The organism is Paenibacillus methanolicus, assembly GCF_008124765.1.
Classification (GTDB): Bacteria; Bacillota; Bacilli; order Paenibacillales; family Paenibacillaceae; genus Paenibacillus_Z; species Paenibacillus_Z methanolicus.
This window is the reverse complement of sequence record NZ_VNHS01000003.1, coordinates 403699-519041: the sequence shown is the minus strand read 5'-3', so window position 1 is coordinate 519041 and position 115343 is coordinate 403699. Positions and strand designations below refer to the sequence as shown.

Genomic DNA, 115343 nt, shown 5'->3' with positions numbered 1-115343 from the left:
CGGCCAGCGGATTCAAAGCGTATAAGCTTGGGCTGAATGGTACGCGCCTGGAGGAAATCCCGGTGACCGTGAACGGTCCGGTGCTGTCGGTTACGCTGGATACGGACAAAGGCTTTGCCTTTGAGCTCGACTACGGTACGACGATCCTGATGGATAACAGTGATGCGACAACCGTAGGGACATGGACGTCCAGCACGCTAAGCAGCCAAAAGTTTGGGGCGGACTATCTGCATGACGGAAATACGGCGAAGGGATCCAGCAGCATCACGTATACACCTAACATGTTATCGGCAGGCTCTTATGATGTGTACTTGTGGTGGAACGAAGGTGTGACCCGAGCAAACAACGTACCCGTAACCGTCAATCACGCAGGGGGGCCAACCACTGAATATGTCAACCAGCAGGTAGACGGAGGAAAGTGGAATAAAATCGGTAATTTCCAGTTCAACGCCGGTACATCGGGGAGCGTCGTCATTAGCAATACAGGGACTGGCGGATTCGTTATTGCCGATGCAGTCAAATTTGTCAAGAGGACCATCATCATGGATAACACGGATTCAACAGGCGTAACGATCACAGGGGCATGGACACCAAGTTCGTTCAGCAGCCAAAGAATTGGTGCGGACTATCTGCATGACGACAATACAGCGAAGGGATCCAGCAGCGTCACCTATACGCCTTACATTGGAGCGGCAGGCACCTATAAGGTGTTCCTGTATTGGAGCGATGGTACGACCCGAGCCACCAATGTCCCGGTTAAGGTCAACCACGCGGGCGGCCAGGCCAGTATAACCGTCAATCAGCAGCTTAACGGAGGGCAATGGAACTTCCTAGGGAGTTATCAGTTCAATCCCGGGACAACCGGAAATGTAGTCATCAGCAATACAGGGACCAACGGATTCGTGATTGCGGATGCGGTCAAATTCGAGCCCCAATGATGCGGCAGGATGCCAAGAAGCTCACGGCAGAACCTTGCTCATTTCAACCTGTTCGAAACGGATCCGACAAAGGGTGCCAAAGGCCAGCCTTGCTGACAAGGCATCCAAAATGCAGGTATCAAAACAAAAATGGTGATATTTTTATAAGCGCTTACAAAACGTATAGTAAATTTACGCTTCCGAATCGGTTTTGCTACCGCAGGTTATGGGGGGGATGTCGCACAGATCGGCGACGCTGCCGAGAAAGCATGCATGGGTTGTAATAAAAGTGCACAGGAGGATTGAAGAATGAGAAAAGGAACGATTACGAAGGTTTCGGTTCCGCTGGTTAGTGCGTTACTCCTGCAATTATTAGGGGCTGCAGGTACGTCGGACCTTACCGCAAGTGCAGCTCCCATAGTTGCCGACAGCACATGGAAAGCGATTGATACGACATTGGCGGTAGCTCCCGGAAGTGCGCTCGACTTGTCCGATATGAATCCAACCCCGGCTGGAGACAAAGGCTTCGTAAAGATTGATGCGGATGGCGATTATTATTTTACGGATGAGCCCAATAAAAAAGTAAAATTCTACGGTACCAATCTTGTCGGCAGCTATGGTACGGACCCAACCAAGGAGGAAATGGTTATCATCGCCGACCGGGTTGCTGCTATGGGTTATAATGCGGCGCGATTTCATGCCATTGACGAAAATGTTGACTGGGCAAAAGGACTTATGAAGAAACCTACATCCACCACGGTTGAATTGGATCCAGTCAAACTGGATAATTTCGAGTACTTCATTTATTTGCTGAAGGAGCGAGGCATTTATGTCGATATCGACATTCTGGCCTATGCGGATTTTTCAGGCGTACCCAGCTTAAGCCAATACGGCTCATTCGGAGCCAAATATATGGCAACGCTTTTTCCGGACGGAAAAGCGCTTTGGCAATCATTCGCACAGCAATTGCTTACTCATGTTAATCCATACACCGGATTTGCCTTGAAGGATGATCCGATCTTGATGGGCGTGTCTCCCATGAACGAATCAATATTGTATAATGCCAACTTCTCAAACGCAAATGTAAAAGAGTGGTTACTTACAGACTTTAATACCTTTCTGGCCGGTAAAGGACGTCCTACTGTCACAACATTTCCAAATTTGTTTTGGAGTGCACCTGCGAATATTCGTAATGATCTTGCCGAGTACTTCACAGAAAAAACGGTATCTTCCCATAATGAAATGAAAAGTTTCCTAAAAGATGTCATTGGCGTCAAGGCGCCCATCGGAGGAATGAACTACATCAATGATTCGTTGGCCAACTACTGGCGCACGCAGACAGATGTTCATGAAACACACTTATATAATGGGATTGTGGATGGAAGGGGAGCATCATTCTCGTTTACCCCGGCGTCACATCCTCGTTACAGTATGATATTTGCTCCGGAATCGGCAGCTAATTATGTGCCGCAATATGGGGGGACGATATTTAAAAATTATATTCCCGGTCTTGCGCTTGGGCAGCTGTACCAGAAGCCTTTTGCCTTAACGGAGTATAATCAGGAGTTTCCGACTAAAGGAAGAGACGACCTTGGATTGATCACGGCCGCGACCGGCGCCTACAATGGCTGGGATATGGTAAACAGGTTTCAATATGTGTCCCGTGTAAAAGAGGCTACGCAACAAAGTGCAACTTTGGGCGGGTTTACCTCATTCGATACGCTAACAGATACCTTGGTAACGATGTCCGAATATCAAAGCAACCTTGTTTTCCGTAAAGGTCGCATCACGGCAGGCGAGCCTAGATTCGTCATTGTCAGGGATAAGACATCGGTCAAAACGAGTGCGGCATCGACGGAGAATGAAGATAGAGAGATTAATCGGATGTACATTCCGCATCTGTTCAAGATGGTTACCGTGTACGCAGATAAGCCCGGAGAACCGTATGCCATTTATAAAATCACGCCTGAGCTTACGCCGGAGCAAATCGCAAGCGGTAATATTCCTGCCCAGAATAAGATTACCATTACGAATAGCATGACCTTAAAGCAGGTTGCGGAGACGTTTATCAATGCCATCGATGATGTCGATCTGAAAACCAGCATGCTCGCTAATCTGAATCAAAACAAGCTGGTTTCGGACACGGGTGAGCTTATTTTCGATCTTAATTTAAATACGTACCTAATCAATACCCCTTACGTGATCGGAGCTGCAGGAACGCTGAATAACAACGTATTCGAGCTGGGTCCTGTATCCGTGAAGGCAAGCGTGGATAAAGGAACCGTATCCGCAGCTGCGCTTGATGATCAAACGCTCGACAAAAGCGAGAGAATATTGGTCATCCATACAACCGATACAGCGGCGACAGGGGAAGATACGATTCAAGATCCTGTCGATAGCAGAAAGCGGACCTATGTAAGAGGGAAATTGCCGACACTTGCCAAAAAAGGGACAATGGAATTCCAATTGAAGACGACACTCCTGCCGGCAGCGTACAAAGCTTACAAGCTGGCGACGAACGGTGTACGGCTGGAGGAAATCCCCGTGACCGCCGCAGGAAACGACTTGTTCGTCCAACTTGATACGGATAAAGGCTTCGCTTTCGAGCTTGTGTATGATGCACGCTATGCGGATAACTTCGAGGCGGGCAACGCAAACGGCTGGAGTCCGCTAAAAGGACAATGGAGCACCGTGCACGATGGCGACTCCTCCAACTATCTGTCCGGAAAATCGGGAATATCCGTGGCCGATGCAACGTACGGTACGGATTATTGGGTAGAAGCTGACGTCAAGGAGGAAGCTGACGGTGGAGACCTCGGTCTCATCGCGCGGTATGCGGATAGCGGCAATTATTATGCATTCACGTACCATGCACACACCGGCAATGCGAAGATCGAGAAGCGCCAGAACGACGAGAATATCGTGATTCAGTCCGTGGACGGACTTCCAAATGTTGAAGCGGGAACGACTTACAAGCTGAGGTTTGAAACCGTCGGCACATCATTGAAAGGGTATCTGAACGGCCAATTGGCGATCAGCGCCACAGATTCTGATTATAATGGCGGAAAAGCAGGCCTCATAACCAGCTCCAGCCGAAACGTTTCCTTCGATAACGTGCTTGTCCGCCATGACGACGCAACGGCTCCTACCGCCCCTTCAAACTTGTCCGCTGTGTCGAATTCTTCCAGTCAAATGGATCTCGCATGGGATGCGTCTTCGGATGAAACGGGCGTGTCGGGCTATAAGATTTATCGCGACGGACAAGAAATCGCCACGGTGAATGGAGTGGTCAACAACTATAAGGATACGGGCCTGACGATCGCAACAACCTATCGGTATTCGGTCAAAGCAGTCGACCCGGGTGGGCGGCTTTCGGAAGCAAGCAACGAGGTGACGGCCGCGACTAGCAGCAACTATTTTCAAGATGATTTTGAAGATGGCAACGCGAATGACTGGTCGGTTGATTCCTTATGGGGAACGTTCAAAGTTGTAACGGATGGAAGCTCTAAGGCCTACCTTTCCGATAATGCGGACAAAGGCGGCACCAAGTCCTATGCGGGACTCGCCACATGGTCCAATTACACGGTCGAGGCCAAAGGAAAGGTGGATAGCTGGAATAGTCGAATGGGTTTGATCGCAAGGTACGTCGATTGGAGAAACTATTACGTCATGAATTATGATTACTACTACAAAAGAGTGAATATCGTCAAGTTTCAGAATGGAGTAGAGACAATGCTTGCATCAACATCGCTGACCACGGCACCGACAGCCGGCGATTATCATACGTATAGCTTTGAGGTAAATGGCAGTGTATTAAAGGCTTATATAGACGGTCAGCTTTTTGTCACCGTGACGGACTCCAGCTTTACTGCCGGTAAAATAGGCGTTTTTAGCCATAACCAGAAGGCTTATTTTGACGATGTGGTGGTTAGAGCGATCCTCCCTTAGAGCTGACTTGCTCTGGATGACTACGTTACGATGAAAAGTGATGGAAGCAGCTTGCTGTAAAACGAATCATACTTTTACTAAGCCAAAGCCAGTCCCCCGAAGGGGGCTGGCTTTTCAACCGGTTTACCGTGAACGGAACCACGCTGCACTCCAATTTCTGCTTTATCTGGTTTTGCTACAAGCAAAAAGAGCCTCGCGGCATGGCGGGCTCCATGATCAGCTTACATCGTTTTCCGATGTTCCTTCGGCGAAACGCCGAAGTAGTTTTTGAACGCGCGGGAGAAATGATACAGGTTGCTATACCCTACCTTTTCCGAGATCTCATTGATCCGCAAGGTGGGGTTTTTGAGCAGCTTTTGGGCCTCTTCCATGCGAACTTTGGTTAAGTAGGCCGTGAACGTTAACCCCGTACGTTCCTTGAACAGCTTGCTGAAGTACGAGTAATTCATCGATACCCGATTGGCCACCTCGGCCAGCTGCAGGTCGCGGCTGTAATGCTGGCGTACGATGGATTCCGCTACGGTAATGACCGTATCCCCCAGGTGAGCATGCTCCGAGATCAGACGTTTCGTATCGGCGGCGTAGCTTTTTATATAATGCCGAAGCTCGCCTAACGTGTGAATGGTGTCGAAAGCTGCCGCGCGTTCGGTTTCTTCAAACAGAAACCGGTCATGGACATGGCGATGGATTTCCGAAAGCGCCAGATCATAGATCGACTTGAGCTGCTCCAAAGACATCCGCGGGCGCAATGAATCGCTTAGATGGCGGTCCACCCAGAGGCCGATTCGTTCCGCATGCAGGCTCTCGGCAGCTTGCTTGAATTCCTCCAGTTCCTTTTTGCCAGGCAGCCAAGCATCCGTCCTGCCCCATGGATCAACCGTCGCGAAGACATCGCTTGGTTCCCGCAAAATCCGCTCTGCCATCGTCTGATGCGCTTGTTTGTATAGACGCGATAAATGGTCTAAGCCCCGTCCGGATTGGCTGATCGAGGCGACGGGAAGTCGCGGATTGCTCTTCCGCAGCGCGATAACCGCTTGGCCAAGCACGCCTTGAACGGTTTCCGAGGAAACGGATGCCGCATAATTCAATACAAGGGATACGCGTCCTTGCCCGTCATGAAAGGCCAGGAAGCGCAGATCCGGCGCTAAATTATCGTCCTGCACACATCGTTCCAAACAATCGCTTACCGTATCCAAATGCTCTTCGCTAAAGGTAACGTCGCCGAAGGACAGCAAGGAAACGGCAAACAGCGGATGAGAAAAGTAAGCTTCGAGCGATTGCTGCGACTCGGAATCCTTGCTGCTCGCCGCAACGTTCGTCCCGTGGATCACGAGGGGCAATCGAGCGGTTAGCAGCGCCCTTGCGTCCGTGAGGCTTCGTGCGGCGAGCCGGTCGTTACGATGATCGTTCTCGATGCTCGCGATCGCGGACTGTACTTGCTTGCCAAGCTCATCGGAGGAAGCGGGCTTCAGCAAGTAGTCGAGCGCGCCGTATTTGAATGCTTCGCGGACATAAGAATAATCGCCATAACCGCTCAACATAATGAATTTGGCGCGCGGCAGCAGCGGAGCTAGCTCTTTAATCAATTGAATCCCATCTAACTCCGGCATCCGAATGTCCGTAATAATGATATGCGGTTGTAAGGCTTTGGCCATGGCAAGCCCCAGCATACCGCCGTCCGCGACATGGATATCCCGTATGCCTGCTACATTAGCCCGCTCCAGCTTGGCTTTCACGCCGCTGCCGATTAATTCTTCGTCATCAATTATTAATAGGGTATACATCGTCATTCGCCTCGTTTCTTCTCGCGTCATAAGGAAGAGTTAGGATCGCTTCCGTAAACTGGCCTTCGATGCTGCGTAACCGTAAGGGATAATGCTCGCCATAGAATAACTTCAGCCGTTCATTGATGTTGCCCAGACCGATGCTTTCCCGGTCGTTCTCCCCTTTGGCAGGATACACGGAAGTGCGGAATTGAAGATTGAGTTCCTCCAGCCGAGCAGCGCTGATGCCGGCGCCATTATCTTTTACGCCTATACGGATGGAGAAATCGTTTTCTTGGCTGGCATAAATATCAATGTCCAGCGTGTCCCGCTTCGCGAATCCATGCTTCACGCTATTTTCGACAATCGGCTGCAAAATAAATTTCAATACCCGAGTGGAAAGAAGGTCGCTCGGTACGTGGACCCGGAAATGAATATGTTCGCTGAATTTGAGCTTTTGAAGATTCATATACTGGGCGAGATAACCAAGCTCATCCTGGAGCGTAGCGAATTTGGCGTCGCCGTCCATGTTATAGCGCATCATCTTACCAAAGTCGGCCATGGCATCGGACACATCATACTGACCGGCGATTTCCATTTTGGCGCTAAAGATATCCAAGGTATTGTAGATAAAATGCGGATTGATCTGCGACTGCAGCGCAATGAGCTGCGCATCCTTGTGCAGGGTCTCCTTCTTGATCATATCGCTTAGCAGCAGGTTGATTTTATGGAGCAAAATGTTGAATTTCTCGGTGATGACGCCGAACTCGTCCTTCCGTACATTCGGAATGGGCTGAAACCCGGATGCAATGGCTAGATCCATCTGTTTAATGCTTGCTTTCATTTTGCTTAACGTCATCTTGAGGACGAAGTAAAAAGCAATCAATAGGACAATGAACGTAAGGATGTAAGCGAGATTGGCCGCAAGTTGCAAGGAACCGAGCAGCGGCGGGAGAGGGATCGCCATGATGACCCTATACTGGACGCCTTTTAACGATTCGGCGACATAGAGGAAGCCGGATTCCTTGGCATAGCCTCGCGCGAGGAGGGAAGGGCTTATCTGATCCAAATCTTGAAGGGCATCCTCGCTTCCCTGGGGAATGACGTTATGATGTTCATCTACTAGATATACAGGCTGATTCGCGATATTGGGGCTCTCCGCAGGTTCGAGCAAATCGACGGAGCGCACGTCAACGATCGTAATGCCTAGGTAATGACCTTCAATGGAGATCATTTTTTGGATGTATCGGAAAATATCGCTGCCGTCTGCCTGATTCGTGTTCAGCACCCAGAGGGACTTCTTGTCCGAGGCCATGAAAGCCTCGTACCAGGTCTCTTCTTTAATTTTCTGCTCCGAGTAAAAGGAACCAAAGCCTTCCGGTATGGATTCATTGTTACTATAAACGGAGATTTTATGGATGTTTACTTTTTGGAATAACATCGCAAAGTTAACAAGGGGAGCCGCGTAGTTGAAATACGTATCTAAAGAATCTTTCTCCAAGGAATAAGGCTCGCCAAGAAAGAGTTGGAGACGATAATTATACGTAATGTTGTTGCTAACGCTTTCAATGGAGTCGATTTTGCTTTCGATCGTGTACTTGATTTGTTTGACGGTCGTTTGGGAATTGGCGATTAACTGCGCTTGAATGGAGCGTTGGGACTGATTATACGTATAAAGCGCAAGCATACCGAAGGGGATAATGATGAAGAAAATAAAGGCAAGCGTCACTTTGCTTTTGATGCTCACGGAGTGAAAAGTAAACATTGCAACCGCATTCCTTCTTTCTCAAAAGAGGATTGTAGGGAGGTATTCGACAACGGACTTGCAAAACCTTTCGTTCATCGGGCCGAGACCAAATGAAGGTATCAAAACTAAAATGGCGGTATTTTTATAAGCGCTTTCAAAATGTATAGTGAGAATATGCTTCAGAAGCTGCTTTGCTATAGCAGAAGTACAGTAACATTATTGAGAACGCTGTCATTTAGTTATCACGACTTAGGGCAGGTGAATCGGGGAGGAAGGTCAAGTGGGTGGAGCCGTAGATGCGCAAGAACGTGTGCGGGCACGACGATTATCGGCGGCGGTCAGATGGCCGCGCTTCAAGAGCCAGTTCGCGCTGCAAAGCATGGTATGGCCGGGGATCTTGTTTTTGGTGCTGTTCTCGTATATGCCGATGTATGGCATTCTGATTGCATTTCAGGATTACGATCTTTTCCAGGGCGTGATGAATTCGCCGTGGGTCGGGTTTAAGCATTTCCAAGAATTCGTGAATGATCCGAATTTCCTGAATGTACTGCGGAACACGCTGGCGATGAATCTGTTGGCGTTGATTTTTGGGTTTCCAGCACCCATCGTGTTTGCGCTCTTTCTAAACGAGCTGAATAATAGGCGATTCAAGCGCATCGTCCAAACGATTTCGTATCTGCCTCATTTTGTATCGTGGGTCATTTTTGGCGGATTAGTTCTGACGGTGCTATCGCCATCGAACGGGATCCTGAATCTCTTGCTTACGAGTTTGCATATCATCGATGAACCGATTAATTTCATTGCAAAGCCTCATCTCTTCTGGATCATCATGGTTCTCGCCGAGATATTGAAAGGGATTGGCTGGGGGGCGATTATCTATATCGCCGCAATCGCCGGCGTCGACCAGGAAATGTATGACGCAGCCAAGATCGACGGTGCAGGCCGATTTGCGCGGATGTGGTACGTGACGCTCCCGGCAATTATGGGGACAGTCGTCATTATGCTCATTTTTGCGATAAGCTCGATATTGAACACGGGATTCGAACAGATTATGGTCCTGCAAAATCCGCTGAATCTGGATGTGAGCGAAACGATCGATACGTATGTGTATAAGGTAGGTCTCCAGCAAATGAGGTATTCCTATTCGACTGCGGTAGGCTTGGCGAAATCGGTCGTTGCCCTCATTCTATTATTCGCCGCTAATTATGTATCCCGCAAAGTGACAGACAACAGCTTGTTCTAAGAGGATCCCAGCGTGTAAGGAGGAACACAAATTGAAGATCCGTTCCCGAAGGGACAAATGGTTTGACGTCGGTAATATTATGTTCATGTCTGCAGTCGTATTCGTAACGCTGGCTCCGTTCTGGTTTGCCGTAGTCGGTTCATTCAATGACGGGTTGGATTACTTGCGAGGAAACGTATATTTATGGCCGCGGGAGTTTACAATCGCGAACTATAAAGCCGTATTCTCGGATACGACCATTTACCACGCTTTTTTCGTTACGATTGGCAGAACGCTGATCGGCATGACCACGCATGTCGCATTTACGGCGCTCGTTGCTTACGGCATGTCCCGAAAAGGGCTAAAGGGCCGCAACGTATATCTCGTCATCATGCTCACGACCATGTTCTTCTATGGCGGACTGATTCCAACTTACCTGCTGTATAAAGAAATCGGCCTGTTAAACAATTTCTTGGTGTATATCATTCCCTCTTTGTTCAGCGTTTGGGATATGATTATCATCATGTCCTTCTTCCGAACGATTCCTGAACAAATTATCGAATCGGCCAAGATCGACGGGGCGGGGGAATATCGAATTTTGCTTCAGCTGGTCATACCGTTGACAACGCCTGTCTTGGCTGCTATTGCCTTGTTTAGCGGGGTGCACCATTGGAACTCGTACATGGATGCGATGATGTTTACGACGAAATCATCCTTGGAGCCTGTTCAGTTCGTCCTGATGCGGATGGTGACCGATGCTTCGTATGGAGAATCCTTCAGTCAGCAAGCGATGAGCGCCATGCCGGAAGAAGCGAAGCAGGTTAGCTCCGCCACGTTAAAGCTGGCCATGATGGTTGTCGCCACGGCGCCGATCGTCGCGATCTATCCATTCCTGCAGAAGTACTTTGTTAAAGGCGTGCTGATTGGTTCCGTGAAAGGTTAAGTTCATCACTCTCGAGGGGGCAGAGCAAATGAAAAGCAATTTTGTCCGAGTGGGTATTGTCACCATGTTGGTTGGAAGCTTACTTGCAGGCTGTTCGACAGAAAAGAGCACGGAAACGGCAACGAACTCGCCCAAGTCGTCGGAGGCAGCTTCGGCAAATCCGGATGACAAAACCCCCATCAAGGTAACGTGGTTTGTCGCGGATGAATCCTATAAGAAAAATTGGGATCCGGTTAACAACGCGCTGGATAAAAAAATTACGGAGGATACGGGCGTCTCCATCGAATTCACTTCAGGAAATAATGATAAATTAAGCGCTCTTATCGCATCGGGAGATATCCCGGATATGATTACGGTGGATAAGACGGCGCCGCAGCGAGGCGTCCTCGAGAATTCCGGCCTGGTCGCGCCGCTCGATGAATTGATTCAGCAATACGATCCGTCGTTTAATGTGCCGAAATCCATGCAGGACTGGTTCCGTAATCCGGATGGCCATTTCTATGGGTACGCCAATTATTTCTGGGCCAAAGAAAACAGGAAACCAGGGGATACCCTTTACAGCAACCAAGGCTTATTCGCGCGGAAAGACATCATGGACCAGCTTGGCATTAAACCGGAGGACTTCAGTACGAAGGAAGGGCTGGTCGCGGCTCTGCGTAAAGTAAAAGATTCGAAGACGAAATATAACGGCTTCGATGTGGCACCCGCCTACTTCGATAGCTGGGTGATCTCAAGCTTCTTCGGCAGTCCGCGTGAAGATGAGCAAGGAAATCTGGTCGATCGCGAAAGAACGCCGGAAGCATTGGAAGCGTATCGATTCCTTAACCGTTTATATCACGAAGGCTTGCTGCCGGAGGATAGTCAAACGTTGAATACGGCACAGCTTACCGAGAAAGTGAACAACGGAGCCGTCTTTGCGCTTTCGAAGAAAACGATTAAATGGGATGGCTTATATGCCAAAGATCCGAACGCGATCTTCGTTGCCGTAGGACCGGTAATTGGCGACCAAGGCAAACAGCCGATCGTCGATCCGGTAGCGGCTTCCGGGTGGACGCTAACGATGGTTAGCAGCAAAGCCAAACACCAAGATCGGATCGTCAAGTTTATGAATTATCTTACCGATGAAGAGATGAACCTGAATGTGACATACGGGCCAAAAGGGATTACGTGGGATTACGATGCGAATGGCAAGGTGAAATTGAGCGATGAGTTTATTAAGGCTAGAGACGAGGACGCCGCTAAAGCGAAATTAAAATACGGCAATGGAACGTTAAATTGGCTGATTAGCTATATGCCTGTTCAACGTACGCTGCCCGTAACCGGCACGCTGGAAACGGAAGGTTTGAAATCGAACAAACATTTCGGTAAATACACGTACGATATGCTTGCATTCGAAAACACCGCACCGCTTGGCGGCACGGAAGAAGCGGGGATTAGCGCAAAACTTGAAGAGGTCCGCGCCAAAACAAGAGCGAAAATGATTCTCGCCAAATCTCCGGAGGATTTAGATAAATTTTACAAAGAAGGCATTGCACAAGAAGAAAAGCTTGGCTATCAAAAGCTGTACGACTATCAGAACGCGAAATTCCAGGAAGCCAAGAAAGCGCTGGGCGTTCAATTCGTTTGGCCGACGAATATGAAGAAATAAGCGGACGGTAAGCTGGTAAGCTGACACAATGGCATATGCAACGCTCGTGAGTGGATCGCGGTCTTCACACGCTTGCATATGCCTTTTTGCGCGATTTCATCGTGCTGCGGCAATTTGAATAGAAAGGAATCTTTCATGATGAGACAAATTTTGAATTTTAACACGGAGTGGTTATTCTGTGCCGAGGATGAACCCGGCAGCAAGCACAGGGAATACAGGGATGATCATTTCGAGGAGGTCCATCTGCCGCACACGAATAAGCTGGTTCCTCATCACTATTTTAGCGAGAAGGACTATCAGTTTGTTTCCTGGTATCGCCGTCACTTCGAGGCTCCGGCGGATTGGGCGGGCAAAAGTCTGATTGTGGAGTTCGATGGCGTGATGTCCGCCGCGGAGGTTTATGTCAATGGCCATTGCGTCGGCGAGCATCATGGCGGCTATACTTCATTCTCATTCGAGATCAGTCCATGGGTTGTAATTGGAGAGCCCAATGTAATTGCGGTTAGAGTTGATTCGACATGCAGACCGGATATTCCGCCAGAAGGGCGCTTGGTCGATTATATGCTGTTTGGCGGCATGTATCGGAATGTCCGACTCATCCTGACGAGCGCGGTGTATATCGAATGGGCTTCTTATGCGTGGAACGAGGTGACTTCGCAAGAAGCCTGGATGGAGGGCGCCTTTCGAATTCGCAACCTGGGGGAAGCGAGAACGTTGATCCTTCAAACCTCCTTGCTCGATTCAGAGGGGGATGTGGTGGAGGAAGTCGCTGTACCGATCGCAGCCGAGGTCGGGGTGTCGGAAGTTAGACAAATGGCGCTAAAGGTGAACAACCCGCATTTGTGGGATCTCGACGATCCCTACCTATACGCAGTGAGGACGACCTTGCGCGACATGGGGGAGGAGAGCGTTGATTACGATGATTTGACGACAAGAGTAGGGATACGATGCGCAGAGTTCCGCAAAGACGGGAAGTTTTATCTCAATGGTCAACCCTTAAAATTGCGAGGGTTAAATCGACATCAGATGTTCCCCTATTTAGGCGGAGCCATGTGTGAAAGGGGACAACGCAAAGACGCGGATATTTTAAAAGAGGAGCTGGGACTGAACTTTGTTCGATCCTCCCACTACCCTGCGGATCCATCGTTCCTCGACCGGTGCGATGAGATTGGTCTGCTCGTCTTCGAAGAGCTGCCGGGCTGGCAGTATATCGGCGATGCGGAATGGCAGAACAAAGCGCTGGTTCAGCTGGAAGAGATGATCGTGCGCGATCGTAATCACCCCTCGATCTTCTTGTGGGGCGTTCGTATCAATGAGTCGGCGGACAACGCCCAATTATATTTGCGCACGAACGCGCTTGCTCGCCGGCTGGATCCGTCACGGGCGACCGGCGGCGTGCGTGCCCTACAGAACAGCGAGTTTCTGGAAGATGTGTTTACGTACAACGATTTCACGCGCAATCGAGAGGGGAAAATCCTTCCGCCTAACCATGCGCCGTATCTCATTACGGAATACATGGGCCATATGTATCCGACGAAGTCCTATGACAATGTGGAACGGCAAATTAAGCATGCGCTCGGTCATGCCCAGATTCAGAATGGGCAATATGGCGTCCCTCATATTGCAGGAGCAGCCGGCTGGTGCGCGTTCGACTATAATACGCATCAGGATTTCGGTTCCGGCGATCGCATTTGCTATCATGGCGTCTGCGATATTTTCCGGCTGCCCAAGTTTGCCGGACACTTTTACCGCAGTCAACAGGAGCCTGTCAAGCAGCCGGTCGTGTTTATCGCCCGTTATTTGATTCCGTCCTTTAATGAGGACTTTGGGGATGTCGTGCCTGTATTTACGAATTGCGAAGAAGCGGATTTGTTTGTTAATGGGGTTAAGGTTGCTTCCGAACGCCCCGACTATGTGAATTACCCCAACTTGCCCCATCCGCCGGTTATGTTCACCGGCTGCAGCTGGTGGGAATGGGGGTCGAGTTTGCTAACGAGCCTCAAGGTTGTTGGCAAAATTGGCGGTCTCCCCGTAGCCGAGCACGAGCTGTTCCCGGCGGGGATGCCGGATCGATTGGCTTTGCTGGCGGATGATCGCGAGCTTATCGCCGACGGCGCAGATTGCACCCGCGTGGTCGTTGCTTTGCAGGACGGCAAAGGGCAGACCCTTCAGCTTGCTCATCATGCGGTTTCCTTCCATGTCGAGGGGCCGGGCAGATTGATCGGCGAGAATCCCTTCAGCCTGGAAGCCGGCAGAGGCGCCGTATATATCCAGGCGACGAGGACGCCAGGGACCATTCGTTGCATAGCGAATGTGAACGGGGGGATGACCGCCGAAGCGATCATTCAAACGGTGGCGCTGACTAAGCCTATTGTTCCTATTCCGCAACGAGCCAAGCAGATCAATTAAAAAGCATAGGCTGGACTGCTTAAGAATGTTTATATGGCGCGTGCATCAATTGTAATCCAATTGAAATGTTGCCTTCACACTGCGTTAATGAAGGAAGCCTATACTAAAGCTACCCCCTTAAACATATAAACTTTTGGACTCGCCGCCCGTTGCCGCGAGTCTTTTTTTTGAAATACAAAGAATTTATATGTTTCACGCATATAAGTCATCTTGCATTTCTTCGGAACGTAACGCGCCGCTAAAAGACGGCGACAGCCGTTTCGCCTTGTCTATCGACGGCTTACCCTGATCTTGCGACTTGTCATCGTACCCGTCTGCGGTCGAGCATCGAACCGTTCCCCAGAGCGATTCCGAAACCGGCTCCATCCCTTATCCTTAAAGCATAACGTTAGTGCTAGGGGAGAAAGTTATGGAAGAGAGCTTGAAGGTATACGTGCTTCTGACCGATACGGGGACGATCTTCACGAGGCTCATTAAGCTATTCACCAAGGTGTCGTTGAACCATGCTTCGATTGCGCTGGACCCGTCGCTCGAGGAAGTGTACAGCTTTGGCCGCAAATGCCCGAAGAACCCGTGGATCGGCGGTTTCGTACGGGAAGATGTACGGGGAGAGCTGTTCGATGGCGCCACGTGCGCCGTGTTCTACTGCAAGGTCGACAGGGAATCGTACGAGCGGATGAAGTCCAGAATCGAAGAGATTAGGAGAAATGAGCACCAGTACAAATATAATCTGCTCGGCTTGTTCGGCATTCTGCTCAAGAAGCGGATTAGACGCGAGCGGGCTTACTTCTGCACGCAATTCGTCGCCGCGATGCTGGAGGAGAACGGGATCGCCATCAGCGCCAAACCGTCCGAGCTCACGACCCCGTATGATTTCGAGCAGACGAAAGCGCTGCGAACGATGTATCGAGGGAGTTTGCGCTCTTATATCGCCAGGCAGAAGGAGGATATGCGCTGCTCCGCGAAGTAGAGGTTGGTCTTGGCTTTGGGCCGAAACCGGCGCCGGAAGCTGCCCGTTCTCAAGAGCATGGAGTCCCCGCCAATAGTCCCTGTTCACGTTGAAGCTGGCTGGTTATGATGGGGGGGAGGGAGGGTGGTAAACGATGGAAACGATGAGCAAAACGTATCGGGGAAACCAGACGAGAGAGATTTCTTTCCCGCTGGGGGGAATCGGCTCGGGCAGTATCGGATTAGCAGGCAATGGCAGGCTGGTGGACTGGGAAATCTTCAATTCACCGAACAAAAGAAGCTTTAGCGGATTCAGCCATATCGCGGTGAAGGCGGAGGCCGACGGGAAGCTGATGGATGCGAGGGTGCTGCAGGGGGATTATCCCGCGCCTTATATGGGCGAGCCTATTCGCGGCGGAGCGATGCACAGCGGTTATGGCTTCGGACCGGAAAGCAATACGCTGGCAGGCATGGCGCATTTTCGACAGGTCGAGTTTGAAGGCGCTTTCCCGTTTGCTAAGCTTGCCTTTACGGACGAACGTTTCCCGGGCCAAGTGAACCTTACCGCTTTTAACCCGTTTATCCCTTTGAACGACAAGGATTCCAGCATTCCATGCGCGATGTTCGAAGTGGAGTTGGAGAATCCGCTGCCGCATCCCGTTACCTATACCGTTGCATTCACGGCTTGCAACCCGAAGCCAACGGAGCAAATTGTTCATGCTTATCATTTCGCGGAAGGGGTACATAGCCTGAAATTAGGCAGTGCGCAGTATGCGGAGGATGATCCGCGATTCGGCGATATCACGCTGGCTGTCCAAGAAGAAACGGTCAGCTATCAGGAATTCTGGTATCGCGGAGGCTGGTTCGACAATCTCGAGATGTATTGGCGGGATTTCGCGAAGCCAGGCATGCTGACCAACCGGAACTATCTGCCGGAGCAGCCCCCGCAGCGGCACCAAGACAATGCAACGCTCGCGGCCCATATGGAACTTGCGCAGGGCGAGAGACGGAAGGTGCGATTCGTACTAAGCTGGAACTTCCCGAATGTGATCAACCATTGGAATCCGGAGCCTGCGGTTCAGCCAACGGCGTGGCGGAATTATTATGCCGGGCTGTTCTTGGATTCGCTTGCGAGCGCGCAATATGCGCTTCGGGAATGGGAGCGCTTGGAAGTCGCGACGCGAGATTTCCAGACCGCGCTGTTCTCCACGACGGTTCCGCCTGTCATCATGGAAGCCGTCTCGGCAAATCTATCCGTCCTCAAATCGGCGGCTTGTCTGCGGTTAACGGACGGCTCCTTCTATGGTTTCGAAGGGTGCATCGAAGATGTTGGATGCTGCGAAGGCTCCTGTACGCATGTGTGGAACTATGCTTACGCGCTGCCGTTCTTATTCCCTTCCTTGGAGCGGAGCATGCGCTCGCTTGATTTCCGCTACAATTATCGCGAGGGCGGGAGCATGGCTTTTCGGCTGATGCTGCCGGTCGGGCGGGAACCCGAGCCGTTCCGCGCTTGCGTTGACGGGCAGATGGGCGGCGTCATTAAGGCGTATCGGGATTGGAAAATATCGGGCGACCATGACTGGCTGGCTTCGCACTGGGACGTGATTAAACAGTCCATCGAATACGCGTGGTCGGAGGAAAACCCGGATGGCTGGGATGCCGACAAGGACGGCGTGCTTGAAGGACGGCAGCACCATACGCTGGATATGGAGCTGTTCGGACCGAACGCCTGGCTCAGCGGCTTCTATCTGGCCGCTTTGAAGGCCGGCGCGGAGATGGCGGAACATTTCGGCGAGGCGGAGAGAGCAATCGAGTATAGGGCACTCTTCGCCAAGGGGAAAGCGTGGGTCGACGAGCACCTCTTCAACGGAAGTTACTATACGCAGCGGCTTGACTTGAGCGATCGGCGCGTTCTGGAGATATACGACAACGGGGAATCATTAGCCGGTGATAATGCCGTGGCGGATTATTGGAATGAGGAGACGGGCGAGATCAAATATCAGATCGGCGATGGCTGCGTCATCGATCAGGTGATCGCGCAGTGGCATGCCAACCTATGCGGACTTGGCGAGATTTTCGACCCGGCGAAGACGCAGGCGGCGCTGCGTTCCCTCTACGCCGACAATTTCAGATCGATGCGCGACGAGGCGAACGCCTGGCGGTTATTCTCGCTTAACGACGAAGCGGGGCTGGTCATCTGCACATGGCCGGAAGGTACGCAGCGGCCGGCGGTTCCGCTCACCTATGCCTCGGAGACGATGACCGGATTCGAATACCAAGCGGCCTCGCATATGATTCAAGAGGGGATGATCGAGGAAGGCGTAGCGATCGTCTCCGCCATCCGGGACCGGTATGACGGGGAGAAGCGAAATCCGTGGAATGAGATGGAATGCGGTTCCAACTATGCGCGGTCGATGGCCAGTTACTCGCTGCTGTTATCGTTCAGCGGATTCGAATACGACTTGAACCGGGGAATGATCGGCTTCGCGCCTGTTCGAGCCGAGAATGGAAAGTTTCGGACGTTCTGGTCCATCGGCAGCGGCTGGGGCGTTTTCGAACAGCACTCATCGGGCGCGGAGCTTCAAGTTCTTGCCGGACATCTCACGCTGAACGTGTTCAAGCTGCCGCAGCTAAGCGGAATTGACCGCTGCCGAGCGGTCTACCAGGGCGGTGAACAATCGTCTGTCCTTCTTGAGGGGGCCTTGATATTCCCGAATCCAATCACGATTCAGGCCGGGCAGTCGCTGCGAGTGACGTGGGAATGAACAGCCGCCGCTGCGAAGCGGATAGGTAAGCCGATAGGACAAAGCAAAGTGCTTAACTAGGACGAGTGAGTCCTTGTTAAGCACTTTGTCGTTAGCTGTCGTTATGCGAGTTCCTGATGCATAGTTGACGACGCCAGCGGAGATGCGGGTCGCGAGCTAGCGCGGTTAGTTGACATTTCAAAGATATTTCAATAATATTCACCTATCTGACAGGTATAAAGGATGGTTGAAATATATGGTTCGCATCATCAAAAAGCAGCATGTGCACGAACTCGTGTCGGAAGAAATCATCCGATATATTGCCGACAAAGGGCTGGCGGAAGGAGACAAGCTTCCGTCCGTCGACGAGCTCGTTCGCATGTTTGGGGTAGGCCGTTCCTCTTTGCGCGAAGCGCTCCGATATTTGGAAGCGACTGAAATCGTGAAGGTCGTTAACGGCAAAGGCATATTTGTAAGCGACTCCGGCTCCTACCGATATAGCGGAAAAGTGAAAATAGACAACGAGAAATCGTTTTTGCTCGATATTTTGGATGTTCGAAGGGCGCTGGAGGGCAAGGCTGTCGAACTGGCCGCGAAACGGATCACGGCAGGCAAGATCGAGGAGATGAAAGCTTGCCTGGCAGAATATGACGAACGAAAGCAGAAAGGTCTGGATACGTCGGCGATCGATTACGTATTCCATCAGCACATTTACGATGCCGCAGGCAATCCGTTGCTGCACAGCGTGTATGAATCCATATCGGAGTTGATCAAAAAGTTCTTTTCCGGCCCGTTCGGGGTGAAGGAGCTGTTCGATAATACGTACCCGTTCCACCGTACCTTATTCGACGGTATCGCAAATCACGATTGTCAGCACGCGCTAAATGAATTTAACAAAATGATGGATATTATCGAAGAGACCATAAAGGATTATTGACGGAAAATTTAGATATTGACAACTTGTAAAACCCTCCCTATATTTAAACCTATCAGACAGGTATACAGTATGATACTCATTGAGGGGGATTCCAATGCAGAATAAGTCTTGGAAGCAATCGCTGTTAACCGTATCGATGATTGGTTTGACGCTCAGTTTGACCGTGACGGCCTGCAACTCGTCCGGATCCGGGAACGGGAATGGCGGGGACGACAAGGTCGTCACGCTGCGCATGATCGAAAGTTTGACCAGCCCTAACCGCACGGCCATCATTCAAGAAGGCATAAAGGCATTCATGGATCAGAATCCGAACATCAAAGTCGAGCTGATTTCGCCGCCGTTCGATCAGGCGGACAACAAAATAAGAACGATGCTCAATGCGAAACAAGAGCTTGATGTGCTTGAGGTTCGCGACCTCAACGTGGCGGAATTCGTGAACAATGGCTACGTAGAACCGCTAAACGAATACGCGAAAAGCTGGGATGACTTTGGCACCGTCACCTCCGTCGCCCAATCCGTCGCTTCCGTCGGCGACAAACTGTATTTTATCGCGAATGGACTCTATCAGCGGCAGCTGTTTTATCGAGCGGATTGGCTGAAAGAAGCGGGAATCGCCGTTCCGACAACCTACCAGGAGTTGGTGGACGCTTCCGTGAAGCTGACCGATCCTTCCAAGAATCGCTTTGGCTTCTCGTTCCGCGGAGGATCCGGCGCCAACGCCGTTCCGGATACCATGATCCAGGCTTACAGCTCGGAGAAGATTAACATCGATGACGCGATGTTCCTGAAGGATGAAGGCACCATCTACTCGTCTCCTGAAGCGAAGGAAGCGGTAGAACAGTACGTGAAATTGTATAAGGAAGGTTCTCCGCCGGACTCGATTAACTGGGGCTTCCAGGAACAAGTGCAAGCGTTTACATCCGGCGTAACGGCGTTCCTATTGCAGGATCCGGATGTGATTCAGTCGTTGACCGACAGCATGGAGGAAGGCACATGGGCGACCGCTCCGATGCCGAAGGGACCGCAGGGCAAAGCGCTCATCTCCGCCGGCGGAGCGGGTTGGGGCATCCCCGCCTATTCCAAGAACAAGGAAGCAGCCTGGAAGCTGATCAGCTTCCTGTCTTCGCCGGAAGAGAACACGAAGCTGTCGAAGAGCCACGGCACGGTGCCGATTCATTCTTCCGCCACGGAGGACGCTTTTTTCCAAAGCGGGCCCTACAAGACATTGCTGGATATGACGAATCAGCCGGATACGTTCGTTAACTTCAAGCCGCCTTTCGAATATCCGGCCAACGGACAATGGGGCACGGTCGCCATGGAATCCGGACAGCGGATGCTGCTGGGTCAGGCGAGCGTAGAAGATACGCTGAAAGAATGGGACAATTACTGGGTGCAAGCGAAAGCACAGTTGAACAAATAACCGATATACGCGGTGGGCGGCGTGCGATTCGCCCACCGCATTTTACTAGCGGGGAAGGTGAGATGGTGTGAGCAAGCAGCGAAAGTACATCGTACTGAGTTTGCTTCCTGCCTTGGCGTTGTTGCTGGCGTTTACGTTCTATCCTTTCATGCAAGGGGTAGTGATGGCGTTTCAAAATTACGTGCTGTTTGATTTGACGAACGTTCAGTTTATCGGACTGCAAAATTTCGAAACCGCGTTTCGAGACGCGAAGTTTCTTGCGGCGCTCGAGAACAGCGCGTATTGGGTGTTCTTCTCGCTTGTGTTGCAGTTTCTGATCGGGTTGTCGCTTGCCCTCGTGCTGCGGAAGAGCTTCAGAGGAAGAGGCGTCTATCAAGGCTTCGTATTCTATTCCTGGGCATTGTCGGGTTTTCTGATCGGCTTGATCTGGAAGTGGATGTTCAACTCGCAGATTGGCGTCATAAATGATCTGCTCCTGCGGACGGGGCTGATCGAGACGCGCATCGGCTTTCTCTCCGATCCGAAGTGGGCCATGACGTCGGTCATCATTGCGAACGTCTGGTACGGTGTCGCTTTCTTCGCGATCATGCTGCTGGCCGCGCTGCAATCGGTGCCTGCCGATCTGTACGAGGCGGCGGAGATGGATGGAGCCGGAGGGCTGCGCAAGTTTTTTAACGTCACGTTCCCCTATATTCTTCCGACGGTTATCGCAACGACGTTGCTCCGGGCCATCTGGATCTTCAACGATCCATCCATCATCTATGGCCTTACGAATGGCGGTCCTGCCGGAACGACCCATATTCTCTCTTCGCTCATGCTGGAGAAGATTATCTATGGCGGGGATTACGGGATGGCATCGGCAATCGGCGTCATCATGATCCTCATTCTCATGCTGTATACCGTGTTTTATTTGCTGGCGACGAAGTCGGAAAAAGCAGGTGATTTCTAGATGAAGCCGCGCTTGTTGATGAGTCTGAAGACGCTTTATCTCGCCATCTATTTCCTGATCATGGCTTTCCCGCTGTATTGGATCGTGATCACTTCGTTGAAACCTCGGACAGAGATTTTCTCGCTGCCCATTCGATATTGGCCGGAGCGGCTGACGTTCGAAAACTACGCCAACATTTTTAAAGTATCGAAGTTCCATGTCTATATCGGCAACAGTCTGCTTATTTCCGTGATCGCGGCGCTCATTGTCATCTGTATTGCGATATTAAGCGGCTATGTGATGGCCCGGTTCCAATTCCGGGGGCATAAGCAAATCATGATGGCTTTCTTCTCGACGCAAATGCTGCCTGGCTTTATTTCGCTGGCGCCGCTTTATCTGCTGATGTCGGACTTGAACCTGATCAACAACCGGCTGTCCTTGGTCCTTTCTTATACGGTCATGCTTATCCCATTCTCAACCATCATGCTGCGCGGGTTCTTCCAGCGCATCCCGAGCAGTCTGGAGGAATCGGCGATGATCGACGGCTGCTCCCGTTTGACGGCCCTGATCAGGGTCATTATTCCGGTGATGCTGCCGGGGATCGCATCGACTTTTATTTTTGCATTCGTACAAAATTGGAACGAGCTGTTCATGGCGGTCATGTTTATTGACGACGAAAACTTAAAGACGCTGCCTGTGGCGATGAACGCGTTCGTCATGAAGTTTGACGTGGATTGGGGCTCGATGTCCGCCGGCACCGTATTATCGGTCATTCCGACCGTCGTTCTGTTTGCGTTCGCTCAGCGGTATATCGTAGAAGGGCTGACGCAAGGCGCCGAGAAAGGTTAGCGGCGGGATGGCACGGCTACAAACAAAGGAATGACACAAACAAAGGAATGAAGGTATATGGAGAGAAAACCAATGGATGAAGGGCTGCACACCATCGTGGCGCATGATCAGGTGGATACGAAGCACTACGGCGCGGTTACCATCCCGATCTATCAAAATAGCCTCTTCGCGTTCGAAGACCATGAATCATTCGATCATGCCATGAAGGACGTGTTGGCTGCCACCGTCTATTCCCGAGGCAACAACCCGACGGTGCAATATTTGGAGCGTAAAATCGCCGAACTGGAGTCGGCGGAGCAGGCGCGCTGCTTCGCATCGGGGATGGCTGCCATCGCCGGTTCGTTGCACGCGCTATTGCGCTCGGGCGACCATGTGATCTGCGTCGATCAAGCCTATGGCCCGACAAGGCAGTTTTTGGACGAATTGTCCAATCGGTACCGGGTCGAAGTCACCTATGTCGACGGATGTCTATTATCCGACTTCGAAGCCGCTATGCGGCCGAACACGCGTCTGATCTATCTGGAGAGCCCGACATCGGGATTGTTCCAGCTGCAGGATCTGGAAGGGGTCGCGGCGCTTGCGAAGCGGACGAGCGCGCTAACGATGATTGACGGCAGCTGGGCGACGCCATGCTTCCAGCGTCCGCTCGCTTGGGGGATTGATCTCGTGCTTCACTCGATGACCAAGTATTTCTCCGGACATAGCGATTGCTTGGGTGGCGTCGTGGCCGGACGCGCGGACCTGATCGACGAAATTGCCAATAAAGGGTATATGCTGTTGGGAGGCGTCATGACTTCTCATACGGCCTCCCTCATGATCAGAGGGCTGCGAACGCTGCCGCTGCGGATGGAGAGACATCATCGGAACGGGTTAATCGTCGCGGAATACTTAGAGAAACATCCGCTTGTGAACCGGGTGAATCATCCTGGCCTGCCTTCCCATCCGCAGCACGCGCTAGCCCGCAAACAATTAGACGGATACGGCAGCCTATTTTCCTTCGAGACGCAGGTGCCGGTAGCGTTATTGAAGAAATGGGCGGATGCCTTGCGTTACTTTCGGATCGGGGTCAGCTGGGGCGGCTTCGAGAGTCTGGTGACGGTTGGCTCAACGCCGGCGGGCCGTAATTCGACGGGGAATAACCCTTCGGTAGCCCGTTTGTACATCGGCCTGGAGGATCCGCAGACGCTAATCGATGATATCGAGCAGGCATTCCGCGAGATTGGACAAAAGACGAGTTAGTCGTAGATTGCTTTTAGGACTAAGGTGTGAATGTGACTCTTAGGCATGATTAAATGAGGAAAGCCGGCGGCAATCCCCCGGCTTTTCTTTTTGCTTTTTATTTGACTACTAGGTCTTTTTTCATTTTGGCATAGAGGAGAATGTCTGTTTTAGTTGAATCATAAAATGGATAAACTATTTAGAAGAAATGAGGAATGGATGAGCCTTTTAAGCAGTTGGCTGGAGTTGTTACGATGTGCTGCATCAAAGATCATATAAACGGAGGTTGATTATGGAGCCTATACAATCGCTGTCGGATCTACTATCTGAACATTCAGGGAATGGGACCTTCATCGAGATTCACGCCCAATTGTCCAGAACATTTGGACAAACGACGCTTTCCGCTACGGTCGCCATGAATAAGTTGTTTTCCATCTATGAGGTTGATCTTGAAGTTCAGCGTCAACTGATCCCCAAGAATGTTTCGCAGCTCGTGGATTACCTGTTGCTATATCTGGAACACGGGCAGAGCATTTACTTCCCGGGCATTATCTTATCCGCGCGAGGCGCTGGCCAATTTAGTCAGGAAACGTCCGCGTTTCGCTTGCAGCCGATGGAGAAGTGTTATGTGGTGGACGGTCAACACAGGCTTGAAGCATTCCGCCGCGTGATGGAGATGCTTCAGAGCAATCTGGCGAGGGCCAAGGACCGAAGGGAATTTGAGCGAGTTCAAGAAATCACGGATAAGCTCAAGAAGCTGTATGCCTTCCCGATGTCCGTCATGATCTATTGCGACATTAACCCGAAGCAGGAGCGTCAGCTTTTCTCCGATATTAATAAACTACCAAGAAAAATAGCAGGCAATTTGGCCATGCTGCGGGAACAACGGCGTTTCTACCATGTGATGGCGACGCGGCTGGTACAGGAATATCCCGTGATGAAGCATTTGCCAACCGATATTTATTCCGAACGCGGGAAGAGTCCGGGCTATCTGTTCTCCTACTCGTTGTTGATTGAACTGTTGGTAGGGCTCTTTGAAGGACGTCTGAAAGTCAATGCCCGTCACAATGGGTATCATTTTACGGCCTTTGCTTTGAACGAGCATCTCGAGCAGGCAGCCAACTATTTTGAAAACCTGCTTCATGTCCTTCCTGAACCGGAACCGGGCCACATTTGCTGGTCGGAAAATATCCAGATTGCGCTTGCCTTATTTTTGCATGAGGAAGCTTTTAAATCGCAGCAGTTCAACAAGTATACCTTGCAATACGCGACCAAGATTCTTCCCCATATCCAGTGGGAGCACATTTACAAGGACGACGAACAGACGCGTTTGCCGCGCAGAAGCCGCATTATGAAAGCCTATCAATCGATTAAAGATTTTTATGCAGAACAACATCACTTGCTCATTTCGGATAAGGAGGACGCCGGTTAATGGATGGTCTTAAGTTGTCGATGAAAATCCAGCCTTATTGCGAGCGCTTCGGACTTACGACGGTTTCCATGCGCGTTCATGATTTGTTGAACTACACGGTCATCGACCCGATGGTTCAACGGAAGCTAAGCGGCGGGCAGCTTCGCAAAATCGCGAAATATTTGCAAGAACGGGAACTGGACCATGTGTTCTTCGGACCTGTCACGTTGTCGCTGCGGGACATCTCCTCGCTGATGAAAGGAGAGGATCATTTCATCCTGCTGCACGGAGCCAAACTGAGTATTCTGGATGGACAACATCGCATCATGGCGCTGGGGTTCACCAACGATCAGTTGGCGAAGGAAAGCCGCAAATACGAGAAGGAGCTCAGCCGCTTAAAAGTGAAATGCCGCCAGCATCCGGAAGATGACGCTCTCCGGGAGCATACGGAGCAGCTGGAAGGCTTATTGAGTCAAATTGAATCCAGAAGACTTGATTTACTGGAGAGCGAACTATCCGTTCAGCTGTACATCGGGTTAACCGAGGAGGAAGAGAAACAGCTCTTCGGCGATATCAATAGTAAAGTCCAGCTGGTCAGCAAGGAGCTCGGCCACGCATTTGACGGCAGCGATCCGATCAATACAATGATCCAGCAGGTAGCGGATCATAATACGCTGCTCAAGAACGCCGGCGTGGAAACCCGCAACAACCTAACGGCATATAACAAAAATTTCACGTGCTTTAGTTGGCTGCATACGATCGCTTCCCTGCTATTCACGGGTAAAACCCAAGCTTCTTACGAGCTTGCCAGGCGGGTTCGGAAAGACCCCACGACCTATACGGAGGTGTTGCACCAGTTTCTTAACGGAGTGCTGCCGCATTTTCCGGAGCAGCCGGGACTCGGGTCGTATATCAGCTCGAGTAGAGTCGTTCAAGAAGCGATCGCGTTATATGCGCATGACACCTTGGATATCGAAAAAGGGGGCCATCCCAATTGGACCTCGTGCTTCCAGATCTTGCGGCAAATCGACTGGAGTCATGATAACGAGGAACTGGCGAGCATCCTAGGCCGGTTGGACAACGGCAAAATCAATCTCATCTACGATAAGTCGATGAGAAAACATAATCTTGTGCTGGAATATATTCGTCAGCTTCGTCTTGAAGAGAGTGCTTGAACACGAGTTCGAACCCAGTCTAAACGCAAGTTTTTATAAGCAATTTGACTTTGAATTTTCCAAAGTCGAATTGCTTTTTTTGTGCTGATATTGACGGTATTGGTTGGATCGGTTGACTTCGACAATTCCACGGGTTCTCGCGACTTTTGAGCAAATGGTTGTTTTCTGAGGAAAACTATGATAAATTGATTTTGTGGTAACGGTACCACAAACGTTAATTTGAATTATACGTGTCTATTACAAGGGTGCTAATGCTTATTATGATACATATGTGGTAACGGTACCTTTTCTTTGAAGGAGGAGTTCTTCATCGCAACCATTCGTGATGTGGCCAAATTGGCCGGGGTTTCCGTGTCTACGATTTCGCGTTATTTGAATAAAAGCGGGTATGTGAATGCGGAAACGGAACAATCGATCAAGAACGCGATCGAAAAGCTGAACTATGCACCCAATCAGGTTGCCCGAGGATTAGCCGGCAAGAAAACGAATACGATCGCGCTTATCCTGCCCGATATATCGAACCTGTTCTTCTCGGACTTGGCGCGGGCTGTAGAGGATGTCGCCGCGACTTACGGTTATACGGTTATCTTCGGCAATTCGGATGATCAGGGAGTCAAGGAAAAGCGATATATCGAGACGCTGAAGCAGAAATATATCGATGGCATTATTTTCGCCTCCAATACGTTCGGGCATGAAGATGCGGAGATGTTGACGAAGCTCGGTATTCCATACGTCTGTCTCGATCGGGGTCCCGATGAGCAGAACGCCAGTATAGTCCGTTCCAAAAACAGGGAAGGCGCGGCAATGGCGGTCCAACATTTGCTAGATGTAGGATGTCGGAAAATCGCGCATATATACGGTCCGCAAAATCTGATTACGGGGAAGGAACGGCTCATCGGTTTTGAGAAATCCGTCCAGCATCTCGATTGGTATACGCCGTCGCTTTTGGAACCAGCGGATTTTAGGATAGCCGGCGGGATTGAAGCGACGGAGCGGTTGCTTGAACGGCATCCGGATATCGACGGCATTTTTGCGGGCAATGACCTCATGGCGATCGGCGCGCTGAAAGCACTTCACCGAATGGGATATCGCGTTGGCGAACAGGTTGCCGTGTGCGGATTCGACGGCATTCAAACCACGGAGATTACGATGCCGGAACTGACGACGATCGCGCAGCCCATTTACGATATGGGAGCGCTCATCTCGCGTTTGCTCATCAAGAAAATCGAGGGCACGCTTGAGGAGGACCGGCTATATGAACTAGATGTACAGCTGATCGCCCGGGCGTCGACCTTAAGGAGGAAAGAAGGACATGACACAACCTAACCTGCTTGTAATCGGCAGCTTGAATATGGATATCGTTGTCCAAACCGCGCGGTATCCGTTGGTGGGAGAAACCATTACCGGAGAGAACGTCCACTTTATTCCCGGCGGAAAAGGAGCAAACCAGGCGATAGCTGCGGCGCGCCTCGGAGCGGAGACGGCGATGATCGGCGCCGTCGGCCAAGACGCCTTCGGCGAGAATCTGCTCCACAGTCTCGAGAAAGAAGGGGTGGACGTATCCGGCATTAAACAGGTGGCCGGCGTGGCAACGGGCGTCGCCTCGATCTATATCGCGGAAGGTGACAACAGCATCGTCGTCGTGCCTGGAGCGAACAATCGGTTGGAGTTCGCCGACATCGACCGTAACGAAGCATTATTGAGACAAGCCGATATCGTGCTGCTTCAGCTGGAAATTCCCGAAGAAACGGTCCTCTATGCAGCAAGCAAAGCGAAAATATTCGGTAAAACGGTTGTGCTTAACCCAGCACCCGCAAAGCCGATACCGGATGAGCTGTTTCAGCTTGCTGATTATATAACGCCGAACCGTACTGAACTTGGACGGTATACTGGCATGGAGACAGACGGCAGCTCACTCGGGTTTGCTATGCAGCGGATGAAAGAGATAGGGGAGGCCCATATTGTAACGACGCTTGGTTCAGCAGGTTCCGCTTACATAGCGGATGACGGTTCGATACAGACCATACCGGGTCATAAAGTGCCGGTGGTCGATACGACTGGGGCCGGCGACTGTTATAACGCGGGTCTGGCCATATCGATTGCAACTGGCCGGAGCCTGGAGGAAGCAGTGAACTTCGCCTCGCTTGTGTCCGCACTGGCTGTAACGAAGTTCGGCGCTCAAGCGGGGATGCCGACGATCGCAGAAGTCAGGGCGTTCGAGGCAGAGCGGAATAAGACGGGAGCGGACCAGGCATGAAGAAGATCGGGATTATCAACAGCGAGCTCTCGGCATTGATCAGTCAACTTGGCCATGCGGACACGATCGTAATCGCGGATAGCGGGCTGCCGATTCCTCCGGGCGTAAGAAGGATTGATCTGGCGCTGAAGCAAGGGGTGCCCGGTTATCTGGAGACGCTCGAAACCATCTTGGTCGAAATGCAAGTGGAGCGATATACCATAGCGGACGAAATGAAAGAACGCAATCCGGACATGTTTGCGAAGACGGAACGTACGCTGGCAGGCGCTCAGATGGAATGCATGACCCATGAGCAATTCAAACTCTTGACCCGTCAAGCAAAAGCCGTTATTCGTACCGGTGAATACTCGGCTTACTCGAACGTCATTTTACACGCGGGAGTTACGTTTTGATGGACGATGTTTCCGCTGCGATCTTTGCAACACCGATAGGGAGGGTACAGAATGTCAGCGCAGCTGCTGGAGATGAAGGGGATCGAGAAAAGCTTTTCAGACGTTAAAGTCTTGCATCAGGCGGAATTCTCGCTCGAAAGAGGCGAAGTGCATGCTTTGATGGGCGAGAACGGGGCCGGGAAATCGACCTTAATGAAAATATTGAACGGCATCTATGCCAAGGATGGCGGAACGGTAAAAATCAAAGGCGACTTGAAAGCGCTCGCAACGCCATCGGCCGCACAGCAACTCGGAATTGTCATGATCCATCAAGAACTGAATCTCATCCCGCATTTGACGGTGATGGAGAACATCTTCCTCGGTCGGGAGTATACATTCGGACCGACAACTCTCATCGATTGGCGCAAAATGAAACGAGAATCGATGCGTTATCTATCGCAGTTAGGGCTAGCGATTAGCCCGGATACGATCGTTGGCGAACTGTCCGTCGGCCAGCAGCAAATGATCGAAATCGCTAAAGCGCTGTCGATGAATACGGAAATTTTGGTGTTGGATGAGCCCACGGCTGCTCTAACCGACCGGGAGATTGACGCGCTCTTCGATGTAATCGCTTCCCTCAAGAAGCAGGGCGTCGGCATGATTTATATCTCGCACCGCATGGAAGAGATATTCCGGATATGCGACAGAATTACGGTCATGCGCGACGGGCGATATGTCGGCACGGAGAACGTACAAGAAACGAGCATGGACCACATCGTGAAAATGATGGTCGGCCGTGAAATCAAAGACCGGTTCCCGAAGGTTGCGATCAAGTTCGGCCCAGAGAAGCTGAAGGTGAGCGGACTTTCGCAGAAAGGAAAACTGCACGACATTTCATTTTCCATCCGCGCCGGAGAAATCGTCGGACTTGCAGGTCTAATGGGAGCGGGACGGACGGAGCTTGCCAAAGCGCTGTTCGGGGTAGACTCGATCGATCGGGGGACGATATCGGTGGACGGCAAGCCGATCGCCGTTCGCAAGCCGATCGACGCGATACGCGCAGGCATCGCGCTCGTGACCGAGGATCGGAAAGACGAAGGGCTGCTTCTGCCGATGTCCATCAACGACAATTTGTCCATGCCGAATTTGGCGAAGATTTCGAACCTCGGTTTCCTGAGCGGCGCCAAGGAGCGGCAGTTGTCCGATACGATGATAAGCAAGCTGCATATTAAGGCGTCCGGCAGCTCGCAAGCCGTTGGTTCGCTCAGCGGGGGAAATCAACAGAAGGTCGTGATCGGCAAATGGCTGGCGACGAATCCGCAAGTATTCATATTGGACGAGCCGACTAGAGGCGTCGACATCGGAGCGAAGAAAGAGATTTACGATCTGATGAACCAACTCGCAGCGGATGGAGTCGCGATTCTGATGATCTCATCGGAGCTTCCCGAAGTGCTCGGCATGAGCGACCGGATTCTCGTGATGCACGAAGGGAAGATAACGGGAGAGTTTACGCAGCAAGAGGCGACCCAAGAAAAAATCATGGTTTGCGCAACAGGGGGAGGAGATCAGCATGCAAGTTGAGACGGCAGGCAATCTGAAAGCAAGAAAAATAAAGTTCCAGGGGCTCGGTTCGTTAGTTGGGTTATTGCTCATCATCGTCGTGCTCTCCGTTACGGCAGATAGTTTTCTAACGGTGAACAACTTATTGAATATCCTTCGGCAAGTATCGATTAACGCCTTGATCGCGTTCGGCATGACGTTTGTCATTTTGACGGGAGGCATCGATCTTTCAGTTGGTGCCACGCTCGCCTTATCAAGCGCGTTATCGGCCGGATTGATGGCAGGCGGGATGAGTACATGGTCTGCGGTCCTGATCGGAATTGTAGCGGGGATGGCAATGGGAGCCGTGAATGGATTGCTTATTACCAAAGGACGGCTCGCTCCGTTCATCGTTACCTTGGCCACCATGACCGTCTATCGGGGATTAACGCTCGTCTACACGGACGGGAAACCGGTTACGGGCTTGAATGAAGATTTTGCCATGCTGGGCAAAGGGTATTTCCTGCAAATTCCGATGCCGATTATTTGGATGGTCATCGCTTTTGTAGTTCTCTATATCATTTTGAAACATACCACTTTCGGACGCAGAGTGTATGCGATCGGAAGCAACGAGGAGGCGACGTGGTTATCGGGTATTAGCATATCCAAAGTGAAAGTGATGGTGTATTCCATCAGCGGTATGCTGGCAGCCGTGAGCGGCATGATACTGACTTCTCGTCTCAATTCCGCTCAACCGACGGCAGGGGCTTCTTACGAGTTGGACGCCATCGCGGCGGTCGTGCTCGGGGGTACGAGTTTGTCGGGCGGCAGAGGCTGGATCGTCGGAACGTTGATCGGCGCCGTCATCATTGGCGTGCTGAACAATGGACTCAATCTGATGAATGTATCGTCGTTTTATCAACAAGTCGTTAAAGGGGCCGTCATTCTAATTGCAGTGCTGCTGGATCGTTCCAAAAAACACAACTAACCCATTACGCGAAGGAGAAATGACTACTATGAAAAAAAGACTCTTCGGATATTCCTTGCTGCTTGCCTCAATCGTTCTGCTATCGGGTTGTTCCATGGGGACGGAGACCAATAACAAGCCAGCCGAAAATACGAAAAGCAATGCCTCGGATGACCAAGTAACGGTAGGCTTGTCGATTTCGACTCAGAACAACCCTTTCTTCGTCACGCTTAAAGAAGGTGCCATGAAAGCGGCCACGGCGTTAGGCGCGGAACTGGTCGTCGTCGATGCGCAAGACGATACGGCGAAGCAAATCAGCGGGATCGAAGACTTGATTTCCCAAAAAGTAGACGTCATTCTCATTAACCCAACGGACAGCGATGCCGTCGCGACGGCCGTGGAATCGGCCAACGACGCGGGTATTCCGGTCATTACGGTTGACCGCTCCGCCAACGGAGGAACGGTCGTTACGCATATCGCCTCCGATAACGTGAAGGGCGGTCAGATGGCAGGCGACTACATACTCGAAGCGATCGGCGGGAAAGGGAACATCGTTGAATTGCAGGGCACGGCTGGTACTTCCGCGGCACGCGATCGCGGAGATGGTTTCCACAAGGCGGTAGACGGCAAAGAAGGCGTGAACGTAATCGCTTCGCAACCGGCCGACTTCGACCGCGCCAAAGGCCTGTCGGTCATGGAAAATATTTTGCAGGGCAACGAAGATATCCAAGCGGTATTCGCGCATAACGACGAGATGGCGCTTGGCGCACTGCAGGCGATTGAAGCAGCCGGGAAAAAAGGCATTATTGTCGTCGGATTCGATGCAACGGACGACGCATTGACTGCGGTTGGCGCCGGCACCCTTGCCGCTACCGTCGCGCAGAAACCGGATGCGATCGGCGTAGAAGCCGTTCAGACGGCCGTGAAAGTGGCCAAAGGGGAAACGGTCGAAGGCGCTATCCCGGTTGAATTGGAGTTAGTATCCAAAAAGTAAAGGAAGCCGTTATAAGCGGGAAACCTAAAGCGGCCAAGCAGGTGTAAGAGAACCTGCTTGGCCGCTTTTGCGTGCATGCGGGGTTTCCGGCATATACGCCTTTCGCGATCATAGGCTAAAATGAATGGAGGCAAGGGAATTGAATATGGAGAGAGAGGCGACCCGAACGATGCGCAAAACCATGGTAGCAGCCCATACGGGCTGCGGCATTCACCCTGATAATACGATGGCCTCCTTCCGAGAAGGAATCCAGATCGGCGCGGACATCGTGGAAGTAGATGTACGCGTGACGCATGACGGCACGCCTATTCTGCTGCATGACGATTCACCGTATTTGCATACGCACACGTATGCGCAATTGAATCAACCGGACATTCGAAGCCGGCTTCACCCGTCTTATCAAACCTATGAAATCGCGACACTAGAACAGGTCCTTCGGGAATCGGGGCCGCTCGAATTGAAGCTCAATTTGGATTTGAAATCGATAGCTAGCATCGAACCGACTGTTCAGTGGGTACGCAAGTTTCATGCACAGAAACGGGTTTATATTACAGGCTGTTCAGATCACATGACGAAACGTTATCCAGATATGCAAGTGATGCTGAATACGCCAGATGAGCTTCTGCCGCAGCAGGCGCTGCACTACGCGGCGTTCGCAGATTCCGTATGCCGTGAAGCAAAGGAGCAGGGGTACGCCGGATTGAACATGAACGGTGGGACCTGCCGTCAGCAAATGGTGGACAAAGCGCATGCCTTAGGGCTGAAGGTATGGGTCTATACGATCAATGAACCCCAACGCCTGGATTGGTTTGCGACCATGGGAGTGGACGCGATTACGACAAGAAAACCGGGAAGACTCTTTGAGATTTTAAGAGATTGTTAGGATGAAAAAAAGGGTAGCAACGGGGAAAGAATGTTGCTATACTCAAGGTGAAGTTGAGGGTGGAAGTGCTTTCCAGCGCGTGACCATGACATTCATCCCGTGAATTATTTTTTTAGTTCACTATGGTAACGTTATCAGAAAACGCTTACAGAAAAGGTCTTGCCACAATTCGAAAGAAGAGGGTGATCCCGGACTTATGAAAGCAGCCACCACAGCATCGTTGAAACCGACAATCGTTAAACGAACGTTATGGAAACGTATTTTGATTCATCGTTATTTGTACTTCATGCTTCTGCCTTGTATCGCGTTCTTTATCATTTTTAGTTACATTCCGATGGGAGGATTGTTACTCGCCTTTAAGGAGTACAAATTCAACAAAGGAATTCTCGGAAGCCCTTGGGTTGGTCTTCAATACTTCAAAACCTTCTTCGATTCCTATCAGAGTATGGAATTGATCAAAAACACGCTTATTATCAGCGGGATGAAGATGTTCCTCTACTTGCCGTTCCCGATCCTGTTGGCCCTCATGTTTAATGAAATTCGCAACAAATGGTTTCGGAATATTTCGCAGAGTATTCTGTACTTACCGCATTTTCTCTCCTGGGTTATCGTTGTAGGCCTGATTCAGCGTATTCTCGCTCCCGACGACGGTTTGCTGAACCAATTCATTGCGAGCATGGGCGGGGATGGCAGTACCTTCTTTATGATGGATTCCAACTATTTTTATTCGATTATGTTCGGAAGCCATGTTTGGAAGTCGATTGGCTGGGATTCCATTATCTATCTTGCGGCAATCTCCGGTATTAATCCCGATATGTACGAGGCCGCCAAGATCGATGGGGCAGGCAAATGGCGAGAGATATGGAGTATTACGATCCCGTCTATTATGCCGACGATCATTATTCTTTTCATCTTATCGCTCGGGAACATTTTGTCGGCGGGTTTCGATCAGATCTATCTGCTGCGGACGCCGGGCAACATGGAGCTAGCCGATATTTTGGACACCTACGTGATTCGAATAGGCTTGCAAAGCGGTCAATACGGTTATGCCACCGCCGTCGGGATGATGCAAGGGTTGATCGGGTTAGTATTGGTAGTTATAGCAAATCGCATTTCGCGTAAAGTGTCGGAAACTTCGCTCTGGTAACGATACCATGTAGCGTCAACTTAGATGGACAATCCGTCATAATAAAGTTGAAAAGGGGAACGTACATGAACAAGAAATGGATCAAGATGTTCGCAATTTCGCTTCTGGTCGTATTGCTGGTTTCTGCTTGTACAAACAACGGCAACCAAGAGCCCGCTTCTAACAACAAGGGAAGCAAGGACGGTCAAACCAATGCGGCTTCGGAAGGGAAGCCCGCCACCTGGATTGCCGACCGTAAAATCAAAGGGCTTGTGTTCATGGGCACCGACGATTATACGGAAGATATGAACCCGGAGATGAAGGCGAAAATTAAAGAACTGACGGGCATCGATTTTGAAATTCAAATCATGAAAGCGGATCGTTCCATTGACGGTTTGATCGCGGGGCTTGCATCCGGCGACTTGCCAGACTTCGTCGCCTTCTACTTGAATAACAGCGGCCGACCGGAAATGCCGGTCCTGTTGAAAGCGGCTCGCGAAGGCATGTTCACCGACCTGGCGCCTCTGATGAAAGACACTAAAATATACAGCAAATACTTGGAAAAAGGTTTTTTGCCCTTAGACACGGAGCATAGCGTCATGTTCCGACCGGAATTCAATGGATCGACTTATTTCGTGCATATGAACATTAATCGCGAGGCCGGCTACACGACCAATCTGATCGGCGGCCCCTTTATCCGCAAAGATATCGCCGATGCGTTGCAGGTTGATCCGCGCACGATTACATCAACGGAGCAATTATATGAGCTGGCGAAGAAAATCAAAGCCGGCAACTTCACGGACAGTAACGGCAAACCCGTAGTGCCGATCGGTCCTGCCTACTGGGGCGGTTCGGAGACGGATAAGATGCTCATGGATTTGGAGTGGGGCGCAAGCGACCAACGCATCAAGCAAGACAAAGACGGTAAGATCCTTCATGAGGCAGAAACGCCATACGCGATGAAAAAAGTGGAATTCGTCAAAAATCTGTTGAGCGAAAAATTAATGCATCCCGAATTTTTCACGATTGACGAGAGCCGTGCTACAGAAGGCGCCGTCAACGGCACATGGGCCATCATCGGCAATATGCACAGCATGCAAGACTTTAACCAAGATGCGCATTACGTGCCGATCGGTCCGATTCAAGACGTAGAAGGCTCGACGCGAATGAAGCTGTCTTTCAAATCCGGTTACAGCGGCTGGGCGATTCCGACTACGACCGATCAACCAGAGGATATTATGAAGTTTGCGGATTTCCTTGCGACAAAGGAAGGCAAGCTGCTATGGAAATACGGGATTGAAGGCCGAGATTACACGCTGGATGCTGAGGGCAAACCGGTGGTCAAACAAGAAGTCATCGATTTGAAAGCGAAAGATCCGAATGAAGCCAAGAAACTGGGGTTTGACGGCGTAGGCAATAGCTGGGGTAACATTCTCGGCAGCACGGATACGGATAATATCGCCGATTTCGGCGAAGAGAACTGGGCGGATAAAGCCAATGCGGGCAGGAGTAGAGGCGCGGATCTGATCGCCGAGTATATGAATTGGAACAAAATGCGGGAGGAAGCGGAAATTAAGGATGTGTACACGCCAACCGCATTCTTGGGCGAGTTCGCAAACGGCACGGAGTTGAAGGCTGCTTTCGATAACTATAACGATAGTTTGGTCAAAGCCTTCTACAGCAAGACCGCGGAAGAGGCGCAAAAAACGCTGGATAACGCGTTGAAACAAATGAAGGCAGCCGGATTGGACGACTACCTGAAGCTACTTGAAGAGAAAAACGCCGATCCGAAAACGCCGGTAGATTTATAAGGATTGACAGGAGGCAAGGCGGTTTTATCCGCGAGATCCGGGTAGACCGCCTTTCCTTTCTTAAGCGTCTGTTTCCGAAGGAAGCTAGTATCGACTGTCTGGAGGCGAGAGATCCGTGGATTTTCATAAGCTGAGCGTTGGAGAAAAAGCGTTTAAAGCAATCAACTATTTGATCATCATCGCGTTGTGTCTGTCCATTATTCTTCCCTTTCTGAACATCATCGCCTTAGCCTTCAATCCTGGTAAAGACGCAGAGAAAGGCGGTATTTACTTCTGGCCCCGGATATGGTCGTTAGATAACTTTAGGCATGCTTTTCAAGCAGCCAACATCGGCGACGCGTTCAAGATTTCGTTATTCCGCACGGTTGTCGGCACGATTGCCAGCGTATTGCTGACCGCAATGGCGGCTTATGCGCTGAAGAGCAAGACGCTCCCCGGCGGGAAATTTTTCATGATGATGATTTTCTTCACGATGCTGTTTGGCGGAGGGACGATCCCGTTCTACATGCTTCTGAAATCCATTCATCTGACAGACACCATCTGGGTCTATATTATTCCGAGTTTATACAGCGCGTGGAATTTGATTATATTCCGGACGTTCTTCCAACAGATTCATGCAAGTTTAGAGGAATCGGCGCGTATTGATGGGTATAACGATTTCCAGATTTTCATGCGGGTCATTCTGCCCCTAAGCAAACCGGTTATGGCGGTAATTGCCTTATTCAATGCCGTCGGCCATTGGAATGATTGGTTCACGGGCGCGTTCTACGTTCGCGAGGAAAGCTTGCGTCCGCTATCCACGCTACTGCAAGAAATGCTGATGAGCGCGGAAGCGATGAGGGATACGTTAAATCAAGCGGCTGGCACGAATTACGATCTGCTTCTAAAAATTCAAATTACGAGCAACTCCCTGAAAATGGCTACGATTGTCATTGTCGTTACGCCGATTATCCTCATTTATCCATTCGTGCAGAGGTATTTTGCAAAAGGCGTTATGATCGGTTCGATCAAAGAGTAGCCGCCAAGGGGAGGAAAGAAACGCGATGCAAATTATAAACCCTTATGAACAGACGGGTACTTGGCTGAAAGGGAGCTTTCACAATCATACCGCCAATAGCGATGGATGGTTTCCGCTTGAAACGGTCTATAAAATGTACGGCGGCTATGATTTTCTAGGGATCTCGGATCATGATAAAATCACGAAACACGAAGGGGAACGAGACATTCCGACGGTATTCGAAGCGATCGAAGTGAGCAGCCGGCAAACGCATATGCTGCTCGTTCAGCCTCCGCATCGTATAATGGATGCGTATAGCAATGAATTTACGATAGCGAATTATCAGCGTTTGGTGGATATGACGGCAGCAAACGGCGGTTTTGCCGTGCTCGTTCATCCGAACCGGTTGTTCTCGAATTATTGGGAACTGGAAGACATGTTGAAGATGGAACGATATCTCGGGGTTGAAGTCTATAATGGAGACGGTAATCCGGAGTACGATATTGCTTTCGATAAGTGGGATGCGCTTCTTTCCGCGGGACGCAAGGTGTGGGGCTTCGGCAACGATGATTCCCATGTGTATGGTCAGGAGAGAAGGGCTTGGAATGTCGTCCAGGCCAAAGAAAATACGAATGAAGCGATTCTAGAAGCGATCCATCGAGGTAATTTTTATGTATCGACCGGCTACGGATTCGAAGGGATCCGGACAGAAGGGAACACGATACGTGTAGATCTTCGCTCGAATGATTTGCTGGATAGAATGTACAAATACGTGACTTTCTTCGGAAAGGACGGCCAAGTGCTCCAAGAAACAACTGGCCGTATGAAGGAAGCGAAATATGCGTGCAAAGGCGACGAAGGCTATGTTCGGATCGCCGTGTATCTGGAGGGCGGCTACGCGGCTTTCTCGCAACCGCTGTTTGTGAGCGAAGATTAAATGGTTATAAGCGCAATAAGATGGGGTGGGCAAGATGCAAGTGAAAATCAAAGACGTGGCCAAGCGGGCAGGCGTGTCGGTGACCACGGTCTCCAGGGTATTGAATGGAGAGAAGTACGTTAAAGATGATCTTAAGGCAAAGGTGAATAAGGCCATTGATGAATTGGGATACGCGCCTAGTCAAATCGCTCGCAGCCTGGTGCGCAAGAAAACGAATCTCATCGGCGTCATTGTGCCCGATCTTACCTCGAGCTTCTATTCGACGATTCTAAGCAGTATTGAACAAGTGGCAAGCGCTAATGACTACCATCTGCTTGTCTGCAATATTAGCGAAGATATCGATAAAGAGCTCAAGTATTTGAATGCCTTTCAAGAGATGCGGGTCGAAGGCATTATCATTATGCATGAAAAGATCAATGAGCCGATTCGCAATTTGATTCATAAAATCCATATTCCCGTTATCTTCTCCAGCGTGAAGCCGATGGATCAGAAGTTCATATCCGTCATCGTGGATGATTATGCGGCTGCCTTTGACGCGACCAAGTATTTGATCGAGTTGGGCCATGAATCGATCGGTTTTATCGGCGGCGATATGCGAGATATTACATCAGGTCAGAACCGATATAGCGGATATCGCAATGCCATGGCGGCCAGCGGGAAAAAGCTCGTCTATGAGCATATCCGGTTCGGGGATTACAAGGTACAGAGCGGCTATGATCAGATGAAAGATCTACTCGGCACGGAAACGCCGCCAACCGCGGTTTTCGTCGTCAGCGATGATATGGCCGTTGGTGCGATGAATTGTATCCGCGATCATAACCTGCGTGTACCTGAGGACATTTCCATTATGGGATTTGATGGAAGTCTGTTGACGGAATTAGTTCGCCCCAAGCTGACGTCTATGGAGCAGCCGATTCATCTCATGGGTCGAGTGACAATGGAAGTGCTGTTAAAGCAAATAGAGGGCGACAAAATGCCAGACGAGGATGTTATCTTAGCGCACCGATTAATGATTCGCGAGAGCTGCAGGAATAGGAATGACGAACGTAATTAAAGAAACTGCAAGCGAAGAGGACGTGATCAACGGTGAAACCATATGATGCGATCGTAATCGGGGATGCGAATATCGATTTGATCGTTGCGGGCTGCAACGACTTGCCTGCTCCCGGTCAAGAAGTACTGGTGCAGAATATGACGCTGCATGTTGGAGGGGGAGCGGCATTGCTTAGCATGGCGCTCTCCAAATTAGGGTTGAAGATTGCATTTAATGGCATTCTTGGCGTAGACGGCTTCGGTAACTTTGTCAGGGAAAAGTTGAATGAATCTGGTATCGATACCAGATTCATTCGGACGAGTAGGTTGAACAATACGGGGATATCCATTGCCATCAATCCTGAGAAAGACAGGTCCTTTATCACGTACATGGGCTCGAATGCGGAATTGAACCTGCAGCAATTGGACATGAAGAGCGTTTCATTGGGGCGACATGTTCACTTGACGGGATATCGCGGAAGCCACAATCATAAGGAATATATGGAGATGACCAGCAGGCTGCAATCCTTAGGGTTAACAACGTCCATTGATGTTGGCTGGGATGATACAGGCGAATGGTATGCAGGTATCTATGAGCTGATGAAACAAGTGGATGTTTTTTTCATGAATGAGACGGAGGCACGGCACTATACAGGCTGTTCTTCAGCAGAGCAAAGCATCGCTGTATTGTCTCGGCATAGCAAGCATATTGTAGTGAAGCTGGGTTCTGAAGGTGCCGTCGCCGCGGTTAACGGCCGGCTGATGTACCGTTCGGGCTTTGAGGTGCCTGTCGTGGATACGACCGGTGCAGGGGATTCCTTCAACGCCGGTTATATGTACGGTTTCCTGACGAGTCAACCCACGGAGCGGAGTCTGCTGTACGGCAACGCTTGCGGGGCGATGTCCGTCAGTCAATTCGGCGGAAGTACTGGAACGTCGGACCATGAAACGATGGAGCGGTTTATTGCGGAGAAGGCCGAGCAGACAACCGATATTTGGGAGGGTACACGATGAAACTGACCTTAATCGGCGGAGGCGGCGTGCGTGCCGTCCTCTTTACGAAGAGCTTAACGTTGAAGGCGGAACAAGCCGGCATCACCAAATTGGCGCTGCTTGACAATGATGCCGCACAGCTTGAGATCATCAGTCAATTATGTCAAGTCGTCATCGCGCAAAGCGGCATTCGTCTAGAGCTGGAGTCTTACACGGATGCTGGCGCTGCGCTACGAGACGCGGCTTTCATCGTCACGACAATCCGTACGGGGAAGGAACAATCCCGGTATATCGATGAACAAATCGCATTGAACCGCGGCGTAATCGGGCAGGAGACGACGGGTCCGGCCGGCTTCTCGATGGCGCTCCGTACGATACCCGTGCTGCTTGATTATTGTAAATTAGCTCAAGAGGTTGCGCCGGATGCCTGGATGTTCAACTTCTCCAATCCTTCGGGCCTCGTTACGCAAGCGCTTCGCAATGCGGGATATGACCGGGTAATCGGCATTTGCGATACCCCAAGTCACACGAAATTACGGATGGCGGAGGCAATGGGGGTAGACCCGAGCGCGTTATACGTGGAATTCTTCGGGCTTAATCACTTGTCTTGGATTCGCAAAGCCATCTATGAAGGCGAAGATGTGTTGGAACGACTGAAGAATGACGCAGACTTCCTGTCGCGCGTCGATGAATTCAAGATGTTCGACCCGGATTTACTGAAATCTCTTCCCTATCTGCCTAATGAATATTTGTACTATTACTATCATAGAGAACAAGCGATGGATAATATCGTGAAAGCCGGTATGACGCGAGGCCAGATGATTGCTCAAAATAATGCGGAAATGCTAGCCGCTCTGAAGCAGCTAAACATCCTTAACCAGCCTGAGCAGGCGCTTCAGACGTATATGTACTACTCGCAGAAGCGGGAAGCCTCCTACATGGCGATTGAAACGAACGGGAAGTCGAAGCACGTGCCGCCTGCCGAACAATTACAGCTTCCGAATACGCTCGGCTACGCGGGGGTCATGCTTGATTTCGTCGATTCCCTGCAGACGGGGGCCGAGCATAATATCGTGCTGTCGGTGCCGAACCAGGGAAGCATTGCCGGCTTTCGCGACGAGGATGTCGTGGAAGTATCGTGTACCATCACCGCAGAGGGCGCGACACCCGTCCACATCGGCGACATACCGGAAGCGATGTACCTCTTGATGAGGAATGTGAAGCATTTCGAGCGGTTAACGATAGAAGCCATCCATCACAAATCGAAGGAACTGGCGATCGAAGCGTTAACCTCGCATCCGTTGGTCGGTTCTTATTCGCTCGCCAAGCAGCTTGTGAACGACTATTTGCAAGCCTATCAGCCGATTTTGGGAGACTGGCGTTAAGAGCGGTGATTCATGGCGTGCCGATCGGGGGGCGAATGGAATGAAATTTGTAATTGATCATTCGGTTGCTGCGCAGACGTTAGTTTTCCCCGTCTTTGTTGAAAGTCTATCTACGCTCCCCAACGTCCAGAAATGGCTGCAGGCGGTAACGGTTGTATCTCCTCTGGGAGCTAGGGGATCTGTTACGTGGTTCTATGGGCGCAGCGGAGAGCCGGATGTTGTGCTTGTCGGGTTGGGTGAAGCGGCCCGATTCCAAGCTTCCTGCATGCGTGAAGCCGCCGGCAATACGGGACGCGCTTTGCTGAAGGAACGACGCCTGACGGCAGCGGTTTCATTCGAAGCGCTCGCCGTCGCGGATGCATTCGAAGCGGGCAAAGCGGAGCATATTGCGGCATGGGTCGAAGGCTCGCTGCTGGGCACGTATTCTTTCGATAAATATAAAGCTAAATTAGCGGAACAATCGGAGATAACCGTCTATTTGGACTGCGAGGAAAGTCAGACCTATACAGAAGCCATACGCATGGCTCAAGTGCGGGCGGAGAGTACGAATTGGGCGAGAGACCTGACGAATGAACCTCCCAATTATCTGCGCCCCCTTACGCTCGCGCAGCGAGTGACGGAACGATTCGCCGGCACGCAGGCGAAAGTAACGATTCATGAAGGGGACGAACTGGAGAAGCAAGGCTTTGCAGGAGTAGCTGCTGTAGGTAAAGGAAGTATACATCCACCCGTATTCATTGAGATCCGTTACTGTACGAACAAGACGAAGCCGCTGACCGCTCTCATTGGGAAAGGGGTCACGTTCGATACAGGCGGAATAAGTCTGAAACGCGACCATGATATCAGCGATATGCGTATGGATATGGCCGGCGCGGCGGCGGTCCTTGGCGCACTCGATATACTGGTGCAAAGCGGAGCGGACGTGAACGTGGCGGTGCTTGTACCCTCGGCAGAGAATAGTCCGTCCGACCGCGCTATGCTGCCAGGCGAAGTCATCCGCTATGCGAACGGACTAACCGTTCAAGTCGGCAATACCGATTCGGAAGGGCGGCTAATTTTGGCAGATGCTCTGCTGTATGCCCAACGCATTGGCGCTGCGCGAGCCATTGACCTCGCCACGCTGACGTATTCCGTCGTGGGAGCGCTTGGATCCAAGATCGCCGGGATTTTGGGCGATGACGCGTTGGTGCGATCGCTCCGTTCCGCCGGTGAACCGTATGGAGAGAAAGCGTGGCAGCTCCCTTTGGTAGACGAGTATGAATCGTATCTGGACAGCGATTATGCCGATACCTCTAACATTAGCAGAGTAGGCGAAGCCGGCGTGATTACATCCGCCTTATTTTTGCGTAAATTCGTCCATCCCACGCTAACATGGGCTCATATCGATATGAACGGGCCGAAGGCATCATCCTCCGCAAGAGGTGAATTCGCCGTTGGAGCAACAGGCTTCGGAGCTCGCATGCTGGCTGCTTTCCTTATGGAGCAGGACAACACCTAACAAAGCTGCTTAGGGAATATAAATTCAACGGAGGAGGAGATCTGATGGGGCGTAATCCATTGAAATTCAGAGAAGATGGCACGTTCAAAATCGTGCAAATTACAGATCTGCATCTTAACGGGGTTTCCCCTGAGAAGGATATGCAATCCCTGACGCTAATCGAGAACGTATTAGCGGATCAACAGCCGGATTTGATCGTGTTTACCGGCGATGTTATCTCCAGCATGGATGCGGAGGATCAAGAGGGAACTTTCCGCCGGGCCATTGACGGAGCCGTGCAGTCCGAAATTCCGTTTGCGGTTATATATGGCAACCATGATTCGGAGAAGGGGATTACGCGCGAGCAGCTGAATCACATTCTAACGGAATTCGATAACAACCTTTCTGAGAACGGACCTGAGGACATACACGGCATAGGCAATTATGTATTAACAGTGGCCGCTTCTGCTAGCGAAGCGGATGCGGCAGCGTTGTACTTCTTGGATTCGGGCGATTATGCACCGGAGCCGATCGGCGGGTACGCATGGATTCATCCGGATCAAGTGGCGTGGTATCGCCGGGAATCCGCCAAGTTAACCAATATGAACGGCGGCCCGCTGCCGGCGCTTGCCTTCTTCCATATTCCGATACCCGAATATGATCAAGTTTGGCATCAGGGCACCGTAACCGGTCATAAAGGCGAGAACGTATGCTGTCCGAAGTTGAATAGCGGTTTATTTGCCTCCATGCTGGAGATGGGCGATGTGATGGGGACCTTTGCCGGACATGACCATGATAATGATTATATCGGTACGCTCCATGGGATTCAGTTATGCTATGGGCGCGTTACGGGGTATAGCACCTATGGCCGGCTGGAACGGGGCGTGAGAGTGATCAACCTCCTGGAAGGCAAACGCGAGTTTCATACGTGGCTGGAGCTAGACCGGCGATTAACGGCGCAATCCTTATAGAATGACAGAAACATAGATACGATCCGGTCGCGTAACTGCGGCTTTTTTTTATTTTCAGAATATGTTCTTGTCAAAAGTGATGTTGGATGTCTAATGAATATTTTCAACATACAACTGAATTTCGAAGCATGTTGAGGCGCTTCTATATTAGCTACAATGAAAACGTAAGTGCAATCGAGTTCGAATCCTTATGAAAGGGGTTACATTATGAGGGGAACGGCGACAAAACTCATCTCTCGGCTGCTCGCATTGGGGTTGGTCTTAAACGCCATGCCAGTAGGCGTACCGGCGGTGGCAGCCGCGTCAGCGGATTCGGTCGATGCGGATCGGATGATTACAACCCAATATTCATTCGAACAGGTCGACGGGAAAAATGTGCACAACGATGTGACGGGCGGCCCGGTCGCGGTCATGGGCGGGGCGGCCTCCATCGTGGACGATCCGCAGCGCGGCGGCAAAGTCCTTCAGCTGCCTGGCGGAAACGCGGGAGCCGGAAGCTGGCTTGCGCTGCCGGATCATTTGTTCAGCGGCGTGACCGGCACGGACGGTTTCGCGATCTCGATGTGGTTGAAGGTGCCGGTCGGGCAGAACGACAGCTATACGCGGCTATTCTCGGCGAGTCCGAATGCGCTCGGCGCAACGAATGCGGGCGCGAATTATTGGACCGATCCGGAGCTTGCGATCGTGCGCGGCGGCGGGGATTACAACATGCGCCTGTTCACGGGAATCGCGGCGAATAAGTCGGCAACCGACGGGGTGGATATTCAGTTCGACGATCCGTTCAAGACGGATAAGTGGCAGCAGCTCGTCCTGGCGATGAAGAACGACTCCTTTGCCGTCTACCTCGACGGCAAACGCATCTCTGACCTGGATAGCGGCATCGTGAAGCGTTTCGGATCGACCTCGATCGAGCAGGTATTGCCGAAGTTCTTCGATGAGGCCTATCTCAGCAAGGTGGTACATAGCGCGATCGGGCGCTCGCTGTATACATCGGACGGGAACTTCAAGGGCTCGATCGACGACTTCACGTTCTATAATCGTTACCTCACGGAACAGGACGTAGCGGAGCTAAGCGGAGCGGGCAACACGGATGCGCTTGTCGTGCTGCTTACCCAAGCAAAGGCCATCTCGCAGGATGAGTATACGAGCACGACTTATCAATACTTGCAGACGGTCATTGACGAGATCGATGCGCTGCTAGCCGACGAAAGTCTGACGCAAGGGGAGATTGACGCCGCGCTCGACAAGCTTCAACGTGCCATTGACAATCTGAAGGCGCCCCTCCCAGACGATATCTTGCCGGACTATTATTACTCCTTCGACGTGGCTCCGAATGTGAATCGCGAGCTGCTCAACGAGAAGAACGGCGGCACGTACGATGCCAAGCTGGAAGGAGGCGCAGGTACGGTGGTCGACCCGGAGCGAGGCTCCGTGCTCAATCTGCCTGGCGGCAACAACGGCGCCGGGGGGTCACTGAGCCTGCCGTCCAACCTATTCGAGCACGTGACGGATGAGACGGGGTTCACGATCGCGATGTGGACGAAGCTGCCGAATGACGTACATGGGTGGTCTCGTCTATTCGATGCGAGCTCGCAGAACTATGGCTCCAATAATCCGCCATTCTTCTATGTAGCGACGCTGAACGGCAGCGAAGTCAACACCGGGGACGGGAAGCAATATATGAGCGGCTACTCCACGCCGAAGAACGAGTGGGCACATGTCGCCTATACGGTGCAGGGCGGGCGGCAGACGGCTTACATCAATGGTTCGCCGGTGAAGTCGATGGAGGCGAACAAGAAGATTTTCGACCAGGCGCCTTCCTTCGTGAAAAATGCGGTGGGCCGTTCCCGATTCAGCGCGGATCCGGACCTCAAGGGCAAGGTTGACGACGTCATGTTCTTCAAGCATGCGCTCAGCCAGGAACAGCTCGCGCAGCTGGTCGGTCCCGCTTATGATGCAACGCTCACGCGTATTCGCATCCAAGATGACGTGCTCCCGGTCACCCCGAACAAGACCGTATATAACTATCCGGTAGCCGGCGTCGCGCAGATTCCGGCAGTAGAAGCCGTCGTGCCGCAACCGACGAACGTCAAGGCGACGTACACGGTCGAGCGGACGGGCACTTTCAGCTACGCGATTACCGTGACTTCGGCCAATGGCAAAGGAAAGCGGACGTACGAGTTGTTCTTCACGGACCCTGCCAAAGGCGCGATCGCGAACTTCTTCATGGATCAATCCACCGGTCCGATCTTGCACGGCGCTACCGGTTTCCTCTATGGCAACAGCGAACCTAACGTGCCCACGATCGACATGCTGCAAGCGCTCAAGCCGAAGGTTGTCGTGCAGAAAGCCCCTGGCGGTCTGCAGCATCCGTCAGGCGACGGGATGCGCGTATCCGATTCCGTGCTGACAGCCGGCGTCGAGCAGATTCAGATCTACATTCAAGACATGTACTACCAATGGCCTTATGAGTACAAAGGCTTGGGTCAGTACGAGCAGCTCGCGATCGAGACGGTTCGCAAACTGAAGAACGACCGCAACAGCGACAAATATGTGTACGTCATCTTCAACGAACCCGATGGCATCTGGTTCGGCGGCAATATGGACGAAGACGGCTTCTTCGCGGCCTTCAAGCGCATCTACGATGCCGTGAAGCAAGAGGACCCGAATGCGAAGATCGCCGGTCCGAATCTGTCCGGCTACAACTACAACGTGATGGACGGCTTCATGAAGTATTGCAAAGCGAACGGCTGCGTACCGGATGTCATGACGTGGCATGAGCTGGGCAATGGCGCGAACGATAGCTTCGAGAGCCGATGGGACGATCACTACGATCACTACCGGGGACTTGAGGCCAAATACGGCGTCGCCAAGATGCCGATCGTCATTAACGAATACTCGTGGTTCGAAGATCCGGGCGCGGCCGGCAGCTTGATCCTGTGGCTCTCGCGCTTCGAAGAGAAGAAGGTGTACGGCGCGATCGCCTATTGGCACTTGGCCAATTCGCTCAATGAGCTGGCGGCGGATGCGAACAAGCCGAATGGCGCGTGGTGGCTGTACAAATGGTATGCGCAAATGTCCGGCAATACCGTCCCGATCGAGACGACCAACGCCAAATTCGACGGGTTGTACGGGCTTTCCTCGATCGACGAAGCTACGGATACCGCTTACGCGCTGTTCGGCGGGCAGGACGGCGCGCTCACGACCACGATGCATAACTTGGCCGATACGACGGCGTTCAAGGACGCAAGCAACGTGCACGTGAAGCTTTACCGGACCAAATTTACCGGCTACTACGGCACGTTGGAAGCGCCGCGCGTCGAGTTCGACGGTAATGTTGCGCTTGAGCATGGCCATCTATCGATGACGGTGCCGGACGCGAATGCGCTGGATGGGTATTTCGCCATCGTCACGCCAGCTACCGATGAGCCTGTGACTCCGCCTACAGCCTACAACCGGGTATGGACGCAAACGTATGAAGCCGAACGTGCAACGCTGAGCTCCGGCGTTCAGATTGGCTACATGGACGCAAGCCCGGCTTCCAATGGCCAGTATGTGAAGGGACTGTCTTCCGCGGATGCCAAGGCGGCCTTCACGGTCGATGTGCCGGTCGATGGCAGCTACAAGCTGGAGGTGTTCTACGGCAATCCGGCGCCGCTGACGGACGGCAAGAACCGTGCGCAAGGGCTGCTCGCGACGCAGCTCCTGACCATCGACGGGGAGGAATACGGGAAACTCGTCTATGACTCTACGATCTTCGATGACTACTTCAAGAGCAAGGTGCTGTACGTCGATCTGACGGAAGGCGAGCATACGCTGCTCTTCAGCAAGAGCGGCGGGATGGATGCTTCCCTCGATAAAGTGGATGTGACGTATAACGGCGCGCGCGGAACGAAAGTATCGCCGCCGCTCGTCCTGGAAGCAGAAGAAGCGCAGGCGGGATCTGGCTATCAAAGAGCCACTGCCAAGCCGAACTATAGTTCAATCGGCTACATGAACGGCGTCGGAGAGATCGTTTTCACGGCCGTTGTGCCCGAGAATGGGTATTACGACGTAACGCTCGACTACGCCGCAGGTTCCGCGGGTGTGGCAGACCTGTTCAAGCAGATCGCCGTCCATCCCGCAACGGCTGCGAGCGATGAATCGATTAAGTCGGAATGGAGCCCTGTGGGCAGCGTCAAATATTCCCCTTCGAGCGGGTTCGCTACCGCTGACGGGCCGAAGTTGTATCTGACGGCAGGCGTCAACACGTTGAAAGTATCGGCATCGAAGCCGATGGCGATAGACGCGATGAAGATTGTTCAAGCTCCGGCAGCAACCGAGCAGAACGCGACCGTGATCGAAGCGGAGAACGCGAATCTGTTCGGAACGGCTGCGGCCGCGGACAATGCGAATGCCTCCGGCGGCAAGTGGATTACGGGCATTGGCGAGAGCAAGGACAATGGCCTAACGTTCGAGGTAACCGTGCCGGAAGCGGGAGCTTATAAGTTGTCGATCGATTACGTCAATAACGAACCGGCTCCGCCAATCGTCACGGACGCGCATCCGACCGGCTACATTCACCCTTACAATACCGACCTGGTCGAGCGTTATGCGCAGGTCGTCGTGAACGGCGGAACGCCGCAGACGGTTTATTTTATCAACACGCTGTCTTGGGAAGCGATCCGCAACACGGTGGTCGATGTGACGTTAACGGAAGGCAAGAATACGGTCACGATCTATAACGACAACTCGTACCGGTTCAGCAATGTCGCGCAGCATGCGCCTTACTTCGACAAGTTCGAGGTCGCGAAGGCCTCCGTGGATGGAACGAACGACCGCCATCAGGTCGCCTTGGAAGGACCGCGGAAAGTCCAGCCCGGCAAGACCTTCGATCTCAATTACGTGCTGAAGCAGGCGCAAGCGGACGTCTACGCCCAAGATGCGACGGTCGCCTATGACGCGGAGCAGCTGGAATTCGTGAAGGCGGAGCCGATCCGGAAAGATTGGGAGCTGGTGGCGCAGTCGACCGAGACAGCTGGCAAAGTACGGCTCATTGCGGCCAACATCGGCGGCAAGCCTGAAGCTTCCGGCGCGATGTTCAAGTTGACCTGGAAGGTGAAAGGGACGCAGACCACCTTCACGACCGTGGTGCTGCAGGATGTCGTGCTTGCGAATGCCGCAGGCAAGGAAACAGCCGTTCAAGGCAGCAGCCTCGGCATCCGGATCGAGGCGTTCGAGCAGCCGACCGGCGATCTGAACGGGGATGCGAGATACTCGATCGGCGATTTGGCCATGGTCGCTTCTTACTATGGCAAGACTTCCTCCGATCCGGCTTGGCAGTCGACTTACGCCCGAGCGGATTTCAATCAGGACGGCGAAATCGATATTGGCGATCTTGCATTCGCTGCAAGCTTAATCCTGCGGTAACGAGGGTTTTGCCGGCTTCGAGTTGAAAAGGAAAGCAGAGCAGACGATTTGAAGTTGCGAATCGTCTGTTTTTGCTCGTACAGATTGTTGACGCCATCGGATCGCGACTGGTTTATGATGGACGAAAAGCGAGCGAACGTGTAGACCGGCGCATACGCTCGTTTTATCACTTTCATAAGAATTGGTGGGATGCGTTTGTTTGCCATGAAACGGATTCGGATGAAGATATTTCTTGCCATGCTGCTAACCACGGCCCTGCCGCTCGCGATCACGGCCAGCATCATCCTGTACCAAGTGGATCAGCAGATCGATCGGGATCAGCAGTTCGCGGAGAATCGGATTACGCGCGACTTGAAGGGGAAGATCGAAGAGTTCTCGGTTACGCTGAGCGAGACGGCGTACCAGATCTATTCCAACCCCGACCTGATCGAGAGCATTGCGCTCGGCAAGGAATTCCTGACCGACAGTAGAACGTACGACACGCACCGGGACATCCACGAGTTCTTCCTGAACGTGTATAACCAGTCGAGGGTCAAGAACATACTCGGGATGTATTTGTTGCGTCTTGGCCAGACCGATTTATTAGGCAACTTTTTCCCGAATATTTATCCGCATTTCGATGCGTCCGACCTCACGGCCCTACAGCGGGATATCAAGAGGCAGGACTACGCGCCTTCGCTCAAGGTCATCTATTCGTCGCCTTACCGCGAACCGATCGCTCAGTTCCTCTACACCGTTCGTTATCGCGGGGAACCGGCCGGTCTGCTCGTCATCGACCTGTCGGAGAAGACGTTCCGCGAGATGACCGAATCGTACAATACGTTCTATCGCGGGCAAATCTCGATCTTGAAGCCGGATCACACCATCGTGTACGGAACCGAGCCGACGCGGACCGGGCAGCCATTCACGCGACAGAATGGCGCGTATCGGGTCTCGATCCAGACCGAACTCGCGTCCTCTTCCTGGATGCTGAACTATACGTACGAGATCCATCCCGAGCAGCTGTTCTATCAACGCATCGCTTTTGTTATGATAGCGGTTGCATTCCTGCTCGCGGTCGTCTTCTCGCTATGGCTCAGCTTCAATATTACGAAGCCGATCATCCAGATGCACCGGCAGATGATCCGGATCCAGATCGGGGACTACAGCGGGCGAGTCGAAGTGAAGACGAAGGACGAGATCGGGTTCCTTGGCAATCAGTTCAATGCGATGACAGAGCGAATGGAGCAGCTGATCGAGCATGACCTGAAGCTGCGGCTCGTGAATCAAGAAACGCAGATCAAAGCGCTGCAGGCGCAAATTTCGCCGCATTTCTTGTTCAACACGCTGCAGATGATGGCCGGCATCGCCGAAGTCAACCGGGTTCCGGAGCTGAAGCTCATCTGCCAGTCCCTCAGTCATATGTACCGCTACAATATGAACATCGAGAACGAGTGGGTGAACCTGCGCGACGAAGTGATGCATATCCGCAATTATTTGGTCATCATCAACAAACGTTTTCCGGGCGTTATCCGCGTTCGCTTCGATTTGGACCCGGGCACGATGGAGGCGCGCATCCCGAAGCTGATTCTCCAGCCGATCGTGGAGAACGCGGTCGAGCATGGGCTCATCCCGCATCTGGGCGAGCGTAAGCTGATTAAGATTACGGCCCGGATCAGCCCTTCAGAACATTGCCTGTATCTCAGCGTCATCGATAACGGCGTCGGCTTGGACGAGAAGGAGCTCGATGCGATCCGGAAAATGTTGTACCATGACCGCAGGAGCGGGGACAAGGAGAAAGGTTCCATCGGACTGCATAATGTCCATTCCCGGATTCGGCTCATCTGCGGGGACGAATACGGGTTCCAATTGAAAAGCCGTAAGGGCCGCGGATCCTGGGTTATTTATCGACTGCCCCTTAGAAAGGAGGAATGACCATGCGCATCTTAATCGTCGACGACGAATCTGCCGTGCACGATCAGCTGGCTAAACTAATTCCTTGGGAGAAGCTTGGCTGGGAGATCGCCGGCCACGCCTATAACGGAGAGGAAGCGAAGCGGCTGACGGATGCGACCCGTCCCCATCTCATCCTGACCGATATCCGAATGCCGTTAACGGACGGGCTTGGCTTTATGTCTTGGCTGGAGCAATCGGACGTCAGCGCCAAGGTTATCGTGCTGAGCGGCTATGGGGAGTTCGAATACTCGCGGTCCGCGTTCCTGCTCGGCGCCTACGATTACCTGTTGAAACCCGTCCAAGAGGGCGAGCTGCTGCGGGCGCTGGGCAAGGCGGTGGAGCAAATCGAGAAGGATTCGCGCACCCAAGCGGAACGCATTCGTGAAAAAGCGGTGCTCGGCGAAGGGCTGGCGCTCATGCAGGACGAGTTCCTGACGCAGATCATCGGCTCGTCCATTACCGACGAGAACGAGATCGCCGTGCAGGCGCAGCGGCTGCTCCTCCAACTGCCGGAGACGGGCTATGCGGCGGCAATCGTCCGCTTCACGGACTTCGAGGAGCTAATCCAAGCCCGGTACGAAGGCGACCGGCCCGCCTTCTATTATGCCGCTCGCAATGTCATTCGGGAGGTGGCCGGGACAACGTCGCTTGTCTTCCGCAATTTGTACCACATCAACGAATTCGTCGTGCTCATGCCCATGGCGGATAAGCAGGTTAGCGTCTTATTGCCGAAGCTGAGCCAGCTGCAAGCCGGACTTGCGAATGGACTGAAAATGCGCGCGATCGTTGGCGTCAGCAGTTGCAAGACGCGCTTGTCGAAGATGGCGACCGCCTATGCCGAAGCCCAAGTGGCGCTAGAGACGTTGAAGCTGGCTGGCGACCAGGCCATCACCCTTTACAGCGGGGAACAGCGAACCGTCAAGAAGGCGAGTTCGAAGGCGGAGGTGTTGTGGAAAGACATCGGTCTGCTCTTCGATCTGCTGGTCGAGGCCGGCTCCCTGCGCGACACTGACAAGCTGATTAATCTGCTGGAGGAAGCCTTCCGCGAGGATACGCTAGGCGCGATGAGCGTCTCCGACTGGAAGAAGTCGGTCACGGAGCTAATCCGCAAGCTGTCGCTCTATCCGATGAACGAAGACATGAGCCACTTGCTTGGCGAAGCGAGATCTTCGGTGCAGGCGCTGCATGTTCTGCAAACGAAGGAGTCGCTGCTCCGGCTGACGGCTAGCCTCATCGCCCTGAATTCGACGGAATACAAGGCGAAGAGCGGCAAGCAGCTGATCGAGGTGATTCGCGCCCACATCGACGAGCATTACCGCACCGTGTCGCTGGATCAGATTGCCGAGCGCTATTATATCAACAAGAATTACTTCTGCACGCTGTTCAAGAATATCGTGGGCGTCAGCTTCCTCGAGTATGTGACCGGGCTTCGGATCGAGCAGGCGAAGAAGCTGCTGCGCAACAGCACGCTTCGGGCATATGAAGTGGCGGATGCGGTCGGTTACACGGACCAGCGGTATTTCAGCCAAGTGTTCCGCAAGGCGACAGGGGTGAAGCCGACCGAGTACCGGCAGCTCGCCGGCGGAGGGTCATGAGTCTTAATATTTTCAACATTGCTGTGAATATCGAGTCATTACCCCTTTGAATCTTCCGCGTTACAATTAAAACGTAAACAATCGATATGTTAGAGAGAGGGGCTCCTCCATGAAAATGGCGAAATGGTCAATGGTCTTGATTAGCAGCATGATGCTCGCATCCGCGCTGTCGGCATGCGGTAACGGCAATAATGAAACGTCATCGTCTTCCACGAATGAGACCTCAGGCACGAACGCCTCGGCAACCGAGCCGGCTGCCGCAGAAGAGGCGGTCACCTTGAAATTCTGGTCGGCGCTCGACCCAAGCTCCGATCAAGGCAAGACGATCCAGCAGAAGGTCAAGGAGTTCGACGACAGCCATGACAAGATCAACATCGACCTGCAGGTCATCTCGTACGATGTCCTTCACGACAAACTGGTGGCCGCGATTAACGCCGGCGACGCGCCGGATATCAGCTGGGGCCTAGGCGAATGGTTCGGCGAATTCAACAAGCTCGACGCGCTGGCCGACTTGACGGACGCCTTCAATGCCTGGCCGGAGAAGGATAAAATCTACCCGAACGTGCTCGAGGCGATGCAAGTCGACGGCAAATTGAAAGCGCTGCCTAACTACCTCGGCATTCGCGCGCTCCTCTATCATGAAGAGCTGCTGAAGCAAGGCGGCTTGACCGAGCCGCCGAAGACGTGGGATGAGCTGCTGAACGCGGCGCAGTCGTTCAAAGAGAAGACCGGCAAGGAGATCTTCGGCATCGCCGGCGCAGGGGTGCGCTCGCCGCAGGAGCTGATCATGTATCTGGCGCAGAACGATGTGGTGCTCGCCGAGAAGCAAGCCGACGGCAAGTTCAAGAACACGTGGCTGGATAACCCGGATCAACTGGCCAAAGCTGCGGAAGTGTTCCGGTTCTATCAAGATCTCGTAGCGAAGAACGCGGTGAAGGCCGATGCGCGCACTTGGGGCTGGGAAGAAGAAGACCAGAACTTCGTGCTAGGCCAATATGCGATGGTCGTGAACGGCACATGGATCGAAGGCCGCGCCTCCGAGAATCCGGAAGGGATGAAGGACGTGAAGATCGCGCAGCCGATCTATGGCGGCAAGCCTGCGACGTTCATGGAGATCGCGCCGCTGTTCATCTACAAGTCGAAGCATCCGGAAGAAACGTTCGAGCTGGCGACCTTCCTGATGGGCGCGGATTATCAGAAGGCGGTCAACCCTTCCAGCGCGCCGCGCACCGATGTCGTCAGCGAAGGCTGGGGCAAACAATTCATGGCCCTTGCCGAGCAGGGAATCGCGTATCCGGCCGTATCGTTGGGCGGCATCACGAAGGCGATGGAAGATTCGCTCGCGCTCGCGCTGCTCAAGAAGGAGAAGCCGGAAGACGTGGCCACGCAGCTGTCCGATGCGATCAATGACAGCTTGAAGAAGAACGGCGAGCTGAGCGGCAGCTAAGCGAGGCAAGTATAAAAGGCAAGCATCGCCTGGGAGGCGCGTACACTTGCGTTACCTGGAGATGCTTGCTTTTTCATTATCGATAAAGTGTGGTGTTCGAACATGCTGACGTTAAGAGAGAAGCGAGCAAGACGAATCGCGATTGCATTCATCGTGCCGGCGCTGCTGTTCTTCCTCCTGTTGAATGCTTTCCCGCTGGGGCAGGTGCTGTGGGACAGTTTTCAATTGAAAAATCTGCTGAATAAAGCGGAGAACGGGTTCGCGGGATTAGCGAATTATGCGGAAGTTGTGAAAGCGGAATATTTCATGACGGCGCTTAAGAATACCGTCATCTGGACCGTGTTATCCGTGGCCGGCGAATACGCGCTGGGCCTTGTATCGGCGATTGCCCTCAATCAGAACGTCATTGGCAGAACGATATTCCGAGGCATTATTATCATCCCATGGGTCGTACCGATCGTGATCGCGGGGATGACATGGACATGGATGTTGACGCCGGACTACGGCATTCTCAATATATGGATGGTTAAGCTTGGCATTATCGATCAGCCTTACTATTGGTTGGGCGAGTTGAATACGGCGCTGCTTACCGTCGTATTCGTCAACATCTGGCGGAGTTTCCCGTTCTTCACGATCAGCTTGCTGGCCGGATTGCAATCGGTATCCCGGGATATGATTGAAGCGGCCGCCATCGATGGCGCGGGCGTACGCCGCCGGTTCTGGCATATCGTGCTGCCGCAGCTGAAGACCGTGTCGCTCACGATTATTTTCATCCACATCATTTGGACGGCCGTGAACTTTGACTTCATCTGGGTCATGACCGAAGGCGGGCCGCTCCATTCGTCCGAGACGCTCCCGATCATGATCTATCGTTACGCGATGCAGGAATACAATTTCGGTCAAGCTTCGGCGCTTGCCTCGATGATGCTCGGCTTCATGGTCGCCGGATTCGTGCTCTACTACTTCTACGCCACGAGGAAAAACAGGGGGTGATTGCATGCTAATCAGTCGTCGGAAGCAAAGAATTCTGACTATTGCGACATATCTGATACTGGCAGGATTCACGTTATACTGCCTCATGCCCTTCTTATGGATGTTCGTCACGTCCATCAAGCCGGATGACCAAATCCGGACGTTGAATCCGAGCTTCCTGGTGAAGCAGATAACGTTCGGCCATTTCGACAACGTGCTGAACAACTCGGCGTTCTTGACCTTTTTCAAAAACAGCCTGTTCATTGCCTCCGTCACGACCGTCGCCGCGTTGTTGATCTCGATCTTCGCCGGCTACGCGCTGAGCCGATTCGTGCGGTTCAAGGGCGTGAAGCTGTTCGGCGTCGCGATGATGCTGTCCCAGATGATCCCGGGGGTGCTGCTGCTCATCCCGCTCTATCTCGTGATGAAGAACGTCTCGCTTATCAACACGTACGCGTCGCTCATCCTGGCATACACCACGTTCACCGTACCGTTGTGCACGTTCATGATGAAAGGCTTCTTCGATACGATTCCGTACGAGATGGAGGAATCCGCGGAGATCGATGGCGCTAGCCGCGTCGGAATCATTTTTCGCATTTTGCTGCCTGTCTCGCTGCCGTCGCTCGTATCGACATCCTTGTTCGCCTTTCTCAATGCGTGGAATGAGTTCATGTTCGGCTTCGTGTTTATCAACGACGAGTCGCACCGGACGTTAACGCCGGGCGTCAGCCTGTTCAAAGGGTTATACCAGACGGACTGGGGCAGCATGATGGCCGCGTCGGTGCTCAGCGTGCTGCCGATCGTCCTCATCTTCATTTTCCTGCAGCGCTTCTTGGTGGAAGGCATGACGGCAGGCGCGGTGAAAGGATAAGGTTGAGCGCCGTGCCGCCAAAGAACCGTCCAACGGTTCTTCGGCGGCAGTTTTTATTGATTTCCGTGAGAGGCGTCCGGCAGCGGCTTTCTTGGCGTCCAATTCGAAATTTTACCTGATTGCGGCAGGACGGACCGAAAAAGACGGCGGGTAGCGAATAGTAAAGGAGTAAGCCAATTTTTTGTCATTAGCGATACATAATGTATCCATATAACGATAGCAATGGGAGACATTCACATGAGTGCCATCGCAGGAATTGTCCAGCGTGCGGGCTTCCCGCCGGATGACCGCCAGCTCGAACGAATGATGCAGGCTTTGGAGCGTTATCCGGCCGACGATCGGCGAATTTGGCGGGCAGGGAATGCGGCCTTCGGTTGCCATGCGCAGTGGATTACGCCCGAATCTCGCGGCGAACGGCTCCCTTATTACTGCGATCGGACCGAGCGGGCCATTACGGCCGATGCCATTCTGGATAATCGGGAGGAGCTGTTCGACCGGCTGCGGATCGAACGCGGACTGCGCGCAAGGATGACGGACAGCGAATTGATTCTCGGCGCTTACGAGGCTTGGGGCGACGAGTCGCCGAGGTATTTAATCGGCGACTATGCGTTCGCGATCTGGGACGCGAAGCACGGCAAGCTGTTCGGGGCGAGGGATTTGCAGGGCAACCGAACGCTCTATTACAGCGCGGAGGAGCAGCGGTTCGCTTTCTGCACCGTCATCGGTCCGCTGCTCGCGCTGCCCGGCATCAGGCGCGAGGCGGACGAGTCGTGGCTGGCGGAATTTCTGGCCATTCCGGTCATTCTGGATACGGTCGACGTGCATGCCACGGCCTATCGGGGAATCAGGCAGATCCCGCCCGGCCATTCCTTCTTGCTGACCGAGGGACGCTTGACGCTACGACAGTACGATGCGATCGCCGTCCCGCAGAAGCCGCTCAAGCTGAAGACGGACGGAGATTACGTCGAGGCCTTCCGCCATGTGTTCCGGGAAGCGGTCCAAGCGAGGCTGCGCACGATCGGAGAGGTCGGCGCGAGCCTGAGCGGCGGCTTGGATTCGGGCGCGGTCGTCGGTTTTGCGGCCGAATCGCTGCGTAGTCAAGGGAGAACGCTGCATACCTTCAGCAGCGTTCCGACGGCCGACTTCGTCGACTGGACGCACAAGAGCATGGCGGCCGACGAAACGCCGTTCATTCAGGCAGCGGTCCGGCATATCGGGAATATCGCGAACCGCCGCTTGGATTTTGCCAGGCGCAGTCCGCTCGATGAGGTCGACGATTTGATTGGGCTTATGGAAGCGCCATACAAGTTCTTCGAGAATTCGATCTGGATCAAAGGCATGCTCGAGGAAGCGAGCCGGCAGGGAATCGGCGTCCTGTTGAACGGAGCTGCGGGCAATTTCACGATCTCGTGGGGGCCGGCGCCTGACTACTATGCCCGGCTGCTGCGGAGGCTGCAATGGAGACGGCTGAATGCCGAATTGAAGGCTTACGGCCGCTATAACGGGATCGGGCGCAAGAAATTGCTGCCTTATATTGCAGGATTGGCGTTGCGCCAGGGGAGGGATTTGTTCGGTCCTCGGTCCGAAGCAGAACGGCCTTCGCTCATTCATCCGGAGCTCGCGAGGCGAACGAACGTGTTGGAGAAGCTTCAAGACCATGATGTCGGATTATCCGAGTGGAGCGAGCTTGCCTCAAGGGAGTATCAGTTCGAAAATTTGGCCGCGGCCAACCATCAGGGGACATCGGCAACCAAGCTGTCGCTTCAATACGGCGTGGCCGAACGCGATCCGACGGCTGATCCGCGGGTGATCCGATTCTGTCTGTCCCTTCCGATGGAGCAGTTCGTCAGGGACGGTATGGACCGGGCGCTGATCCGCAGGGCTACGGCGGGCATGCTTCCGGACGAAGTTCGACTCAACCAGAGAGTCCGAGGCGTACAGGGAGCGGATTGGATCCACCGCATGCGCTCCTCCTGGCCGGCGTTGACCGAAGAGGTGCGTCAGCTGTGCGCAGATCCGGCCGCGGCCGCGTACCTGAACACGGACCAGATTCGGCGGTCGCTTCAGAAGCTCGGCCCTTCGCCTCGGGCGGAGGCGGCGTTCGATCCCGATGCGCGGATCGTCATGCAAAGCCTGATCGTCTATCGATTTCTTCGCCGGCTATCCGGATCGAAGGCTTGAGAGGAGGTGAGAACATGAGAAAAGAATGGCAGCAACCGAACCTGGACGTGTTGGACGTCTCCGCGACAATGGGCGGACCGAACGGTTTGTACCCGGATAAGAACGGCAAGGGCGCGAACAACGGCAAGCCGCATGCGTCCTAATACTGCTCTTTTAGTATGAGAAACAGACCCTTATGCATGCGAAGCGTATAAGGGTCTGTTTCCCGTAGGAAACGAGGCGGAGGGCTGTCCAGCCAACGAAAAAGGGGGATCATCATGGAAACGAACATTCGGCAGAGGAAGGTGTACGAGTCTTTCGGCCTCCGAATCGCAAGCGAAATCGAACTTCCGGAGCTCCTTCCGGGCAAGCCGCAGGAGCCGGATTGGGCGGACGTCGACATCCGTCTGGAGGATCTGGAACAAGTGTGGAGGGAGCACGAAGCGCCCGAAGACTATTACGCGTTTCTTCCGGACCGGTTATTGTTCTACGTGCCGGACATCGCCATCTTCAGCGTGAGCGGAGGGCGGGAGATCCGCGTCTCTCCGCTGCCCGGCTCGGAGGAGACGGCACGTCGTCTCTATGTGCTCGGCACCTGTATGGGCACCATCCTGATCCAGCGCAAGACGCTTCCGCTTCATGGCAGCGCCGTTCTCATCGACGGCCGGGCCTACGCGATCGTCGGGGATTCCGGCGCAGGCAAATCGACGCTGGCGAAGGCGTTTGTCGAGCGGGGCCACATGCTGCTGAGCGACGATGTCATCGCGGTATCGCAGGACGGCCCTCATGGCCACCCGGTCGTGCAGCCCGCCTATCCGCAGCAGAAGCTGTGGCAGCAAAGCCTCGACAGGTTCGGACTTGATGGACGGAGCTTCGAAACGCTCTACGAGACCAAATATGCCGTGCCGGTCCGCTCGAGGTTCTGCGCGGAACCGATGCCGCTGGCCGGCGTCTTCGAACTTGCCAAGGCCGAGGAGGAGGAGATCGAGCTGGCGCCGTACACGGGTCTTGCGCCGCTGCCGGTGTTGCGGATGCATACGTTCCGTCAGTTCCTCATTCCGCAGTTCGGGGAGGATTCGTGGCACTTCCGCGCCATTGCGCGGCTGGCCGGCCAAATTCCGGTCTATCGCTTAAGAAGGCCTGCGGGACCGGGCTTCACGGCTTACGAGCTCGTCGACCGTATCCGTGGCGCGGTATCCGGCAGCTGAGGAGGACGCCCAATTGAAGGAGTTATTCGTTTATGTCCGCAAGCTGCGGCAATTCGCGGGACTGAAGCTGTATCTGAGCATGGCCGGCATGCTGGCCGCCAGCCTGCTCGAAGGAGCGGGGATCTTCCTGCTCCTCCCGCTGCTCACGCTGGCGGGGCTGGCCGGGTCCGCCGCATCCGATGGGTTATCGCTGCCGCTTCTCATGCCGGCTCCCCTCCGCGAGCTGCCGGATGGGATAGGCCTGCCCGCTGCGCTCGCGATGTTCGCGGCGATTCTGACCGGCCAGGCCGAGCTGCAGCGCCGGCTCAGCATCTTGAGCGAGCAGATCGAGCAGGGATTTATCCGCCAGCTTCGCCAAGATTTCTACCGCGCGTTGCTGCAGGCGGATTGGTCTTTTTTTCTGAAGCAGCGCCGGTCCGACTTTATCCATTACTTGACGGGCGAGCTATCCCGGGTCAGCTATGGGGTCACCTTGTTCCTCCAGCAGGCCATGACGCTGCTGTTTACGCTCGTCCAGCTCGGTCTGGCGCTGTGGCTGTCGGTCGAATTGACGGTCGGCGTACTCTGCGGCGGACTGCTGCTGGCGCTGTTCGCACGCCGGTATACGCGTAAGTCCCGGCGGATCGGGGAAGCGACGACGTCGCTCATGCAGCTGTACTTGGCCGGGCTGACCGACCATCTGGGCGGCATGAAAGAAATCAAGAGCGGCGGCATGGAACGCCAGCATTACGGCTGGTTCCAGGAGCTGTGCGGCCGGATGGAGCGGAATATGGTCGACTTCTCGACCGTGCAGGCCAAGTCGCGCTTCGCCTACAAAGCGGCGTCCGCTCTGCTGATCGCGCTGTTCGCGTATGCGGCGCTTGCCCTGCTGCACGTCCAGGCGGAGAAGCTCGCCCTGATTCTGATCATCTTCTCGCGCCTATGGCCGAAGTTCCAGTCGCTGCAGTCCGGCGCGGAGCAGCTGGCTCAATCGCTTCCCGCGTTCAAGGCGCTGGCCGACTTGCAGTCGGAATTGGCGGGCGTCCAGTCGATGGACGTAGAGAAGGAACAGGACGAAGCGGGCCCGGCGGCGATTCAGCTGGGCATCGCATGCAGCGGCGTCTATTATCGTTATGATGCGGATGCCTCCGCTTACTCGCTCGAAGATATCCGTCTCTTCATCCCAGCGGCCGGCACGACGGCCATCGTCGGCCAGTCGGGAGCGGGCAAGAGCACCCTGGTCGACGTTCTCGTCGGGCTTGCCGTCCCGGAGCGCGGCGAGGTTCTGATCGACGGCAAGCCCCTGACCGAAGCGGATGCGCTGGCGCTGCGCCGGTCGGTGGGCTATGTCTCGCAGGATCCGTTCTTGTTTCACGCCAGCATCCGCGACAATCTGTCGGCCGCTGCTCCGGAAGCCTCCGAAGAGGAGATGTGGGAAGCGCTGCGCTTCGCGGCGGCGGATCGCTTCGTCCGCCGTCTGACGGACGGTCTCGATACCGTTCTCGGGGATCGGGGCGCCCGCTTATCCGGCGGGGAACGTCAGCGGATCGTACTGGCCAGAGCGATTCTGCGGCGGCCCGCCATTCTGATTCTGGATGAGGCGACAAGCGCGCTGGATGGCGAGAACGAGGCGCTGATCCAGGAAGCGCTCGAACGTCTCCATGGCAAGATGACGATCGTCGTCATCGCGCATCGGCTGTCGACGATCCGCGGCGCGGATCAGGTCGTCGTCATGGAGAACGGCCGGATCGTTCAGCAAGGGGGATACCGCGAATTAGCCGGCGATATCGGCGGGACGTTCGACATGATGCTTGGTAGAACGGAGGCCGGCTAAGCCCTATCGGTTGCGATGAACGGTTCGGCTCGCCGGCCGTTCTTATTATTGGCTTTCTGAATATAGGGGCGGCTTCCTTTTGCCCTTTAACCCCGCACGCGAAATTGTCGGGGCGTGAGGCCGGTAGCCTGTTTAAAAAGCGAGCAGAACTGTGCATCGTTGGCAAACCCGCAAACATTGGAAACCGCGGAGATTGGAAGGTTTGTTTGCATGAGCAGGCGTTTGGCGGCCTCAAAGCGTTTGGACATTAAGTAGGTGATCGGGGAGAGTCCGTATTTCTCTTTGAAAAGGTGCCGGAATCGATCATAGCTGTAGCCGACAAGCTGAGCTAACGTCTCGACGCCGATCTTCTGGCTATAATTCTCGTCCATGTAGTTTTTGGCATAGAGGATCTTGTTCACGGTAGACTCGGCGGAGGGGAAGTCGTCCATCCGAAGCACTTCAATCATCAATTCGCTGACAAGAAGATTCAGTTTGGCGGCATAGTAGGAGCGTTTCGTTTTCATTTCAAGGCCCATCGCTCGCAAATAGCCCGTGATCGGGCTATCTTCGTAATCCGCATATAAACCTTCCCGCAACGGATGCAAGTCTGGTTCTGGTTGAAACCCGATAAAAATCACTTCCGTCTCCGTATCGCGCCTCTCGTCATGGAGGGTGTGGGGGCGTATGAGCGCAAATGTGTTCGGTTGGAACGAATAGGTGACCTCTCCGATTCGAGTCGTACCGCTGCCGCTTAGGTAATATACCAATTCATGGCATTGATGCCGATGAGGGGCAACCGTAACGTGGCGTGCGTGTTTCGTATGAAACAGGAAATCCAATCGTCCATTCATGGTGGCGGTTCCCTTCCGCATACTTTAGCCGAATCCTATAAAAAAGAAGCCGAAACATGATAAAAATATAGCATGGCAGGCCTTAAAATAGTAGCAGATCCGGTGAGGGAGCGCGAAACGGAAACCAGATCATCATAAAATTTTCGGACGAGGAGCTGTCTTATGAAATATCCCATCATTTCGGAAGAGCGGCGTATTCAGCGTTTACAGCCCAAAAAAGGAAAGCTTCGCATGGTGCTGGACACCGATACGTTTAATGAGATCGATGATCAATTTGCCGTCGTGTATGCCTTGCAATCGTCGGAGCGTCTGCAAGTGGAGGCTTTTTATGCGGCCCCTTTCCATAACGACCTGTCGACCGGTCCGCATGACGGCATGAGGAAAAGTTACGAAGAGCTTCATAAAATTTTAAAGCTGATGAATCGTACCGAAGTTCCGGTCTACCTTGGCTCCGATCGTTATTTGCCCGGACCCGAAATACCGGTTGAAAGCGAAGGAGCTCGTAATTTGATCGAACGCGCATTGTCTTCCTCGCCTGAAGATCCATTGTACGTCGTGGCGATCGGAGCGATCACGAACGTGGCCTCCGCGATTCTCATGAATCCCGACATCATCGAGAACATTGTCGTGGTTTGGCTCGGCGGCCATGCCCTGCATTGGCCCGATACCCGCGAATTCAACTTGGAACAAGACATTCATGCGGCGCGCGTCATGTTGGATAGCGGAGTTCCGCTCGTCTTGGTTCCATGCCATGGAGCCGCCTCGAATCTGAAGACGACGCTTGCGGAGATCGAAGCCTATGTGAAGGACGCGGGCGTGATCGGCGCCTATTTGCATGAGACGTTCCGGAATTGTCATTCGGACCACTTCGCGTACTCGCGCGTCATCTGGGACCTAGCGGCCATCGCGTATCTTGTTGACGACGAGCATACGCCTAGCGTACTGGTAGCGAGCCCGATCCTCTCCGATGCCGCGCGTTGGAGCCAAGACGGTACGCGGCATTTGATCCGTTATGTGCGGCATGTGGAACGGGACCCGATTTTTAGGGATCTGTTCCGTAAGCTTATCTGATGGCGGTCAGCCAGGACCCTACAAGCAAGCCTGGAAGACGTCCTGAATCCGCGCATGTTGCACCTGAACGCGTAGAGAACCGGCTAAAGAAAGGACATTTCGAAGCATTGCCTTCGAGATGTCCTTTCTTTACTGCTCGACATGCCCTGTTTACTTCACAAGCTTCGGATAAGACGCGCTTCTCGTCCCGCCTGTTCAATCCGCATCAACAGGACGGTTTCTCCCGCCAAGTGATGAAGCTGCCGTTGCTTGTTTCAAACTTGAAAGGAGACATCTGGATGAGCGTTGCGCCTTGAATTGCGAATAGATAGTGTATTTACACCCTTTTTCAATTCCTCCTCATTAAAAGTCCGCTGAACAATGCTTCCTTCTGAAGCTTGACTATCTTGACTGTTCTCATTGTTCGTTACCGTGTCAAAGAGAACTACTTTCTTATTAAGAAAAATGGTCGTGTCGGTATCGATGGGGATACGACGATAGTTAACTTGTTGCCGATTAGAATTATGAATGATCATTTCTAAAGAACGCGGAGTGTTTGAAGGTTGGCGGATAACTAGAATATTCCTGACATCCGGAGCGAGAATTCTTGAGCTTCCCAAATTAGAGGCTTGGCTGATAACCATAGTATTTCTAATATCCGCAGAGAGGCTTCTCGAGCTTCCAAAACTATACGCTTCAATTAATCGAGCGGTATCTCTAATAAGATTAGTAAGTAATCGTTGCCAAACGCCATAATTGGATTCTCCAATATCGCCTCCATAATGAGGGGTGAAATTAAATCTTTTAAGGTTTTGCATAACCACTGGTATAATTTGAGTATATGGCAAAAAAATCTCGCCAAGATCCACGCTATATCGCTTACCAAGAAATCTCACGCTTATTTCAAGCGGTATGCCGAGTCTGCCCCTCAATGTAGATGTCAAATGTTTGTTCAGGCTATTAAGTGTTAATTGTGAAAGCAACAACTCGGACAATTTATCGTCTCGCAACAAATTCAAAAAGATGTTCGCGCTCAACTTCCACGATTCAAGTGAACGGCTGATGGGGGACAGGACACCGCGAAGCGCTCCGCGAACGGCTCCCGCTAACTGACCTTCAAGCAATTCCTTTACTTTTCTGGGTGCTCTGCTATATAAACCTGTTCTTTTTAATACAATGCTCGCTTGTTTAACGTATATCCCTACTAGCGCGTCTACGAGCAGATTAACCCCGAACTCAACTAAACGTTCTCTCATTCGATCAACCGATCTTTGCAATTCACGTACGATACTCGCGACCAGTTCCTGTAAATATTCAACGAAAGCCTTAATGAGTTCACGTATCATGATGCTGCTGTAATTTGACATTCGGTTAAACATGATATTCGCAATGCTTGTCGTCAAGGCAATCAATTCATTTTGCCGAGGAATAAACTGAGGGTTCTGTAATCGCATCATATATGGATCTACTCGGTATCTGTCTGTCTGATCAGCGCCAATTGGTGTAAATATTCCTTTCAAGCTATCGTAAATGCCCTGAGATATGAAAGGTTGTTTTAGAACTTGGCCCACTGCTCTTAAAGCACTTTGTAAGGGACGAAACCATATATTAAAGTCGGGGAATAGACCCCCGCCATATTTAAGGATCAACGTATTAATTGATCGAGCAACCTGATCTTTATTTAATTGGTTCGCTGTCGCAATCAGTTTGTTTGGAATTTGCTCGTGTACGATCTTTAGAACGGTCTCGCTCAGGAGAATTAAAGGACGACCGACAAGCGGAAGCAAAGCCGACGATATGCCTTCCATCAAAATTTCTCTCTGATTTTCATCTCGATAATTTTCGTTCATTACAGAAGTCAAAGCATGTTTAACGATAATCTCTATCATGGGGAATAATGACGCTTCCAATAATATGGATACTTCTTGTTGTCGAGCAAAACGTTCTTTGATGCTTTCTTGAATTTGACTACTGAATTGTCTTTCTACTATCTTGGTAAGATTAGAATGTATGGACTGCATATTCGAACTACTCGGTGGAATTGAGTTCGAGATGTAAGTAAGCAATCCTCGAGTAACGTCACGAGGTGTGCCATTAAAGAGGTCTCTAAATATGGTGATGAAAGTCAGTACTTGACTTTCCCTTTCTAGCAGTAGGGATAGCGGTGCGTCTAGAAGATAATTCATCAAATCGGATAGGATTAACTCTTCGTTGATTGGTTTTTGTAGGCTCGAGTTGATCCAGATACGGATTCGATCGGGAATAGGAGTTACAACCTTAGGGTCCGTAATGAATAAACCTCCGCTTGAGAAACTTCGTGACAACGACTCTGTTAACGATAAACTAGCCCATAATGCGGAAATGTTTTGTAACCAGTCGTTCTGTAAATTAGAAGGAATCTCGGGTGTAATTAAATCCACGTAGCTGGCAAATGTCTGATTGAAGCTCCTCAATTGATTTAATTCCATAGGGACTGAATCCATTAGACGTAAAAATGCCTCTATATCTGCTGATCCTAGATTGTTATTTCTAAGAATATTACGTATAACAACACTTAGAAATTGAGAGATTCTCCGATAAAACCACCATTGTCCCTCAGCAATAAAGGTTTCAAGAATTGTCTTTCTTAACTCATCGCCTAATGTAGATTGGCTGCTGAATCGCAATCTTAACCCTAGATCGTAGGAGAGACGAGAAACCATCCTAAACAGAAATTCTAATTGAAGAAGACTGTCGCCCGAGAGACCCATTGCCTTAACCTCATTCATAATTTCAAAAATAAAAAGATCAAAGAGCCGCTGTACCATCCTTTGGGGATTCCCTATATTGGCTTTCAGATAAGTACGATAGCCTCCTCCAGCCAAAAAGCCGTATCCGGTATCAAATACCAACTCAAAGCCTTTATTATCGAATATATCAAATGTCGCGATTAGATCAGCATATGCCATTACCGCAATAGCTGCCTGCGCGTGTATGTCACCTTCTAGAACAATCTCATCCAATACGAGCCTAAATAGTTTTTCCGGTATGCCTTGGATTTCAGGTCTTTCGGTTACACGATTCATGATTTGTCCGACTGTTATATTAGATTCAATTCCTATCGCAATTGCAGCTCGCGCTATTGCCTGAACTCTTGCAGCCAGCCCGATCTGATCGAAAAAATTCAATGGAGTTTGTAACTGAACAGCAAGACTGCCTTCTAAAGAGATCTTCCCCAAAATATCCAAATCCGCCCATTCGTTCAGGATATTCGTTATCCTTCCTTCGACTTCTCCAATAACCCTAACGCCTTCGTTTATACCTCTTCTTTCCACTGACTGCACCTCAACTAAACTGCTTCCTCGAATGGTAGCCCAATCGTCAAGATTGCCGCTAGGCTTTGTGAAAATTTGTTGTTCTAGATTTATTGGCATGCGACAACATCCTTCCGTTGTTAAATCATCAATGCCCCCTTAAACTTGGAGAACAATGAGCATGGTTGATCTTCATACCCCATTCCATGTATATAAGAGATCGAATTTATCATGTCATAAAATACAACGGGACAACTCGCTATTTGAGGCAATCTGTCCGTAAAGGAGCTTTGTTAGCGGCTTTCGCAATCATTTGTTAAACCTCGCATAGTTGTATTTGGAGAGCGGGAGGCAATAGTTAATCTTTTTCTTCAGGCTATTCATTTTCCGTAGATTGACAATGAGGTATACTGGTAGAGACAGGAAGTAGACAAACCAAAGGAGGGAACAGCAACGTGGGCACAAATAACAAAATCGGCGGCGGCGGCTTTCATCATGTCGCGCTGAGAGCGAATGATTTCGAGTCGACGGTCAACTTTTATACCGAGGGCTTAGGCTTTGAACTGCGCCAGGCATGGGGCGAAGGCGACAAGCGCATTGTTTTGCTTGATACCGGCGACGGTAATTATTTGGAGGTATTCGCAGGAGGCTCCAATGAACCAAAACCGGAGGGGTACTACTTCCACGTCGCGTTCCGCACCGATAACGTGGACGCCGCCGTCGAAGCGGCCGTTGCCGCAGGCGCCGTCGTGACGGTAGCGCCGAAGGATGCCGTGCTGGGGAATACGCCGCCGACGCCGGTACGTATCGCATTTGTTCAGGGACTGAGCGGTGAGACAATCGAGTTTTTCCAAAGCACAGGGGAACATCAACTGTAAAACAACCATTTGGTGAAAGGGGAATTGCAGTGACAGCAACCTTTACGTTATCGATTGGGGATACAGCGCCGGATTTCACCCTTCCGGCTACGGACGGGAAGGATTACGGGCTGAGCGACTTTCGCGAGGCGAAGACGCTGGTCGTCTTTTTCACTTGCAATCATTGTCCTTATGTCATCGGATCCAATGAAGTAACGCGCGAAACCGCGAATCGCTATATCGACAAAGGAGTGCGGTTCGTCGGCATCAACGCGAATAGCGTGAATACGAAGCCGGAAGATTCCTTTGATCATATGGTCGCTCACATGGCGGAGCATGAATTCCCATGGGTGTATCTGCGCGATGAATCGCAAGAGGTCGCGCTGGCGTACGGCGCGCTGAGGACGCCGCACTATTACGTCTTCAATGAAGAGCGCAAGTTGGTGTACACCGGCCGCGGCGTCGATCAACCGCGGGATGCCGGCAAGATGACCGTCAACGACCTCGACAACGCGCTCTCAGCACTTACATCCGGTCTAGAGATTAACGTGAAGGTGACCAATCCGATTGGTTGCAATGTCAAATGGGATGGCAAGGACGCGCATTGGATGCCGGCCGAAGCCTGCGATCTGGTCTAACTATTTTATTAAACGCCACGGCAGCCAATCGGCTGCCGTTTTTGCGCAATCTACCGCTTGCAATAAATCGCCGATAGGGGGATTCGTATGAAAGTGCTGCTAGTTGACGATGAAGCCCGCCATCTGAGGGGGATGACGAGCATGATGAGGGCAATCCGTCCCGACTATGAGGTATTCATCTCCAAGAACGGCAAAGAGGCGCTAGACTTTGTCATCGCGGAGCGGCCTCAAGTCGTGATTTCCGATATTCGCATGCCGATGATGGACGGTCTCGCATTCATGGCCAAGCTCTCCGAGTTGAAGGTGCGGCCCAAGGTTATCTTTCTGACGGCTTATAACTTATTCGAGTATGCGCAGTCTGCGCTGCGTAACGGCGCATTCGATTATTTATTGAAGCCCGTCGATCTGGAAGCGGTAGATGAAGTATTAAAGCGAATCGAAGAACAGCTGGAGCTGGAAGCCGTCCAAAGCCATGGATGGAAAGATGCCGGCCTGCAGCACCTGCTCCGAGGACCGCGTGATTATCCGGCAGAACAGATCGGGGATGGACCTTCTTTTATGCATAAACCTGGGCTCGTTATTGTCTCGCGGATCGAAGACTTAGCGGGAAGCCAACAACCGACGAAGCCGGAAGCGTATATCCATGATCTTGAGGCGTCCTTGTCCAAGATCGGGGAGCCTCATGTTTACGTGGAGAAGTCGTATCAAGGCAAAGAAGCGACAATCGTTTCCATCGTATGCGTGAACGCTTCCGATGTCGACCGCGTTGCGATACGACTGCTGCTCACGGAATTAGCCAAACGGTCAACATACAGAGAGGCAAGGCTCGTTCATGGGATCGGTACGCATTGCGGCAGCCTCCAGGCAGAAGGCCGACATGCATATCGTGCGGCCAATCTCGCCGTTACGAACGCGTTCTATGAGAAGTGGGATGGGATTGTTTTCGCAGACGAACGAATCGAATCCGACATGAACGCGGCTGAACCGGATGTAGAGGCTCTATTCGAAGCAGCGCGAGACCAACAATCCGAGCGTGGATTGACGCTTATTCGGCAATGGTTCGACGGGCTGTCGGGAGAAGGTTGGACGGATCCCATCGTGATCAAAGAACAGGCTTCGCTGCTCGTGATGAAGCTCCGGAGCCGCTGTACCCTATTCGTCAAAAAGGAGACGGCTGAGCGAATGACGGAGGCGGCGGCCAGCGATATTCCCCATAGCGATTCTTATTTTGCCGTGCTTGCCTTAGTGGAGGCGCGGTATCTGGAACTAGCGCAGTCGCTTCAGAGTTTGAAGCGCGGCCGAAGCGAATATATTGCCGAATCCTGCATTCAACTCATCCGCGAGCGCTTTATGGAGGACTTGATGCTGGAGACGATCGCCGAGCAGTTCTACTTTAATCCCTCTTACTTCAGTACGATGTTCAAGAACCATACCGGGAAGACGTTCTCCGAGTTTCTCGCCGACACGCGGATGAAGCACGCCAAAGCGTTGTTAGCCGATGCAGACGCCCAGCTGAAAATATATGACGTCGCCGAGCGATGCGGCTACCGGGACACCAAATATTTCTCCCGCGTATTTAAAAACCACGTAGGCGTATCGCCGGAAGCTTATCGAAACGGCATACTGGGAAGCGGGAGAACCTAATGCTGCGTACCCGTCTACTCGTTAGTTATCTGCTGCTCATTCTCCTTCCTTTGCTGCTGCTCGGAACGTTGTTTTATCGCATGAGTCTTGGCATCGTGGCGGACCAAGCGCAAGATAACTTTTATCAAATCGTGAGAAAGAACAACGAGATTATGGACGTCAAGTTAAGACAAATTGATCGGATCAGCTCGAACTTGTTTACGGATAAAGAATTATTCGGTATTTTCAACCGGTTGAACCCGTCTCGGCAAGAGCAGCTCCTGGAGGCCGACCGCAAAGTTAGCGCCATCCTCGCCCAACGCTTTGCACAGACCGAGGATCTATTCGCTTATCAAATCTGGACGTCCTATTTTAAGTTCGGCCCGCAAAATATGCCGCAAGGGGATCTTACGGAGAGTCCCATCTATAAAGAAGCGAAGATGGCTGGCGGGCGGCTGGTCTGGAACCCTACGTATGACTTCGCTGCGATGTTTAACCAGCCATGGCTTAACCAGGCGACGGATTATGACTATCGCTATTTATTTACGGCCACCAGGCTGCTCAACTTCTCCTATCTCGATAACAGTACGATGGCCAGTCTGGATCCAGGCGTGGAAAGGCCCGTTCTGGCGATCAGCATGAAGGCCGATCTATTCCAACACCTCTTCGAAGATAGTATTCCAGCCGAATCCGAATACTTCGTCGTGAGCGCCAATGGCACATTCGTGGCTCATTCCGAGCAAAATCTCATTACGGAACAAATCCAAGACCCGTGGATTTACGATGTACTGGAGAAGGGGAGCGGCACGCAACGCCTTACGCTTGGCGGCCACAACATGCTCGTTTGTTTCGACAGGTCGGATGTGACCGGATGGGTATCCGTCGTCATGATACCGGAACGCGTACTCGTCGAGAAATTGGTACCCGTTATCTTAACCTCGACCATTACGATTGCCGCCATTCTCGCTGTAGCCGCGGTGACCCTTGCTTATTTCGTATTGAGCCGCATTACGGGTCCAATCAAGCATTTGATGGTGGCGATGCGTTTCGCCGGCGAGGGCGATTTTCACGCCAAAGTAGCAACGAAGTCAAACGACGAGATCGGAATCCTGATCCAAAAGTTCAATACGATGAATGACCGGATACGCGTGTTAGTCAATGAGAATTATGCAATCAAGCTGAGAGAGCAGCAAGCCGAGATTCAGGCGCTAAACTTCCAAATGAACCCTCACTTCCTGTATAACACGCTGAATGTGATGAATTGGGCGGCGCTTGAGAACGATCAACGAGAGTTAAGCAAAATGCTCTTGTGCTTGTCCAACATGCTGCACTATACCACGCGCAAGGATTGGGACGCCGTTCATGTAAGGGAAGAGATCAAATGGATGAACAATTACTTCTACCTCATGGCGATCCGCTTCGAAGACAAATTTACGGTTCATTATGACATGGATCCCGTTCTGCATGACGGTAAGGTACCCCGGCTGCTATTCCAGCCTTTCGTCGAAAATGCCATCATTCACGGTTTCGATCTCATGGAGAGCGGAGGCGTCATTACGATTACCGGCAAGATCGAAGGGGACGACCGTTGTTTCACGATCGCGGATAATGGATGCGGGATTGACGAAGTGACGATCGACCGAATTATGTCGGGCGATACGCCTTCCGTCGGGATTGCCAATACGATCGCGCGCATCCGCCATCGCTACGGAGATCATTGCGAAGTCAGCATTCAATCTGCGATTGGAAGAGGGACGACCGTTACCATCAAACTGCCGATCGATACCCAAGATTAGTCCACCAAATCTAATAATACTGAGTTTTGTAACCGCTTTATCTTTGTTATAGTGATCCCATCATAGACTGCAGCTATGAACCAAAGGGCGAATGAAAGGGGAACGGGACGTGAATCGTTCATGGAAGCGACTGACATCTCTATCCATTGGTCTTGTTGTGTTAGCATCCGGCCTATCCGCATGTTCGACGGACAATTCCAACTCGGCTTCAACTGGCAACAATAACGCTGCGGAAGCGGGCGAACCTTCCGGAGACGCCGGTTCCAAAGAGCCCGTTACGCTGCGGTTGACCAACTGGGGCAGTCCGAAAGAAATCGAAACCTATCAGAAGGCGATCGACCGTTTTGAAGAGACCCATCCAGGCGTCACGGTCAAGTATGAATCCATCCCGACGGACTACGATACGAAGCTGACCACCATGGTGGCCGGTAACCAAGAGCCTGACGTCGCCATGCTGGAATCGGCTACGATCGCATTTCCGCTTGCCGAACAGGGTAAGCTCGTGAACTTGCAGACCATGCTCGATAGCGACAGCGAATTCCATGCCGATCAATTGCTGCCGAATACGTCGTATTTCATCGAGCCTGGCCATATCATCGGCCTTGCGTCCAACATCGAGACGTTCTCGCTCTACTATAACGTCGATCTGTTCAAGGAAGCAGGACTACAACCGCCGCCATCCAAAGCGGAAGAGGCTTGGACCTGGGATCAATTTGTAGAAACGGCCAAGAAGTTGACGATCGACCAATCCGGCAAAAACGCAACCGATCCCGACTTCGACCCGAGTAAAATCAGACAGTTCGGCGTAAGCGGCGCCAACGGCTGGTGGGGATCTTGGTCCAACTTCATTTACAGCAACGGCGGCGACTTCGTGTCGGCGGACGGGAAGACGTTCGCCCTTAACCAACCCGAAGCGGTGGAAGCGCTGCAGAAAGTCGCCGACTTGATCAATATCCATCACGTGGCTCCGTCTCCGGTTCAATCCAAAAACGTACCGGGTACGAACGTGGCCCTTCAGACCCGAAAGGTCGCGATGGTCATTGACGGCCAATGGGCGAATTTCGACCTGAGCAGTACCGATGTGAACTACGACGTTGCGCCGCTTCCCGTCCTGAAGGAGCCGGTGACGACCGTTGTGAACGGCATGTTTTCCATTTTCAAATCGACGAAGCATCCGAAAGAATCATGGGAGCTTGTCAAGGCGCTGCTGGATCCGGAAGGTACGTTGGAGCTCCATCACAAAGGACTTTGGATGCCCGCGCTGAAGAACTGGTATGAGGACGAGGCGCTCATCGCCAAATGGACGGCCGATTCCAAAGGACGCAAGCCAGGGTACAGGGACGCCGTCATCAATATGGCGCTGTCTCATGGTCATCAGACCCCGACAGGCTACGTGAAGAACTTTAATAAGATTATGGATATCGTCAATCCCGCGCTCGACAAGGTATGGCTCGGCCAACAGACGGCCGAAGCGGCCATGAACGGCATCGCGGCCAAAGCCCAAGCTCAAGTACAAGGGCGACGCGATATTCAATAAAATGGCTACATAGATCTGACCTGTACGAAAGCGGGCAGCGATTCGCGGCCCGTTTTTCGTCCTGCCACATCGAAAGGGAGGGCCAAATGACTGCAAATCTGAAGTCGATCCCGCAAGCCCCCGTACGTGCCGGATTGCGGTCCAAGGAACGCAAAGCGCTGCTGTATGGTATCTTGTTTACGCTTCCGGCTACGCTGGGCTTTATTCTATTTACCGCCGGCCCGATGCTGGCGAGCCTATACTACAGCTTAACGGATTATAATGTGTTTCAGTCCGCGACTCACTTTATCGGATTCGATCACTATGTCAAGCTGCTGTCGGGCCAAGACGAGCTGTTCAATAAGTCGTTAGGGGTCACCTTTTATTTCGTCGTCCTCAAAGTACCGGTCACCATCATCGTATCCTTTGCCATCGCGCTATTGTTGAATCAGAACATAAGAGGAAGGGCGCTATTCCGCACGATCGTGTATTTGCCCAGCATCGTCCCGGCCGTGGCCACGTCGATCATCTGGATGTGGCTGCTCAATCCGGACCTGGGGTTAGTCAATACGATCCTCCAATGGCTGCATCTACCGACCAGTTCGTGGTTATTCGCCGAGCAATCGGTCATTCCTTCGATCGTGCTGACCACGATGTGGGGGATCGGCGGAACCGTCGTAATCTTTCTTGCGGGGTTAAGCGGCATTCCGCAGCAGTATTACGAGGCGATCGAAGTCGACGGCGGCGGCAGTTGGCATAAGCTCGTCCATATCACGCTGCCGATGGTCAGCCCGACTTTGTTCTTCAATACGGTCATGACGATCATCGGGGCATTCCAAGTGTTTAATGAAGCCTATATTCTGACGCAAGGCGGGCCGAACAATGCAAGCCTAATCTACATCTTCTATTTGTGGCGCACCGCTTTCCGCGATACGGAGATGGGCTATGCTTCTGCGCTGGCGTGGATTTTATTCGTCATAATCCTGCTCTTCACCTTGCTCGTATTCCGAACCGCCAAATCCTGGGTGTATTATGAAGGCGAGGGGCGATCATGAGAACATCGACCATGAAGAAGTCGGTCGTCTATGCGCTGCTTGCGATCATGTCCGCTTTATTTCTGCTGCCCCTCGTTTGGATGGTCCGAAGCTCGCTCATGGGTCTATCTCAAATTTTCGTCATGCCTCCGGTTTGGATTCCGTCTCCGATCGAATGGGATAATTTCTCGGAAGCGCTCACGATTTTGCCGTTCAATACGTTCTTTCTGAACACGATGATCATCGTCGTGCTCGTCCTGATCGGAACCGTAACGAGCAGCACGATTGCAGCCTTTGGATTTTCGCGCATTCAGTGGAAGGGTCGGAATGGCGTATTCGGCATTCTGCTGACCGCGATGATGCTGCCGGGCGCCGTGACCCTTATTCCTACATTCCTGGGTTGGAAAACGTTGGGGTTCTACGACACCTTTGTTCCCTTGATCGTACCGGCCTTTTTCGGCGGAGGTATTTTCAACATCTTTTTGCTTCGCCAATTTTACATGACCATCCCCCGCGACCTTGATGAGGCTGCATTGGTTGACGGCGCGGGGTACTTGAAAATCTATTATCATGTCGTTCTGCCGCTGAGCCGATCCGCCATCATCGTCATTTCCTTATTTACGTTCTTAGGGGCATGGAACGACTTCTTCGGACCGCTGATCTACTTGAAATCGACCGAGAAATTCACGCTGGCGCTCGGCTTGCAGATGTTCCAAGGGTCCTATACATCGCAGTGGGATTTGCTTATGGCGGCATCGGCTGCCGTGGTGCTCCCTTGCGTCGTCGTGTTTCTAATTGGTCAGCGATACTTCCTCGAGGGCATTTCATTGACAGGGTTGAAAGGTTGAGTTGTAAGCCATTAGTTGAAAATATTAGGATTGGCGGAGGCTAGCGACCATGGAGAACAATCTAAACCATCGCGTATTGAACTGGACGCCTGTTCCCTTTAACAAGGTAAACGTTACGGACGATTTCTGGCTGCCGCGGATTGCGACCTTGAAGAACGTGACGATTCCAGCTTGCTTGACACAATGCGAGAAGACCGGTCGAATCTCGAATTTTGCCCGAGCCGGCGGATTAGAGACCGGACAACATCAAGGCATGTACTATGACGATTCAGACGTGTATAAAGTACTCGAAGGCGCCGCCTATACGTTGATGCACGAGCGGGATCCTATCCTGGAAAAGGAGATCGACCGCATCATCGGACTTATTGCCGCCGCGCAAGAGACGGACGGTTATCTGTCGACCTATTACACTTTAGCATCGCCGGATTTTAAGTGGACGGATATGGAAAAGCATGAAATGTATAACGGCGGACATCTCATCGAAGCGGCCGTCGCTTATTATGAAGCAACCGGCAAACGGGAGATGCTCGGCGTCGCCTGCAAGCTTGCCGATCATTACCTCTCGATGTTTGGGCCGAGCAAGCGCCACTGGGTAGAAGGACATCAGGGAATCGAGCTGGCGTTGGTCAAGCTTTATCACATCACCGGTGAAGCGAAATACGTATCATTTGCGCAATGGCTATTGGAGGAGCGGGGGCATGGACATGGTTCCGGCGCCATATGGGATAAAGAAGATTGGGGTCCGGCTTATTGCCAAGACGATGTTCCGGTGAAAGACATCGAGAAGGTGACCGGACATGCCGTACGCGCCATGTACCTTTATGCGGGTATGGCCGATGTTGCGCGCGCAACCGGCGAAGAGGGGTATCTCGATGCTTTGCTCCGCGTGTGGGCGCATACCGTGGAACGCAATATGTACGTGACGGGAGGGATCGGACCCTCGCGGCATAATGAAGGATTCACGGCGGACTACGACCTGCCCAATGATACCGCTTACTGCGAGACTTGCGCGTCGATCGGCATGGCATTGTGGAATCACAGGATGAACCTGCTCTTTGGCGATGCCAAGTATGCCGACATTGTCGAGCAAGAGTTGTATAATGGCGTTTTGGCTGGCATATCGTTGTCCGGCGATCGGTTCTTCTATGTCAATCCGCTCGCTTCGGAAGGGAACCATCATCGGGTGGAATGGTTCCACACGTCATGCTGCCCCACGAATCTAGCCCGCTTCCTGCCATCGATCGGCGGTTATCAGTTTGCGGTTACGGATAAGGGGATCGTATGCAATCAATACGTCGCGGGCAAAGCCGACCTTCAGCTGTCCGACGGGTTCGCCGTTCAGATCGAGTCCGCCGCGGACTACCCCTGGGAGGGGAACATCCGCTTGAAGCTCCGTCCGCAGCGAGAACGGATATTTCCGCTGCTGCTTCGCATTCCCGGCTGGTGCCGCGGATTTCAAGTATGCGTGAACGGGGATCGTATCCATCCGGACGCTTATCGGTTGGAGAAGGGCTACCTAGTGCTGGAGCGGAATTGGGGAGTAGGCGATGCCGTGGAGCTTCGCCTGGAGGAACCCGTTCAGTTGGTTCGTGCAAAAGCGGAGGTAGAGTCCGATCGCGGACGATTCGCCGTTCGGCGGGGGCCCATTCTGTACTGCTTGGAACAAGCGGATAATCCGATCCTGAAGTATGACGATTATGCGATGCCAGCCGATATGACATGGTCCATTGCGCCGGGGAGCGACAGCCTTGAAGGCGCATACCTATTGACGGCTCACGATCGAAGAGGACATACATTCCGACTGATTCCCTACTATGCTTGGGATAATCGAAGTCCAGGATTCATGCAGGTGTGGGTGAAGGAATTAGAATCCGGCGCGCTTTATAAGCAATAACGATTATCGTGCCGGAAGAAGGCTGACGAGATTTCTCGCCAGCCTGATCGTCATGCCGTCCTGGTATGGTTTGCCGGCGTTCTTCTTCAGCTAAGCCCGGCCTATCCTTTGACCGACCCGGCCGTGAGGCCCCGAATGAAGCTTTTCGAGCCGAGCGCGAATAGGACGAGCACGGGCAGGGTGCCCAACGACAGGCCAAGAATTTGCGCCGCGAGGTCGGTTCGGTATGCGGAGCCCAACGTCGTGATGCCCAGCGGGATCGTATACATCTCCGGCTTGTTAATCATGATGAGCGGCAGCAGGTAGTTATTCCAAGACCAGAGAAAGACGAGCAACGACAGCGTCGTCACCGCGGGGAAAATAAACGCCAGCACGATCCGGAAGAAGATCCCGAGATCCGAACAGCCGTCGATGCGCGCGCTCTCGATGACCTCCGCCGGTACCGCGCCGCGGATGAACTGCGTCATCCAGTATACGCCGAACGCGTTCGCCACCCAGGGAAGGATAAGCGGCATCAGCGAACCCGACAGGTTGAGGTAGCGCATCTCGATGACATAGGCGACAAGGCCGAGCTGTCCCGGAATCATCATCGTGAGCAGGACGGCCGCGAAAATGTTGGACTTGAACCGGAATTCGTACTTCGCGAAGGCGAATCCGGCGAACGCGCTGACGAACACCGACAGCACCGTGCTGATCGCCGAGACGACGATACTGTTCCAATAGGCCAGATCGAAGCGGCTTGCCGCGACCGTCTTCAGATTCTCCATCACATAGTCGCCCGGTAGGAGCACGATTTGGGTGAAGAGGTCCTCGTTCCGGTACGTGCCCATCACGACCATAATGTAAAAGGGCAGCAGCGCGATGACGGATAGCAGCGCGATCCCGGTCGTGGCGATAACCGTGCGCGTAGACGTACTCATTTACGTCTCCTCCTTGTAAAACTTGGTGCCGATAAACGAAAACGCCGCAATAATGACGCACAGCCCGTAGGCGATCGCCGATCCGAGACCGTAGCGGGTCGTGCTGCCGAAGGCCGTGTCATACATGTTCCAGACGGTCGTCAGGCAACAGCGCTCCGGTCCGCCGATGACCGCGGACGACGAGCCCATGCCCGCGCCGCCGAGCAGCAGCATCGGTTCTTCGAGCAGCTGGAAGCCGCCGATAATGCCCGTGATGGCGACGAATGTCGTTACCGGCCGAAGCAGCGGCAGCGTTATCGTCCAGAACGCTTTCATGCCGGTCGCTCCGTCGACGGCCGCCGCCTCGTGCAAATCCTTGGAGATGTTCGCAAGCCCCGCCAGGTAAAAGATCATCGTGTAGCCGAATCCCTTCCAGAACAGCATCAGCACGATGACGACGCGCGCGTAGAGCGGCTCGCCGAGCCAGTAGATGCCTTCGTCGATGAAGCCGAATTCGAGCAGCACCTTGTTGACGAAACCGGCCTGCCAATCGAACAGCAGGTTGAACATGAGGCCGACCGCGACCGGCGTGACGATGTAGGGCAGGAAGTTGATAAGCTGGAAGAAGGCTTTCCACTTCACGAACTTGCTGTACAGCAGCGCGGCGATCGCCAAGCCGAACGCCATCTGCAGCGGCAGCGACACGGCTACGAACAGCAGCGTGTTGCCGACGGATTGAAAGAAATACGAATCGGGATTGAACAAGAACGCATAGTTGTCCAGCCCGACGAATGTTTTGGGGCCGATCCCGTCCCAGCTCGTCAGACTCACGTAGAACGAGAACAGGATCGGAATCAGACCGAAGGCTGCATAGAAGAGCATATACGGCGACAGAAACAGGTAGGGCACCCATCTTCGCTTCGCGGCATTCATCCATCCCACTCCGATCGTTCGTTAATCAAGCAAGGCGCGACGAGCGGCCGCCTGGCCGCTCCCGGCGTCTCTTGCGCATCCGGCAAGGCGTTATTCGAACGCGATATCCGGCGCTTTCGCTTTCAGCTCTTTTTGGATCCGGTCCATGGCCTCTCCAGCGCCGAAATTTTTGTCCTTCGCGAGCGTCTGCAGCACGATGTTCATCGCTTCGTCCAGTACCTGGTCATTCACGTTCTCGGCCACGTCGGTCGTGACCGCGGAGATGTCGACGAAGAACTTCTCCCCGATATCTTGGCTGCCGAAGTTCGCCCACGTCCAATTCGAGAACTCGGAATCCTGGTACGCCTCCTTGAAGTGGGTGAAGACGCCGTCTTTCTTCTGCGCTTCCGCGCCTGCCTGCGTCATCGAGGTGAATTCGATCCATTTCCATGCCAGTTCGGCGTTCTTCGCGCCTTTCGGAATGCCGTGCGACGAGCCGCCGCGGATGTAGCCGCCCTCGGGAGCGACCATGAGCGCCCACCGGTCAGGCTTCTTGTCGTTCGGTCCGATGACATACTGCGGCATCCAGACCGGGCTCGGCGTAAACAGGTATTTGCTGCCGCCGAACGAGGCGTTCCAGGCCGGCGTCCATTGGTCGAGCTTGTCGACGATGCCCGCGTCGCGGAACTGGACAAGCCTTGTCACCACCTGCTGCAGCTGCGGGACGTTCAGCTTGTTGCCGTCGAAGTACGACGCGTCCCGTTGGCCCTTCAGAATATCGTATACGCCGCCGAGGCTCGGGAACATCATGACCTTGCCGCCGCTCTTATCCAGCACTTCCTTGCCCTTCTCGATGAATACGTCCCAGTCCGTCAGAAGCGCTTCCATCTCCTCGGGGTTGTCCGTCCCCAAGTATTCCTTCGCGAGCGGTTTGATGTAGGCAAGACCGGCAACGCTCATGTCGTCCGGAATCGCGACCAAGCGGTCGTTCATGGCGAATACCGGAGCGTCATAATCGAACAGCAGGCTGCGGTCCGCCTTATAAGGCTCGGCTTCCAGATCTTCGAGAATATCCATATTGAAAATTTTGGCCTTCTGGCCGCGCTCGATTCGAATCGCGTCCGGCAGCTCGCCGCCCGAGGCGATGGTAGTCTGCAGCTTCTGCGGCACGTCCGCCGCTTCAACCTGCACCCGCTTGATTTTGATGCCCGGATACTTCTCGTTGAACGCCGCAAGCGCCGTAGGATGCTCCGGCTCCCAAGTCCAGAGCACAAACTCCCCGGACAGCTCGGTAGTCCCGCCGGCTTCCGTCCCGCCGTTGTTCGCTCCTTCAGTCTTGGGCGCGTTCGCCTTCGCGTCGCCGCCGTTTCCTCCGTTGTTGGCGTCGTTGCCGCCGGTGTTGCCCGCGCATGCAGCTAACATGCCAGCCAGCATGATGACGGTTACGCCAAGTCCGAACCTTTTGCCCCATTTCGAATTCCGCATCCCCAATCCTCCCCATCGGTTTCTGGTTACGCTTACAGCATACTGGAATCTTAATGAAAGCGTAAACATAGCAAACCTGCACTTTTGGTCGATATCCTGCACTTTGCTTCAACGGCCGCAAGCGCGTACGGTATAATTAATCTACGTGACACGGGAGGGGCCTATAGTTGACAGGCTGATGACTTAGGATTGCATTCAAAACCCACTGAAGCATTGTCCGACAGGACAAAAGCGTGCACCGCTCAAGCCAACCCGCCGACCGCGAACAATCGTGACTGTACGAAGAAGGGAGTCCAGAGGGCGAAGCCCTTTGGTTCCCCTCAGCGGAGGGGGAAGGGGGAGGGAGCAATAAAATGACGGGAGGGGGAGGGGAAACAGATGAAAGTCGTTTTGGTAGATGACGAGCGTATTGCGCTGGATCATATGCGAACACTGATTCCGTGGGAAGAGATCGGCTATGAGATCGCGGCGGCGGCGACGAACGGACGCAGCGCGCTGCGGCTTTGCGAAGAGCATCGGCCCCAGATTATGATCGTCGACATCCGAATGCCGGTCATGGACGGTCTCGAACTGATCCACGCGGTGGCCGAGCGAGACTGGGGCGTCAAATTCATCGTGATGAGCGCTTACGAGGATTTCAATTACGCCCGGCAGGCGATCGCGCTCGGCTGCGTCTCGAGCTACCTCGTCAAGCACGAGGTGGACCGCGACAAGCTCGTACGGGAGCTTGCCAAAGCGAAATTGGCTTGGCAGCTCGACGAGCGGCAGCGGAAGTTCGCCCGCTCCGAACAGCTGAAGGAAGCGTTCCTCCGCGGGGCGCATCGCGAACCGGTCGGGAGGCCGCCGCTGTGCGTGCTGCTCGCGCAGGCCGATGCGCCGTTCGAGCCCATTCCGACCGGCTCGGCGCTGCGCGATCCCGAAAGGACGAACGGGTGGATGGAAGCGTTCGAGCAGATGGAGGAGCCGGCCGACTGGAAGCGAATCGGACAATTCTCGCACGGGGCCGGCCGGTTGGTTGCCTTGTTCGAACAGCGCGTCCGGGGCGACGCGTTACGGCGAGATACGTTCCGCTCGTTCGCCTCGTCGCTGCAGCGCACGCTGCAAGGGCGGCCGAACCATACCGTCTCGTTCTACTACGCGTTCGAATCCGACGATGCGGCGAATCTGCCCGAAGCGATGCGCAAACTGGAATACGCCGCGCGGCACGCCGTGTTCGCCGGCCGGGGCGCGCTGGTCTGCGCGAACGATCTGCCTTTGCCGGACGGGACGTCGGCCGCTGGCGGGAACGCGCGCAACCGGTGGCTGGACGAGTCGGCATTCTGCTTGAAGCGAGATGATCACGGCGGTTTTGTAACCGCTGTCGCGAAATGGTTCGACGGCCTTGCTCAACCGGTATGGGATCTAACCGGCCTGTACGAAGCGGTCGGCGCGCTGACCGCGTTGTATCGCGAGCGGTTGGCGGCGGCGGGGCTGCCGGAAGCCGATCCGCTCGATCCGCGGACGGCCGACTCCCCGTACGACGCGGGCGATATTCGCGATCGGCTCATTCGGGCGTTCGGCGAGCTGCGCGAGCGGGGAACGGCGGCCTTCAACAGGTTGTCGCCCAAGCTGCTGCAAGCGCTGCGCTACCTCCATGCGCATTACCAGAACGACGTCGGGATCGAAGAAGTCGCGGAGGCGGCGGGTATCAGCGTGAGGTATATGCACGAACTGTTCAAGCGCGAGCTGGGCCGGACGTTTCTCGACTATTTGACCGAATACCGCGTCAACCAGGCCAAGCTGATCCTCATGCGCGAAGACGCCAAGATGGCGGATGTATCCGCGCGCGTCGGCTACCGCTCGCCCCAGCATTTCAGCCAGGTGTTCAAGCGGCTGACCGGCGTGCTCCCCCATCAGTTCCGCGCGGCGGAGCGGGCTCGATGACCAGACTGCGCACCGTCATTCTCCGGCGTATCGTGATCGTCGCCGCCGTCAGCTTCTTCCTGTCGGCAGCCTTTACATATTACTACTATAACCATATCCTGATCGGCCAGATGATGCAGGAGGACAAAGCGAAGCTGAGCCAGACCGTCCGCCAGCTCGATTACATGTCCGATGACATCTCGAAGTTCACGTTTACGCTTATCATTGCCGAGCGCCTGCAAGCGTTCTACAAGACCTATGATCGACTCGACACGTTCGATCAGTTCAAGGCGCTGCAGGACACGTTCACGTTCGTGGACGGCTACAAGGGGCTGCGCAAGGAAGTAACCAGCTACGCGCTCGTGCTCCCGGACGGGCGCGCGTTCTGGAACGCGGCCGGCAACGACGACTATTTCGGCGAACGCTTGAAGGAGCCGTGGTATTCGAATTTCATCCGCTCCGGCGCCGAGTTCGGCTTCACGCAGCCCCACCGGATGTTTGCGGACCAAACGCCCTTATCCGAGACGACCATCATCAGCTATGTGGTGACGGTGCGCGATATCGAGAAGCCGGGTCGGACGATCGGGCGTTTCATCGTGAACCTGGACTACAGCCACTTTCAGTCGGTGCTCGATTACAGCCCATTCGGCAACCTCGCTTGGCTCAGCGAATCCGGGGGCGAACTGTACGCCAAGCCCAGCCGAGGCGAACCGACGGCGGTCGATCTCGCGCATGGGCTGGAGAACGCCGCCGAGAAGGAGGGCGAATTCCGCGTGAACAACGGTTATCTGCTCGTCGACCGGTTCGAGACGACCGACTGGCGGCTGGCCACGTTCATCTCGCAATCGTCGCTGTTCGACAGGGCCAAGATCGTCTTGTACCTGCTGGGGTTCTTCACCTTGGTGAGCACCTCGCTCATCCTGGCGCTCATGATGCCGGCTATATTCCGCATCACCAGGCCGATCATGAGACTGTATCTTGCCATGAACGCCGTATCGAGCGGCAACCTGCAGACGTCCGTGCAGATTAATACCGGGGACGAATTGGAGAAGCTGGGCAACGGGTTCAATCGAATGACAAGCCAGTTGCGCGCGCATATCGAAGAATCGATTCGGCACGAGAAAGACAAGCGCGAACTCGAAATGGAGCTGCTGCTGTCGCAGATGAATCCGCATTTTGTGTATAACACGCTGAATGCGGTCATCTACATGGCCCAAAAGCAAGGCAACGCGGACATCGTCCGCATGGTCTCCGCTTTCATTCGCGTGCTTCAGGACGCCGTGAAGTTGGGCGGCGATCATACGCTCGTCCCGTTGAGCGACGAAGTCGCGTTGTTGCGCGACTACATCGACATTCAATCGTACCGGTACGCCGATATGTTCCGAGTGGAGTGGGCGCTGGATGCGGAGACGCTCCCTTGTCTCGTGCCGCGCATACTCATTCAGCCGTTCGTCGAGAATGCCATTTTTCACGGCATATGTCCCAAAGACGAGCCGGGCACGATTCGGATAGCCGCGTCGGAGGCCAACGGCGCGCTGCTAATCCGGATCGAGGACGATGGAGTCGGCATCGACCCGGAGCGACTGCTTACGATCTGGGAACAGCGCGAGAAAACGAGCAGCCCCGGATTAAGACACATCGGCCTCGGCAATACGAAGAAGCGGCTGGAGCATTTATTCGGAAGCCAGGCGTCCGTACGGATCGAGAGTGCGACCGATCGAGGGACTTGCGTCTGGATCCGGCTTCCTAAGCAGAGCGGCAGCAAAATAAGTTGAATGTGAAGGCCATACATTGGTACGACTGTGGGTATCCGCTGGCGACAAGCGCAGAGGTGCCCTTTTTTTGGCTTGGTTCGGCGCTTAAAGTGCGGCGTGGATGCCTCGTCGGTAGAACCGATTTACGGATGTTTAGGCTCCCAACCGCGCCAACCCTAAAATCCAGCAACCTTCACCTGAAATCCAGCGGATATATTCCACGACAGGTTCCTTCTTATAATGTTTATAAGGGGGGATGCACCGTGGAATTGCGACAACTTGAATATTTTATTCAAATTTGCAAATCAGGCAGCTTCACCAAAGCGAAAGAAGAATTAGGCGTGACGCAGCCTACGCTTAGTCAACAAATTCGGGTATTGGAGGATGAGTATAATATTCCATTGTTCGATCGGGTAAGCAGGGGAGTTGAAGTAACGGAAGCGGGTAAAATTCTATTAAGTAAAGGCCACGCGATCATGAATCTTCTAGAAGAAGCGCGAAATGAGATCGACGGCCGCAACCGAAAAGCGCAAGAAACCGTATCGATCGGATGCTGCCCGGCCGAACTTGAATATCTGGCGCCTTACTTGATGGGATTTCACCAAAAGCACCCGAATATTTCATTGAAAATTACCGATACGGAGGATGCCGCGAATCAGGTTGCGGAACAGAAGGTGGACGTTGGCGTCACGGCTTATCCGGTTTCGGACGCTTCGGTCATTTCGACTCATTTGTATCGACAAGAGATGGCGCTATTGGTTCATGCCGAACATCCTTGGGCCGGTAAATCTTCGATCCCGTTTCGAGCGTTGAAGCAACTGAATTCGATTATGTTCCGGCAACAAAACCATTCCTTGCTTGATATGTATGGTTTATCTTGCGGGTTTACGTTGAAGTCGATCATCGAGACGTCCTCCGCTTCCGTATTGATTCACGGGGTTCGTCATGGGCTTGGAGCAGCGCTTATCCCAACCTCGTTGCTCGAAAACCTAGGAGACGACTCGTTGCGGATCGTGAAACTAGCGGGACACGCGCCTTGTTGGGACATCTCGCTTGTCTATCTTCATTCGGTTGCGATGAGACCCGCCGCACGCGTATTTATTCAAGAGATGGATGCCTATGTAAGAGAAGACGAGGTGAATCTATCTTGTTCAGGCAGTTAGAATGTTTTATTCAAATTTGCAGAGAAGGCAGCTTTACGAAGGCTGCGGAAGTGCTCATGGTTTCTCAACCTACGTTAAGCCAACAGATCCGCTTTCTAGAGGCTGAGGTTGGAACCTCGCTATTCGAGCGAGTCGGCAGAGGGGTAAAGGTTACGGCCGACGGGGAAATCCTATACGACAAAGCGCTTTCCGTGATGAGGCTCATCGAGGAGTCAAAGAAAGAAACGTACGAGTTGCGCCATGCGCGGGTGAATAAACTTTCGATCGGGATTTCGCCGATGGACTTTTTTTGTTTAACGCCTCAATTTACGAAATTTCATGAACAATATCCTGACATTGCGTTAACATTTGCTAGCGCAGAGAATAGTTCGCAACAGGTAGCGGATAGCAGCATCGATATCGGTTTTACCGACCAGTATGACCCGAACAAAGAAGTTCATATGCTGCACCTGTACAAGGAAGAACTAGCGTTGGTCGTGTATGCGGATCATCCATGGGCGGATCGAACCGTTATTTCTTTTCAGGAGCTAGAAGATTTAGAATCTTCCTTATTTGTCGGGGACAAAAGTTTAATCGAGCATCTTCAACCATCGGGCGCTAGAATCGCCAAAACGTTGCAATCCAAGTTCGAGTCGACGTCCACGGCTATTCTTCTTTCGATGGTCCTCCAAAAGATGGGTGTGGCTATTTTGCCTGCTTCTTCCATCGAAATCTTATCTGGCCCGCAATTGAAAATAATTCGCCTCGTAAATCCGACGCCTGTTCGGAAGATGAACCTTATCTTTAGAAGGCATCATTATCAAAATCCATCTGTTCAGAAATGCATCGATTTTTTTCTCGAACAGATGCCTTCGTCTTGACTCGATTTCGTTCGCGATGATGTGCATGAGACGCTCTTTCCCAATATCAAGCAGGTCTATTAACCTACTAATGAGAGCTCTTTCATTTGCTTGCAATAACCTTTATACTAGCACTAAATTTAGTGCGCAGACGAAGGGGAGCTGTAAGTGGGTAAAAGGGGTAAATCAGCCATGTTGTTGCTAGCGCTGATGATGTGTTCGACGGTAGCGGCTTGTTCCGGGAACGTCGGCATATCTAGCAATGGCAGTGCTGAGAATCGGTTGAACGTCGAAGCCAATCCGAAGGAGTCGCAAGCGGTGCTTTCTCCGGATGAGCCGGCATGGAAGCAGGACACGACGCCGATTACGTTTGACTGGTATATCAATTTCGACTGGTTCACCGGCAAGTGGGGAGGCAACGTCGTCTCCGATTATATAACGAAGAAGACCGGAGTCAGCTTGAACTTTATCGTGCCTGCCGGCGACGCCGGCGAGAAGCTGAACACGATGATCACGGCAAGGTCGCTCCCGGACTTCATCACAATAGCCTCGTACGAGGATGCCGTCCAGAAGATAATCAAAGGCGGCATGGCGCTTCCGTTAAACGAGCTGGCGGACCAGTACGATCCTTATTTCTTTAAAGTCGCCGATCCCGCGAAGCTTGGCTGGTACTCCCAGGCGGACGGCAATGTATACGGCTACCCGAATGCCTCTTCGTCCCCTGCGGACTATCGAAAATACGGTCGGCTTTTCACGTCCAATCAAACCTTTGTCGTTCGCAAAGACATGTATGAAGCGCTGGGGAGACCGGATATGAGCACGCCGGAAGGGTTTCTCGGCGCGCTGAAAGCCGCGAAGGCGAAGTTTCCGGAAGTAGACGGCCAGCCGCTCATTCCGATCGGCCTGCATGAATTTACGGAAACCGGCAACTATTCGCTTGACTCGTATCTACAGAATTTCCTGGCGATTCCGCAGCAGAAAGACGGCAAACTGTATGATCGTCGAAGCGATCCCGCCTATCTGAAGTGGCTGAAAGTGTTCCGCCAAGCGAATGAGGACGGGCTGATGCCGACCGATGTCTATATCGATGAGAAACGACTGGAGAAGGATGAAAAAATATCGCAAGGCCGCTATTTTGCCATGCTGTATCAGTGGTCCGATTTCACCGAGATTAACCAAGCGTTATATCGCAAGGATCCGAATAAAGCGTATATCGCGATTGATGGTCCGGCGAATGATGCGCATGATGCGCCGACGCTTGCGGGAAACGGCGTCTCCGGTTGGACGGTGACGCTCATCTCGAAGAACGTCAAGGACAAGAAGCGGGCGATTGCCTTCCTCAGCTATTTGCTCAGCGAAGAGGGGAACAAGGATCTGTTCTTGGGCGAGAAGGGCGTGACGTACGATACGATAGATGGTCAAGATCAGCTCTTGCCGGAGGTCAGGGATCTGCTCAATACCGACCGCCAAGCGTTCGATCGGCAATATGGCGGTTCTTATATGTACTGGATGCTCATGGATACGAACATGAATCTAGCCTGGATGACGGGGATGGAAGCCGAACCGGCCAAACAGATCAAGAATTGGACGAGGGGCAAGACGATCAGCATGACCGAGTTCGAGAATCTCGATCCGGACCCGACGACGAAGGAAGGCATTGCGCAAGGCGAGAACACGAGGCTCTGGGCCGAGACGCTGCCGAAGCTGCTGATGGCGGAGTCGGATGCCGAATTTGATCGGCTGTTCGCCGAATTCATGAGAACGATTACGGAGAATCCCGAGTACGAAGCGATCGAAGCCAGCCGCCAAGCAGCCTATGAACGAAATGTAGAGAAGCTGCAATCGTCGCTCAATCAATAGATCTATAGTGGAAGCAGCAGGATGTGAGTCAGGAGATGGGACGCGAGTTATATCGCTGGTTATTGAGGATACGCGCATTTACGTTCAATCTTTCGCTTCAAGTCAAACTGATTCTGTCATTCGTGTTCGTGATCTTCATACCGGTTGTTCTATTCTCTTGGTATACGCTCAACGAAGAGTCCGCCAAGGCCATGAAAGAATTGATGAAGAACAACGAGAATGTGCTTGAAGTCGAGAAGATCAACATTGCGAATAACGTAGAGCTGATGGGATGGACCGCGCAGCTTGCGTTATCCAATCGAGAGATGAACAAATATTTGCAAATCGAACAAACGCAAAACGCGGCGTATGTGCTGCATATTAAGAAAGACGTGGTCAACAACTTTCAATATTTTCTGTTCAATAATCCGCGAATTGCGAATGTCCGGTTGTTCACGGACAATCTGGTCGTGAACGAAATTTGGCCGGTCATCCTGCAGGAATCTCGTATACAAGACAAGCCTTGGCATGATGACGTAATGAAACAGAACGGCATGCCGTGGTGGGCGATCCAGGAGAACGTTGTCCTCACCGGTCTGCCATCCGAGCCATCGCCGAACGAGCCCTACATGACGTACTTGCAAGAATTCAAATATCCGGACAACGCCACGCATAACGGGATTCTCGAAATCTCGATGAAACTATCGAATTTCTTCTCGCAGACGTTCAGCGCCGTGCAGGACACGAACTCCCAATTGATCGTAGTCGCCAGAAGCGAACAGGTATTCAGCTTAAAGGATTCACCCGTGTTCGAGCGTCACAGCGCGGAGGAATTGGTGAACGGCGTGAGGCTGACGCGTAACCCCGATATCGAGACGGTACGGTTCAACGTGAACGGGCAGTCCTACTTGGCCTTTCAGAGTTACATCCCCTCGATCGACGTTCATCTGGTCAATATGGTTAGTCTTGCGGACACCATGAGAGACATTCATCATTCTAGGGTTCGTTATATCGTTCTCATTTCGTTGCTAGCGGCCTTCCTCGTCCTGCTGTCTTATTCGATGCAAGCGATGATTCTACGCAGGCTGAAGGCGTTAAGAGAATCGATGCAGCAGGTCAGAAGCGGTAACTTCAACGTAGAGCTGCCGCCGATTACCGGTACCGACGAGGTAGGCGAACTAGGCTACCATTACCGCAAGCTCATCCTGAAGATTAACGAGCTTATTCAAGAGCAAGCCGCTAGGCAGGCGGCAGGCAAAGAAGCCGAGCTTCGGGCGCTGAAGAATCAGATCGATTCCCATTTTCTCTACAATACGCTGGAGAACGTCAAGATGCTGGCGGAGATTGAAGGGCAGGACCTGATATCGGAAATCATGACCTCGCTAGGCGGCATGATGAGGTATTCCATGGAATGGAATCAGGATCACGTGATGCTCGGCGATGAGATTCAGCAGGTCCAGGATTATGTAACCATCATGAATATCCGTTATGACGGAAGACTTGATCTTCGATTGTCGATTGCACCGGAATGCCTCAAGCAGGAATCGCTTAAAATGTCGCTGCAGCCCACGGTCGAGAATGCCATCAAGCATGGGATGCGCCGCATGCATTCCAGCGATGGAAATCTCTTCATTATCATCTCTGTCGTCCGGCGTGATCAAGCTTGCGTCATCGAGATTACGGACAGCGGCTGCGGCATCCCGGAAGAGAAACTAAGGGTATTGAATCGCATGCTGCGCATGGAAGAGTCCGCTTACCAGCATGCCCGGCAATTATTCGTTCGCAACGATACCCAAGACAGCAACGGAATCGGCCTGCGTAATGTGGATCAACGCTTAGTGATGAGCTATGGGGTGGAATACGGGATTCGAATCGAGAGCCAGGAAGGAAGCTATACGCGCGTTATCATGACTTTGCCCTATCGGGTCATGGGAGGAGAGTAGACATCTATGATTAGCTTGCTGATCGTCGATGACGAGAAGATCATTCGGAGGGGCTTGCAATCGGTCATCGAGAGGCAGTTTCCTAACCGGTTCAGCTACCGATTTGCCGAGAATGGACAAGAGGCGTTGGAACTACTTCGCCAAGAACCTGCGGATATTATGTTCACCGATATCCGCATGCCGATTATGGATGGTATCGAACTGCTCGAGCAGCTGCAAACTCATCCGGTAAAACCCGAGGTTGTGCTGCTGTCGGGCTATAATGACTTCGTCTATGCGCAGCGAGCGATCCGCTGCGCGGTGAAGGATTATCTCATCAAGCCCGTGAAGCGGAAGGAATTGTTTGCCGTCCTGGATCGATTACTACTCGACATAAGGATGAGAGAAGAACAAGCAGACACGGCTGGCCAAGAGGCCGGTCTTTCTGCTGCCGAGCTGGTTACGCTGCATTTGACTCAAGAGGATATGGGCGATGCGATAACGCCGAACAACGCCGGCTTAAGCTGGTTGGATGCAGGCTACACGCTAGGCTTGCTAACGCGACGCGGCGGGGGATCGCAGGTTGGCAGAACGGATGCCGTATCTTTCCGCAATCAAATCGAGGAGCTGTTACATGGGTATACGGATTGGATGCTCACGCGCGATGGAAAGGGCGGAACGATTGTAATTGCACCCGATCCTGTACTGTTCTACCAGCTGGCGGAACGATGGAGGTTGCGCGTACCCCAGTCGCAACTGCGAATCGCGATCAGCGATTCGGTTCAAGGAATCGAGCGGATCCGGTGGGCCTATAGTCAAGCGAAGCAAACCTTGAAATACGGGATTCTGCTTCCAGAACTCGATGTCATGGAACACGCCGGCATCATAAGCGAACGCCAGGAGCGGCATGTCGTTCCGGTAGAGTTCATTCGGCGTATATTGAATCTGATCGGAACGGGACGCGGGGAGGAAATGAGACAGCTTCTCGCTCAAATCCTCGATGTTCGCGTGATCAGCAGCTGTGAGATCGGCTATTTAGAACATATTAGCCAGCTCCTGAACGAGGAGCTGTTCGACAAGTTGTTCCGCATCTATGGGTATAAAGTACTTGATCTATTGCGGTCGTACGCCCATGTAGGGCACATCGGGAACTTCGATCGATTCGAAGATTATTACATTTCCGTCGAGCAACTTCTCGATCTTCTGGATCAGTTCATTCATGATCGGAGAGAGAAGGCGCCGACGGAACCCAATACGATGCAAAAAGTCATCGCCTACTTGCAGACGCATTATGCCGACGATTTGAACATGGCGGTCGTGTCCAACCATTTCTCGCTGAATTACTCGTATTTCAGCCAGGCCTTCCAAGAATATAGCGGGGAGAGTTTCTCGAACTACGTTCGCCGGTTAAGGCTGGACAAGGCGAAGCAGCTGTTGGTGTACTCCGATTTGAAGGTGTACGAGATTAGCGAGCAAGTCGGGTTCGAGAACGTGAAGCATTTTACGAGATTGTTCAAAGATACCGAAGGCATCACCGCGCTTGAATTCCGAAACCGGCGTAGGCAGATGGTTGAGCCAAGCATGCACGGAACGTAAAGTTTGAACCCCATCTTCAGTTTATTGAATTGTAACGGTGCAAACAATCGCCAGTTTTCTATACATGTCATGGGGAAAAACCTATATCAACCATAGGCGGTGGCGTTCGGCCGGCCCATCCAGGTAACCTGCCAATTTGTTTTCGGCATCGACTTGACAAAAAACAATTCCCTGTCTATACTTACCAGTAATTTCAAATCCAAATGTGCCGATTAGAATTAGTAGGAGCATGGAGACCTTTCAGAGAGCCGTTGGTTGGTGCGAAACGGCAGCGTCGATTGCTTTGAACTCGTCTATGAACAGTTTCCCTGATCATGTAGGGGAATCCGGGATTCCGCCGTTACAAGGATAGATGGTGATGGCCATCGAAGGAGTTCATTTCACCCCAGTGAAATGAAATTAGAGTGGTACCGCGGGTTCAACCTCGTCTCTATTGTAGAGACGGGGTTTTTTTGTTGGCGAAATTCCGGGTTTCGCCAGCCCCGCTTTATATAGATCAATCCCTTTATCTAGAGGAGGAGCTACAATGGCGAATCGCAACATTATGGTATTGGACACCACTTTACGTGACGGGGAACAAGTTCCCGGAGCCAAATTAAATATGCAGCAGAAGGTTGAATTTGCGCAGCAGCTCAAGCGCCTGAAGGTCGATATTATCGAAGCCGGGTTCCCGGCCTCTTCCCAAGGGGATTTCCAAGCGGTGCAGGAAATCGCCCGCACGGTCGGAGACAGCGTGTCGATCACGGCGCTGGGTCGGGCGGTAAAAAGCGATATCGATGCCGTCTACGAGAGCATCCGGCTCGCGCAGCAGCCGTTGATTCATATCGTGCTCGGGACCTCGAATATCCATGTGGAGAAGAAATTCAACCGCTCCAAGGAAGCCGTTCTGCAGATGGGGGTGGACGCGGTTCGTTATGCCAAAACCTTGCTGCCGCACGTGCAGTATTCCACGGAAGATGCATCGAGAGCGGATTTCGAATATTTGTGGAGCACGATCGAAGCGGTCGTGAAGGCCGGCGCGACGATGATCAACGTGCCCGACACCGTCGGATTTGCCGAGCCGGAGGAGTTCGGCGAATTGATTCGCAAGGTGAACGAGCGGCTGAAGAACGTGAACCCCGAGGTTATTCTCAGCGTGCATTGTCATAATGACTTGGGATTGGCGACCGCCAATACGCTGAGCGCGATCAAGAACGGCGCCGACAAAATCGAATGCACGATCAACGGCTTGGGCGAGCGGGCGGGCAACACCTCTCTCGAAGAGGTCGTCATGGCGCTCAAAGTGAGAGAAGCGCGCTACCGGTGCCGAACGGCTATTGAAACTACGGAGTTGCTGCGAACGTCGAGGCTGCTGACGTACCTGACGGGGCTGGATGTCCAGGTGAACAAGGCTATCACCGGAGAGAATGCATTCGCCCACTCCTCGGGCATTCATCAGGATGGATTGCTCAAAGATAAACAAGTGTATGAAATTATGTCGCCGGAAGAGGTGGGAGCCGATAGCATGGAGCTCGTATTAACGGCTCGCTCCGGTCGCCATGCCTTTAAGCATGCGGTCCAGCAACTGGGCTTCGATCCCGGCGAAGGCGAGGCGCTGGAGCAGCTGTTCCAGAGGTTCCTCGAGTTGGCCGACGCCAAGAAGGAAGTATACGATCACGACCTGTTCTACTTGGTCACCGAGCATCGGGAGCAGGCGGCCAGCAGCCAACAGCTCTTCGAGCTGAAGTCGTTCCAAGTCGTAACGAACGATGAATGTCCAACCGCGGCGCTCAGCTTGCGTAAAGGCGACACGGTGCTGAAAGGCAGCGCCGTCGGCGACGGTCCGATCGATGCCTTGTATCGCGGGATCAAGGCGCTGACGGGGCTCGATGTCAGCCTGAAGCATTACAAAATCAACAGCATCTCCAGGGGCACCGAAGCCGTGGGGCGGGTCAACATTCAGCTGGAATACGGCGGCAAAATCTATTCCGGCCGCGCGATGGATACCGATATCATCAAAGCCAGCGCCCAGGCCTTCTTGAACGGCATGAACGCGGCCTTGCTGGATACGGCAAACGATCAAAGCGATCTTAGCGGCAATGATCGATTAAGCAGCTAATCAGCTAGGCACGACAGACAGCAAACGCTCCGGACATGGGGCAGCCGAACGGCCGGTCGGCTGCCGCCATATCCAAGAGCTGCACGGTCGCGTGCGAAATTAGCGCTAAAGCTTAATCGTCTCTACCTACCATAAAATCCAATGAACATCGCCGCTCGATCCGCCGCAGGTCTACTTCGACATGTACAAGGGAGTCGAGATGTCTGACCCTCCGACCGGCGATTGGGTGGACGAAGCTGCCGCGGAGCGCGGCAGCCACAATCCGACGGCCATTGCCGGCAAGCTGCCGAAGCGTCGCCCGGACCGGAAGCGTGAAGGTGCTGAAGTCGCTCGTCGAACCTGACGGCCAGCGGAGTCACGCCATCTTCAAGACGTATTGGACCCCGATGATCGACAAATACCCGGCTACCGGCTTCCTGAAGAACTTGATTGCCTACGAAACCGCGGACAACTACGAGATGAACAATCCGACCATCGCCCATGAAGGCATCCGGCAAGAAGCGGTGAACTACGTCGACTGGATTCTGAAGAATACGGGCCTCGACAAGAAGATCGAAGAAGTGAACGCGAAGGCGAAGGAAGAAGGCATCGAATAGATTCGGCAAACAAGCCATCCAGCGGGAATCCGCTTGGATGGCTTGCCGTCTTTCTGGACAGTATAGCTTTATGCGCATATTGCAAAAAAAGAGCGCCCCGCTAGGATGAGGATGCACGCGAGGTTAATGCCTCAACGAGCCCATCGGGAGGTCGCTCTATTATCAATGCATGGCAATCATTATCGCTCGCCATAGGACGAGTTTACGGCTTCCTTGGCCAAGATGTACATGGCATTCGACCACCCTAACGGCGTGTTCGTATTAAATTTGCCGGAATTCGCATAATAAAGTTCAGGCAGCGAACCATCCTCCAGCATGACATGCTCGAATCGTTCCAAGAATGATCTCGCTTTAGCCATATTGCCCAGTTTCAATTGACTCAAGGCAAGGAAGCCAAATCCGAATGTCCACTCCGCTTCCGTTCCCGCATAGAACGAGCGCGAACGCCCTCTGCCATGCTCCGCTTCTAAAGTAGAGTAGTAACTGTCTCCAATATAACGTAGGATGCCATTGTTTCGTAAGAGATGTTTCTCCGTTTGATTCACAATAACCTGAGCCATTTCGCCGTTGAATACGCCGAACGGGTAGATAAGCGTCAATTGGGCCAAGTCATACTTGCGCGTTCTCGTCTCATAGGGAAACAGCTCATAGAGCGTCTCCATGCCTTTCTCGATCAGATCATCCGGCACATCCACGATTCCCTTTACGGACTTCAAAGCAGCAACGCAAGCGCCGACCGACGAGGAGCGCACCTCTTCATATTCTTCCCATATGCCGTTGTCCGGATCTTCCCAGAACTGCACGCATTCCAGATATTGCACGAGTTTCTGGACGATCTCTCGGTCCTTATCGTCGCGAAGCATGTGCTTGCCGCGTTTCATGCCTTCGCCAATGCCGAAGAGAATGGCGGCCGTCGCGTCATGCTGCTTGTTTCCCCATTCCGATTCAACCTCTCTAGCCGTATCGGCGGTATAACGAGGATGCAGGTATTCATGTTTATAGACCGGTTTTTGCTTGGTATGGATATCTAACTTCCATTCGTAGTCGCGAAAAATATCCAAGATGCGGTAATAGGTTTGTTCGTATCTATCGCAGTTTTTATCCAAGTAAGGGAGAACCTCATAGAACGTATCTCGCAGCCAAACGAAATTGTAATCGCTTGATGAGGAGGCGACATACAGGCCGTTCGGAAGTCGTAAGCGATCGAGAATTTCGTAAGCTTGCGCAACGCGTTTTTCTTGCGTGATGAACATGCTTGTCACCTTCTTAAGTAGAGTGGGGGAAATCTTCAGCGAGTGACGTAACTCTTGTAAACCTTCATGCGGATGACAAGATGTTCATCCGTCTCATAAGGAAAAACATAGGCGATGCAAATGCGGAAGAGGTTGAAAACGCTTTAGCAGGTTATGTCATTTTTATCGGAAGTTCGGTAATAAATTTGAAGATCCCAATGGCATGACGACGCAAGATTTTTCTCCCAACCGTCGCACCTTCGCCATCCATCGGCAGGTTGCGCCGTTGCGCAAGACAACGCTATACTAATAGCAACTTCATAACGTGGAACGAGGTGTTCGATCCGATAGGATTGAGCTTAATAGGGAAGTCCGGTGCGAAGCCGGCGCGGTCCCGCCACTGTAACAGAGAAGTCGCAGCTATGATGCCACTGGGGGATATCCTCCGGGAAGGCGGCTGAATCGACGTTGATTCTGTAGCCAGGAGACCTGCCTCGTTCGACAACACTGCGGATACCTACGGGAGATAGGGAGGTGTTACGGGCATGATGATCGTCCATCATGTTTGTTTGAAGCGCCCACATCCAGCCACTGCGGATCCGGGCGCTTTTTGTATTTGGGAGACAAGCGGAACGAGAAGGCGCTTAAGCGCAACATGCTGATTAAGGCGGGGAGAACGATATGGTCACGTGGAATTTAAATCAAACCAAGCATCATGTGCTGATCTGTAATGGGGGCAGCTGCATGCGCCAACAGGGGGAGGAAGTAACCCTCGCGATCCGTTCGGAGATCGCGCGGCATGCGGCGGAAGATGGTATTCATACCACGAGGACGAGATGTAACGGTCGATGCGACGATGCGTGCGTCGTCATCGTGTATCCGGAGGGAATCTGGTATCGGGATATGACACCGGAGACCGGAAGGCGACTGGTACGCGAGCATTTGCTGCAGAGCAAGCCTCTTCAGGATCGTGTGGCCTATTCTTATCTTCAAGATCGATTCGTGCCCAGCGGCATGGGGACCACGGGCGTGCTGCGGAAAGATAAAAACAACAAATAAAAAGTTTGTTATAGCTTTAAGCTATATCCAGATATAACTTTTAGATAAAACACGATTGTCATACACCTGTGTTATCTTATCTTTAGGAGCCATGCGGCTTCGATTCCTACAAGGCAGTAAATTATGGCAAGTCTACATATATGCGAAGGATAGATAAGAGAACGCTGGGGGAGGACTCACATGTTTAGAGAATCGATATTGAACAAGAAAACGGGAATCATCACGTACGGGATGACGCCTCCGAAAGCATCGCATACGGTCGAGAAAATCGCGGAAATTTCGCAAAAACAAATCGAACGGCTGCGAAACGTGAAGCTGGATGCATTGATTCTGTACGACGTGCAGGAGGAATCCGACCGCATTGAAGAAGAGCGTCCATTCCCCTATATGGCGATGCTGGATCCCGAGACATATAGCGAGCAATACTTGCAGGAACTCGACATTCCCAAAATCATCTATCGCTGCGTCGGCAAATATTCGGAAGCCGAGTTGACGCATTGGCTGAAGAGGGGCGAAGACAAAGACCGCTTCAGCGTGTTCGTCGGCGCATCCTCGAGCCAGCAGCAGGTGAGGCTTGAATTAGCCGATGCCTACAAGCTCAGCCGCCAACATGACGGCAGCCTCACGTTCGGAGGCGTTATTATTCCGGAACGCCATATGAAGAAGAACGACGAACATCTGCGCGTCGTGAACAAGATCAAGCAAGGCTGCAGCTTCTTCGTCTCGCAGGCGACGTACAATGTCGAAGCCTCGAAGAACTTCCTATCCGACTATTATCATTATTGCAACGATCACGAGCTTGAGATGGTCCCGATCCTGTTCAATTTGGCTCCTTGCGGCTCGACGAAGACGCTCGAGTTCATGAAGTGGCTGGGCATTAGCATCCCGCGCTGGCTGGAGAACGAGTTGAAGTATTCGACGGACGTCCTGGACAAATCGATCCGGTTAACGAATAAGATTTTCGAGGAATTGCTGGAGTTCGGTCTGGAGAAGGGAATACCCGTTGGCTGCAGCGTAGAGAGCGTATCCACGCGCAAAGTAGAAATTGAAGCATCCATTCAGATGGTAAGCGATATTAAAGCGATGATCGACAAGAAGAGCCTGGTCGAAATGGCAGGTTAAAAGACTCCCTTACTGCCCGAGAGCCGCTATGATGCGGCTCTTCTTCATGTTAACGGTCAATCGCCGCACCCGACGTGATCGGCGATTTCTCCAACCGGTCTTGACCGAAGGAGCAACTACGAGGCGCCGACATGGTCAGCTCACGAGGATCTATAACTTCCTCGCTTTGATTACAAAAGTGACCGGGAGCATCTTTGCTTTTTTGGCAAAATCACTGTCTTTTAATTGGATAATGTCGTCATCCGATTCCTCGATCATTTGCTCAATGACAAATCCCGCTTTTGCCAACGCATTCACATAAGTGGATAGTTTGCGATCCGATAAATTTAGCACGCTTTCATCGAGCGATACCGAATACCAAGATTCATCGAAATACCGCTTTTTAAAAACAAGCACATTATTTTCCGCTGCAACGCATTTATGTATAGGGTGTGACCAACTGAAAATAAATACGCCGTCTTTATTTAGGTAAGAAGCGATCCGACAAAAAGTACCCTCAAGGTCGGTAGTCCACCCTATGGCATAAATCGAATACACAACGTCGAAGTAATTCTCTGGTAAGCCGCATTCTTCTTCCATGGGAGAACAAATTAATGTTGCCGAAAGACCGCACGTCGTCAAATGTTGTCTTGTCTTTTCAAGCTGATTCTCGGATAGATCCATACCCCATAGTTCTGATGCCCGGCGTTCCCCGAGATATTGCAAAGATTGACCGCTTCCACAGCCGATCTCCAGCATCTTTTTTCCTGCAACATCCCCAAAGAGTTGGCATTTTTCTTCGGAGACAAAGGCTCCATAATAAGGAAGCGAGGTTGCGCCTAAAACATCGTTTCCTCTCGTATCCCAAAATAAGCTATTGGTTCTATGAACCGCATTTCTGTCCATGTCGACCGAGACGGCGACGCCAGCCTCGCCTGCGCCTATAATGTTTGTTCTATAAACGGAATTTTTGTCCATGCAAACACCCTCCCTAAAAATAGAATGATAGGAGCCCATTAACCCCCAATAATATACCTCTTTTCCAGTAACAATTCTACCTGAATTTTCCATTAAAACATCGCGTACACGGAACTATCGGAGCAGGTTAACACGCTGATTGCCTTGAATTACTACGTAAGGATCACATCTCAAACATGTAGTGAAGCGAATGGGTTCCGCTTGGCCCTCTCGGCGGGAAACGTCGCTGCCGCATACTCATGATGAAAGGAGTTCGCCGTACTTGTCTTTATCACTAGAAACCGTAATTGAGAATCACCTGAGTCCTCGGGATTTCCTCGTCGGCGGGGCTGTCGTCGTCGTGAAAGACGGTCATGCAATCTACGAAAAAGGATTCGGCCATGCGCGGCTCGGCTCGCAAGAAAAGCGCTTTACGGCGGATACGATCGCGTGCGTGATGAGCATCGCCAAAAGCTTTACGGCTGCTGCTTTACTAACCTTAGTAGGGGAAGGCCGTCTTCATCTGGATGATCCGCTTGTCCGCTATCTGCCCTATTTCCGGACGACCGATCCGGAAGCAAGCGGCTTGATTACCGTGAAGCACCTGTTGTCGCATACGGCGGGGTTCGGCGGCGATCTGGGCATTGGCGATCTTGTCGCGCCCAATGCCGCCGAGTTTGCTTTTTACGATCAGCTGAGACAGCAGGTTGGTTTGCCGGATTCGTCGCTTAGCTCGATTCGGAGTCGCGAAGACATTACGAGATTTATCCGCAAGGTCGCTTTGGCGGATCGCCCGGGAAACAGCTGGCATTACTGCACGGATGCGTATATTGTGGCTGCAGATCTTTTCGAGAAAGTCAGCCTTCAATCTTGGGATGCTTATATCGAAGATGTCCTGTTCAAAGGGCTCCACCTGAACCGAACGACCTTGGATGCCGAGAAAGTTAGGCAGGACGATGACCATGCCAACTACTACACCTCCGAGGCGAGCGACGACCGGCGTATTCTGCCATCGCCGTTCCCCGTCAACCCTTTAGCGGCGCCCATGGGCTTCCTTTATTCAACCGCGAAGGATTTGGCCCGTTATCTCAACGCCTATATGACTGATCGTTCATTGCTATCCCCTCCGTTAATGGAGAAAATGTTCGAACCCGTGTGGCGGTTTGATCCTCATGAGGGCTACGCGCTGGGATGGGGAACGAGCGCGGAGAAGGGCTATACCGTCATCGAGCATGGAGGCGGATATCAAGGGGTCAGCGCGTATCTATGCATGGTTCCCTCGGAAAAACTCGGCGTCATCGTGCTGGCCAATCATGATCAAACGCCTTCGCAGAACATCTGTTACCGCGTGCTTCGAGCATTGCTTCCTGAATAAGGTCGGGATGACGCAGCCTTGAATTTCAATCGGAGGGATGAAGATTGACAGAGAAGATCAGTGTTACGGATTTGATCGACCGAGAACGGGACCGTGATTGTGCGTTGGTCGTACTCATGTGCGGGATAGCGGGATCGGGAAAAAAGACCTTCTCTCAACTATTAGAACAGGATGGATACGTGCGTCTATCGATTGATGAGGACGTGTGGTCTGCTCATGGTCGATATGGCGTGGATTATCCCGTCGAACGATACAGGGCGTATTTGGATGAAGCACATGCACGATTACGTACGAAGCTTGTAGCGTTAATTCAACATAAACAACAAGTTGTGGTCGACTCCAGCTTTTGGAATCGGTCGGAGCGGGATCGATATAAACAGTTGGTAGAAGACGCCGGCGGCAAATGGCGACTCATTTACTTGAACGTGCATCCCGATGAATTGCGAAAGCGGCTAAAGATTCGCAGCCAACGTTTTGACGCCAATGCCGCCTTCCCGATAACGGAGGAGATGTTAACCGCGTGAGCCGACCTGCGGAGATCGTAGCCGTCGATAACGGCGATTTGGGCGGAAGCGAGCCGTACGACCGGCATTGGAAGCACATGCACCGAGGTTGCGTCAGTACGGTCCTAAGGTTCACGGGGGAGCGGGGACGCGTCGTGCTCTCGGCCTTCGGCGACGGCATGCATGCGGCGGAACTCGTGATTACGATCGAATAAAGCGTTAGTCCAAACAGCCGATTCCTAGCGTTCAGGGATCGGCTGTTATCCTTTGCTCGAAATTAATAGGACGGCTATTCAATCTCGCCGCCGATAAGCGCTTCGTGCAGATCGGCATTCCACTGCGCGCGTTCCCGGTTATACACTCCGAATCCTGCTCCGAATTCCCAGTACGCCCATGAAATGCTCCGTTTCTCCGACTCGGTTCGAATGAATTCGGTCCAACGAACGCGCGATGCCATGTCCGCTTTGGAATAGGCGCCGAATTCGCCTAACCAGAGGGGACGGTTGCGTTCTTCGCCCCAAGCGGCTGCCTGGTCGAGATCGCGAATCACTTGTTCCCGGCTGGCCGGATTATATTCGGGCGGCTGCGTGTTGTAGTCTTCGAACCAGCGATGGACCCATGGCACCTGATCGGCGGCTTCCCCGGCTTGAACCTCGCTTGCGGGCGGTCCTGGCCAAGTCAAGCCGGTCGTGCTCGTTTCCGCGCCGTTCCATTCCGCCCCTTGATGGGTGAATAGGAAAGGTTCATAGTAGTGAAACGTCACGATCGCGTTCTTCTCTTCTTCCGGCACGCGGAGCGCAGGCAAGCCGCGAATTCCGCCCCATTCGGAAGTGCCGATGACGAGGGTATGCCGTTCATCGATGCCGCGGATGGCCCGGATCGCTTCGGCAAGCAGGTCGTTCCAGGCCGAGGCGTCGAGATTGCCGTGCGGCTCGTTGAGCGGTTCGAAATAGACGGAGAGCGGCCGGTCCTTGTACCGCTGCGCCAGTTGCTCCCAAATACGCAAGAATCGTTCCTTGTGTTCGTCCGGCGCTTCAAAAATCTCGTCGTAATGGTGCATATCGATCACCGCGTTCAATCCGTGGGACTCCGCTTGGTCGAGAACCCAATCCACGCGCTTCGCAAACGCCTCGTCGATCGTATAAGGAGGTTCCGCGGTCGCATGGGCGGACCATTTGATCGGAACGCGAACCGTATCGAATCCGCCGTCCGCGATGAGTTCGAAATACGCTTCCTGCAACGTCATTCCCCACTCGCCTTCCTTGGGAGCCTCCAGCGCATTGCCCAGATTGACGCCTTTGCCTAGCCGCTTGGCTTGTTCGTATGGATCGGGCACCGCATCTTCCGCGAGCGGGCTCGTGCTCGACGTGCACGAGGCGAGAAGCAGGGGGAGCAAAAGCAAGACTAATACTGAAGTTCGCGCGTTCATATTCGCCATCTCCTTAACGGCCGCCAGGCAGCTCCTACCGCGACAAATAATGTAAGCACTTTCATCATTATTATTATTCGATATGACATCTATTTATCCTCTTGCCTTGGAAAATGTTTGGTTTACTACACGGTTATTGGTGTTAGGTGAAATTTAGTTAAAGATGCGGCTGTATTTCTGAAGATGCATAGGTATTTGACTGTTTCAACCCGGTTCCCAGGGTGATTCGAGCATCTTCTCAAAATGAATAATAATAACAGTTTTGTTCATGAACAAATAAACGTTGCGCTAAAATCTTGATTTGTTATGATGTTATTGTAAGCGCATCCACGAAGTCGTGGCGCACGAAAGCCAATCATCGCCGCCACCGAAGAAGGGGAGTGAGGAGATGAACGGGACGGGAAATCCCAGATCGCCGCTGCTGGAAGCGCGCGGCGTCACGCGAGTATTCGGTAGGGGAAGCGGCGCGGTTACGGCGCTTAAAGGCGCCACGCTCAGCGTCGGCCAAGGCCGGCTGATTGCCTTGAAGGGCCGATCGGGATCGGGCAAGACGACGCTGCTCAATATTATGGCCGCGCTCGACTCTCCGACGGAAGGCACCGTGATTTACGGCGACAGAGACGGAAGTAAGATGACCGACCGGCAGAAGAATGAGATGCGCAGACGCGAGATCGGGCTGATCTTCCAATCCTTCGCGCTCGTGCCGTATATGACCGCATACGAGAACGTCGATTTCGGTCTGCGCATCGCCGGCATTCCGGCGCCGGAGCGGAAGAAGCTGGCGGAAGAGGCGCTCGCGTTCGTCGGGTTGGCCGGCCGCATGCATCATATGCCCCCGGAGCTCTCGGGCGGCGAGCAGCAGCGGACGGCCATTGCCCGCGCGATCGCCCATAAGCCGGCGCTCATTCTAGCCGACGAACCGACGGCGGAACTGGATTCGCGGATGGGGAAGCAAGTGATGCAAGTTTTCCGCGATCTCGTTCGGTCGGAGGGAATCGCCATCGTCATGACAACGCATGACCCGCACATTATGGAACTGGTCGACGACGTATACGCATTGGAGGATGGTCGTATTGGATCGGAACGCAGCAAGGAAGCTTAACCGCCTTGTATATGCCGCCGTCTTGCTTGCCGCAACCGCCGCGGCGTCGAGCGGTTGCAGCCTTCTGCCGCAGGAGCAGGCTCCGCTGAAGCCGCCGCTCGTCAAGCCGGCGCAGACCGAAGCGCGGACGGTCGACGCGAAGCTGGGCAGCATCGTAAGACAGGTCACGGGTTCGGGCATGTTCGTGCCGACTAACGTGAAGTATTACCAATTCCGAGCGGGCGGCGTGATCGACAGCATCGGCGTGCGGGCGGGAGCCGTCGTCAAGAAAGGCGACGTGCTCGCGACATTGGAGAATGATGGCGTCGATGTAGAGCTGCTCCAGCGGGAGCTGGAATATGAGCGCAAGCGCCTGGCCCTGGAAGAGGCGGTAAAGGGCGGCAGCGGGAGGCTAATCAAAATCGCTAAGCTTGATTATCGGCTGGCGGCGCTGTTGTTCGAGAAGACGAAGGAGAAGGTCGCGGCCTCGACTTTGACGGCGGAATCGGACGGCGTCGTTTCCTACTTCACCGACTTGATGCCCGGCGACCGGGCGGAACCCGGCCGCGTGCTGGCCGCGATCTCCGATCCGCAAGCGATTCGGCTGGCTTTGACGACGACCAATAACCCCGTCTTGGCCGACATTAAAGTCGGCATGGCGGCGGAAGCGACGTTCCAAGGCCAAGTCTATCCGGGCAAAGTTACGCAGACGCCCGCCTCCGCTCCGCAGACGGACGACGATAGGCTGCGCGAGGAATACGCCCGCACGTTATATGTCGAACTGGACAGTTTGCCCAAGGATGCGGCGCTAGGCAAGATGGCCGACATCACGATCGTCGCCGCGCGGCGGGATAACGTGATCGTCGTGCCGAAGTCCGGCGTGCGCACGTATTTCGGACGGACCTTCGTGCAGGTGCTGGACGGCGAACGCCGCAAGGAGCTGGATGTCGAGACGGGTCTTGAGACCGCGACGGAATATGAGATCGTCCAAGGCGTCGAGGATGGCATGAAGATCATTCTACAGTAAGTCATGTGGAGAAACGAGGGAGCGTAAGGCCAATGTCCGTGCTCATCATGTTGTTCCGCAAGTTGGCAAGAAACCGCTGGCTGGCCGCTAGCCTGCTCGCGGGCATGCTGTGCTGTATCGCGCTGACGTCCAGCATGCCGATCTATAAGAACGCCGTGCTACGCTATATGCTGGTCCAGGACATGGACCGCAGCTATGCGGAAACAGGTATTCACCCGGGCGTCGTCTCCATCGACATTACGATGCGCGACGACAATCCCAACATTCAAGCAGCTATTATGGACCGCCTGGCCTCCTACTGGGCATCCAACATCACGGACGGCAGCCTGAAACTTCTGCTCGACCAGCGGAGCATGGAGACCGTTCGGTTCGCGCTTACGCCGGCCGACCCGTCGCGCGTCGACGCAGAGGAGAAGCGTTCGGCCAAATTCGCCGCTCGTACCGGTCTTGAGGGGAAGGTGCGCGTCGTAGACGGCGTCCTCCCCAAGAAGGAGCCGGTGAACGGCGTCTATGAAGCGATGGTGACCGACAACGCGCTCGTCGAGCTGAACATGCTGCTCGGCCAGGAATATATCATCGACGACCCGAGGCAGAAGGGGCAATCGATCCGCGTCAAGCCCGTCGCCGTCATCGCGGAGAACGATTTGAGCGATGCGTATTGGAGCCGCGCAAGCCTGAGCCCCGAGCGCAGCACGCTATTTCTGCCGGAGGAGCTGTTCAGCCGCGACTTCGCGGAAGGAGGTCCGTTCGTATTCGCCAAGATCGGAGCGCTGGCGGCTGCCGATTATACGACGTTCGACATCGAGACGGCCGAATTGCTGATCGGGCTCGAATCGAGCATGGCGGCCGACATGCTGGGTAATTATAATTTCTCCGTCAGTTCGTCGGCTTGGGTACCCGGCAGCGACGCCATGACCGCGTATGCCGACCGGGAGCAGACGCTTCGCGTATTGCTGTGGTCGCTCAACGTGCCCCTATTCATCTTAATCGGCTTCTATCTGTATATGGTCACGGGGATGCTGATCGAACGGCAAAAGTCCGAGATCGCCGTGCTGCGCAGCCGCGGCGCGACAAGATGGCATGTGATGTCCATCTATGCGATGGAATTCGGGCTGATCGCCGCGCTCGCGCTTGCGGCAGGTCCCGTTCTGGGCGCGGCGTTCACGCGGATGCTCGGTTCGACCAGCACCTTCTTAAGTTTCGTGGATCGCGGCGCGCTAGAGGTGCGAATATCCGGCGAAAGCTGGCTGTATGCAGGCGGAGCCGCGGTAGTCGCTTGGTTCGTCGGTCTGGTTCCGGTCTTCTTGGCGACCCGCAATTCGATCGTCGACCAGAATCGCGCCAAAGCCCGCGAGGGGAAACGTCCGGCCTGGCAGACGTTCGGCCTGGACATCATGCTGCTTGGCCTCTCGTTCTATGGCTATTATATCTACCATCAGCGAATGCGAGACTTGATTAAGCTCGGCCTGGACGGGCAATCGCTGTCGGCGGATCCGCTGCTCTACACGGTGCCGACCCTGTTCATTCTCGGAGCGAGCCTGCTGCTCATCCGGGCTTACCCGCTCCTGGTGTCGATTCTCTATCGGCTCGGCCGGAAGCGGTGGGCGCCGCAGCTTTATTCCGCGCTGCTGCTGGTCAGCCGGCGCAATCGGATCTATCACGGGCTGATGGTGTTCCTCGTGCTGACGATCGGCACGGGCATCTACAACGCGAACACGGCACGCACGATTAACGGCAACATGGAAGATCAAATCTGGTATGCGAAGGGGAGCGACATCGTGCTGCGCCAACATTGGGCGAGCGATGCGCCGGCGCCAACGGCCCCCGGTCAGGCCGGACCTGATCAGCAGGCCGTCACGGCTGCGCGCATTAACTATCTGGAACCGCCGCTGGCCTTGATCGAGCAGCTTCCCGGCGTCGAGCGCGCGGCGAGAGTGTTCATGAAGGAACAATCGGACGCCTGGCTCGGCAACAAGAGTGGCAAGGTTCGCCTGATGGGCATCGATACCGACGCATTCGGCGAAGCCGCCTGGATGAAGGAGGGGCTGCTGCCGCATCACTTCTATGATTATCTGAATCTGATGGCACCCGACGCGAACGCGGTGCTGCTGTCGAGAACGGCGGCCGATCATTTCGGCGCGCAGATTGGCGATGTCATGGATATCGGCTGGGAAGGGCTGCGGCCGACGCGATTCGTCGTTTACGGGGTCGTGGACTATTTTCCGACCTTCAATCCGAATCGCGCATCGGCCGAGACGTCGCAGGATGACGGGAATCCGATGCTCATCGTCGGCCATCTCGAGAAAATCCAGAACGAGCTGGCGATGGAGCCCTACGACGCCTGGATCAAGCTGGCGCCCGGGACGGACCGCCTGCGGCTGCTAGAAGCCATAGAGGAGATGGGAATCGCGCTGGAGAAGTTCGACGATACGATCGGCGAAATCGCGCAGAGCCGCCTCGATCCGTTCCGCATGGCGATCAACGGCGTCATGAGCCTCGGCTTCATCGTGTCGCTTGCCATCAGCTTTATCGGCTTCATGCTCTTCTGGCTCCTGTCCTTGCAAGGACGCATGCTGCAGCTCGGGATATATCGGGCGATGGGGATTTCGTTCCGCCAGCTTCTCGGCATGCTGATCGTCGAGCAACTGCTGACGACGGGCGCGGGTTTCCTGATCGCCATCGCAACCGGATTGACGGCGTGCCGCATTTTCGTACCCTTGTATCAGCTCTCGTTCGATCCCGGTCGAATCGTGCCGCCGTTCGAAGTGATCTCGGATCAAGCCGACATCGTCCGGCTTGCGGCCGCGACGTGCATCATGCTTGTCGCCGCGCTTCTCATTCTCGCCTGGTTGCTGAAACGAATGAACATCTATCAAGCGGTCAAGTTAGGGGAGGATTGAACGCGATGATCGCCTGCGAGAACCTCGTGAAGATTTACAAGACGAACGATATCGAAGTGATGGCGCTTCAGGGATTGAATCTGCAAGTCAAGCAAGGCGAGATGATGGCGATCATCGGCAACTCCGGCAGCGGCAAGTCGACGCTGATGAATATGCTGGGGGGACTGGACCGTCCGTCGGCCGGACGGCTTGCCGTCGATGGCATCGACATGCTGAAACTGACGGATCGGGAGCTTTCGCGCTACAAGCGCGAGACGGTCGGATTCGTCTGGCAGAATAAAGCACGGAATCTGATCCCGTATTTGACGGCAAGGGAAAATGTCGAAATCCCGATGCTTCTGCATGACCGGAAGAAGAAGCGCGAGCGCGCCGCCGGATTACTGGAGGCCGTAGGGCTTGGCCACCGCCTTCATAACCGACTCGAGGAGCTGTCCGGCGGCGAACAGCAGCGGGTCGCGATCGCGATATCGCTCGCGAACCGCCCGAAGCTGCTGCTGGCCGACGAACCGACCGGCGCGCTCGACACGCGCACGTCGGCTCAAGTGATGGAACTGCTGCGCAACCTGAATGCCGACTTGGGACTGACGATCGTCATCGTGACGCACGATCTCGATCTTGCCAAGCAAGTCGAACGCGTCGTCGAAATCCGCGATGGACGCACCTCGTCGGAGATGATTCGCCGGGCGGACGAGGCGGAAGGTGCCCAGTGGTCTGATGGGAATGGCGAATCGGACGATACGCATATCGAGTATGCCGTCATGGACCGCTCGGGGCGCATCCAAGTTCCGGAACATTACCTGGAAGCGGTCGGCGCGAAGAATGCCGACAAAGTGCTGCTGCGGCTGGAAGAAGACAAGATCGTGCTACTGCCCGAACGCCGGGAGCGTCATGGGAAAATGTGAGTTTCCGCGTTTGATTCGACAAATTTTCTGCTATTATAGGGAAGAGGAGTTGGCAGAACCTACGAAAATTAGTCGGATTGGATGATTGATATGAGAGGGAAAGTAACCATTCAAGAAATTGCCGACATGGCGGGCGTATCGAAGTTCGCGGTATCGCGCGCGCTTACCGGAAAAGCAGGCGTCAGCGCGGCAACGCGGGAGATGATATATAAGGTGGCCGGACAACTCGGCTACTTCAAGAACAACGAGCCGAAACGCGTCGCCGGCGAACTGCAAGAGCCAGTCGACCGGAAGCGGTCGGGAACCATCGTCGTCCTATTCCCGAATATTCGGTATCAGAACAAGGACTCCGTCTACTGGGGGCCCGTATTCGACGGCATATCGGCAAGGCTTAATCAGCTGGGCATCGATATCATGACGCTGACCGAGCCGTCCCACGATCATGTATTCGCGCTCGTCAAGCCGGAAGCGATCCGAGGCGTCATCACGGTCGGATCCATCTCTACGCCGATTCTTCTGGATATCGGCCGGCTGAATATTCCCGTCGTGATGGTCGATCACGTCGATCCGGCGTTCCCGTGCGATACGGTATTCACGGATAACTTCAGCTGCATGCAGAATTTGACGACGAAACTGGTCAGCAAGGGATATCGTAAATTTCAGTTCGTCGGCAATATATCCGATGCCCAAAGTTATTTCGAGCGGTGGCTCGCTTTCCGCACGACGCTCGAAAGTTATGGAATCGCGTTGGATCAGGATCCCCTCCTAATCGGGCAGGATGCCGACGATATGTATAAATTGTTCCCTCAGCTGGAGCTTGCGGAGCTGCCCGAGGTGTTCGTCTGCGCGAACGACACGACGGCCCAATACCTGGTCGACGAGCTCGGCAAACGGAATATGAGCGTACCGCGCGACTGTGCCGTAACGGGCTTCGACAATACGTGCGAAACCCATCCGATTCTCGGTACGGTCGACGTCAACAAAGGACTGTTGGGAATGCGGGCAGTCGATCAGATGCTCTGGCGCATCGAAAATCAAGACTCGGCGGTCGAGAAAAAACTGATTCAAGGCGATCCGATTATTCGGGAACAGCATGCTTATACGCGAGACAACGTTGCGGTATCTGAGTGATGCGCCATGAGGGAATGGAAAGAAAAGCACGAACGATAACGAAATCGATACTCGGCGAGCCGATGTGTCGATTTTTTTTATTGGAATAGGATAAGATGATGCACTTTAATTTATGGAAAAAAGGAACGTAAAGCGTGTCCGCGCAAGCGGACGAAAGCGAATGTCAGCACGATGTCCCTCCAAGTGCACGAACGGACAGGTTTCAACCCCAAGGCGAAACGTCTCGAACGAAGCTCGAACAGAAGCTTTGTCCTTTAGGACGACGCGGGCTCATCGCGAAAGGACACATCAAGGACGGCCGCGTAGAAGGCACGCTTATTTGCGGAGTCGAACGTTTTTCGGAGAAAAACGACTTCGGAAGCACATGGCTATCTTTCTGGTTTCCCTCGGCGGAGGGCAATGCTGTAAGATTAAGGAAAAACATCCGATGAAGCCAACTAGGGTCTATAGTTGACAGGCTTAAGTCTAAAGATGGACTTCAAAACCCACTGAAGCTTTGTCCGTGAGGACAAAAGCGTGCTCCGCTCAAGCCCAAACGCCGTCCGCGAACAAGTGCGCCAGCACGAAAAAGGGAGTCCTGAGCGTTTTCAAAGGAAAACGCACTTCGGAAGCATACGCTTGGGCGAAGTCCTTTGGTTCCCCTCAGCGGAGGGGGACAATGCTGTCAGGTTAAGGAAAAACGGCTAAGCCACCTGAGGCCTATAGTTGACAGGCTTGTGTCTAAGGAGAGACCTCAAAACCCACTGAAGCTTTGTCCGTCAGGACAAAAGCGTGCCCCGCTCAAGCCCAATCGCTGACCGCGAACAAACAGGCCAGCACGAAGAAGGGAGTCCAGAGGGCAAAGCCCTTTGGAGCCTCCTCGGCGGAGGAGGTGGGAGGAGGGAGCAACAAAAGTGGGGTCAACGGGGCGCAGCCCTTCTAAACCTGACAGCATTGGCGGAGGGGGAAGGCGCGAGGGTGAAAGGCCGGGATTTGCCGCGAAAGTAGTTTAGGTAATAAAACCAAACAAGAATAACAACTAGAAAACAAAAACGCATGATTTGTTGCATTGGTAATTGACGGTAATAAAAGACGGTGTTATGATTGTTTTGCAAACAGCACAGGATCACGGTGGTGATGAGAACCTAAAATCGTTAATTTGTAAACGCTTACTTGTAAACGGTTACTTCGGGGGATTTGGCCGCTGCGTATAGCCCAATAAGCTGTAATCGGTGCCAAGAGCAACACGATAACAAAAATGGGAGGCTTGACAATGAAAAAATTGAAAGGGCTTTCAATCCTGTTTATCGCAATGATGATGGTGACCACCGCTTGCAGCGGCGGCAGTAACAATGGCGGAAGCAATACGGGGACGAATGCGCCGGCGAACAATGCGACGGCGACGAACGAGCCGGCCAAGGAGGAACCAGCCAAGGAAGAGCCGGCTAAGGAAGAACCGCCAGCGGCCGTCGATCTCGGCGGCCGAACGATTAAAGTCGCGGCCTGGTGGGACCAGAAGCCGGCAGGCAACACGGCAGGCGAGAAAGCGCGCCTCGATAAGCTTGCCGAATTGGAGAAGAAGTATAACTTCAAATTCGAATTCATCAATGTCCCGTTCGAACAATACATGGATAAAGTGACGACGTCGACGCTGGCCGGCGAGCCTTTCGCGGATATCGCGATCATGGAGCTCAAGCGCGCGATCCCGCTGGTGAAGCAGGGTATCATTCTTCCGGTCAGCGAATTCACGTCGGCTACGGACGACATCAACAACGAGCAGAAGCTGATGCAGAAGCTCCCCGCCATGGGGGGCACCGAGTATGCCTTCGGAACACCGGGCGTACAAATAGTCGGCACGTACTACAACCGCGACCTCGTGAAGAAGCTTGGTTTGCAAGATCCGCAGGAGCTGTTCAACGCCGGTCAGTGGACGTGGGATAAATTCCTCGAGCTTGCGAAAGCCGCGACGCGCGACACCGATAACGACGGCAAGAACGACACGTTCGGCTACTCCGGCTGGCCGGTCGACGCGGCTCGCCACCTGGGCGTGACGAACAATGCCATGTTCGTGAACGAAGACCTGACCATGGGGATGACGGATCCGAAACTGGCCGAAACGCTGGAGTTCGTAAACCGCCTGTACAACGTGGAGAATGTCGTCAAAGTCAAGTCGGGCAACAAGATGGACTGGAACGAAACGAACACGTTCAAAGATGGCGACGTGCTGATGTCGATCAACTATGACTGGAACGTTGGGGACTTGACCTTCGAAGTCGGCGTCGTTCCGAATCCGAGCGGCCCGAACACGGACAGCAAGCATACGTACGCGAATTCGGCTCAGAATGGCTGGTTCATGCTTAAAGGCGTGAAAGACGCGCAGACGATTTACTCGATTTGGGAGCAAAGCTTCGACGTGCCGCCGACCGAAGAATACTTGGGTCAGGATTGGCTGGAATCCCGCTTCAAGAATCAAGCCGACATCGACCTTGCGCTGAAGAGCGTGAACGGCACCGGCCGTCTGGCGATCGAAGAAGGAATTCCGGACTTCCCGGTCTTTGCCGTCATGGACGAAATCATTCTGCAGAATCAATCCGTGTCCGCAACGATCGAGAAGCATAAGGCGGCCGCCGAAGCCGCGCTTCAAAAAGTAAAATAATCATCATTGCCGTTCGCGCAGCAGACGGTAAATAACAGAAGGGGGTGTGCTGTCACGAAGCACATCCCTTTTTGTCATTGTCGGCAAACAGATCCTAATGCGGATCAATCCGCGGGGTGGAATACGTCATGCGAGACGGATGGCATTACCGAAATCCTAATCAATTTTGACAAAAATCGATGGCTAACGGCAAAATACCGCCATATACATAATAACAAAACAATAACAAAGTAATAAAGATTCATTGACTGTTGTTTGGTTCGATGTTACGATCTTTATGTAATGTAAGCGTTTACCTAACAAGGATTATTCATCCGCTCGGGTGTAAGGGCGTCATGCCACGTACTCGTCGCTGAGCTTATTAGGGGGGCTGGAATTGAAGGGGAAGATGAAAACAGTGCTCACGGCCTTGAGCACCGTATTGGCGTTAAGCTTGCTGATATCCGGCAGCCGAATTTCAGCGGAAAGCGAAAGCACAACCGGCGAGACAAAGAGCGCAAGCGTTGATTTGACCGCCGACGAGGAGCTTTTCTCCATGATTCAAGGCAAAGGGGGATATGCGGCTTATGCCGCGAATTATGAAAGCGCTATCCGTCCGGAACGCGAGATCGTCATCGAGGCAGCCGATTATGACGCCATCGAAGGAGACGGCTTCGAGAAGCTCGACAACTACGAGGGACGGAGCGGCGTCTCGCTGAAGACCGGCGAGCGAGGGCAGGTGGATTGGGTCGTCGACGTGCCGGAGACGGGACTATACCATGTCTCGATGCTCTATTATCCGATCGAAGGCAAGAGTTCGAGCATCGAGCGGTCGTTCCTGATCGACGGCGAGGCGCCGTTCGAAGAAACGGCGTACCTGCAGTTCGACCGCGTATGGGGCAACGAGCTCGAGAAGGTGCAGCGGGACAATCGCGGCAACGATCTGCGGCCGCGTCAATCGGAGAAGCCGCAATGGCGAGAGACGCTGTTCAAGGATCACGAGGGTTATTTCGAGGAACCGTTCCAATTTCACCTGACGGCCGGCAGTCATACGCTAACCCTGGTTTCGCAGCGCGAGCCGATGGTGATCCGCCAATTGAAACTTTTTCAGTATCAAGAGCCGGCTTCCTATCAAGACGCGCTGGCGGCTTACCAGCAAGAAGGAATTCAAGAAACGGAAGATATCCTGGTGACGGTTCAAGGCGAGGACGCCCTCGTCAAATCGTCGCCGACGCTATACCCGCAAACGGAACGTTCCAGTCCTGCGGTTACGCCTTACAGCCCTTCCGAGGTTCGGGTCAATACGATCGGCGGCAACAATTGGCGCATCCCGGGTCAATGGATTGAATGGGAGGTCGAAGTGCCGGAGACGGGGCTTTACAAGCTGGGCTTCAAATCGCAGCAAAATTTCGTGCGGGGCATCTATTCGACGCGCAAATTGCTGGTCAACGGCGTCATCCCGTTCAGCGAAGCGCAGCGGGTGCCGTTCCGATACAAGAGCGGATACCGGGTCGATGTCCTGGGCGGCGACGAACCGCAACTCGTGCGGCTGAACCAAGGCAAGAACGTCATCCGGCTGGAGAATAACCTGGGCGATTTCGCGCCGCTGATCCGGTCCATCGAAGAGAGTCTGTTCAACTTGAATAGCCTCTACCGCAAAATCTTGATGATCACCGGAACCGCGCCCGATCAATACCGCGACTATCGCGTCCATGTGCGTATTCCGGATTTGCTCGAGACGTTCAAGGCGGAGAGCGACAGGCTCCAAATCGTCAGCCGGGAGCTTCGCCGACTATCGGGCGGAAGCAGCGACTCCGAAGCGCTGTTGAAGACGATGTACGTGCAGCTCGACGAAATGATCGACGAACCGGACACGATTCCGCGCCGTCTCGCCTCCTACAAGACGAATACGGGAGGTCTTGGCACGTGGCTGCTGCGGACCCGCGAAATGCCGCTGGAGATCGACGAGATTTACGTCGCCTCGCCGGACAAGAAATTCCCGCGCGCCGGTCTCGGCTTCTTCTCGGAATTGAAGCATGAAATCAGCACGTTCGCTTACTCGTTCTTCATTGATTACAACTCGATCGGGAACGTCGCCGAAGACGGCGATCAGCGTTCCGTCACGGTCTGGATCGGCTCGGGCCGCGATCAGGCGAACACGCTCAAGGCGATGATCGACGAGACGTTCACGCCGCAGACCGGGATTAACGTCAACTTGAAGCTGGTGCAGATGCAGACGCTGCTCCCCGCGACGCTGGCCGATCAAGGACCCGACGTGGCGATGCAGATCGGCAACGATATTCCGGTCAACTACGCGATGCGGAACGCGGCCGCGGATTTGACGCAATTCGGCGACTTCAAGGCGGTATCGGAACGGTTCCGTCCGAGCGCGCTCGTGCCGTATACGTACGAGAAGGGCGTGTACGCGCTGCCGGAGACGCAGACGTTCAATATGTTGTTCTACCGGAAGGACGTCATGAACGAATTAGGACTCGACATCCCGCAGACGTGGGACGATGTCTCCAATTTGCTGGCCATCTTGAACAAGAACCATATGGAGTTCGGCCTGCCGCTCGTGCTGAATCCGACCTATCCGGGAGAGAACTTGCCGCCGAATTCGATATACGCCGCCTTGCTCATGCAGAATGGAGGCCAGTTCTATCGCAATGACGGCAAGGAATCGGATCTTGATTCCCACATCGGCATCGAGACGTTCAAGACATGGACGGAGTTCTACACGGATTACAAGCTGGAGCGCGAGTTCGATTTTGCGAACCGGTTCCGTACCGGTCAGATGCCGATCGGCATCGCCGATTATACGACGTATAACCTGCTTACCGTATTCGCGCCGGAAATTCGCGGCATGTGGGGCTTCGTGCCGATACCCGGCACGCCGAAGCAAGGCGGCGCCCTCGACCGCTCCGTCCCGAGCGCGGGAAGCGGCACGATCATGCTGAAGGGCGCCGCGGACAAGGAAGCCGCATGGGCGTTCATGAAATGGTGGACATCCGCGGACACGCAGACGCAATTCGGCAGAGAGATGGAAGGGCTGCTCGGCGCATCCGCCCGCTATCCGACCGCTAACATCGAGTCGCTCGACAGCTTGCCTTGGCCGGTGGCCGAGTACGAGAACTTGAAAGCCCAGTTCGACTACGTCAAAGGCATTCCGGAAGTGCCGGGCGGGTATTTTACGGGACGCCACCTGCTCAATGCCTTCTATAAGACCGTGGTCAGCGCCAATACGGAACCGCGCGAAGCGATTGTCGATTACGTCCAGTTCATTCAGGATGAAATCAAAGCCAAACGCAAAGAATTCGGCCTTCCGGAATAAAAGGGGGGACATACGTGTCCAATATCACGATCGAGCGCAATAAGCAGCAGCCGGCGGGAACCGGCAAACCGGCGCGTTCCCGGACGCGGTGGGCCGTCCAGATGCGGGAAATGAAGAAGCAGAAGCATTCCTATATTTTGATGGCGCCGTATATGCTGTTGTTCGCGGCCTTTACGATTTTGCCCGTCATCATGTCCATCTTCATCAGCTTTACGTATTTTAACCTGCTCGAATTTCCGCGTTTCATCGGCTGGCAGAATTATTCGCGGTTGTTTCTGGAAGACGACGTGTTCTTGACGGCCATTAAGAACACGCTCCTCTTCGCGGCCATCACCGGCCCCGTCAGCTATATCGCCTGCTTTATTTTCGCCTGGATCATCAATGAACTCGGACCGAAGCTCCGCGCGATCATGACGCTGGTCTTCTATGCGCCGTCCATATCCGGCAACGTGTATTTCATCTGGCAGATCATTTTCTCCGGGGACCGGTACGGCATCGCCAACGGCTTCCTCATCAAGCTAGGCTTCATTCTGGAGCCGATTCAGTGGCTGAAGACCGAGAAGTACATCCTGCCGATCCTCATTCTCGTGCAGCTCTGGCTGTCGCTCGGGACCGGATTCCTCGCCTTCATCGCCGGTCTGCAAACGGTCGACAAGACGCTGTACGAAGCCGGCGCGGTAGACGGCATACGGAACCGCTGGCAGGAGCTATGGTACATTACGCTGCCGTCGATGAGGCCTCAGCTGATGTTCGGCGCCGTCATCCAGCTTACGACGTCGCTCGCCGTGGCGGACGTATCGATCAACCTGGCCGGATTCCCGAGCGTCAACTATGCCGCGCAGACGATCGTCACGCACTTGATCGACTTCGGCACGATCCGCTTCGAGATGGGGTACGCCTCCGCGATCGCGACCGTGTTGTTCGTCATCATGCTCGG

The 115343-nt window shown here is 53.2% G+C and carries 83 protein-coding genes, 1 riboswitch and 1 other annotated feature (2 of these 85 only partly in view); of the genes, 73 read left to right on the top strand and 10 right to left on the bottom strand.

Features of this window, described 5'->3' with window-relative positions; translation table 11 throughout:
* A protein-coding gene (locus tag BCM02_RS11005) for a golvesin C-terminal-like domain-containing protein (protein ID WP_148929112.1) crosses the window boundary here: on the top strand, positions 1-938 show its final stretch. It extends 2212 nt beyond the left edge of the window; 938 of the gene's 3150 nt are visible here — the last part of the coding sequence; its start codon lies off the left edge, out of view; its stop codon occupies positions 936-938.
* A 288-nt stretch (positions 939-1226) separates the two neighbouring features.
* Complete coding sequence (locus BCM02_RS11000) at positions 1227-4865, top strand: 3-keto-alpha-glucoside-1,2-lyase-like domain-containing protein (protein WP_148929111.1); 3639 nt, start codon at positions 1227-1229, stop codon at positions 4863-4865.
* Between the two features lie 221 nt (positions 4866-5086).
* Here the strand turns inward: BCM02_RS11000 and BCM02_RS10995 are convergent, their stop codons facing one another.
* Together BCM02_RS10995 and BCM02_RS10990 are read right to left on the bottom strand one after the other, a co-directional pair.
* Complete coding sequence (locus tag BCM02_RS10995; RefSeq protein ID WP_187434147.1) at positions 5087-6649, bottom strand: helix-turn-helix domain-containing protein; 1563 nt, start codon at positions 6647-6649, stop codon at positions 5087-5089.
* Entirely contained in the window at positions 6627-8357 is a 1731-nt protein-coding gene (locus BCM02_RS10990; protein WP_187434146.1) for a cache domain-containing sensor histidine kinase, read from the bottom strand. Before BCM02_RS10990 ends, BCM02_RS10995 begins: the two co-directional genes overlap by 23 nt.
* A gap of 298 nt (positions 8358-8655) precedes the next feature.
* On the opposite strand from BCM02_RS10990, the gene BCM02_RS10985 reads away from it, so the two are divergent.
* From BCM02_RS10985 to BCM02_RS10795, 39 genes are all read left to right on the top strand, one after another.
* Entirely contained in the window at positions 8656-9618 is a 963-nt protein-coding gene (locus BCM02_RS10985) for an ABC transporter permease (RefSeq protein ID WP_246183318.1), read from the top strand.
* A gap of 31 nt (positions 9619-9649) precedes the next feature.
* Complete coding sequence (locus BCM02_RS10980) at positions 9650-10540, top strand: carbohydrate ABC transporter permease (RefSeq protein ID WP_246183317.1); 891 nt, start codon at positions 9650-9652, stop codon at positions 10538-10540.
* A 28-nt stretch (positions 10541-10568) separates the two neighbouring features.
* Positions 10569-12188 carry an extracellular solute-binding protein gene (locus tag BCM02_RS10975; protein ID WP_148929108.1) on the top strand — a complete coding sequence of 540 codons (1620 nt, stop codon included), beginning with the start codon at positions 10569-10571 and terminating at the stop codon, positions 12186-12188.
* Between the two features lie 135 nt (positions 12189-12323).
* Positions 12324-14597 (top strand): glycoside hydrolase family 2 TIM barrel-domain containing protein, encoded by a 2274-nt coding sequence (locus tag BCM02_RS10970; RefSeq protein ID WP_148929107.1) that lies wholly within the window; start codon positions 12324-12326, stop codon positions 14595-14597.
* 409 nt (positions 14598-15006) lie between these two features.
* Positions 15007-15567 (top strand): hypothetical protein, encoded by a 561-nt coding sequence (locus BCM02_RS10965; protein WP_148929106.1) that lies wholly within the window; start codon positions 15007-15009, stop codon positions 15565-15567.
* A 133-nt stretch (positions 15568-15700) separates the two neighbouring features.
* Entirely contained in the window at positions 15701-18310 is a 2610-nt protein-coding gene (locus BCM02_RS10960; protein WP_246183316.1) for a GH116 family glycosyl-hydrolase, read from the top strand.
* Positions 18311-18545: 235 nt separating this feature from the next.
* A complete protein-coding gene (locus BCM02_RS10955) occupies positions 18546-19226 on the top strand; it encodes a FadR/GntR family transcriptional regulator (RefSeq protein ID WP_148929105.1) in 681 nt (226 codons plus the stop codon).
* Positions 19227-19320: 94 nt separating this feature from the next.
* On the top strand, positions 19321-20646 hold the full coding sequence (locus BCM02_RS10950) for an ABC transporter substrate-binding protein (protein ID WP_148929104.1): 1326 nt from the start codon (positions 19321-19323) through the stop codon (positions 20644-20646).
* Between the two features lie 67 nt (positions 20647-20713).
* Positions 20714-21595: a carbohydrate ABC transporter permease gene (locus BCM02_RS10945; protein WP_148929103.1), complete on the top strand. Its 882-nt coding sequence runs from the start codon at positions 20714-20716 to the stop codon at positions 21593-21595.
* The gene (locus tag BCM02_RS10940; protein ID WP_148929102.1) at positions 21596-22423 is read left to right on the top strand and encodes a carbohydrate ABC transporter permease; all 828 of its coding nucleotides are present in this window, start codon (positions 21596-21598) and stop codon (positions 22421-22423) included.
* A gap of 57 nt (positions 22424-22480) precedes the next feature.
* Positions 22481-23662 (top strand): trans-sulfuration enzyme family protein, encoded by a 1182-nt coding sequence (locus tag BCM02_RS10935; protein ID WP_246183315.1) that lies wholly within the window; start codon positions 22481-22483, stop codon positions 23660-23662.
* A gap of 271 nt (positions 23663-23933) precedes the next feature.
* On the top strand, positions 23934-25073 hold the full coding sequence (locus tag BCM02_RS10930; RefSeq protein ID WP_148929101.1) for a DNA sulfur modification protein DndB: 1140 nt from the start codon (positions 23934-23936) through the stop codon (positions 25071-25073).
* Positions 25073-26227, top strand: coding sequence for a DNA sulfur modification protein DndB (locus BCM02_RS10925; RefSeq protein ID WP_148929100.1), 1155 nt, complete (start codon positions 25073-25075; stop codon positions 26225-26227). Before BCM02_RS10930 ends, BCM02_RS10925 begins: the two co-directional genes overlap by 1 nt.
* 309 nt (positions 26228-26536) lie before the next feature.
* Positions 26537-27553, top strand: coding sequence for a LacI family DNA-binding transcriptional regulator (locus tag BCM02_RS10920; RefSeq protein WP_148929247.1), 1017 nt, complete (start codon positions 26537-26539; stop codon positions 27551-27553).
* Positions 27540-28484, top strand: a complete 945-nt coding sequence (rbsK, locus tag BCM02_RS10915; RefSeq protein WP_148929099.1) for a ribokinase — start codon at positions 27540-27542, stop codon at positions 28482-28484. The genes BCM02_RS10920 and rbsK overlap by 14 nt, the downstream gene beginning before the upstream one ends.
* Positions 28481-28876, top strand: coding sequence for a D-ribose pyranase (gene rbsD / locus BCM02_RS10910; protein WP_148929098.1), 396 nt, complete (start codon positions 28481-28483; stop codon positions 28874-28876). The genes rbsK and rbsD overlap by 4 nt, the downstream gene beginning before the upstream one ends.
* A 51-nt stretch (positions 28877-28927) precedes the next feature.
* A complete protein-coding gene (locus BCM02_RS10905) occupies positions 28928-30436 on the top strand; it encodes a sugar ABC transporter ATP-binding protein (protein ID WP_148929097.1) in 1509 nt (502 codons plus the stop codon).
* The gene (locus BCM02_RS10900) at positions 30426-31382 is read left to right on the top strand and encodes an ABC transporter permease (RefSeq protein ID WP_148929096.1); all 957 of its coding nucleotides are present in this window, start codon (positions 30426-30428) and stop codon (positions 31380-31382) included. The genes BCM02_RS10905 and BCM02_RS10900 overlap by 11 nt, the downstream gene beginning before the upstream one ends.
* A gap of 28 nt (positions 31383-31410) precedes the next feature.
* Entirely contained in the window at positions 31411-32355 is a 945-nt protein-coding gene (rbsB, locus tag BCM02_RS10895; RefSeq protein WP_148929095.1) for a ribose ABC transporter substrate-binding protein RbsB, read from the top strand.
* A gap of 145 nt (positions 32356-32500) precedes the next feature.
* Positions 32501-33238 (top strand): glycerophosphodiester phosphodiesterase, encoded by a 738-nt coding sequence (locus BCM02_RS10890; RefSeq protein ID WP_246183340.1) that lies wholly within the window; start codon positions 32501-32503, stop codon positions 33236-33238.
* A 196-nt stretch (positions 33239-33434) separates the two neighbouring features.
* Complete coding sequence (locus tag BCM02_RS10885) at positions 33435-34385, top strand: ABC transporter permease (protein ID WP_148929093.1); 951 nt, start codon at positions 33435-33437, stop codon at positions 34383-34385.
* 65 nt (positions 34386-34450) lie between these two features.
* Positions 34451-36175, top strand: a complete 1725-nt coding sequence (locus BCM02_RS10880; protein WP_148929092.1) for an extracellular solute-binding protein — start codon at positions 34451-34453, stop codon at positions 36173-36175.
* Positions 36176-36290: 115 nt separating this feature from the next.
* Positions 36291-37193, top strand: a complete 903-nt coding sequence (locus tag BCM02_RS10875) for a carbohydrate ABC transporter permease (RefSeq protein WP_148929091.1) — start codon at positions 36291-36293, stop codon at positions 37191-37193.
* Between the two features lie 25 nt (positions 37194-37218).
* Positions 37219-38109 (top strand): CehA/McbA family metallohydrolase domain-containing protein, encoded by an 891-nt coding sequence (locus BCM02_RS10870; RefSeq protein WP_148929090.1) that lies wholly within the window; start codon positions 37219-37221, stop codon positions 38107-38109.
* Positions 38110-38143: 34 nt separating this feature from the next.
* Complete coding sequence (locus BCM02_RS10865) at positions 38144-39163, top strand: LacI family DNA-binding transcriptional regulator (RefSeq protein ID WP_148929089.1); 1020 nt, start codon at positions 38144-38146, stop codon at positions 39161-39163.
* Positions 39164-39195: 32 nt separating this feature from the next.
* Positions 39196-40155, top strand: a complete 960-nt coding sequence (locus BCM02_RS10860) for a carbohydrate kinase family protein (protein WP_148929088.1) — start codon at positions 39196-39198, stop codon at positions 40153-40155.
* A complete protein-coding gene (locus tag BCM02_RS10855; RefSeq protein WP_148929087.1) occupies positions 40152-41519 on the top strand; it encodes a family 4 glycosyl hydrolase in 1368 nt (455 codons plus the stop codon). Before BCM02_RS10860 ends, BCM02_RS10855 begins: the two co-directional genes overlap by 4 nt.
* A 40-nt stretch (positions 41520-41559) precedes the next feature.
* A complete protein-coding gene (locus BCM02_RS10850) occupies positions 41560-43017 on the top strand; it encodes a leucyl aminopeptidase family protein (RefSeq protein WP_148929086.1) in 1458 nt (485 codons plus the stop codon).
* A 44-nt stretch (positions 43018-43061) separates the two neighbouring features.
* Positions 43062-43967 carry a metallophosphoesterase family protein gene (locus BCM02_RS10845; RefSeq protein WP_148929085.1) on the top strand — a complete coding sequence of 302 codons (906 nt, stop codon included), beginning with the start codon at positions 43062-43064 and terminating at the stop codon, positions 43965-43967.
* Positions 43968-44258: 291 nt separating this feature from the next.
* The gene (locus BCM02_RS10840; RefSeq protein ID WP_187434144.1) at positions 44259-49376 is read left to right on the top strand and encodes a LamG-like jellyroll fold domain-containing protein; all 5118 of its coding nucleotides are present in this window, start codon (positions 44259-44261) and stop codon (positions 49374-49376) included.
* A 204-nt stretch (positions 49377-49580) separates the two neighbouring features.
* On the top strand, positions 49581-51290 hold the full coding sequence (locus tag BCM02_RS10835) for a sensor histidine kinase (RefSeq protein ID WP_187434143.1): 1710 nt from the start codon (positions 49581-49583) through the stop codon (positions 51288-51290).
* A gap of 2 nt (positions 51291-51292) precedes the next feature.
* Positions 51293-52906, top strand: a complete 1614-nt coding sequence (locus tag BCM02_RS10830; protein ID WP_187434142.1) for a response regulator — start codon at positions 51293-51295, stop codon at positions 52904-52906.
* Between the two features lie 109 nt (positions 52907-53015).
* The gene (locus tag BCM02_RS10825) at positions 53016-54353 is read left to right on the top strand and encodes an ABC transporter substrate-binding protein (RefSeq protein WP_246183314.1); all 1338 of its coding nucleotides are present in this window, start codon (positions 53016-53018) and stop codon (positions 54351-54353) included.
* A 102-nt stretch (positions 54354-54455) separates the two neighbouring features.
* The gene (locus tag BCM02_RS10820; RefSeq protein ID WP_148929081.1) at positions 54456-55346 is read left to right on the top strand and encodes a carbohydrate ABC transporter permease; all 891 of its coding nucleotides are present in this window, start codon (positions 54456-54458) and stop codon (positions 55344-55346) included.
* A 4-nt stretch (positions 55347-55350) separates the two neighbouring features.
* Positions 55351-56196: a carbohydrate ABC transporter permease gene (locus BCM02_RS10815; RefSeq protein ID WP_148929080.1), complete on the top strand. Its 846-nt coding sequence runs from the start codon at positions 55351-55353 to the stop codon at positions 56194-56196.
* 237 nt (positions 56197-56433) lie between these two features.
* Positions 56434-58377: an asparagine synthetase B family protein gene (locus tag BCM02_RS10810; RefSeq protein WP_148929079.1), complete on the top strand. Its 1944-nt coding sequence runs from the start codon at positions 56434-56436 to the stop codon at positions 58375-58377.
* A 14-nt stretch (positions 58378-58391) separates the two neighbouring features.
* Positions 58392-58520 (top strand): paeninodin family lasso peptide, encoded by a 129-nt coding sequence (locus tag BCM02_RS10805; protein WP_148929078.1) that lies wholly within the window; start codon positions 58392-58394, stop codon positions 58518-58520.
* Positions 58521-58634: 114 nt separating this feature from the next.
* Entirely contained in the window at positions 58635-59564 is a 930-nt protein-coding gene (locus tag BCM02_RS10800; protein ID WP_148929077.1) for an aldolase, read from the top strand.
* A 13-nt stretch (positions 59565-59577) separates the two neighbouring features.
* Complete coding sequence (locus BCM02_RS10795) at positions 59578-61377, top strand: ABC transporter ATP-binding protein (RefSeq protein ID WP_148929076.1); 1800 nt, start codon at positions 59578-59580, stop codon at positions 61375-61377.
* Between the two features lie 86 nt (positions 61378-61463).
* Here BCM02_RS10795 and BCM02_RS10790 read toward each other — a convergent pair whose 3' ends face one another.
* Positions 61464-62210, bottom strand: coding sequence for a helix-turn-helix transcriptional regulator (locus BCM02_RS10790; protein WP_187434141.1), 747 nt, complete (start codon positions 62208-62210; stop codon positions 61464-61466).
* 162 nt (positions 62211-62372) lie between these two features.
* On the opposite strand from BCM02_RS10790, the gene BCM02_RS10785 reads away from it, so the two are divergent.
* Positions 62373-63281 (top strand): nucleoside hydrolase, encoded by a 909-nt coding sequence (locus tag BCM02_RS10785; RefSeq protein WP_148929074.1) that lies wholly within the window; start codon positions 62373-62375, stop codon positions 63279-63281.
* 254 nt (positions 63282-63535) lie between these two features.
* Here BCM02_RS10785 and BCM02_RS10780 read toward each other — a convergent pair whose 3' ends face one another.
* Complete coding sequence (locus tag BCM02_RS10780) at positions 63536-66673, bottom strand: hypothetical protein (RefSeq protein WP_148929073.1); 3138 nt, start codon at positions 66671-66673, stop codon at positions 63536-63538.
* A 335-nt stretch (positions 66674-67008) separates the two neighbouring features.
* Here BCM02_RS10780 and BCM02_RS10775 point away from each other — a divergent pair, with 335 nt between their 5' ends.
* From BCM02_RS10775 to BCM02_RS10740, 8 genes are all read left to right on the top strand, one after another.
* Positions 67009-67431 (top strand): VOC family protein, encoded by a 423-nt coding sequence (locus BCM02_RS10775; RefSeq protein ID WP_148929072.1) that lies wholly within the window; start codon positions 67009-67011, stop codon positions 67429-67431.
* Between the two features lie 29 nt (positions 67432-67460).
* Positions 67461-68048, top strand: coding sequence for a thioredoxin family protein (locus BCM02_RS10770; RefSeq protein WP_148929071.1), 588 nt, complete (start codon positions 67461-67463; stop codon positions 68046-68048).
* A gap of 87 nt (positions 68049-68135) precedes the next feature.
* Positions 68136-69692, top strand: a complete 1557-nt coding sequence (locus tag BCM02_RS10765; protein WP_148929070.1) for a response regulator — start codon at positions 68136-68138, stop codon at positions 69690-69692.
* Entirely contained in the window at positions 69692-71467 is a 1776-nt protein-coding gene (locus BCM02_RS10760; RefSeq protein ID WP_148929069.1) for a sensor histidine kinase, read from the top strand. Before BCM02_RS10765 ends, BCM02_RS10760 begins: the two co-directional genes overlap by 1 nt.
* A gap of 109 nt (positions 71468-71576) precedes the next feature.
* Positions 71577-73004: an ABC transporter substrate-binding protein gene (locus BCM02_RS10755; protein WP_246183313.1), complete on the top strand. Its 1428-nt coding sequence runs from the start codon at positions 71577-71579 to the stop codon at positions 73002-73004.
* An 86-nt stretch (positions 73005-73090) separates the two neighbouring features.
* Positions 73091-74038, top strand: coding sequence for a carbohydrate ABC transporter permease (locus BCM02_RS10750; RefSeq protein WP_148929067.1), 948 nt, complete (start codon positions 73091-73093; stop codon positions 74036-74038).
* Complete coding sequence (locus tag BCM02_RS10745; protein WP_148929066.1) at positions 74035-74865, top strand: carbohydrate ABC transporter permease; 831 nt, start codon at positions 74035-74037, stop codon at positions 74863-74865. Before BCM02_RS10750 ends, BCM02_RS10745 begins: the two co-directional genes overlap by 4 nt.
* A gap of 49 nt (positions 74866-74914) precedes the next feature.
* On the top strand, positions 74915-76759 hold the full coding sequence (locus BCM02_RS10740) for a glycoside hydrolase family 127 protein (protein ID WP_148929065.1): 1845 nt from the start codon (positions 74915-74917) through the stop codon (positions 76757-76759).
* Positions 76760-76860: 101 nt separating this feature from the next.
* Here the strand turns inward: BCM02_RS10740 and BCM02_RS10735 are convergent, their stop codons facing one another.
* The 3 genes from BCM02_RS10735 to BCM02_RS10725 form a co-directional block, all read right to left on the bottom strand.
* Positions 76861-77679: a carbohydrate ABC transporter permease gene (locus BCM02_RS10735; RefSeq protein ID WP_148929064.1), complete on the bottom strand. Its 819-nt coding sequence runs from the start codon at positions 77677-77679 to the stop codon at positions 76861-76863.
* The gene (locus BCM02_RS10730) at positions 77680-78591 is read right to left on the bottom strand and encodes a carbohydrate ABC transporter permease (protein ID WP_148929063.1); all 912 of its coding nucleotides are present in this window, start codon (positions 78589-78591) and stop codon (positions 77680-77682) included.
* A 90-nt stretch (positions 78592-78681) separates the two neighbouring features.
* Positions 78682-80055 carry an ABC transporter substrate-binding protein gene (locus BCM02_RS10725; RefSeq protein ID WP_148929062.1) on the bottom strand — a complete coding sequence of 458 codons (1374 nt, stop codon included), beginning with the start codon at positions 80053-80055 and terminating at the stop codon, positions 78682-78684.
* 378 nt (positions 80056-80433) lie between these two features.
* On the opposite strand from BCM02_RS10725, the gene BCM02_RS10720 reads away from it, so the two are divergent.
* The 10 genes from BCM02_RS10720 to BCM02_RS10680 all read left to right on the top strand — a co-directional run bounded on the left by BCM02_RS10720 (position 80434) and on the right by BCM02_RS10680 (position 93764).
* Positions 80434-81978, top strand: a complete 1545-nt coding sequence (locus BCM02_RS10720; protein ID WP_148929061.1) for a helix-turn-helix domain-containing protein — start codon at positions 80434-80436, stop codon at positions 81976-81978.
* Positions 81975-83732 carry a sensor histidine kinase gene (locus tag BCM02_RS10715; RefSeq protein WP_148929060.1) on the top strand — a complete coding sequence of 586 codons (1758 nt, stop codon included), beginning with the start codon at positions 81975-81977 and terminating at the stop codon, positions 83730-83732. Before BCM02_RS10720 ends, BCM02_RS10715 begins: the two co-directional genes overlap by 4 nt.
* A gap of 242 nt (positions 83733-83974) precedes the next feature.
* Complete coding sequence (locus BCM02_RS10710) at positions 83975-84874, top strand: LysR family transcriptional regulator (protein WP_148929059.1); 900 nt, start codon at positions 83975-83977, stop codon at positions 84872-84874.
* Positions 84859-85734 (top strand): LysR family transcriptional regulator, encoded by an 876-nt coding sequence (locus BCM02_RS10705; RefSeq protein ID WP_148929058.1) that lies wholly within the window; start codon positions 84859-84861, stop codon positions 85732-85734. Before BCM02_RS10710 ends, BCM02_RS10705 begins: the two co-directional genes overlap by 16 nt.
* A gap of 189 nt (positions 85735-85923) precedes the next feature.
* Positions 85924-87573: an extracellular solute-binding protein gene (locus BCM02_RS10700; protein WP_148929245.1), complete on the top strand. Its 1650-nt coding sequence runs from the start codon at positions 85924-85926 to the stop codon at positions 87571-87573.
* 35 nt (positions 87574-87608) lie between these two features.
* Positions 87609-89495 carry a sensor histidine kinase gene (locus tag BCM02_RS10695; protein ID WP_148929057.1) on the top strand — a complete coding sequence of 629 codons (1887 nt, stop codon included), beginning with the start codon at positions 87609-87611 and terminating at the stop codon, positions 89493-89495.
* A 6-nt stretch (positions 89496-89501) separates the two neighbouring features.
* Positions 89502-91070, top strand: a complete 1569-nt coding sequence (locus BCM02_RS10690; RefSeq protein ID WP_148929056.1) for a response regulator — start codon at positions 89502-89504, stop codon at positions 91068-91070.
* 199 nt (positions 91071-91269) lie between these two features.
* Positions 91270-91505, top strand: a binding site (T-box leader).
* A 91-nt stretch (positions 91506-91596) separates the two neighbouring features.
* On the top strand, positions 91597-93168 hold the full coding sequence (locus BCM02_RS10685; RefSeq protein ID WP_246183312.1) for a 2-isopropylmalate synthase: 1572 nt from the start codon (positions 91597-91599) through the stop codon (positions 93166-93168).
* Positions 93169-93367: 199 nt separating this feature from the next.
* A complete protein-coding gene (locus tag BCM02_RS35220; protein WP_187434140.1) occupies positions 93368-93511 on the top strand; it encodes a hypothetical protein in 144 nt (47 codons plus the stop codon).
* A complete protein-coding gene (locus BCM02_RS10680) occupies positions 93486-93764 on the top strand; it encodes a hypothetical protein (RefSeq protein WP_148929055.1) in 279 nt (92 codons plus the stop codon). Before BCM02_RS35220 ends, BCM02_RS10680 begins: the two co-directional genes overlap by 26 nt.
* Before the next feature lie 179 nt (positions 93765-93943).
* Here BCM02_RS10680 and BCM02_RS10675 read toward each other — a convergent pair whose 3' ends face one another.
* Positions 93944-95017, bottom strand: coding sequence for a glycoside hydrolase family 15 protein (locus BCM02_RS10675; protein ID WP_148929054.1), 1074 nt, complete (start codon positions 95015-95017; stop codon positions 93944-93946).
* Positions 95018-95312: 295 nt separating this feature from the next.
* A riboswitch (cobalamin riboswitch) is annotated at positions 95313-95507 on the top strand.
* Between the two features lie 170 nt (positions 95508-95677).
* Here BCM02_RS10675 and BCM02_RS10670 point away from each other — a divergent pair.
* Together BCM02_RS10670 and BCM02_RS10665 are read left to right on the top strand one after the other, a co-directional pair.
* Positions 95678-96055, top strand: coding sequence for a (2Fe-2S) ferredoxin domain-containing protein (locus BCM02_RS10670; RefSeq protein ID WP_148929053.1), 378 nt, complete (start codon positions 95678-95680; stop codon positions 96053-96055).
* 180 nt (positions 96056-96235) lie between these two features.
* Positions 96236-97177 carry a methylenetetrahydrofolate reductase gene (locus BCM02_RS10665; protein WP_148929052.1) on the top strand — a complete coding sequence of 314 codons (942 nt, stop codon included), beginning with the start codon at positions 96236-96238 and terminating at the stop codon, positions 97175-97177.
* Between the two features lie 150 nt (positions 97178-97327).
* On the opposite strand, the gene BCM02_RS10660 is transcribed toward BCM02_RS10665, so the two are convergent.
* Positions 97328-98134: a class I SAM-dependent methyltransferase gene (locus BCM02_RS10660; protein ID WP_148929051.1), complete on the bottom strand. Its 807-nt coding sequence runs from the start codon at positions 98132-98134 to the stop codon at positions 97328-97330.
* A 262-nt stretch (positions 98135-98396) separates the two neighbouring features.
* Here BCM02_RS10660 and BCM02_RS10655 point away from each other — a divergent pair, with 262 nt between their 5' ends.
* The 3 genes from BCM02_RS10655 to BCM02_RS10645 are packed head-to-tail and all read left to right on the top strand — an operon-like array spanning position 98397 to position 100206.
* Positions 98397-99488 (top strand): serine hydrolase domain-containing protein, encoded by a 1092-nt coding sequence (locus BCM02_RS10655; RefSeq protein WP_187434139.1) that lies wholly within the window; start codon positions 98397-98399, stop codon positions 99486-99488.
* A 44-nt stretch (positions 99489-99532) separates the two neighbouring features.
* Positions 99533-100012, top strand: a complete 480-nt coding sequence (locus tag BCM02_RS10650) for a P-loop nucleotide/nucleoside kinase family protein (protein WP_246183311.1) — start codon at positions 99533-99535, stop codon at positions 100010-100012.
* Positions 100009-100206, top strand: a complete 198-nt coding sequence (locus BCM02_RS10645) for a hypothetical protein (protein WP_246183310.1) — start codon at positions 100009-100011, stop codon at positions 100204-100206. Before BCM02_RS10650 ends, BCM02_RS10645 begins: the two co-directional genes overlap by 4 nt.
* A gap of 74 nt (positions 100207-100280) precedes the next feature.
* Here the strand turns inward: BCM02_RS10645 and BCM02_RS10640 are convergent, their stop codons facing one another.
* Positions 100281-101420 (bottom strand): glycoside hydrolase family 5 protein, encoded by a 1140-nt coding sequence (locus BCM02_RS10640; RefSeq protein WP_148929049.1) that lies wholly within the window; start codon positions 101418-101420, stop codon positions 100281-100283.
* 388 nt (positions 101421-101808) lie between these two features.
* On the opposite strand from BCM02_RS10640, the gene BCM02_RS10635 reads away from it, so the two are divergent.
* The 8 genes from BCM02_RS10635 to BCM02_RS10600 form a co-directional block, all read left to right on the top strand.
* A complete protein-coding gene (locus BCM02_RS10635) occupies positions 101809-102522 on the top strand; it encodes an ABC transporter ATP-binding protein (RefSeq protein WP_148929048.1) in 714 nt (237 codons plus the stop codon).
* Positions 102494-103528, top strand: a complete 1035-nt coding sequence (locus tag BCM02_RS10630; protein ID WP_187434138.1) for an efflux RND transporter periplasmic adaptor subunit — start codon at positions 102494-102496, stop codon at positions 103526-103528. The genes BCM02_RS10635 and BCM02_RS10630 overlap by 29 nt, the downstream gene beginning before the upstream one ends.
* A gap of 32 nt (positions 103529-103560) precedes the next feature.
* Positions 103561-106428 carry an ABC transporter permease gene (locus tag BCM02_RS10625; RefSeq protein ID WP_148929046.1) on the top strand — a complete coding sequence of 956 codons (2868 nt, stop codon included), beginning with the start codon at positions 103561-103563 and terminating at the stop codon, positions 106426-106428.
* Positions 106429-106433: 5 nt separating this feature from the next.
* Positions 106434-107330: an ATP-binding cassette domain-containing protein gene (locus tag BCM02_RS10620; protein WP_148929045.1), complete on the top strand. Its 897-nt coding sequence runs from the start codon at positions 106434-106436 to the stop codon at positions 107328-107330.
* Positions 107331-107420: 90 nt separating this feature from the next.
* Positions 107421-108461 (top strand): substrate-binding domain-containing protein, encoded by a 1041-nt coding sequence (locus BCM02_RS10615; protein WP_148929044.1) that lies wholly within the window; start codon positions 107421-107423, stop codon positions 108459-108461.
* 1252 nt (positions 108462-109713) lie between these two features.
* On the top strand, positions 109714-111096 hold the full coding sequence (locus BCM02_RS10610) for an ABC transporter substrate-binding protein (protein WP_148929043.1): 1383 nt from the start codon (positions 109714-109716) through the stop codon (positions 111094-111096).
* A 388-nt stretch (positions 111097-111484) separates the two neighbouring features.
* The gene (locus tag BCM02_RS10605; RefSeq protein WP_148929242.1) at positions 111485-114406 is read left to right on the top strand and encodes an extracellular solute-binding protein; all 2922 of its coding nucleotides are present in this window, start codon (positions 111485-111487) and stop codon (positions 114404-114406) included.
* A 101-nt stretch (positions 114407-114507) separates the two neighbouring features.
* Positions 114508-115343: the 5' portion of a carbohydrate ABC transporter permease gene (locus tag BCM02_RS10600; RefSeq protein ID WP_148929241.1), read on the top strand. It continues 46 nt past the right edge of the window; only the first 836 of its 882 coding nucleotides appear in the window; the start codon lies at positions 114508-114510; the stop codon falls past the right edge of the window.

What these genes read in the sequence shown, in the direction of transcription:
- BCM02_RS11000 (WP_148929111.1), top strand. Translation starts at nt 1,227, where the DNA reads ATGAGAAAAGGAACGATTACGAAGGTTTCGGTTCCGCTGGTTAGTGCG.
- BCM02_RS10995 (WP_187434147.1), bottom strand. Translation starts at nt 6,649, where the DNA reads ATGTATACCCTATTAATAATTGATGACGAAGAATTAATCGGCAGCGGC.
- BCM02_RS10975 (WP_148929108.1), top strand. Translation starts at nt 10,569, where the DNA reads ATGAAAAGCAATTTTGTCCGAGTGGGTATTGTCACCATGTTGGTTGGA.
- BCM02_RS10970 (WP_148929107.1), top strand. Translation starts at nt 12,324, where the DNA reads ATGATGAGACAAATTTTGAATTTTAACACGGAGTGGTTATTCTGTGCC.
- BCM02_RS10965 (WP_148929106.1), top strand. Translation starts at nt 15,007, where the DNA reads ATGGAAGAGAGCTTGAAGGTATACGTGCTTCTGACCGATACGGGGACG.
- BCM02_RS10960 (WP_246183316.1), top strand. Translation starts at nt 15,701, where the DNA reads ATGGAAACGATGAGCAAAACGTATCGGGGAAACCAGACGAGAGAGATT.
- BCM02_RS10955 (WP_148929105.1), top strand. Translation starts at nt 18,546, where the DNA reads ATGGTTCGCATCATCAAAAAGCAGCATGTGCACGAACTCGTGTCGGAA.
- BCM02_RS10950 (WP_148929104.1), top strand. Translation starts at nt 19,321, where the DNA reads ATGCAGAATAAGTCTTGGAAGCAATCGCTGTTAACCGTATCGATGATT.
- BCM02_RS10940 (WP_148929102.1), top strand. Translation starts at nt 21,596, where the DNA reads ATGAAGCCGCGCTTGTTGATGAGTCTGAAGACGCTTTATCTCGCCATC.
- BCM02_RS10935 (WP_246183315.1), top strand. Translation starts at nt 22,481, where the DNA reads ATGGAGAGAAAACCAATGGATGAAGGGCTGCACACCATCGTGGCGCAT.
- BCM02_RS10930 (WP_148929101.1), top strand. Translation starts at nt 23,934, where the DNA reads ATGGAGCCTATACAATCGCTGTCGGATCTACTATCTGAACATTCAGGG.
- BCM02_RS10925 (WP_148929100.1), top strand. Translation starts at nt 25,073, where the DNA reads ATGGATGGTCTTAAGTTGTCGATGAAAATCCAGCCTTATTGCGAGCGC.
- rbsK (WP_148929099.1), top strand. Translation starts at nt 27,540, where the DNA reads ATGACACAACCTAACCTGCTTGTAATCGGCAGCTTGAATATGGATATC.
- rbsD (WP_148929098.1), top strand. Translation starts at nt 28,481, where the DNA reads ATGAAGAAGATCGGGATTATCAACAGCGAGCTCTCGGCATTGATCAGT.
- BCM02_RS10905 (WP_148929097.1), top strand. Translation starts at nt 28,928, where the DNA reads ATGTCAGCGCAGCTGCTGGAGATGAAGGGGATCGAGAAAAGCTTTTCA.
- BCM02_RS10900 (WP_148929096.1), top strand. Translation starts at nt 30,426, where the DNA reads ATGCAAGTTGAGACGGCAGGCAATCTGAAAGCAAGAAAAATAAAGTTC.
- rbsB (WP_148929095.1), top strand. Translation starts at nt 31,411, where the DNA reads ATGAAAAAAAGACTCTTCGGATATTCCTTGCTGCTTGCCTCAATCGTT.
- BCM02_RS10890 (WP_246183340.1), top strand. Translation starts at nt 32,501, where the DNA reads ATGGAGAGAGAGGCGACCCGAACGATGCGCAAAACCATGGTAGCAGCC.
- BCM02_RS10885 (WP_148929093.1), top strand. Translation starts at nt 33,435, where the DNA reads ATGAAAGCAGCCACCACAGCATCGTTGAAACCGACAATCGTTAAACGA.
- BCM02_RS10880 (WP_148929092.1), top strand. Translation starts at nt 34,451, where the DNA reads ATGAACAAGAAATGGATCAAGATGTTCGCAATTTCGCTTCTGGTCGTA.
- BCM02_RS10870 (WP_148929090.1), top strand. Translation starts at nt 37,219, where the DNA reads ATGCAAATTATAAACCCTTATGAACAGACGGGTACTTGGCTGAAAGGG.
- BCM02_RS10865 (WP_148929089.1), top strand. Translation starts at nt 38,144, where the DNA reads ATGCAAGTGAAAATCAAAGACGTGGCCAAGCGGGCAGGCGTGTCGGTG.
- BCM02_RS10855 (WP_148929087.1), top strand. Translation starts at nt 40,152, where the DNA reads ATGAAACTGACCTTAATCGGCGGAGGCGGCGTGCGTGCCGTCCTCTTT.
- BCM02_RS10850 (WP_148929086.1), top strand. Translation starts at nt 41,560, where the DNA reads ATGAAATTTGTAATTGATCATTCGGTTGCTGCGCAGACGTTAGTTTTC.
- BCM02_RS10845 (WP_148929085.1), top strand. Translation starts at nt 43,062, where the DNA reads ATGGGGCGTAATCCATTGAAATTCAGAGAAGATGGCACGTTCAAAATC.
- BCM02_RS10835 (WP_187434143.1), top strand. Translation starts at nt 49,581, where the DNA reads ATGAAACGGATTCGGATGAAGATATTTCTTGCCATGCTGCTAACCACG.
- BCM02_RS10830 (WP_187434142.1), top strand. Translation starts at nt 51,293, where the DNA reads ATGCGCATCTTAATCGTCGACGACGAATCTGCCGTGCACGATCAGCTG.
- BCM02_RS10825 (WP_246183314.1), top strand. Translation starts at nt 53,016, where the DNA reads ATGAAAATGGCGAAATGGTCAATGGTCTTGATTAGCAGCATGATGCTC.
- BCM02_RS10820 (WP_148929081.1), top strand. Translation starts at nt 54,456, where the DNA reads ATGCTGACGTTAAGAGAGAAGCGAGCAAGACGAATCGCGATTGCATTC.
- BCM02_RS10815 (WP_148929080.1), top strand. Translation starts at nt 55,351, where the DNA reads ATGCTAATCAGTCGTCGGAAGCAAAGAATTCTGACTATTGCGACATAT.
- BCM02_RS10810 (WP_148929079.1), top strand. Translation starts at nt 56,434, where the DNA reads ATGAGTGCCATCGCAGGAATTGTCCAGCGTGCGGGCTTCCCGCCGGAT.
- BCM02_RS10805 (WP_148929078.1), top strand. Translation starts at nt 58,392, where the DNA reads ATGAGAAAAGAATGGCAGCAACCGAACCTGGACGTGTTGGACGTCTCC.
- BCM02_RS10800 (WP_148929077.1), top strand. Translation starts at nt 58,635, where the DNA reads ATGGAAACGAACATTCGGCAGAGGAAGGTGTACGAGTCTTTCGGCCTC.
- BCM02_RS10790 (WP_187434141.1), bottom strand. Translation starts at nt 62,210, where the DNA reads ATGAATGGACGATTGGATTTCCTGTTTCATACGAAACACGCACGCCAC.
- BCM02_RS10785 (WP_148929074.1), top strand. Translation starts at nt 62,373, where the DNA reads ATGAAATATCCCATCATTTCGGAAGAGCGGCGTATTCAGCGTTTACAG.
- BCM02_RS10780 (WP_148929073.1), bottom strand. Translation starts at nt 66,673, where the DNA reads ATGCCAATAAATCTAGAACAACAAATTTTCACAAAGCCTAGCGGCAAT.
- BCM02_RS10765 (WP_148929070.1), top strand. Translation starts at nt 68,136, where the DNA reads ATGAAAGTGCTGCTAGTTGACGATGAAGCCCGCCATCTGAGGGGGATG.
- BCM02_RS10760 (WP_148929069.1), top strand. Translation starts at nt 69,692, where the DNA reads ATGCTGCGTACCCGTCTACTCGTTAGTTATCTGCTGCTCATTCTCCTT.
- BCM02_RS10750 (WP_148929067.1), top strand. Translation starts at nt 73,091, where the DNA reads ATGACTGCAAATCTGAAGTCGATCCCGCAAGCCCCCGTACGTGCCGGA.
- BCM02_RS10745 (WP_148929066.1), top strand. Translation starts at nt 74,035, where the DNA reads ATGAGAACATCGACCATGAAGAAGTCGGTCGTCTATGCGCTGCTTGCG.
- BCM02_RS10740 (WP_148929065.1), top strand. Translation starts at nt 74,915, where the DNA reads ATGGAGAACAATCTAAACCATCGCGTATTGAACTGGACGCCTGTTCCC.
- BCM02_RS10735 (WP_148929064.1), bottom strand. Translation starts at nt 77,679, where the DNA reads ATGAGTACGTCTACGCGCACGGTTATCGCCACGACCGGGATCGCGCTG.
- BCM02_RS10730 (WP_148929063.1), bottom strand. Translation starts at nt 78,591, where the DNA reads ATGAATGCCGCGAAGCGAAGATGGGTGCCCTACCTGTTTCTGTCGCCG.
- BCM02_RS10725 (WP_148929062.1), bottom strand. Translation starts at nt 80,055, where the DNA reads ATGCGGAATTCGAAATGGGGCAAAAGGTTCGGACTTGGCGTAACCGTC.
- BCM02_RS10720 (WP_148929061.1), top strand. Translation starts at nt 80,434, where the DNA reads ATGAAAGTCGTTTTGGTAGATGACGAGCGTATTGCGCTGGATCATATG.
- BCM02_RS10715 (WP_148929060.1), top strand. Translation starts at nt 81,975, where the DNA reads ATGACCAGACTGCGCACCGTCATTCTCCGGCGTATCGTGATCGTCGCC.
- BCM02_RS10700 (WP_148929245.1), top strand. Translation starts at nt 85,924, where the DNA reads ATGATGTGTTCGACGGTAGCGGCTTGTTCCGGGAACGTCGGCATATCT.
- BCM02_RS10695 (WP_148929057.1), top strand. Translation starts at nt 87,609, where the DNA reads ATGGGACGCGAGTTATATCGCTGGTTATTGAGGATACGCGCATTTACG.
- BCM02_RS10690 (WP_148929056.1), top strand. Translation starts at nt 89,502, where the DNA reads ATGATTAGCTTGCTGATCGTCGATGACGAGAAGATCATTCGGAGGGGC.
- BCM02_RS10685 (WP_246183312.1), top strand. Translation starts at nt 91,597, where the DNA reads ATGGCGAATCGCAACATTATGGTATTGGACACCACTTTACGTGACGGG.
- BCM02_RS35220 (WP_187434140.1), top strand. Translation starts at nt 93,368, where the DNA reads ATGTCTGACCCTCCGACCGGCGATTGGGTGGACGAAGCTGCCGCGGAG.
- BCM02_RS10675 (WP_148929054.1), bottom strand. Translation starts at nt 95,017, where the DNA reads ATGTTCATCACGCAAGAAAAACGCGTTGCGCAAGCTTACGAAATTCTC.
- BCM02_RS10670 (WP_148929053.1), top strand. Translation starts at nt 95,678, where the DNA reads ATGGTCACGTGGAATTTAAATCAAACCAAGCATCATGTGCTGATCTGT.
- BCM02_RS10665 (WP_148929052.1), top strand. Translation starts at nt 96,236, where the DNA reads ATGTTTAGAGAATCGATATTGAACAAGAAAACGGGAATCATCACGTAC.
- BCM02_RS10660 (WP_148929051.1), bottom strand. Translation starts at nt 98,134, where the DNA reads ATGGACAAAAATTCCGTTTATAGAACAAACATTATAGGCGCAGGCGAG.
- BCM02_RS10640 (WP_148929049.1), bottom strand. Translation starts at nt 101,420, where the DNA reads ATGAACGCGCGAACTTCAGTATTAGTCTTGCTTTTGCTCCCCCTGCTT.
- BCM02_RS10635 (WP_148929048.1), top strand. Translation starts at nt 101,809, where the DNA reads ATGAACGGGACGGGAAATCCCAGATCGCCGCTGCTGGAAGCGCGCGGC.
- BCM02_RS10625 (WP_148929046.1), top strand. Translation starts at nt 103,561, where the DNA reads ATGTCCGTGCTCATCATGTTGTTCCGCAAGTTGGCAAGAAACCGCTGG.
- BCM02_RS10620 (WP_148929045.1), top strand. Translation starts at nt 106,434, where the DNA reads ATGATCGCCTGCGAGAACCTCGTGAAGATTTACAAGACGAACGATATC.
- BCM02_RS10615 (WP_148929044.1), top strand. Translation starts at nt 107,421, where the DNA reads ATGAGAGGGAAAGTAACCATTCAAGAAATTGCCGACATGGCGGGCGTA.
- BCM02_RS10610 (WP_148929043.1), top strand. Translation starts at nt 109,714, where the DNA reads ATGAAAAAATTGAAAGGGCTTTCAATCCTGTTTATCGCAATGATGATG.
- BCM02_RS10605 (WP_148929242.1), top strand. Translation starts at nt 111,485, where the DNA reads ATGAAAACAGTGCTCACGGCCTTGAGCACCGTATTGGCGTTAAGCTTG.